This is a genomic window from Acinetobacter piscicola (assembly GCF_002233755.1).
In the GTDB taxonomy this organism is placed as follows: Bacteria; Pseudomonadota; Gammaproteobacteria; order Pseudomonadales; family Moraxellaceae; genus Acinetobacter; species Acinetobacter piscicola.
The window spans coordinates 173,015-288,357 of the sequence record NZ_NIFO01000001.1; the positions used below are offsets into that span (position 1 = coordinate 173,015).

The 115,343-nt window shown below is 36.3% G+C and carries 109 protein-coding genes, 2 tRNA genes and 1 pseudogene (2 of these 112 running past the window's edge); 53 read left to right on the forward strand and 59 right to left on the reverse strand.

What is annotated here, in order from left to right; translation table 11 throughout:
- Both gyrA and CDA10_RS05700 read left to right on the forward strand, forming a co-directional pair.
- Window positions 1-897 carry the 3' end of a DNA gyrase subunit A gene (gyrA, locus tag CDA10_RS05695; protein ID WP_089604562.1) on the forward strand. It extends 2,118 nt beyond the left edge of the window, so only the last 897 of its 3,015 coding nucleotides appear in the window; the start codon falls outside the window, past its left edge; its stop codon occupies window positions 895-897.
- Window positions 898-1,072: 175 nt separating this feature from the next.
- Complete coding sequence (locus tag CDA10_RS05700; RefSeq protein WP_089604564.1) at window positions 1,073-1,387, forward strand: YqfO family protein; 315 nt, start codon at window positions 1,073-1,075, stop codon at window positions 1,385-1,387.
- Window positions 1,388-1,747: 360 nt separating this feature from the next.
- Here the strand turns inward: CDA10_RS05700 and CDA10_RS05705 are convergent, their stop codons facing one another.
- Entirely contained in the window at window positions 1,748-2,506 is a 759-nt protein-coding gene (locus tag CDA10_RS05705; RefSeq protein WP_089604566.1) for a nitroreductase family protein, read from the reverse strand.
- 105 nt (window positions 2,507-2,611) lie between these two features.
- Complete coding sequence (locus CDA10_RS05710) at window positions 2,612-3,412, reverse strand: enoyl-CoA hydratase (RefSeq protein WP_089604568.1); 801 nt, start codon at window positions 3,410-3,412, stop codon at window positions 2,612-2,614.
- A gap of 105 nt (window positions 3,413-3,517) precedes the next feature.
- On the opposite strand from CDA10_RS05710, the gene CDA10_RS05715 reads away from it, so the two are divergent.
- Window positions 3,518-4,084, forward strand: a complete 567-nt coding sequence (locus CDA10_RS05715; protein ID WP_089604570.1) for a nicotinate-nicotinamide nucleotide adenylyltransferase — start codon at window positions 3,518-3,520, stop codon at window positions 4,082-4,084.
- Window positions 4,085-4,165: 81 nt separating this feature from the next.
- Here CDA10_RS05715 and CDA10_RS05720 read toward each other — a convergent pair whose 3' ends face one another.
- Window positions 4,166-5,056 (reverse strand): LysR family transcriptional regulator ArgP, encoded by an 891-nt coding sequence (locus tag CDA10_RS05720; RefSeq protein ID WP_089604572.1) that lies wholly within the window; start codon window positions 5,054-5,056, stop codon window positions 4,166-4,168.
- Between the two features lie 277 nt (window positions 5,057-5,333).
- Between CDA10_RS05720 and CDA10_RS05725 the strand changes: the two genes are divergently transcribed.
- Window positions 5,334-5,933, forward strand: coding sequence for a LysE/ArgO family amino acid transporter (locus tag CDA10_RS05725; protein WP_089604574.1), 600 nt, complete (start codon window positions 5,334-5,336; stop codon window positions 5,931-5,933).
- A gap of 100 nt (window positions 5,934-6,033) precedes the next feature.
- On the opposite strand, the gene CDA10_RS05730 is transcribed toward CDA10_RS05725, so the two are convergent.
- The 6 genes from CDA10_RS05730 to dapD all read right to left on the reverse strand — a co-directional run bounded on the left by CDA10_RS05730 (window position 6,034) and on the right by dapD (window position 10,164).
- Window positions 6,034-6,495 carry a peroxiredoxin gene (locus CDA10_RS05730; RefSeq protein WP_089604576.1) on the reverse strand — a complete coding sequence of 154 codons (462 nt, stop codon included), beginning with the start codon at window positions 6,493-6,495 and terminating at the stop codon, window positions 6,034-6,036.
- A gap of 9 nt (window positions 6,496-6,504) precedes the next feature.
- Window positions 6,505-7,200: a Dph6-related ATP pyrophosphatase gene (locus tag CDA10_RS05735; protein WP_089604578.1), complete on the reverse strand. Its 696-nt coding sequence runs from the start codon at window positions 7,198-7,200 to the stop codon at window positions 6,505-6,507.
- Between the two features lie 93 nt (window positions 7,201-7,293).
- On the reverse strand, window positions 7,294-7,704 hold the full coding sequence (locus CDA10_RS05740; RefSeq protein WP_089604579.1) for a hypothetical protein: 411 nt from the start codon (window positions 7,702-7,704) through the stop codon (window positions 7,294-7,296).
- Between the two features lie 16 nt (window positions 7,705-7,720).
- Window positions 7,721-8,389 carry a 7-cyano-7-deazaguanine synthase QueC gene (queC, locus tag CDA10_RS05745; protein WP_089604582.1) on the reverse strand — a complete coding sequence of 223 codons (669 nt, stop codon included), beginning with the start codon at window positions 8,387-8,389 and terminating at the stop codon, window positions 7,721-7,723.
- A gap of 146 nt (window positions 8,390-8,535) precedes the next feature.
- Window positions 8,536-9,246 (reverse strand): 7-carboxy-7-deazaguanine synthase QueE, encoded by a 711-nt coding sequence (gene queE / locus CDA10_RS05750; RefSeq protein WP_089604583.1) that lies wholly within the window; start codon window positions 9,244-9,246, stop codon window positions 8,536-8,538.
- A 96-nt stretch (window positions 9,247-9,342) separates the two neighbouring features.
- Complete coding sequence (dapD, locus tag CDA10_RS05755) at window positions 9,343-10,164, reverse strand: 2,3,4,5-tetrahydropyridine-2,6-dicarboxylate N-succinyltransferase (RefSeq protein WP_089604585.1); 822 nt, start codon at window positions 10,162-10,164, stop codon at window positions 9,343-9,345.
- 305 nt (window positions 10,165-10,469) lie between these two features.
- Here dapD and carO point away from each other — a divergent pair, with 305 nt between their 5' ends.
- Window positions 10,470-11,213: an ornithine uptake porin CarO gene (gene carO / locus CDA10_RS05760; RefSeq protein WP_089604588.1), complete on the forward strand. Its 744-nt coding sequence runs from the start codon at window positions 10,470-10,472 to the stop codon at window positions 11,211-11,213.
- Window positions 11,214-11,316: 103 nt separating this feature from the next.
- Here carO and CDA10_RS05765 read toward each other — a convergent pair whose 3' ends face one another.
- The 7 genes from CDA10_RS05765 to CDA10_RS05795 all read right to left on the reverse strand — a co-directional run bounded on the left by CDA10_RS05765 (window position 11,317) and on the right by CDA10_RS05795 (window position 18,302).
- Window positions 11,317-12,540: an OmpP1/FadL family transporter gene (locus tag CDA10_RS05765; protein WP_089604590.1), complete on the reverse strand. Its 1,224-nt coding sequence runs from the start codon at window positions 12,538-12,540 to the stop codon at window positions 11,317-11,319.
- A gap of 256 nt (window positions 12,541-12,796) precedes the next feature.
- Window positions 12,797-13,726 (reverse strand): CysB family HTH-type transcriptional regulator, encoded by a 930-nt coding sequence (locus tag CDA10_RS05770; protein ID WP_089604592.1) that lies wholly within the window; start codon window positions 13,724-13,726, stop codon window positions 12,797-12,799.
- A 54-nt stretch (window positions 13,727-13,780) separates the two neighbouring features.
- Entirely contained in the window at window positions 13,781-14,842 is a 1,062-nt protein-coding gene (locus tag CDA10_RS05775; protein WP_089604594.1) for a sulfate/molybdate ABC transporter ATP-binding protein, read from the reverse strand.
- Window positions 14,843-14,851: 9 nt separating this feature from the next.
- Complete coding sequence (gene cysW / locus CDA10_RS05780) at window positions 14,852-15,745, reverse strand: sulfate ABC transporter permease subunit CysW (protein ID WP_089604596.1); 894 nt, start codon at window positions 15,743-15,745, stop codon at window positions 14,852-14,854.
- Complete coding sequence (cysT, locus tag CDA10_RS05785) at window positions 15,742-16,575, reverse strand: sulfate ABC transporter permease subunit CysT (RefSeq protein WP_089604598.1); 834 nt, start codon at window positions 16,573-16,575, stop codon at window positions 15,742-15,744. Before cysT ends, cysW begins: the two co-directional genes overlap by 4 nt.
- Before the next feature lie 82 nt (window positions 16,576-16,657).
- Entirely contained in the window at window positions 16,658-17,263 is a 606-nt protein-coding gene (locus tag CDA10_RS05790; protein WP_089604600.1) for an RBBP9/YdeN family alpha/beta hydrolase, read from the reverse strand.
- Between the two features lie 34 nt (window positions 17,264-17,297).
- The gene (locus tag CDA10_RS05795; protein ID WP_089604602.1) at window positions 17,298-18,302 is read right to left on the reverse strand and encodes a sulfate ABC transporter substrate-binding protein; all 1,005 of its coding nucleotides are present in this window, start codon (window positions 18,300-18,302) and stop codon (window positions 17,298-17,300) included.
- Window positions 18,303-18,468: 166 nt separating this feature from the next.
- On the opposite strand from CDA10_RS05795, the gene pabC reads away from it, so the two are divergent.
- From pabC to CDA10_RS05825, 6 genes are all read left to right on the forward strand, one after another.
- Window positions 18,469-19,296 carry an aminodeoxychorismate lyase gene (gene pabC / locus CDA10_RS05800; protein WP_089604603.1) on the forward strand — a complete coding sequence of 276 codons (828 nt, stop codon included), beginning with the start codon at window positions 18,469-18,471 and terminating at the stop codon, window positions 19,294-19,296.
- Window positions 19,283-20,347, forward strand: a complete 1,065-nt coding sequence (gene mltG, locus CDA10_RS05805) for an endolytic transglycosylase MltG (RefSeq protein WP_089604605.1) — start codon at window positions 19,283-19,285, stop codon at window positions 20,345-20,347. Before pabC ends, mltG begins: the two co-directional genes overlap by 14 nt.
- Window positions 20,348-20,356: 9 nt before the next feature.
- The gene (gene tmk / locus CDA10_RS05810; RefSeq protein WP_089604607.1) at window positions 20,357-20,956 is read left to right on the forward strand and encodes a dTMP kinase; all 600 of its coding nucleotides are present in this window, start codon (window positions 20,357-20,359) and stop codon (window positions 20,954-20,956) included.
- 145 nt (window positions 20,957-21,101) lie between these two features.
- Window positions 21,102-21,524, forward strand: a complete 423-nt coding sequence (locus tag CDA10_RS05815) for a PaaI family thioesterase (RefSeq protein ID WP_089604609.1) — start codon at window positions 21,102-21,104, stop codon at window positions 21,522-21,524.
- Between the two features lie 241 nt (window positions 21,525-21,765).
- Window positions 21,766-22,746 (forward strand): hypothetical protein, encoded by a 981-nt coding sequence (locus CDA10_RS05820; protein WP_089604611.1) that lies wholly within the window; start codon window positions 21,766-21,768, stop codon window positions 22,744-22,746.
- Between the two features lie 5 nt (window positions 22,747-22,751).
- Complete coding sequence (locus CDA10_RS05825) at window positions 22,752-23,642, forward strand: arginase family protein (RefSeq protein ID WP_089604612.1); 891 nt, start codon at window positions 22,752-22,754, stop codon at window positions 23,640-23,642.
- Window positions 23,643-23,762: 120 nt separating this feature from the next.
- Here CDA10_RS05825 and nadB read toward each other — a convergent pair whose 3' ends face one another.
- Entirely contained in the window at window positions 23,763-25,406 is a 1,644-nt protein-coding gene (gene nadB / locus CDA10_RS05830; RefSeq protein ID WP_089604613.1) for an L-aspartate oxidase, read from the reverse strand.
- A gap of 224 nt (window positions 25,407-25,630) precedes the next feature.
- Between nadB and CDA10_RS05835 the strand changes: the two genes are divergently transcribed.
- The 12 genes from CDA10_RS05835 to miaE all read left to right on the forward strand — a co-directional run bounded on the left by CDA10_RS05835 (window position 25,631) and on the right by miaE (window position 35,835).
- Entirely contained in the window at window positions 25,631-27,028 is a 1,398-nt protein-coding gene (locus tag CDA10_RS05835; protein ID WP_089604615.1) for a Do family serine endopeptidase, read from the forward strand.
- A gap of 105 nt (window positions 27,029-27,133) precedes the next feature.
- Window positions 27,134-27,586 carry an acyl-CoA thioesterase gene (locus CDA10_RS05840; RefSeq protein WP_089604616.1) on the forward strand — a complete coding sequence of 151 codons (453 nt, stop codon included), beginning with the start codon at window positions 27,134-27,136 and terminating at the stop codon, window positions 27,584-27,586.
- 32 nt (window positions 27,587-27,618) lie between these two features.
- Window positions 27,619-28,170 (forward strand): GNAT family N-acetyltransferase, encoded by a 552-nt coding sequence (locus tag CDA10_RS05845; RefSeq protein ID WP_089604618.1) that lies wholly within the window; start codon window positions 27,619-27,621, stop codon window positions 28,168-28,170.
- Between the two features lie 171 nt (window positions 28,171-28,341).
- Window positions 28,342-30,159 carry a translation elongation factor 4 gene (gene lepA / locus CDA10_RS05850; RefSeq protein ID WP_089604620.1) on the forward strand — a complete coding sequence of 606 codons (1,818 nt, stop codon included), beginning with the start codon at window positions 28,342-28,344 and terminating at the stop codon, window positions 30,157-30,159.
- Window positions 30,160-30,180: 21 nt separating this feature from the next.
- Entirely contained in the window at window positions 30,181-31,035 is an 855-nt protein-coding gene (gene lepB / locus CDA10_RS05855) for a signal peptidase I (protein ID WP_089604622.1), read from the forward strand.
- 314 nt (window positions 31,036-31,349) lie between these two features.
- Window positions 31,350-31,724 carry a DUF4845 domain-containing protein gene (locus CDA10_RS05860; RefSeq protein ID WP_089604623.1) on the forward strand — a complete coding sequence of 125 codons (375 nt, stop codon included), beginning with the start codon at window positions 31,350-31,352 and terminating at the stop codon, window positions 31,722-31,724.
- Entirely contained in the window at window positions 31,696-32,388 is a 693-nt protein-coding gene (rnc, locus tag CDA10_RS05865) for a ribonuclease III (RefSeq protein ID WP_089604625.1), read from the forward strand. The genes CDA10_RS05860 and rnc overlap by 29 nt, the downstream gene beginning before the upstream one ends.
- A 5-nt stretch (window positions 32,389-32,393) precedes the next feature.
- Window positions 32,394-33,422, forward strand: coding sequence for a GTPase Era (gene era / locus CDA10_RS05870; RefSeq protein ID WP_089604626.1), 1,029 nt, complete (start codon window positions 32,394-32,396; stop codon window positions 33,420-33,422).
- Window positions 33,423-33,448: 26 nt separating this feature from the next.
- Complete coding sequence (locus CDA10_RS05875) at window positions 33,449-33,637, forward strand: NF038104 family lipoprotein (RefSeq protein ID WP_089604628.1); 189 nt, start codon at window positions 33,449-33,451, stop codon at window positions 33,635-33,637.
- Window positions 33,638-33,667: 30 nt separating this feature from the next.
- Complete coding sequence (gene recO / locus CDA10_RS05880) at window positions 33,668-34,387, forward strand: DNA repair protein RecO (protein ID WP_089604630.1); 720 nt, start codon at window positions 33,668-33,670, stop codon at window positions 34,385-34,387.
- A gap of 30 nt (window positions 34,388-34,417) precedes the next feature.
- Entirely contained in the window at window positions 34,418-35,143 is a 726-nt protein-coding gene (gene pdxJ, locus CDA10_RS05885) for a pyridoxine 5'-phosphate synthase (protein WP_089604632.1), read from the forward strand.
- Between the two features lie 35 nt (window positions 35,144-35,178).
- Window positions 35,179-35,835: a MiaE family protein gene (gene miaE / locus CDA10_RS05890; RefSeq protein ID WP_089604633.1), complete on the forward strand. Its 657-nt coding sequence runs from the start codon at window positions 35,179-35,181 to the stop codon at window positions 35,833-35,835.
- Window positions 35,836-35,996: 161 nt separating this feature from the next.
- Here miaE and CDA10_RS05895 read toward each other — a convergent pair.
- A tRNA-Asn gene (locus CDA10_RS05895) sits at window positions 35,997-36,072 on the reverse strand.
- Between the two features lie 246 nt (window positions 36,073-36,318).
- Here CDA10_RS05895 and CDA10_RS05900 point away from each other — a divergent pair.
- Window positions 36,319-36,777: a hypothetical protein gene (locus CDA10_RS05900; protein ID WP_089604635.1), complete on the forward strand. Its 459-nt coding sequence runs from the start codon at window positions 36,319-36,321 to the stop codon at window positions 36,775-36,777.
- Between the two features lie 25 nt (window positions 36,778-36,802).
- Here the strand turns inward: CDA10_RS05900 and CDA10_RS05905 are convergent, their stop codons facing one another.
- From CDA10_RS05905 to CDA10_RS05920, 4 genes are all read right to left on the reverse strand, one after another.
- Window positions 36,803-38,209, reverse strand: coding sequence for a cryptochrome/photolyase family protein (locus CDA10_RS05905; protein ID WP_089604637.1), 1,407 nt, complete (start codon window positions 38,207-38,209; stop codon window positions 36,803-36,805).
- A 106-nt stretch (window positions 38,210-38,315) separates the two neighbouring features.
- Window positions 38,316-38,798, reverse strand: coding sequence for an FKBP-type peptidyl-prolyl cis-trans isomerase (locus CDA10_RS05910; RefSeq protein ID WP_089604638.1), 483 nt, complete (start codon window positions 38,796-38,798; stop codon window positions 38,316-38,318).
- 143 nt (window positions 38,799-38,941) lie between these two features.
- On the reverse strand, window positions 38,942-40,228 hold the full coding sequence (locus tag CDA10_RS05915) for an NAD(P)/FAD-dependent oxidoreductase (RefSeq protein ID WP_089604640.1): 1,287 nt from the start codon (window positions 40,226-40,228) through the stop codon (window positions 38,942-38,944).
- A gap of 127 nt (window positions 40,229-40,355) precedes the next feature.
- A complete protein-coding gene (locus tag CDA10_RS05920; protein ID WP_089604642.1) occupies window positions 40,356-41,618 on the reverse strand; it encodes a D-alanyl-D-alanine carboxypeptidase PBP6B in 1,263 nt (420 codons plus the stop codon).
- A gap of 178 nt (window positions 41,619-41,796) precedes the next feature.
- On the opposite strand from CDA10_RS05920, the gene CDA10_RS05925 reads away from it, so the two are divergent.
- The gene (locus CDA10_RS05925) at window positions 41,797-43,500 is read left to right on the forward strand and encodes a M61 family metallopeptidase (RefSeq protein WP_089604644.1); all 1,704 of its coding nucleotides are present in this window, start codon (window positions 41,797-41,799) and stop codon (window positions 43,498-43,500) included.
- 349 nt (window positions 43,501-43,849) lie between these two features.
- Here CDA10_RS05925 and lipA read toward each other — a convergent pair whose 3' ends face one another.
- Window positions 43,850-44,863: a lipoyl synthase gene (gene lipA / locus CDA10_RS05930; protein WP_089604645.1), complete on the reverse strand. Its 1,014-nt coding sequence runs from the start codon at window positions 44,861-44,863 to the stop codon at window positions 43,850-43,852.
- Window positions 44,864-45,060: 197 nt separating this feature from the next.
- Between lipA and sthA the strand changes: the two genes are divergently transcribed.
- The gene (gene sthA, locus CDA10_RS05935; protein WP_089604647.1) at window positions 45,061-46,476 is read left to right on the forward strand and encodes a Si-specific NAD(P)(+) transhydrogenase; all 1,416 of its coding nucleotides are present in this window, start codon (window positions 45,061-45,063) and stop codon (window positions 46,474-46,476) included.
- A 336-nt stretch (window positions 46,477-46,812) separates the two neighbouring features.
- Here the strand turns inward: sthA and CDA10_RS05940 are convergent, their stop codons facing one another.
- Complete coding sequence (locus CDA10_RS05940) at window positions 46,813-47,628, reverse strand: AAC(3) family N-acetyltransferase (protein ID WP_089604648.1); 816 nt, start codon at window positions 47,626-47,628, stop codon at window positions 46,813-46,815.
- A 177-nt stretch (window positions 47,629-47,805) separates the two neighbouring features.
- Between CDA10_RS05940 and CDA10_RS05945 the strand changes: the two genes are divergently transcribed.
- From CDA10_RS05945 to CDA10_RS05965, 5 genes are all read left to right on the forward strand, one after another.
- Window positions 47,806-48,873, forward strand: coding sequence for a 4-phosphoerythronate dehydrogenase (locus CDA10_RS05945; protein ID WP_089604650.1), 1,068 nt, complete (start codon window positions 47,806-47,808; stop codon window positions 48,871-48,873).
- The gene (epmA, locus tag CDA10_RS05950) at window positions 48,870-49,862 is read left to right on the forward strand and encodes an EF-P lysine aminoacylase EpmA (RefSeq protein ID WP_089604651.1); all 993 of its coding nucleotides are present in this window, start codon (window positions 48,870-48,872) and stop codon (window positions 49,860-49,862) included. The genes CDA10_RS05945 and epmA overlap by 4 nt, the downstream gene beginning before the upstream one ends.
- Before the next feature lie 203 nt (window positions 49,863-50,065).
- A complete protein-coding gene (locus CDA10_RS05955; RefSeq protein WP_089604653.1) occupies window positions 50,066-50,584 on the forward strand; it encodes a PAAR domain-containing protein in 519 nt (172 codons plus the stop codon).
- Window positions 50,578-51,333 (forward strand): hypothetical protein, encoded by a 756-nt coding sequence (locus CDA10_RS05960; protein ID WP_089604655.1) that lies wholly within the window; start codon window positions 50,578-50,580, stop codon window positions 51,331-51,333. The genes CDA10_RS05955 and CDA10_RS05960 overlap by 7 nt, the downstream gene beginning before the upstream one ends.
- Window positions 51,334-51,657: a hypothetical protein gene (locus CDA10_RS05965; protein ID WP_089604657.1), complete on the forward strand. Its 324-nt coding sequence runs from the start codon at window positions 51,334-51,336 to the stop codon at window positions 51,655-51,657.
- Between the two features lie 568 nt (window positions 51,658-52,225).
- Here the strand turns inward: CDA10_RS05965 and CDA10_RS05975 are convergent.
- From CDA10_RS05975 to ahcY, 6 genes are all read right to left on the reverse strand, one after another.
- Window positions 52,226-53,467 (reverse strand): multifunctional CCA addition/repair protein, encoded by a 1,242-nt coding sequence (locus CDA10_RS05975; protein WP_089604660.1) that lies wholly within the window; start codon window positions 53,465-53,467, stop codon window positions 52,226-52,228.
- Between the two features lie 113 nt (window positions 53,468-53,580).
- Window positions 53,581-55,851, reverse strand: a complete 2,271-nt coding sequence (locus CDA10_RS05980) for an NADP-dependent malic enzyme (protein WP_089604662.1) — start codon at window positions 55,849-55,851, stop codon at window positions 53,581-53,583.
- Window positions 55,852-55,993: 142 nt separating this feature from the next.
- Window positions 55,994-58,864 (reverse strand): EAL domain-containing protein, encoded by a 2,871-nt coding sequence (locus CDA10_RS05985; protein ID WP_089605167.1) that lies wholly within the window; start codon window positions 58,862-58,864, stop codon window positions 55,994-55,996.
- 156 nt (window positions 58,865-59,020) lie between these two features.
- Complete coding sequence (locus CDA10_RS05990; RefSeq protein WP_089604664.1) at window positions 59,021-59,737, reverse strand: 16S rRNA (uracil(1498)-N(3))-methyltransferase; 717 nt, start codon at window positions 59,735-59,737, stop codon at window positions 59,021-59,023.
- A gap of 29 nt (window positions 59,738-59,766) precedes the next feature.
- Window positions 59,767-60,603 (reverse strand): methylenetetrahydrofolate reductase [NAD(P)H], encoded by an 837-nt coding sequence (gene metF, locus CDA10_RS05995; RefSeq protein WP_089604665.1) that lies wholly within the window; start codon window positions 60,601-60,603, stop codon window positions 59,767-59,769.
- A gap of 125 nt (window positions 60,604-60,728) precedes the next feature.
- Window positions 60,729-62,111, reverse strand: coding sequence for an adenosylhomocysteinase (gene ahcY / locus CDA10_RS06000; RefSeq protein WP_089604667.1), 1,383 nt, complete (start codon window positions 62,109-62,111; stop codon window positions 60,729-60,731).
- 361 nt (window positions 62,112-62,472) lie between these two features.
- Here ahcY and CDA10_RS06005 point away from each other — a divergent pair, with 361 nt between their 5' ends.
- Window positions 62,473-63,024 (forward strand): hypothetical protein, encoded by a 552-nt coding sequence (locus tag CDA10_RS06005; RefSeq protein WP_089604669.1) that lies wholly within the window; start codon window positions 62,473-62,475, stop codon window positions 63,022-63,024.
- Window positions 63,025-63,028: 4 nt separating this feature from the next.
- Window positions 63,029-63,991 (forward strand): DUF4424 family protein, encoded by a 963-nt coding sequence (locus tag CDA10_RS06010; RefSeq protein WP_089604671.1) that lies wholly within the window; start codon window positions 63,029-63,031, stop codon window positions 63,989-63,991.
- Between the two features lie 53 nt (window positions 63,992-64,044).
- On the opposite strand, the gene CDA10_RS06015 is transcribed toward CDA10_RS06010, so the two are convergent.
- The 4 genes from CDA10_RS06015 to CDA10_RS06030 all read right to left on the reverse strand — a co-directional run bounded on the left by CDA10_RS06015 (window position 64,045) and on the right by CDA10_RS06030 (window position 67,077).
- Window positions 64,045-64,557 carry a tetratricopeptide repeat protein gene (locus CDA10_RS06015; protein WP_089604673.1) on the reverse strand — a complete coding sequence of 171 codons (513 nt, stop codon included), beginning with the start codon at window positions 64,555-64,557 and terminating at the stop codon, window positions 64,045-64,047.
- Between the two features lie 105 nt (window positions 64,558-64,662).
- The gene (locus CDA10_RS06020) at window positions 64,663-65,001 is read right to left on the reverse strand and encodes a DUF3325 domain-containing protein (protein ID WP_089604675.1); all 339 of its coding nucleotides are present in this window, start codon (window positions 64,999-65,001) and stop codon (window positions 64,663-64,665) included.
- Window positions 64,998-66,722, reverse strand: a complete 1,725-nt coding sequence (locus CDA10_RS06025) for a PepSY-associated TM helix domain-containing protein (RefSeq protein WP_089604676.1) — start codon at window positions 66,720-66,722, stop codon at window positions 64,998-65,000. Before CDA10_RS06025 ends, CDA10_RS06020 begins: the two co-directional genes overlap by 4 nt.
- A 1-nt stretch (window position 66,723) precedes the next feature.
- A complete protein-coding gene (locus CDA10_RS06030) occupies window positions 66,724-67,077 on the reverse strand; it encodes a hypothetical protein (protein WP_089604678.1) in 354 nt (117 codons plus the stop codon).
- A gap of 237 nt (window positions 67,078-67,314) precedes the next feature.
- Here CDA10_RS06030 and CDA10_RS06035 point away from each other — a divergent pair, with 237 nt between their 5' ends.
- On the forward strand, window positions 67,315-67,569 hold the full coding sequence (locus CDA10_RS06035) for a hypothetical protein (protein ID WP_089604680.1): 255 nt from the start codon (window positions 67,315-67,317) through the stop codon (window positions 67,567-67,569).
- Window positions 67,570-67,958: 389 nt separating this feature from the next.
- Here the strand turns inward: CDA10_RS06035 and CDA10_RS06040 are convergent.
- Both CDA10_RS06040 and CDA10_RS06045 read right to left on the reverse strand, forming a co-directional pair.
- Window positions 67,959-68,345: pseudogene (locus CDA10_RS06040) on the reverse strand (carboxymuconolactone decarboxylase family protein).
- Window positions 68,346-68,536: 191 nt separating this feature from the next.
- Complete coding sequence (locus CDA10_RS06045; protein WP_089604683.1) at window positions 68,537-69,325, reverse strand: pseudouridine synthase; 789 nt, start codon at window positions 69,323-69,325, stop codon at window positions 68,537-68,539.
- A gap of 198 nt (window positions 69,326-69,523) precedes the next feature.
- Here CDA10_RS06045 and icd point away from each other — a divergent pair, with 198 nt between their 5' ends.
- Together icd and CDA10_RS06055 are read left to right on the forward strand one after the other, a co-directional pair.
- On the forward strand, window positions 69,524-70,780 hold the full coding sequence (gene icd / locus CDA10_RS06050) for an NADP-dependent isocitrate dehydrogenase (protein ID WP_089604685.1): 1,257 nt from the start codon (window positions 69,524-69,526) through the stop codon (window positions 70,778-70,780).
- Window positions 70,781-71,254: 474 nt separating this feature from the next.
- On the forward strand, window positions 71,255-71,608 hold the full coding sequence (locus tag CDA10_RS06055; protein ID WP_089604687.1) for a DUF4124 domain-containing protein: 354 nt from the start codon (window positions 71,255-71,257) through the stop codon (window positions 71,606-71,608).
- A gap of 57 nt (window positions 71,609-71,665) precedes the next feature.
- Here CDA10_RS06055 and CDA10_RS06060 read toward each other — a convergent pair whose 3' ends face one another.
- Window positions 71,666-72,829: a YbfB/YjiJ family MFS transporter gene (locus tag CDA10_RS06060; RefSeq protein ID WP_171333950.1), complete on the reverse strand. Its 1,164-nt coding sequence runs from the start codon at window positions 72,827-72,829 to the stop codon at window positions 71,666-71,668.
- Between the two features lie 119 nt (window positions 72,830-72,948).
- The gene (locus CDA10_RS06065; protein ID WP_089604692.1) at window positions 72,949-73,530 is read right to left on the reverse strand and encodes a flavin reductase family protein; all 582 of its coding nucleotides are present in this window, start codon (window positions 73,528-73,530) and stop codon (window positions 72,949-72,951) included.
- Between the two features lie 200 nt (window positions 73,531-73,730).
- Between CDA10_RS06065 and CDA10_RS06070 the strand changes: the two genes are divergently transcribed.
- Window positions 73,731-75,122 carry an L-cystine transporter gene (locus CDA10_RS06070; RefSeq protein WP_089604694.1) on the forward strand — a complete coding sequence of 464 codons (1,392 nt, stop codon included), beginning with the start codon at window positions 73,731-73,733 and terminating at the stop codon, window positions 75,120-75,122.
- A 124-nt stretch (window positions 75,123-75,246) separates the two neighbouring features.
- On the opposite strand, the gene CDA10_RS06075 is transcribed toward CDA10_RS06070, so the two are convergent.
- Window positions 75,247-75,531 (reverse strand): DUF8200 family protein, encoded by a 285-nt coding sequence (locus tag CDA10_RS06075; RefSeq protein WP_089604696.1) that lies wholly within the window; start codon window positions 75,529-75,531, stop codon window positions 75,247-75,249.
- Window positions 75,532-75,763: 232 nt separating this feature from the next.
- Between CDA10_RS06075 and CDA10_RS06080 the strand changes: the two genes are divergently transcribed.
- Both CDA10_RS06080 and CDA10_RS06085 read left to right on the forward strand, forming a co-directional pair.
- Window positions 75,764-76,594 (forward strand): PhzF family phenazine biosynthesis protein, encoded by an 831-nt coding sequence (locus tag CDA10_RS06080; protein WP_089604698.1) that lies wholly within the window; start codon window positions 75,764-75,766, stop codon window positions 76,592-76,594.
- Between the two features lie 150 nt (window positions 76,595-76,744).
- Entirely contained in the window at window positions 76,745-79,513 is a 2,769-nt protein-coding gene (locus CDA10_RS06085; RefSeq protein WP_089604701.1) for a M16 family metallopeptidase, read from the forward strand.
- Between the two features lie 268 nt (window positions 79,514-79,781).
- On the opposite strand, the gene CDA10_RS06090 is transcribed toward CDA10_RS06085, so the two are convergent.
- Window positions 79,782-80,561: a ferredoxin--NADP reductase gene (locus CDA10_RS06090; RefSeq protein WP_089604703.1), complete on the reverse strand. Its 780-nt coding sequence runs from the start codon at window positions 80,559-80,561 to the stop codon at window positions 79,782-79,784.
- Window positions 80,562-80,666: 105 nt separating this feature from the next.
- Here CDA10_RS06090 and tsaA point away from each other — a divergent pair, with 105 nt between their 5' ends.
- Window positions 80,667-81,377, forward strand: coding sequence for a tRNA (N6-threonylcarbamoyladenosine(37)-N6)-methyltransferase TrmO (gene tsaA, locus CDA10_RS06095; RefSeq protein WP_089604706.1), 711 nt, complete (start codon window positions 80,667-80,669; stop codon window positions 81,375-81,377).
- A gap of 93 nt (window positions 81,378-81,470) precedes the next feature.
- Here the strand turns inward: tsaA and CDA10_RS06100 are convergent, their stop codons facing one another.
- Complete coding sequence (locus CDA10_RS06100; protein ID WP_089604708.1) at window positions 81,471-82,931, reverse strand: CYTH and CHAD domain-containing protein; 1,461 nt, start codon at window positions 82,929-82,931, stop codon at window positions 81,471-81,473.
- Between the two features lie 253 nt (window positions 82,932-83,184).
- Window positions 83,185-84,645, reverse strand: coding sequence for a CYTH domain-containing protein (locus CDA10_RS06105; RefSeq protein WP_089604710.1), 1,461 nt, complete (start codon window positions 84,643-84,645; stop codon window positions 83,185-83,187).
- Between the two features lie 553 nt (window positions 84,646-85,198).
- Between CDA10_RS06105 and CDA10_RS06110 the strand changes: the two genes are divergently transcribed.
- From CDA10_RS06110 to hemL, 4 genes are all read left to right on the forward strand, one after another.
- A complete protein-coding gene (locus CDA10_RS06110) occupies window positions 85,199-85,591 on the forward strand; it encodes an Mpo1-like protein (protein ID WP_171333951.1) in 393 nt (130 codons plus the stop codon).
- A gap of 285 nt (window positions 85,592-85,876) precedes the next feature.
- Window positions 85,877-87,046 (forward strand): helix-turn-helix transcriptional regulator, encoded by a 1,170-nt coding sequence (locus tag CDA10_RS06115; protein ID WP_089604712.1) that lies wholly within the window; start codon window positions 85,877-85,879, stop codon window positions 87,044-87,046.
- A gap of 381 nt (window positions 87,047-87,427) precedes the next feature.
- On the forward strand, window positions 87,428-88,048 hold the full coding sequence (gene thiE, locus CDA10_RS06120; RefSeq protein ID WP_089604714.1) for a thiamine phosphate synthase: 621 nt from the start codon (window positions 87,428-87,430) through the stop codon (window positions 88,046-88,048).
- 67 nt (window positions 88,049-88,115) lie between these two features.
- On the forward strand, window positions 88,116-89,408 hold the full coding sequence (gene hemL, locus CDA10_RS06125; protein WP_089604716.1) for a glutamate-1-semialdehyde 2,1-aminomutase: 1,293 nt from the start codon (window positions 88,116-88,118) through the stop codon (window positions 89,406-89,408).
- A 75-nt stretch (window positions 89,409-89,483) separates the two neighbouring features.
- Here hemL and CDA10_RS06130 read toward each other — a convergent pair whose 3' ends face one another.
- The 3 genes from CDA10_RS06130 to CDA10_RS06140 form a co-directional block, all read right to left on the reverse strand.
- Window positions 89,484-90,548, reverse strand: a complete 1,065-nt coding sequence (locus tag CDA10_RS06130; protein WP_089605169.1) for an amidohydrolase family protein — start codon at window positions 90,546-90,548, stop codon at window positions 89,484-89,486.
- Window positions 90,549-90,727: 179 nt separating this feature from the next.
- Entirely contained in the window at window positions 90,728-91,129 is a 402-nt protein-coding gene (locus CDA10_RS06135; protein ID WP_089604718.1) for a DUF3144 domain-containing protein, read from the reverse strand.
- A gap of 56 nt (window positions 91,130-91,185) precedes the next feature.
- Complete coding sequence (locus CDA10_RS06140; RefSeq protein ID WP_089604719.1) at window positions 91,186-91,557, reverse strand: DUF3144 domain-containing protein; 372 nt, start codon at window positions 91,555-91,557, stop codon at window positions 91,186-91,188.
- Between the two features lie 91 nt (window positions 91,558-91,648).
- Between CDA10_RS06140 and CDA10_RS06145 the strand changes: the two genes are divergently transcribed.
- Window positions 91,649-92,281, forward strand: a complete 633-nt coding sequence (locus CDA10_RS06145; RefSeq protein WP_089604721.1) for a hypothetical protein — start codon at window positions 91,649-91,651, stop codon at window positions 92,279-92,281.
- 74 nt (window positions 92,282-92,355) lie between these two features.
- On the opposite strand, the gene CDA10_RS06150 is transcribed toward CDA10_RS06145, so the two are convergent.
- Both CDA10_RS06150 and CDA10_RS06155 read right to left on the reverse strand, forming a co-directional pair.
- On the reverse strand, window positions 92,356-93,360 hold the full coding sequence (locus CDA10_RS06150) for a hypothetical protein (protein ID WP_089604723.1): 1,005 nt from the start codon (window positions 93,358-93,360) through the stop codon (window positions 92,356-92,358).
- A gap of 376 nt (window positions 93,361-93,736) precedes the next feature.
- Complete coding sequence (locus CDA10_RS06155; protein ID WP_089604726.1) at window positions 93,737-95,329, reverse strand: histidine-type phosphatase; 1,593 nt, start codon at window positions 95,327-95,329, stop codon at window positions 93,737-93,739.
- 667 nt (window positions 95,330-95,996) lie between these two features.
- Here CDA10_RS06155 and CDA10_RS06160 point away from each other — a divergent pair.
- The 3 genes from CDA10_RS06160 (at window position 95,997) to CDA10_RS06170 (ending at window position 98,026) form a co-directional block, all read left to right on the forward strand.
- Window positions 95,997-96,599 (forward strand): TetR/AcrR family transcriptional regulator, encoded by a 603-nt coding sequence (locus CDA10_RS06160; RefSeq protein ID WP_089604729.1) that lies wholly within the window; start codon window positions 95,997-95,999, stop codon window positions 96,597-96,599.
- Between the two features lie 3 nt (window positions 96,600-96,602).
- Window positions 96,603-97,580 (forward strand): zinc-binding dehydrogenase, encoded by a 978-nt coding sequence (locus tag CDA10_RS06165; RefSeq protein ID WP_089604731.1) that lies wholly within the window; start codon window positions 96,603-96,605, stop codon window positions 97,578-97,580.
- Window positions 97,581-97,672: 92 nt separating this feature from the next.
- Window positions 97,673-98,026, forward strand: coding sequence for a DUF1304 domain-containing protein (locus CDA10_RS06170; RefSeq protein WP_089604733.1), 354 nt, complete (start codon window positions 97,673-97,675; stop codon window positions 98,024-98,026).
- A 67-nt stretch (window positions 98,027-98,093) separates the two neighbouring features.
- On the opposite strand, the gene CDA10_RS06175 is transcribed toward CDA10_RS06170, so the two are convergent.
- The 8 genes from CDA10_RS06175 to CDA10_RS06210 all read right to left on the reverse strand — a co-directional run bounded on the left by CDA10_RS06175 (window position 98,094) and on the right by CDA10_RS06210 (window position 106,842).
- Entirely contained in the window at window positions 98,094-99,890 is a 1,797-nt protein-coding gene (locus CDA10_RS06175) for an amidohydrolase (protein WP_089605170.1), read from the reverse strand.
- 332 nt (window positions 99,891-100,222) lie between these two features.
- Window positions 100,223-100,834: a septal ring lytic transglycosylase RlpA family protein gene (locus CDA10_RS06180; protein WP_089604735.1), complete on the reverse strand. Its 612-nt coding sequence runs from the start codon at window positions 100,832-100,834 to the stop codon at window positions 100,223-100,225.
- 286 nt (window positions 100,835-101,120) lie between these two features.
- Complete coding sequence (mltB, locus tag CDA10_RS06185) at window positions 101,121-102,122, reverse strand: lytic murein transglycosylase B (protein WP_089604737.1); 1,002 nt, start codon at window positions 102,120-102,122, stop codon at window positions 101,121-101,123.
- Window positions 102,123-102,153: 31 nt separating this feature from the next.
- Window positions 102,154-103,296: a rod shape-determining protein RodA gene (rodA, locus tag CDA10_RS06190; RefSeq protein WP_089604739.1), complete on the reverse strand. Its 1,143-nt coding sequence runs from the start codon at window positions 103,294-103,296 to the stop codon at window positions 102,154-102,156.
- Between the two features lie 355 nt (window positions 103,297-103,651).
- A complete protein-coding gene (locus CDA10_RS06195) occupies window positions 103,652-104,302 on the reverse strand; it encodes a hypothetical protein (protein ID WP_089604741.1) in 651 nt (216 codons plus the stop codon).
- Between the two features lie 16 nt (window positions 104,303-104,318).
- Window positions 104,319-105,137, reverse strand: coding sequence for an NADPH-dependent 7-cyano-7-deazaguanine reductase QueF (queF, locus tag CDA10_RS06200; RefSeq protein ID WP_089604743.1), 819 nt, complete (start codon window positions 105,135-105,137; stop codon window positions 104,319-104,321).
- Window positions 105,137-105,910: an ABC transporter permease gene (locus CDA10_RS06205; RefSeq protein WP_089604745.1), complete on the reverse strand. Its 774-nt coding sequence runs from the start codon at window positions 105,908-105,910 to the stop codon at window positions 105,137-105,139. The genes queF and CDA10_RS06205 overlap by 1 nt, the downstream gene beginning before the upstream one ends.
- The gene (locus tag CDA10_RS06210) at window positions 105,910-106,842 is read right to left on the reverse strand and encodes an ABC transporter ATP-binding protein (protein WP_089604747.1); all 933 of its coding nucleotides are present in this window, start codon (window positions 106,840-106,842) and stop codon (window positions 105,910-105,912) included. Before CDA10_RS06210 ends, CDA10_RS06205 begins: the two co-directional genes overlap by 1 nt.
- Before the next feature lie 187 nt (window positions 106,843-107,029).
- On the opposite strand from CDA10_RS06210, the gene CDA10_RS06215 reads away from it, so the two are divergent.
- Window positions 107,030-107,105, forward strand: a tRNA-Arg gene (locus CDA10_RS06215).
- Between the two features lie 686 nt (window positions 107,106-107,791).
- Here CDA10_RS06215 and CDA10_RS06225 read toward each other — a convergent pair.
- Both CDA10_RS06225 and CDA10_RS06235 read right to left on the reverse strand, forming a co-directional pair.
- Entirely contained in the window at window positions 107,792-108,589 is a 798-nt protein-coding gene (locus CDA10_RS06225; RefSeq protein ID WP_089604749.1) for a class I SAM-dependent methyltransferase, read from the reverse strand.
- Between the two features lie 481 nt (window positions 108,590-109,070).
- Window positions 109,071-110,021, reverse strand: coding sequence for a sensor domain-containing diguanylate cyclase (locus CDA10_RS06235; protein WP_089604751.1), 951 nt, complete (start codon window positions 110,019-110,021; stop codon window positions 109,071-109,073).
- Window positions 110,022-110,799: 778 nt separating this feature from the next.
- Between CDA10_RS06235 and CDA10_RS06240 the strand changes: the two genes are divergently transcribed.
- The 3 genes from CDA10_RS06240 (at window position 110,800) to CDA10_RS06250 (ending at window position 112,410) form a co-directional block, all read left to right on the forward strand.
- On the forward strand, window positions 110,800-110,985 hold the full coding sequence (locus CDA10_RS06240; RefSeq protein ID WP_089604752.1) for a hypothetical protein: 186 nt from the start codon (window positions 110,800-110,802) through the stop codon (window positions 110,983-110,985).
- A gap of 133 nt (window positions 110,986-111,118) precedes the next feature.
- Window positions 111,119-111,610: a GNAT family N-acetyltransferase gene (locus tag CDA10_RS06245; RefSeq protein ID WP_089604753.1), complete on the forward strand. Its 492-nt coding sequence runs from the start codon at window positions 111,119-111,121 to the stop codon at window positions 111,608-111,610.
- Between the two features lie 575 nt (window positions 111,611-112,185).
- The gene (locus CDA10_RS06250) at window positions 112,186-112,410 is read left to right on the forward strand and encodes a hypothetical protein (protein WP_089604754.1); all 225 of its coding nucleotides are present in this window, start codon (window positions 112,186-112,188) and stop codon (window positions 112,408-112,410) included.
- A gap of 215 nt (window positions 112,411-112,625) precedes the next feature.
- Here CDA10_RS06250 and CDA10_RS06255 read toward each other — a convergent pair whose 3' ends face one another.
- Together CDA10_RS06255 and CDA10_RS06260 are read right to left on the reverse strand one after the other, a co-directional pair.
- Window positions 112,626-113,300: a hypothetical protein gene (locus tag CDA10_RS06255; RefSeq protein ID WP_089604755.1), complete on the reverse strand. Its 675-nt coding sequence runs from the start codon at window positions 113,298-113,300 to the stop codon at window positions 112,626-112,628.
- Window positions 113,301-113,399: 99 nt separating this feature from the next.
- Entirely contained in the window at window positions 113,400-114,089 is a 690-nt protein-coding gene (locus CDA10_RS06260; protein WP_089604756.1) for a putative quorum-sensing-regulated virulence factor, read from the reverse strand.
- 476 nt (window positions 114,090-114,565) lie between these two features.
- Between CDA10_RS06260 and CDA10_RS06265 the strand changes: the two genes are divergently transcribed.
- Window positions 114,566-115,343, forward strand: the 5' portion of a protein-coding gene (locus tag CDA10_RS06265; RefSeq protein WP_089604757.1) for an alpha/beta hydrolase family protein. Its footprint extends 446 nt past the window's final position; the window shows 778 of its 1,224 coding nt (coding positions 1-778); it begins with the start codon at window positions 114,566-114,568; its stop codon lies beyond the right edge, outside the window.

Genomic DNA, 115,343 nt, shown 5'->3' on the forward strand with positions numbered 1-115,343 from the left:
TTGTCAGCTTCAGATATTGAAGATGAATTGGTGAATGAATTTGCTGAACGTGTCGAAAACGTTCGTAAAAACTTCTATGTGTTCATGGCAACTGCTTCTGGTACGGTAAAACGTGTTGAATTAGAACAATTTAGTAATGTTCGTTCAAATGGTCTACGTGCAATTGAGTTGAAAGAAGAAGATACCTTGATTGGTGTTGCGATTACCGATGGCGAACAGCAAATCATGTTGTTCTCAAATGAAGGTAAGGCGATTCGCTTCTCTGAAACAGATGCACGTGTGATGGGACGTACTGCAAAAGGTGTGCGTGGTATGCGCGTAACTTTAGCTGCGGCCCAAGCTGAAGATGATGTCGAAACTGATATTGATTCAGATGATGAAGATTCTTCTGATTTAAATGTGGCGAGTCGCATCGTTTCTTTAGTCGTTGTACCTGAAACTGGCGAAGTATTGTGTGCTTCTGCAAATGGTTATGGTAAACGTACTCCAGTTGATGACTTCCCAACCAAGAAACGTGGTGGTAAAGGTGTGATTGCGATCAAAACATCTGAACGTAACGGTGAGTTGGTTGGTGCGGTTGCAATTGATGAGTCTAAAGAGCTGATGTTGATTTCTGATGGCGGTACTTTAGTTCGTACTCGTGCCTCTGAAGTGGCTAGAACGGGTCGTAATGCACAAGGTGTACGTCTGATTCGTTTAGGTAATGAAGAAATCTTAGTTGGCGTCGTTGCTGTTGAAGCCGTTGAAGTTGAAGATGATCTATTAGAGTTAGAAGTAGTTGATGGCGAAGTATTGGAAAATACCGAGAATTTAATTGATTCTGAATCTTTAGTTGAAGATGAAACCATTATGGATGAAGGTGAGCCTGAGTCTGATGGTAATGAATCTGAAGAGTAATTTTTAGATGTTGAAGGAGGACGCTAAGGCGTCCTTTTTTATTGTCCGATTGATTATAATGAATATCGAGTATGATCAACTTATGAAAAATCAAAAGTAGTTTGATTTATAAGTTAATAATGTTGATTTGTATTAGATATGAATTTTCAAAACATCTTTATAGTGAATCATTAAAATGCTCAAACTCATCTATTACGTTCCTGAATCACATCTTGAATCAACCAAACTTGCCATTTTTGAAGCAGGGGCAGGTGGTATTGGTAACTATGAACATTGTGCATGGCAAGTGTTGGGAATAGGGCAATTTAAACCTGTAAAAGGTGCAAATCCATTTATTGGTGAACTCGATACTTTAGAGCAACTTCCTGAATGGCGTGTAGAAACCATTGTCCCAGAGGAAAAGGCTGTGCAAGTCGCAAAAGCTTTAAAGGCAAGCCATCCTTATGAAGAGTCTGCTTTTGAGTTTATTCAAATTATTGATATTGAATAATATGTACTAGCTCAAACCTGATCTGACAGTTACCCATTATAAATGTGTTGCACTTCGGCTTTTGAATCTACGTATTTTAATTCGATTAATTGCATCTAAAAAAAATTATTTGATTATAAAAAACTTTCAATGCCGCACCTTACATTGAAAGTTTAAATACCTTTGCGTAGGCGATGCCTCACTTTTCGTAGGGGATGCCAAACCTTGCGCTGCAAACAAAGCACTGCTTTGTTTTTGCTCATGGGCGAGGGGTACGTCCTGTACCCCCGCCCAACAGCGACATCCCTGTCGCCCCACGGTAGGATCACAATCTAGAATTTAAAAGTATAAGAATGAATTGATAATTAACATCATCTAAAATTAAACTTTTTGAATAAATAACTTACGATCAAAACGATATTGTGGATAGAACACGCCATCTTCTGCACGTTCACCAGCAGCAACAACCATGACTGGATATTCATCTGCATTTAAGTTCAAGATCTTGCGAACCATAGGTTCATCAAAACCTTCCATCATGCAACTGTCAAAACCATAAGCACGTAAAGCCAATACTAAATTTTCACATGCTAAGGCTGTTGTTTTAGTCGCCCAAAGTTTGGCATCCGCAGGTATATAAGCTGTTACAGGGAGTTGTTTATCAAACTGACGTGCGACCTTAAACGCAACTTTTTTAAAGTTACCTAAGGCATTGAAATAGCCTGTTTTATAGTTATATGGAATAAAGCGGTAATATTTTTTAACTAAAGGTGGGATTTCAGGGAAAGGAAATTCATTGATGTTATTTTGAGCCATTTCATCAATACGGTCAGTACGTGCAACACAAACAATCAGTTCAGCAGCAGTTCTTGCAGCAAACTGGTTAAGACATGCTTTTATTAAACGTTTCTTTTTGGGTTGTGATTGAACGACATAAAATGTCCACGGTTGTAAATTCGATGAGTTTGGTGCAAGTAAAGCTAAATCTAAACATGCATCTAAAGTTTCTGTCGGAATTGCTTTATCAGTAAATTTACGTACAGATCGGCGGCTTTCCACAACTTTTCTAAAATTATCAACATCAATATCTTGTGGAGCTGCTTCGTAATAACGTTTTTTAGGTTGAGCATCTTGTGACATTGTCATTCTCTCATTCTAATAAAAATAATTTGATCTACTTTAAACTAAAAAACCACTTAGCCTTCATATTGATTGCTAAGTGGTTTGTTATTTTCAATTCAACAATTAGTTAAATTGGGCAAAATCAGGTTTGCGTTTTTGCATAAATGCTGCAACTGCTTCAGCCATTTCAGGTGATTTCACACGTTGCATAAATATAACGGCTTCATCATCAATACAATCAATAATTTCTTGTAGATTATGTTTCATCAGTGCTTTGGTTTGCTTTAAAGACGCAAGTGGTAGCGCCGCTAAAGTTTGCGCTTGTTTTAATGCATGCGCATAAACATCTTCTTCAATGCTATTTACAATACCTGCATTCAGCGCTTTTTCACTGTTAAATTTCTGTGCAGTGAGCAATAATTCTGCTGCTTTGTGGTAACCCGCTTGTTGGATTAACAATTTACTCGAAGCACCTTCAGGAGAAAGGCCTAAGCTTACAAACGGAATTTGGAATAGGGCAGTATTGTCACTATATACAAGATCTGCATGAAGCAAAATCGTTACACCAATCCCAATCGCAACACCACGTACAGCGCAGATTAATGGTTTAGAAAAACGAGCTGCTGCTTTTAAAACAACAAAAGGAGGCGTGTCACCTTCTTTACCTTGCAGTGGTGTTTGAATAAAAGCCATAAAATCTTGCATGTCATTGCCCGCACTGAAGTCTGCATCTTCACCACGTAAAATAACAACGCGTACATCTTTATCTTGATCGGCTTCATCAAAAGCTTTGGCGATCCATAGATAAAGTTCACCGTATAAAGCATTTTTTGCCTTTGGTCGGTTAATGGCTAAAGTCAGTACGCCATTGTCTAAATTCGCATTCAAATGTTCATGTGGTTGTTGAATACAACTAAGTGTCATCGTACTATCCTTGCTTTAGAAATTAATTGAACTCTATGATCTGCATTATGTCGCATAATTCAAAATTCGACACAAACTGGTCAGTTCAAAAAAGTTAGATTTGCTATGAAATATATTTTTGATTATCTCGTTTACATTGGTCGCTTTCAACCCTTCCATTTGGCGCACATGCAAACGATAAAAATTGCTTTGCAACAAAGTCAATCTGTAATTTTGGCGCTTGGTTCGGCGCAGAATGAGCGTAATACTAAGAATCCGTTCCTTGCGAAAGAACGTGAGCAAATGATCTTGTCTAATTTTTCAGAAGCAGATCAACAACGTATTCACTTTGTACATGTCATTGATGTTTATAACGATGTTAAATGGGTCGAATTGGTTAAATCATTGGTGCAAAGTGTAGTTGAAACTGAAGATAAGGTTGGTTTGATTGGGCATTTTAAAGATGATTCATCTTATTATTTACAACTTTTCCCTGAATGGAATATGGTTGAATTAACGAGTTTGGTGGGTTCGATTTCGGCAACACCATTGCGAGAGGCATACTATCGAGGCGAAATTCGACAAGCAGAATTTCCATTGGGTACAGCTGAATTTCTAGAAAAATTTCAACAGACTGAGATTTATCAGCAGTTAAAGTATAAATATGAAACGCAAGATAAATCAAATCTTTAATGTCATTAAAATTTTAAATCTTACCTGTTCGGTTTGAACCTTGAATTTAAATGGTCAACAAATGCTATTGAGTTATTGACCTTAATTGAGAATGGATTGTGTTTGCTCAATTAAGGTTTTTGTTAAAGACTCTAGCTGACTAGATTGTTGCTTCCAGTGGTGCCAATACAGCTCTAATTCGAGTCTTGCTTCAGGTATGATTTCAACTAATTTTCCAGTAGTTAATTCATTTTCTACTTGCAAATCGGGCACCATACCATAACCGAGATTAAGCAAAATCGCTTCAACAAATGCCGTTGAAGATGGAATGTAGTGGCATGGATACATATTGGCAGTTAGGCCATAAATGCGTTGTATAGTTTGTATATGCACATGATCTTTATCATTAAAAATAACTGTGGGTGTATTTCTTAAACCATTTCGATGTACGCCATTTTGAAAGTAATGTTGAATAAACTGTGGTGTTGCAACCATGCGATAAGACATTTTACCTAAAGGCATTGCTTCACAACCTTTCATTGGACTCGATTCTGTTGAAATACAGGCATTGACCAAACCTGCTTCAAGCAAGTGGTGTGTTTGAGATTGATCATCGATTTTTAGATCGATAATAATTTTTTCTTGAATTAACGTTTTTTGGATACTGCTTAATAGCCATGTCGCCAATGAGTCTGCATTAGATGCAATATTCAGTTTAAAAAATTGAGAATTGGAACGTTGCCCTTGTAGGTTTTGAACTAAGTTTTGTTCCATCAAGCGATGATGTTGTAAGAAAAGTAAAACTTCTTGACCAGATTGCGTCACTTTACATGGTCTTTCTCGAATGATCAGAACTTGCCCGAGTTGTTTCTCTAAAGTTTGTAATCGCAAGGTTACAGCAGAAGCAGTGATATTTAAGCGTGCAGCTGCCAATTCAAAACTGCCTGTTTCTGCAACGGCTAAAAAAGCTTCACTATGTTTACTTTGCAGCATAGAGATGTCCCGATTCAAATATAGTGATTAATCAAACTCATAAAATTCTATTGCATAAAACTCGATGACTAAATAATTACAGCACGAAAGATCTAATCAGGTGCTAAAACCAAGTATGGCAAGAACACGAAAAACAAAACCAAGCGTTATCAAAGCTTAAAAATCATAAACTAAGAAAAACTTAGCTAAATTGATATTTATTTAGAAATACTTATTTTATAACTTTATCTTGGATAATAGCACGATTATTCAAATCAATTAAAAGTGTAGTTTCATCATGTTGCAAAGTTATATGCAAGGTTTTGCCATCGGCATGAGTTTAATCATGGCGATAGGTGCGCAGAATGCTTTTGTGCTCAAACAAGGCTTAAAAAAACAATATGTTTTTTGGATTTGTATGGTGTGCATTGCTTCAGATTCGATCCTCATTTTATTGGGCGTACTTGGCTTTTCTAAAATTATGCAAACCAACCCTGAGCTGGTGGAATGGGCGAAATATTTGGGTGCAACATTCTTATTCTTTTATGGTGCACAGCATTTTTATAAAGCATTTACGGCAACAACTCATTTATTACCGAGTGAAAAAGATGAATCTAAGCTTTTGAAAATGGTGCTGATCTGTTTGGCATTAACGTGGTTAAACCCGCATGTTTATTTGGATACTGTAGTTTTAATTGGTTCTATTTCAACGCAATTTGAACATGCAAAACTTCAGTTTGCTTTGGGTGCAATCACTGCTTCTTGGATTTTCTTTTTTGCTTTAGGTTTTGGTGCTCGTTTCTTATTACCTATTTTTAAAAGTGCTAAATCTTGGAAAATCCTAGATTTTGTTATCGGTTTAGTGATGTGGGGCATTGCAACTTCATTGATTGTCTAAATTGATAGGTTCTATTCGTTGGTCGTTGGCACTTTAAATAATCAAATCAAAAGCCTTATTGGCTTTTGATTTGATTTTATTTAATTTCAAGCAGGAAAAATTAACCTGCTTGTAGTGCTTTTAAATCTTCTAAAACTTGTTCAGCGTGACCCGCAGCTTTTACCTTACGATATTCTTTCACTAACTGACCATGATGATAAATAAACGTTGAGCGCTCGATACCCATCACTTTTTTACCGTACATATTTTTTTCTTTAATCACATCAAAGTGTTTACACAATACTTCTTCTTTATCACTGATCAGGTTAATGGTCAGTGATTGCTTTTCAGTAAAATTTTGATGCGCTTTAACTGAATCACGCGACACACCAATTACAGTTGTATTGGTCGAATCAAACTGATCTTTTAAGCAAGAAAAACCAACAGCCTGAGTGGTACAACCAGGTGTAGAGTCTTTAGGATAGAAATACAAAACTAACCATTCTGTTGCTATTTCAGTCAGGTTAATTTCACCTGTTGTTGCAGGAAAAGTCTGATTCGGGAGTTGAATTGTTTCAGTCATTATTCATCCTTAAAGATCATTATGGTTTAATTCAAGTGCTAAAAAGGCATAATTTTCGTGATATAGAATATCACCTTTACGTACCAAAAGTGGGTTTTTAAAAATAGGTGCATCAATCACTGTAGTGTGAAATTCCCCAGCTTCACCACAAGGATCAATATTTCGAGCAAGTGATTCATTAACATAATCAAGGGTTAAAATTCGCCCTAAGTCTGTAACAGTCATTCCTAAGTTTAGATTTACAGTTACGATCATGCATTCAAACCCAAGTGTTATCAGTTCATGTACGATTTCTAAACGAGGCTTTTGCCACAGTGGCATACACAGTTTTAAATTACTACGATCACAAACGGATTGGTTCCATTCGGCATGTGCAATCAGGTCAATATCACCTGTGACCAATAGTTCTGCACTGAGTTGTTTAGCTTGAGCGAGTAAATCTAAGAAAGTTGCTTCGTAGTTAGACCAAGTCGCTGAACCTTTTAGAATGGGTAAACCAATTGCAGCAGCCTGTGCATCAATAATTTCCAAAGGCATGGCATGTGAACGTGATCTTAAACCTTGTTCTTCAAGCATCACCATTAATGCAACAGGTTTTGCATGTTGTATTGCATAATAGAGTGCAAGACTACTGTCTTTACCACCACTATAAGAGGCAACGAAATTTTGCCCTTCTAAGAGGTTGTTATTCCATGGAGATTGCATAATTTCCTAGACACTATTTGAAAAATTAGATGCTATTTAAAAAATTGTGATAAAAAAGCCTGCATAACGCAGGCTTTAATACAAATAATAAAATTATTTTTTCGCTTGCGCTGCTTTCATTGCTGCTTGAGTCAGTGTTTCTAACTTGCCAGTAAGTTGTGGACCAAAACACGCTTTAAGTGCAGCATTTTGTTGTTGTACAAAAGCTAAGCTAGATGGGTTTTTCTTTTGGTTTACAGCGCTTTGAATTTCCCATTTTTGAGCTTCGGTTACTTTACCTTGAGCATCAATCTGGCAAGAACAAAATTTGCTCACTTCAGCACTGGTTAATTTTCCACCCTTTGCAGTTTCAGTCTTACAAACATTCACCAACGCAGATTTTACATTTGTACTTTTATATGCTTGTTGAAGTGGATTCGCTTCAGCAGCTTGAGCAGTAGAACCCATCATTGCAGCAATTGAAAACATTGAAGAAAGAAGAAGACCTGATTTTAAGTTTTTCATAAATTGTACCTTGTTATTACGCGATATAACGTGTTGGGTCTGCGACACCTGCATCCATGAAGCCTTCCTTACGAAGACGGCAACTATCACATTTACCACAAGCACGTCCTTGGTCATCTGCTTGGTAGCATGAAACCGTTTGGCTATAGTCTACGCCATGTTCCAAGCCTAAGCGTATTATATTCGCTTTGGATAAATGTAACAGAGGTGTTTCAAATTTAAGCGGTTTTCCTTCAACACCGACTTTTGTTGCAAGGCGAGCCATATTGGCAAAAGCTTCGATAAACTCAGGTCGACAGTCAGGATATCCTGAATAATCAACAGCATTGATGCCGATTACAATTGCTTGAGCATCAAAAACTTCAGCAGCAGCAAGCGCATAAGACAAGAAAATGGTGTTACGTGCTGGAACATAAGTTACAGGAATACCATCAGTTTCATGATCAGGAACATCAATGTTATGGTCTGTAAGTGCAGAACCACCTAAATTACCCAAATCGATATTAATCACTCGATGTTCAACACCAGCTGTTTTGGTTAATGCACGTGCAGCATCAAGTTCAGTGGTTGAACGTTGACCATACATAAAACTAATAGCAATACATTCGTAGTTTGCTTGCGCCCAAGCCAAACAAGTTGTTGAGTCTAAGCCGCCTGATAATAAGACAATGGCACGAGGACGCATATTCACAGTCTCCGAAAAATTTATAAAATGGTTACAGTTAGAAGATTAAGGTCTTTTGAAAATAGCCTTGCTATTCTCATTCATACTTTACGGTATATGCTTAATTGAATAGCCTACAATGTAAGCCATTGATGACATGTCAATTTTTAACGACCTGTTTCATCATTCCAAAGCAATTTATGTAGTTGCAATTGGAAGCGAACAGGGAGATGGTCGTCTAAAATCCATTGAGCTAAATCACGTGCAATTTGAGGTAAACGTACAGCACCTTTTTCTACAGCAAAAGCAGGGGAGAACCATACTGTGCTGACTTTATCATTTAAAGCATATTGCGCAACTTGCTGTTTAGACCATTCATAGTCTTCACGATTACAAATAACAAACTTAATTTGATCATGTTGCGTTAAATGATCTAGGTTACTGAGTAAGTTTCGTTCAACTTCACCAGAGGTTGGTGTTTTTAAATCCAAAACTTTTGAAATACGTGGGTCAACTTTAGAAACATCTAAAGCGCCACTGGTTTCTAAAGAAACGTCACAACCTAAATCGGCCAAACGTTGCATTAATGGCAATGCATTCGGTTGGGCCAGTGGTTCACCACCTGTGACACAAATATAAGGGGTCTTGTAATCTAAGGTCGTTTGAATGATTTGGTCTAAAGATTGACGCTCACCACCTTCAAAAGAATAGGTCGTATCGCAATACGTACAACGCAACGGGCAACCTGTTAATCGAATAAAAACAGTCGGTAATCCTGCTGCATTGGCTTCACCTTGTAGAGAATAGAAAATCTCCGTAATACGTAGCCCCGCAGACGGATCAGAAACAGGAATAGTAGAGGTTCGGAGAATATTCATAACATTTACCACAGTTTACAAAATGAAAAATCTCTACGCTCAGCACTGACCGTAGAGATGAGGAACGATTAAAGTTCCGCAGGGAATGAGTAAAAATTAGTCTTCGCGAAGAAGTTCGTTCAAACTCGTTTTAGAACGTGTTTGCGCATCTACTTTTTTCACGATGATTGCAGCATAAAGGCTGTAAGTACCGCATTTAGAAGGTAGGCTACCAGCAACAACAACAGAACCCGCAGGTACACGACCGTAGTGAACTTCGCCTGTTGCACGGTCAAAAATCTTCGTTGATTGACCAATGAATACGCCCATTGAAATCACAGAACCTTCTTCAACAATCACGCCTTCAACAATTTCAGAACGTGCGCCGATGAAACAGTTATCTTCAATAATGGTTGGGTTTGCTTGAAGTGGCTCAAGTACACCACCAATACCGACACCACCTGAAAGGTGAACGTTTTTACCAATTTGTGCGCATGAACCTACGGTTGCCCATGTATCGACCATTGTGCCTTCATCTACATAAGCACCAATGTTGACATAAGATGGCATTAACACCACATTCTTCGCTTGGAAGCTACCTTTACGTGCTACAGCAGGCGGTACAACACGTACACCAGCAGCTTTAAACTGAGCTTCAGTCCAGCCTGTAAATTTAGTCTCTACTTTGTCGTAGAATTGAAGGTCGCATGACTCAATAGGTTTGTTGTCATTCAATTTAAATGATAATAAAACCGCTTTTTTCAACCATTGATGAACAATCCATTCACCATCAATTTTTTCAGCTACACGAAGCGTACCATTATCTAAACCTGCAATGGCTTCTTCAACAGCTTGGCGAACTTCTGCTGGACAATCCGCAGCAGTAAAGTTAGCACGATTTTCAAACGCTTGTTCAATGATCGTTGAAAGCTGAGACATAATCTTCCTTCCCAAAAAATTTTTAAAGATTCTACACCAAATTGCTCCTAAATTAGAGATAAAATCTAGTTTCAATCGGAAAAACTAATCTTAATGTTTAAATGAGGAGAAGCATAAATAACTGATCTCTTTTATTATTTAAAAGTCAATTATTTTGAAAGCAACAATTCATATTCATTTGTATCAAAAAATAACAAAAACTCATCAATTTCGCTATTAATTGTGAAGAATAAATAAAATAAGATCCATTTGAGTCTAAACACATGAATGATTAAAGAACAAACTCTATTTTCGAGGAGATATAAATGAAAGTGTTAAAATTAGTCGCTCTTACTGTTGCTTTTTCGGCTTCTACTTTGGCAATGGCAGATGAAACTGTTGTGCAGCAAGGTCGTGTATTTGAAGCGAACAAATTAATTCCTACAGGTGCTCGTCTTGAGGTGGGTACAACAGGTTATGGTGGTGCTTTACTTTGGACAGCAAACCCTTACGTAGGTTTGGCTTTAGGTTATAACGGTGGTGATATTTCTTGGTCAGATGATCTATCGATCGATGGCACGAAATATGACATGGATATGGACAACAACCTGACTTATTTAAATGCTGAAATTCGTCCTTGGGGCGCGAGCCAGAACAGATGGACACAAGGTTTGTATGTCGCTGCTGGTGTAGGATATGTTGATAGCAAATATGATTTGAAAAAATCTTTACATAACAGCAATGACACACTAAAAATTGATGGTAAAAACTACAATGCACCAACAGGTCAAGGTAGTATCGACGGGACTGTTGATTATGATAACCAAATTGCTCCATACCTAGGTTTTGGTTTTGCACCAAAAATCAATAAAAACTGGGGCGTATTTACTGAAGTAGGTGCTTATTATACAGGTAGTCCATCTGCTGATTTAACAGCAACGGGCTTACAAGAAGTCGGTGGCACAACTTCAGGTGCATATGCTGCTGATCGTTTAGAGCAAAAAATTAATGACAAAGATAAATACAAATGGTTACCTGTAGGTAAAGTTGGTGTAAGTTACAACTGGTAATTGATTTAAAATCAAACTAAAAAACGAGCTTCGGCTCGTTTTTTAGTTGTTTGAACATCCTTTTGAAGGAAATAATTCAGATTGACCGGTTTATTTATGCTTATCAAAAGTAATAACCAATTCTAATCCCATGCGCAAAAGCATCGTTGTTTGATACTGAGGATAATGTTCCATTTTGAGTAACGGCATTCGTCGTATCGAGTTTTTTTACATCCGCTTTATTAAATTTGAAATACTTTAATCCATAGGCAATAAAACTTTTTTTGTGAAATTTGTATAACGCACCTAGGCCAAATCCATAAAAACCATCGGATGGGTTGAGTGTACTGGCAGGATTACCACTGCCAGAATCCCAAGATAAATCTGTAAAGCTTACCCATTGATCAGTAAAAACATGGGCAAGTCCTAATTTTGCAGACCATTGATCGTTATTGTAATCAATTAAATTAAACGGCTTGATTAGGTCGGGGTATTGTTGAGCAGCTAAGTCAACTACAGCGCCAAATTGTCTTGGTTGAATTTCAAAATCTTTCCAATTGACCCATCTTAGGTTGCTATAAAGTACATTTTTAGGTGTTAAACCTGTTTGAATATCTAAACTCACCGATTGTGGTGTAGTTATTTCTGTTTTTGCTGATGGAATAACATTTAAAGGCTGTTTGAAAATATCTTCAGTCACAGCCGCTTGATGTGTGATTTTAGAGCGATAAGTAATTGCAGTTTTTACAGCATATTCAGGGATTTGGTAGCTTAACCCTGCTAACCAACCATGACCTGAGCTTTGTTTAAATTTGGCTTGATAACCGCTCATGACGGAATAACTGGGGCCAAAAACATCAAGCTCACCTTCGAATTGTTGATAAACCGCACCAGTATAGATATTCCAGTTTAAAGTCGGTTGGTATCCAACAAGCATTGAAATGCTTTCACTCTTAAATTTTAAATTTGTAGATTCAATGGTTTGCTTGCCAAGCATGGATTGAGGGTGGTAATCATAACTGAGATCTACACCATAAGGTTGATCATAAATAACACCAAAGGAAAACTGTGGATGGATTTGAAATTTGGCTGCTACATTGGCGAAATGATAATCATCGACCAAGTTTCCAGTAGAAAAGTTTTGCACACCTATTTGTTGTAGTACTTGCTGATTTTGGACTTGACCTGAAACATCGGCATACAGTTCAGCATAAGAAAGTTCTAAATAATTGTCTGATTCTAAAAAAGGTAAAATGGATTGATCAGATTTTTCTATTGCTGCTGCATAGCTGAAAATAGGAATTATAAAACTACTACTCAGTACAATTTTTAATAAAGATATTTTCATATATCCTCCCAAATCAATCAATAAATCGATTTGCTTGGTGATTTTTTGACTATTTGTTGAATTCGATCATATATAAAATAAAAAATGAAGAATCAAACAACTTGGCTAATTTTTACCCCATTTGATCTGTTCTGTTTTTTTTTGTCAATCAAAACAGTGAGTTTTATCATATATTTATGAGAAAAAGGGGCAAATGCCCCTGATTTTAAATTTTTACTAAATATTAAAACTTAGATTGTTAAGTCATTCTTTTAATCTAGTCGTCTGGGTAGGCTATTTTCTTTAAAGCTTTAACATCAGCTTCTGGAGAACATAGTGAAATAAACTCATATCCATAGCCACGAAGTAAATGTCCTTTGCGTACAGCAATCCATGTGGTGTTTAAGCCAAAAATATCGGTATTGATCTGTTTTAGGCGATGGTCACGTTCTAGGTCATAAGCCACATCATTGACAATGCCTACACCCATACCTAATTCGACATAGGTTTTGATTACATCGGCATCTAGTGCTGACATCACAATATCGACATCAAGATTGGCTTCTTCAAAGGCTTTATCAATCTTAGAACGTCCTGTAAAACCGCCGTGATAGGTGATAATTGGATGTTCAGCAAGCTTTTCTAAAGTAATCTCTTTGGGATCAATTTTAGTCAAAGGGTGATCTTGCGGGGTAATAATACTGTGCTTCCAGTTATAAAATGGAACACTACCTAAATTATCTTCAGTCGTTAAAGATTCTGTCGCAATACCAATATCAGCAAGACCTAAAAGCAGCATTTCAGAAATTTCAACAGGGCTGGCTTGTTGCAAAATTAAATGAACTTTGGGAAAAGCTTTTTTAAATAGATTGACTATAGGTGGTAATACATAACGAGCTTGAGTATGTGTCGTTGCAATGGTTAATGTCCCCTCATCAACCTTATTAAAGTCATCAGCAAGACGTTTAATATTGTCCGCATCAATCAGCATACGTTCAACAATACTCAGTAAGGATTGTCCAGGTTCAGTTAAACCTAATAGGCGCTTACCTTTACGCACAAACAGTTGTACACCTAACTCATCTTCCAAATCTTTAATGTGTTTACTTACACCTGATTGAGACGTGTAAAGTGCAGCAGAAGCTTCTGTTAAATTGTAATTTTGACGAACTGTTTCTCGGATAATTCGTAATTGCTGAAAGTTCATTTTGTTCGATACCTCAATGGCGGATGAGTGGCGAATGACTCATCCTATCGTCGTTTATGCGACTTGATTTTCAAATAGGTGAAGTGTTGAAGCACTTACCCAAACAGTTTGATTTGGTCTGAATTGATGTAACTTGGCTTCATCAGGATTTAAAGCAATTTCAATCAGTTGTCCTTGACGATCTTGTAATTCTGCCATGACTTTACCTGCAATCCAAACTTCACGTAAGAAAGTGGCTTGAATTGCATTTTCAGTCGGTTGAGCATGAATTTTCAACTCATTTGGGCGCGCAAAAGCGATCACTTTACCATCGGCTGTATTTCTAGCAGATGGAAGCTGAATACGATCTTCACCAATTTGGATAATACCTTGATGATTTTCACCTTCAAAACGATTGGCTTGTCCGAGAAAATCAAATACAAATGGTGTCGCAGGTTTTTCATAAACTTCACGAGGTGAACCAATTTGTTCAATATCACCTTTATTCATCACTACAATTTGATCCGCAACTTCTAGCGCTTCTTCTTGGTCATGTGTTACGAAAATAGAAGTGATATGTAATTCATCATGTAACGTACGTAACCAACGACGTAGTTCTTTACGAACTTTAGCATCAAGTGCACCAAATGGTTCATCTAAAAGTAAAACACGTGGTTCAACGGCCAAAGCACGAGCAAGTGCAATACGCTGACGTTGACCGCCTGAAAGCTGTGCAGGATAACGATCTGCTAAAAAACCGAGTTGTACTAAATCGAGTAACCGAGTGACACGCTTTTTGATTTCAGCTTCATTTGGACGAGTCGCACGTGGGCGTACACGTAAACCAAATGCAACATTGTCATAAACAGTCATGTGACGGAACAAAGCATAGTGTTGGAATACAAAACCTACTTGACGTTCACGCACGTGAATTTGGGTTGCATCCGTTCCTTCAAGAATCACTTGTCCACGATCGGCAGATTCTAAACCTGCAATAATACGTAACAGTGTAGTTTTACCACAACCTGATGGGCCAAGGAGTGCAACCAATTGACCATCTGGAAAATCTAGAGAGATGTTTTTAAGTGCATGGAATGCACCGAAGTTTTTTTCAATATTTTTAACTTGAATACTCATGGTCATTCCTTAAGAAGCTATAGATTCTTTGTTTTCACGATTTTGTTTCTCTTGGCGGTATTCAACCCATGTTTTGAGAATTAATGTGAAAATTGCCAACAATGCAAGTAGTGAAGACACTGCAAACGCTGCGCTAAAGGTATATTCGTTATATAAAATTTCAACATGTAACGGCAGTGTATTGGTTTCGCCACGGATGTGACCTGATACGACTGATACAGCACCAAACTCACCCATTGCACGTGCATTACACAAGATTACACCGTAAATTAAGCCCCACTTGATGTTTGGAAGAGTAACTTTCCAAAAGGTTTGCCAACCTGATGCACCCAATACAATCGCAGCTTCTTCTTCTTCGGTACCTTGTGCTTCCATTAAAGGAATTAATTCACGAGCAACAAAAGGAACAGTGATGAATATAGTGGCTAAGACAATGGCAGGTGTTGCATACAGGATCTTGATGTCATGATCCATGAGCCATCCACCGACCCAGCCTTGAGAGCCGAAAATCAGGACTAACATTAAACCTGCAATGACAGGAGATACAGAAAAGGGTGTATCAATAATAGTGGTGAGAATTGATTTTCCACGAAAGTTAAATTTCGCGACACACCATGCTGCTGCAACACCAAAAACCACGTTCAACGGTACGGCAATCGCTGCTGTTAATAAGGTTAATTTTACTGCTGATAAAGTATCAGGATTGACCAAGGCTTCGAAATAAACCGATACACCTTGTTTGAAGGCTTCAACAAAAACCAGAATCAACGGCAGAATCAAACAGCTAAGAAAAAAGATTAGTGCAATTGTGATTAATGTATAACGAACCCAAGTTGGCTCGCGTGTTGCGTCACGTGATTGCAACTTGATGGCTAAGGCATTGCTGTTGGTATTTAAGCTCATTGTGCTGTTCTCCCTGTGCGGCGACTCGCCCATGCTTGTACTAAGTTAATTAAGAACAAGATAAAGAAAGAAATAACCAGCATTACAACTGCAATCGTTGTTGCACCTGCGTAATCATATTCCTCTAAACGGGAAATGATCATAAGAGGCGCAATTTCTGTTTCAAAAGGTTGATTCCCAGCGATGAAAATCACTGAACCGTATTCTCCAACGCCACGAGCAAATGCCAGTGCAAAACCAGTCAATAATGCAGGAAATAAAATTGGAAGAATAATTTTAGTCACAATTTGTAAGCGATTTGCGCCTAGTGCAGAAGCTGCTTCTTCTAGCTCAGTTTCCAAGTCACTTAATACAGGCTGTACAGTACGAACGACAAATGGAATACCAATAAAAATTAAAGCTAAAGTAATACCGATAGGCGTATAAGCAACTTTAATTCCAAGTGGTTCAAGGTATTGACCAATCCAACCAGTAGGTGCGTATAACGATGTGAGTGCAATACCTGCAACTGCGGTAGGTAATGCGAATGGTAAATCAACCAATGCATCGACAATGCGCTTACCCGGAAATGAATAGCGAACCAGACACCAAGCTAGTAACAAACCAAAAACTACATTAATCAATGCCGCAACGATGGCAGTACTAAAACTGAGTTGTAATGATTTTAAAATACGTTCTGAACTGATGATTTCCCAAAAACCATCCCAGCCTACACCGAGTGATTTTATAAAAACAGCTGATAAAGGAATCAGAACAATTAAAGATAAATACGCTAGGGTGAAGCCTAGTGAAAGACCAAATCCTGGCAGCACTCGGGATCGCTGCGACATGATGACTCCTCAAAAGAGAGAAAGCTTATTGAAATCAATAAGCAAAATTAAAATGAATGAGGTAAAGCTTAAGAGGCATCAATTAAAATGCAAATTTAAAAAACAACTTTTTGATATCAGGCTTATTGATAACGGCATGTTTTTTCTCAGAAATAATATAATTGAAAATTTCTGGAAAAGGCCCAAAACCCGATGCAACATTAATATGTCCAACTTTTCCAAGATTGACTGGTTTGATGTTCCAAGCTGCTGCAAGTGCATTCACTTCGTCGAAAGCAAACCAAGGGTCATCTTCACTGATTAATATTGTGGTTGGAACAGGGGTTTTTAAGCCATAAAAATAATGCTGATAATCACCAATGCTATCCGTTGCAAATCCATTCGCACCGAAACGCTTAGGATTTGCAGGAGCAACCAAAATGAGTCTTTTTACTTTTTGAGCAAGTTCAGGAGCATCATTCAAGGCAGCGAGACTGGTTAGACAACCAAAGCTATGTGCAACGATTTGAATTTGATTATCGGTTGCTTCTAATACTTTAATTAGTTCTTTGACCCATTGTTTTAAAATAGGTTTGTCCCAGTTTTTCTGCTGTACACGAGTGCTGTGTGTCAACTGATTTTCCAACCAAGACTGCCAGTGGCTTTGATTACTTCCGCCAACACCGGGAACAATAACTGTATGTACCATGAGCGCGCTCCTGTTTGTGACTTGCAGCTATTTGTTATTTACTATTCGCCTTAACGATTTGGTCAAATATTCCATTGGTTTCAAAGTGCTGTTTTTGCACCTTCGTCCAGCCACCAAACTCTTTGTCAATCGTGACCAATTTAAGTGGTTTGAAAGTAGCTGCATATTTTTTCAATGTGGCTGCATTACGTGGACGGTAGTAGTTTTTCGCTGCAATTTCTTGCCCAGCAGGTGAGTACAAGTAGTTCAAATAGGCTTTTGCTAAATTTAAATTGCCATCTTTTGCAGCGTTCTTTTCAACAATTGCTACAGGTGGTTCAGCTAGAATTGAAAGTGATGGCGTGATGATTTCAAACTTACCCGGTTGCTCACGCGTTGCTAAGAATGCTTCATTTTCCCAAGCCAATAACACATCACCAATACCACGTTCAGCAAATGTGGTTGTTGAACCACGTGCACCTGAGTCTAAAACTTTGGTTTGTTTATAAATTTGACGTACAAACTCTTGTGCTTTTGCATCTGAACCATAAGCGTGTTTTGCCCAAGCCCATGCTGCTAAATAGTTCCAACGCGCACCGCCTGAAGTTTTAGGGTTTGGTGTGACAATCTCAACACCCGGTTTAACCAAATCGCCCCAGTCTTTAATCGCTTTAGGGTTTCCTTTACGAACAAGGAACACGATTGTTGAAGTATATGGTGTAGAGTTTTGAGGGAACTTCTTTTGCCAATCTTTTGGTAATAAGTTGGTATTTTGTGCGATCGCATCGATATCTGCTGCAAGTGCCAAAGTCACGACATCAGCTTGTAAACCATCGATCACGGCGCGGGCTTGTTTTCCTGAGCCACCATGTGATTGTTTGAAGTTAATGTCTTGACCTGTTTTAGACTTCCAATACGTTGCGAACTGTTGGTTAAAGTTGTCGTATAACTCACGAGTTGGGTCGTAAGAGACATTTAAAAAGTCTTTAGCAGCGATTGAGTAAGTTGAAGCAGAAAGAAGCGTTGCAACGACTGCTAATTTTAATTTTGAAAATTGCATGGTTGAGTCCCCAAATTTTTCAGAAGTTCGTTAATATGGGGTGAGCATAACGCTAGTCTTTATTCATAAAAAATAATAAAAAACGAATTTTATATGAATAAAAGAGAAATAGCTTTTGTGTATATCGTTATTAAAATCTGTGCAAAGACTCGAGGTAAGTAGTGTGATGATTTGTCTTAAAAATGCTCAACAAGTTGATTCAATACCACTTTTAGATCGAGCATTTCATTATGGAGATGGTTGTTTTACCACAGCCCGATTTCATCACAATATTTTAGAGTTGAAAGATTTACATTGGGCACGCTTAGCGCTAGCTTCAGAAAAATTATTCTTAAAATTTAATCAAGCTTTATTAGAGCAAAGCATAGAAGTGCTACAACAACAATTTCCAGTTTTAAACGGCACATTAAAAGTCATGTTAAGTCGTGGCGAAAGCGATCGTGGTTATGCGATGCCTGAGCATGATGCAGATGTTTATGTATTGTATTATCCAAAAAGTACTGAGGATTTCCAGCCTGAATACATTCAGAGTGGTGTGTTAGATCAAGCAATTGGCCTGATGATGCCGAATCTTGTGGGGTTAAAGACCTTAAACCGCTTAGAGCAAGTCATGCTGAAAAAAGAAGCTGCGGAGAAAGGATGGTTAGAAGCTTTGGTGACAGATGTGCAAGGCTCAGTTGTTGAAGGCGTGAGCAGTAATTGTTTTATTCAAATAAACAATACATGGATTACGCCAGAACTTCGTTATAATGGGGTACATGGTGTAATGCGTGCGGAAATTTTGTCACGTATGCAACATTTTGATGTTTCATGTGAGCAACGTTTTGTGGATATGGACGAAATTCGACAAGTGCAAAGTTTATTTTTTTGCAATGCTTTAAGTCCGATGAAAATTGCCAAAAACTTGAATCATCAAACTTTAGACACTCAACCTTGTGTTGAGTTATTTGAAACTTTACATTTAAGTCAGTTTAATACTCATGTCGCAAGCTAAATCTAAGCCTAAACCTAAAAAGAAAGTTCAAGATAAAGCCACCAATAAAATGCCACATAAAGGTATTGCGATCGTTCTGATTGTGCTTTTAATACTTAGTGCAATTATTTTAAAAATGAGTATTTTTAAAAGTTATCCTGTCGAAGGACAAAAACAAAAATTGTCGATTAGTAATGGTGAAACTTATACAGGTTTTATTGACCAATTGGCGGAAGAAGATAAGGTTAGTTTTCCGATTATTTTAAAACTTTATCGTAAAATTTTTATCCATGACACCATGAAAGCAGGGGTGTATGAAGTCACAAAAGGCATGAATATGCGTCAAGTATTAGAAATGGTTTCTAATATTGAAAATGCGCAGATGAGCCGCCTTTTGGTCATTGAAGGAACAACTGCTAAACAATTGGTTCAGGCACTTAAAAAAGATCCATTGGTTGAAAAATCTGTGGTTAATTTACCAAGTTCTGAAATGTTGAAAGCCTTAAATATCCCTTATGATCATCCTGAAGGGTTATTTGCACCCGATACTTATTTTTTTGATAAAGGTGCAACAGATAAGCAAATTTTGACAGATTTATATCAACGTCAAATGAAAATTTTAGATGAAGCTTGGGAAAAGCGTGCGCCTAACTTACCTTATAAAGATAAATATCAAGCCTTGATTATGGCTTCAATTATTGAAAAAGAAACCAGTGTAGACAGTGAGTTGCGTCAAGTTTCAGGGGTATTTTATCGTCGTTTAAAGCTTGGTATGCGCCTACAAACAGATCCAACTGTGATTTATGGTATGGGTGATAAATATCAAGGTAAGATTTCTAAACAAGATTTACGTACACCAACAGCTTATAATACTTATACGATCAATGGTTTACCGCCAACACCGATTGCATTGCCAAGTAAAAAAGCGATTGAGGCAACATTGCATCCTGACCAATCAGAGAATATTTATTTTGTTGCAACAGGGAATGGCGGGCATAAATTCACTGCGAATTTGTCAGACCATAATCGTGCAGTGCAGGAATATATTGAAGTTATGCGAGCTAAAAATTAAGGAATGAGTATGTTTATCAGCTTTGAAGGTACAGAAGGCGTTGGAAAAACCACCCTCATTCGCAAATTATTTGATCATTTTCAACAACAAGGTAAAGAAGTTGTGCTAACCCGTGAACCGGGGGGCACACCTTTAGCGGAGCAAATTCGTTCATTATTACTGTCGGTGAATCATGATGAGCAAATGAGTAATGATACTGAGTTACTTCTAATGTATGCAGCTCGAGCGCAACATTTACAGAACGTGATTGTTCCTGCATTGGCGGAAGGGAAAATAGTGTTGTGTGATCGTTTTGTCGATTCAAGCTTTGCATATCAATGTGCAGGTCGTGGCTTGAGTCGCGACAAGCTACAGCTTTTAAATGAAAACTTTGTTGTACGAATGCCGGATATTACTTTTTGGTTAGATGCGCCGATTGAATTGGGTATGACGCGCGCACGTGAGCGTGGTGCATTAGATCGTTTTGAACAAGAAAAACTGGTGTTTTTTGAATCTGTGCGCAGTGGTTTTGCGGAAATTCATATGCGTGATTCGCAACGGATGAAACGCTTGGATGCAACCCAAACCCCAGAGCAAGTTTTTGCAGATGCGATTGATTATTTAAAATAGACAAGGCACTTATAGTTTATTTTAAAATTTAAAAGAATGACAAATTAAGTTATTTATAATGTAAATTTTTAACTTAATCGCTAATGTATCCAATCACTAATGTCTTTATATTGTCTAAGCAATAGCAATATAAAGACATTATTTTATGAAAAGTTCAAAACAAGAAATCGTACAGTTTCTACAACAATTTTTTAGTCCAAGCTTAGAACGTTGTGAAATTGAAGCAGTGACGGATAAAGGAGCAACTTTGCTTTGGAAAGTAGGTGATGCCGATCTTCGTCCGGGGGGCACAGTTTCAGGCCCAACCATGATGGCATTGGCTGATTTTGCACTTTATGTCGCAATCATGGGGGAAATTGGTTTAATCGGTTTAGCTGTTACAACCAATATGAACATTAATTTTTTACGTAAACCGACGGGTGGAACTGACCTGCGTGGTATTTGTAAATTAATGAAAGTGGGTAAGGCATTGGTCGTAGGGGAGGTTTGGATTTATTCTGTAGATTCTGAAGATCCTGTCGCACATGTCACTGGAACCTATTCGATTCCACCGCAAAGCATAGGCTAGGTTTAATCGTGTTTTCAGTTTTCAGTTTTCAGTTTTCAGTTTTCAGCTGTCATATATTATTTTAAACAATCCTTGAGCATTCATGCTTATTGAAATAAGCATGAAAAGTATTTGTATTGTTAGGTTGGTAGAGGGAACCTATTTTTATAATTGTACTCTTATATTCACAATGCTAAGCTGTTCATAATAAATGGAAATCAAATTTTTAATTTAATATTTAGTAATATTATGGAATGGTAAGATGTCATTGGATCATGAAGTTGTTCATTTGTTTAAGGAACAGGTTTTTCCTTTATCTGAAAAATTGACAGAGATGTTGAATGAGCACTATTCACATCAAACAGAACGCCGTGGCTGTGGTTATACACAAGCAACACGGGTTTTGGCTGAATTCATCAATTTCCCACGTGATGCTGTTGAGTCGACTGATTTAAAAATATTTAAAGATTACGATTTTAAAAAATTAAAGAAAATAATCGACCAAAAGAATGTATATGGTTTAGACATCGAAGATTGGCATAATCTAGATCATAATCCATCTCTTGGTGATTTTTTGGCTACTGCAAAAAATGATGAATTTAAAGACCTTGTTGAACAAGAAATTTTAGTTCAAGAAAATTTAAGAAAAGTTTCACAACATGCTCAACTCGAAGAAAGTAAAATCATTTGTAGTATGTTGGAAGATGTAATTTTACCGAAAACAGCAGAAGAAACAGGCTATATCGAAATTCAGACTTTACGAGAAAAACCCAAAGTGGGTTCTTGTCCGATGGCTGAAACTTTTTTCCTTAAAATTGCCCATGGTTCAATGTTGAGACAAGGCTCGATCAATATTTTTGTTGATGAGCAAAATCGTCCGCTACTCATTGAAAAAATGAATATGGGGGATAATCATTCTTGTATCAATTTACAACCGTTGATTATGAATGGTATTCGCATTCCAATAGGTTCTTTATTTTCAGTGGATTATGATATTGAACAGATTGTAGATAAAACACCAAACCAAGAATTTAAGGGGTATATTATTCCTTACAAAGCTATTCAGGGTTTTTGGTTTTTGCGATTGACGACCTTGGCTATTTCACCTGAAAATCGTAAACGTGCCTTTACAACGCATTTTGAGCAACAAGTGAATAATGGTCTTTTTAGCCCAGGCACAACGCTGTTAAAACAATTAAATGATGTCGCAACATCACAATTAAGAGCACTCAGTCTCGGATAATTTATATGTTAAATGTTTGTTTTTCGCCAAACTATTTCGCCGAAACACATACCAATAGTATGGAGAAGTTGGTCGCAGTGGCTGAAAAACTACAGCAATTTGATGATTATAAATTCCATGAACCGCAACCGATTGATCCTGAAATTTTAAGAGCATTGCATGCACCTAAATATGTGGATGCATTTTTGACAGGTGAACCTAAAAAGTTAGCCACTTTTGCGGGGTTTAAACCTTGGAATGAGCAGTTAAGAGATGCTGTCTTAACGATTAATTCAGGGCAATTGATGGCAACAGAACTTGCTTTTAAACATGGTATCGCTGCTAATATTGCGCAAGGATTTCATCATGCAGCCTATGAGTACGGTGGATCATATTGTACTTTTAATGGGTTGGCGCTGATTGCCCAACAGTATCCCAATAAAAGAATATTTGTACTTGATTGTGATCAACATGGTGGCGATGGAACTGCTGAATTTACCCGAAGATTGGACAATTTATATAATTTTAGTATTTACGGTCTAGCTTTTGGTTATCCAACTTATGAGCGTGCTGAAAGTCGGCATGTGCATACTAAAAATGGTAGTTTTGCACAATATATGCTTGCTTTACATGAAGCTTTTCAGCGTGCAGAAGAATGGAAAGCCGATATTATTATTTATCAAGCTGGCATGGATTGCCATCAAGCCGATCCTTATGGTTCTGCTTGGTTTAGTACTGAATTGATTCAAAAAAGAGAAGAAATTGTCTTTAATATGGCGAAACGAGAGGGGATCCCGATCATGTTCGTTTTAGCCGGTGGTTATCAAAATTTAGATGATTTGGTGAAATTACATGTACAGACTTTTGAAACAGCACATCAAATTTATTATCCTAAAGAAGTAAAAACAAAGCTTTAAATAGATAAAAACTGAAATAAATTAAAGCTGAAATGAATTAAATAAAAGGTATCTTGTTGAAGATACCTTTTATTTTTGAGAATCAGAGATTAAAGAATTTAACCCTGATTCTTATTAAAATTAAACACTTTCATTAACTAAAGGTGTTTCTACAGTAAAGTTTGGTGGTGTAAGCACTGTTTTACGTAATTCTGGTGAAAGCTCTGGATAATCTAAGGTGTAATGTAAACCTCGTGATTCTTTACGTTGCATTGCACAACGCACAATCATTTCGGAAACCATAACTAAATTACGTAGTTCAATCAAATTTTTACTAACATGATTGTCTTGATAATACTCAGTAATTTCTTTTTTTAGCATTTCAATACGATGCAATGCACGTTGTAAACGCTTGGTTGTTCTTACAATGCCAACATAGTTCCACATGGTGGCACGCAATTCATCCCAGTTTTGTAAGATCACAACATCTTCATCAGGATTAGACACTTGAGTTGCATCCCATTCAGGTACACGTGGCACTTCAAATGTTGCATTGTATTTGGCTTGAATATCTTTGGCAGCACTCATGCCGTAAACAAAACATTCTAATAATGAATTGCTTGCCATACGGTTTGCACCATGTAGACCTGTATAAGAGGTTTCACCAATCGCATATAAACCGTCAAGATCAGTTTGGCTATTTTCATCAACAACCACGCCGCCACAAGTATAATGTGCAGCAGGAACAACAGGGATCATATCTGTAGTGATATCAATGCCTAATTCTAAAAGACGAGCATATAGTGTCGGAAAATGTTCTTTGACAAAATCAGCAGGTTTGTGCGTAATGTCTAACCACACATGACGAATACCTAAACGTTTGATTTCAAAATCAATTGCACGTGCAACAATATCGCGAGGTGCAAGTTCTGCACGTTCATCAAAACGCAACATGAAACGTTCGCCATTTGGTAAACGCAAATAAGCACCTTCACCACGCATTGCTTCAGTAATTAAGAATGAACGTGCTTGCGGATGATATAGGCAAGTTGGGTGGAATTGATTAAATTCCATATTGGCAACACGACAGCCTGCACGATAGGCCATTGCAATACCATCACCAGTCGCAATATCAGGGTTTGAAGTATATAAATAAGCTTTCATTGCACCGCCACACGCCAAAGCTGTGAATGGTGCTAAAAAGGTATGAACTTTTTCATTGGCTTCATCAAGTGCATAAAGCCCTACAGCACGATTGGCTACAGCTTTATCACCTAATTTATGCGTTGTGATCAGATCAATCGCAATGAAGTTTTCAAAAATATGAATGTTTTGTTTTTCTTGTGCTCTTTGTACGAGTGTGGTTGAAATCGCTTTACCCGTTGCATCCGCAGCATGAATGATGCGACGTTGAGAATGCCCACCTTCACGAGTCAAATGCAATTGCTCATCTTCATCCAATGTAAACTGCACACCATGATTGAGTAAGAAATCAACCGATGGACGCCCACCTTCAACGGTCTGCTTTACAGCATCAAGCTCACAAAGTTGTGCGCCTGCAATCATTGTGTCATCAATATGCTGTTGAATAGAATCTGTTTCATCCAGTACAGCAGCTACACCACCTTGAGCAAAATAAGTACTTGCATCGGTCAATGTAGATTTAGCTAAAACAGCAATATTGAAGTGTTCAGGTAACGATAAAGCTAAACTTAAGCCAGCACCACCACTGCCCACAATAATCACATCAAATTGATGTGTTGTGTTTAAATTAGACATGTCCATCAGCTAATTTGAAAAAAGTCTGCTAATAACACTCTTTTTTTCAAGAAAATACAATAGTCACAGGGTTCAGATTTAGTCTAAATACAGCATAAAGTTTGTTTTAAGCTAATATTAAGTAAAGTCTTGTTTTATAAAAAAATGAAAACATATTATTACGCAAATACATCAAATAATATGTTACAAATATTTTTCAAGCAAAATTATAAGACGTAGGTTCGTGATAAATGAGTAATGGTCTAATGCAAAAAGGAATGTATGCAGCAGTATTTTCTGTCGCTGCAGCAACATCACAAGTTCAAGCTTCAACACCTGTTGATTTTTCTAACTTGGTTGAACAAGTTAGTCCCGCTGTTGTGAGTGTTAATGTTGTCAAAAAATTATCTCAGGAAGAATTGCTACAGCAACAAGTTCCTGAAATTCTAAAGCGTTTCTTTGGTAATCAGATCATTATCCCACAGCAACGAGCGCCACAAGAAAAGACCGCTTATGGTAGTGCTTTCTTTATTAGTAAAGACGGTTATTTACTCACCAATCACCATGTGGTTGAAGACGCATCTAAAGTCACAATTATGTTGAATGACCGTCGTGAAATTGATGCGAAGGTCGTCGGTAGTGATGAACGTACAGATGTTGCTTTGCTTAAAGTTGAAGGTAATAACTATCCATCATTGAGTGTTGGAAATGTTGATCAGCTTAAGGTGGGACAACCTGTACTTGCCATTGGTTCTCCATTTGGATTTGACTATTCGGCTTCCGCAGGTATTGTCAGTGCCAAATCTCGTAATATGATGGGTGAAACATCCGTTCCATTTATCCAGACAGATGTGGCTTTAAATCCGGGTAACTCAGGTGGTCCACTGTTTAACCAACAAGGTCAAGTGGTTGGTGTGAACTCGCGTATCTTCAGTGGTACAGGCGGCTATATGGGTTTGTCATTCTCTATTCCAATTGATGTCGCAATGGACGTTGTCGATCAGCTGAAAAAGAATGGTAAAGTCACTCGTTCTTTCTTAGGTATCATGCTACAAGACATCGATCGTAATTTAGCTGAAGCTTATAAGTTAGATAAACCGGAAGGTTCATTAATTACTCAAGTTACACCTGACTCTCCTGCAGCTAAAGCTGGGTTTAGAGCAGGTGATGTGATCATGAAATATAATGGCACACCTATTTCTCGTACTGGAGAATTGCTCAATTATTTAAATCGCACTCAGCCAGGGCAATCGGTTCAGTTAGAAGTTTTACGTGATGATAAACCAAAAGTGATTACTGCAACTTTAGCAGCAGCGCCTGATGATACACCTGCAAAAAATGACGCAACAGCAGTGACTAAACCACGCAAAGGACCTGTTTTAGGTGTGGTTATTCGTGGTCTATCTGAACCTGAAAAGAATAAATTAGGTCTGAAAGGTGGTGTGTTTATTGAAGATGTCACAACAGGTGGTTTGGCAGCTCAATCACGTATTATTCCGGGGGATATCATTACTCAGGTGAATAGTAAGAAAATCAATACACCAAATGATTTTGTTGAAGCTGTTTCTGAGTTGCAGAAAAATACAGTTGCTCGTGTAGCGATTGTACGTGAAGGCCAACATGCAATGGTTGGTTTACGTATTCAATAAAATACTTGATACTCTATTCTGAAATAGCAAATGAGCCACTCACTGAGTGGCTTTTTTATGTAAAAATAATGCAATTTTAGAGATAGAGTGAAAAGGAAGGACCACATGAGTTCAGTGTTTGATTTAAAAATCAAAGTAAAACCAGAGCATATCGATGTTTTGGGTCATGTGAATAATGTGGTGTATGTGCAATGGATGCAGGATGTGGCATCTGCCCATATCGAAGAATTAGGTGTGGGGCTAGAACAATATTTAGAAATGAAGCATGCGATGGTTGCTGTTGAACATCATGTTCAATATCGTAAAGCAGCTATGTTAGGTGATGACGTTATTCTTCGAACGTGGTTATATGATATCAATGCTTTATATTCATTCCGTCAGTATGCATTTTTTAAAGCGAGCGATAACAGTCTATTATTTACTGGAAACACCAAATGGGCATGTATTGAAATTGCCACTGGACGTCCTAAACGAATGTCGCCAACTTTTATTCAAGCATATCAACCGATTGATGCGGAATTAGATCCTTTTGTTTTAAGTGAAAGACCAACGAATTAAAAATCTGATTTTATATATACAAGAGTGTGATCATGAGTCAGTTAAAATGGATAAAAACTGAGCGTTTGATTTTAAATGATATTAAACATACGGATGTAAATGCTTTCTTTGAATTGTTTTCAAATGATGCAGTGCTTAAATTCTATGATGTAAAGAAATTTACAATGATCCATCAGGCTCAAGATTTGATTGATAAAATGCATGATCGATTTGCAAATCAGCAAGGCTATCGTTATGCAATTCGTTTGAAATCTGGAAAGCTGATTGGAAGTTTTGGCGTAAATAAAATCATCGAAACTGATGGCCAATATGGTGTAGTGATTGGATATGATTTACATCCAAATTATTGGCAACAGGGCTTTATGTCAGAAGTCCTGAGCAGAATATTTGTAGAGTTAAAAGAAAACTTATTATTTTCTAAAAAGATCAGTTTCGTGATCGCAGAGGTGTATGCTGAAAATATTAAGTCTATACAACTTCTTTTGAAACATGGATTTCACCAAACTAAACTGAATATAGATCAGCAGACTGGTTTAAATTTAGAAATATCATCACGACTTATTTTTAAACTTTCGCTCGAATGAGCCATATCTGTTGAGCATAAATTTATTCGTGGCGAACTCTTTCATTATTCAGAACAATATATTTGTTTTTCTATAACCGCATTCTGCTATAATCCATCGCAATTTATTTATCAGCTTTGCTATGTGATTTTAACTTCACACATAGCGCAATTTATATGTTCAAGGTAGCCCATGGCGCAAGCTAAAAAATCCGTCGATATCAAAAATATACGCAATTTTTCGATCATTGCTCACATCGACCACGGCAAGTCGACGCTTGCAGACCGTTTTATTCAAATGTGTGGCGGATTGCAAGCGCGCGAAATGCAAGCGCAAGTCCTTGACTCTATGGATATTGAACGCGAACGCGGGATTACCATTAAAGCTGCATCCGTGACGTTGTATTACACGCATCCAAATGGCGAAGAGTATCAGCTTAACTTTATTGATACTCCAGGACACGTTGATTTCTCATATGAAGTTTCGCGTTCACTCGCTGCCTGTGAAGGCGCATTATTGGTTGTCGATGCAGCGCAAGGTGTTGAAGCTCAGTCTGTTGCAAACTGTTATACCGCAATTGAGCAAGGTCTTGAGGTTCTTCCTGTACTGAATAAAATTGATTTACCGCAGGCTGAGCCTGAACGTGTAATTCATGAAATTGAAGAAATTATTGGGATTGAAGCGACTGAAGCACCAACATGTTCTGCAAAAACAGGATTGGGTGTGGAAGGTGTTTTGGAAACATTGGTTAATGTTATTCCTGCACCAACAGGTGATCGTGATGCACCACTGCAAGCTTTAATTGTAGATTCTTGGTTTGATAACTATTTAGGTGTTGTCTCTTTAGTTCGTGTTAAACAAGGTCGTGTGCGTAAAGGCGATAAAATGTTGATCAAATCAACAGGTCAATCGCACATTATCACTTCAGTAGGTATTTTCAATCCAAAACATACCGAAACTGGAATGCTTGAAGCAGGTGAAGTAGGCTTCGTCATTGCGGGTATTAAAGATATTTTTGGTGCACCAGTCGGGGATACCATTACTTTAGCAGCGACACCAGAGGTTGCTACTTTACCCGGTTTTAAAAAGGTGAAACCACAGGTATATGCAGGTTTATTCCCAATTGATGCCAGTGATTTTGAACCATTCCGTGATGCGTTGCATAAATTACAAATTAATGATTCAGCATTATTTTTCGAACCTGAAAGTTCTGATGCGCTAGGTTTTGGATTCCGTTGTGGCTTCTTGGGTATGCTGCACATGGAAATCGTACAAGAACGTTTAGAGCGTGAGTATGACTTAGACCTGATTAGTTCTGCACCAACTGTAATCTATGAAGCATTGATGAAAAATGGTGAAACGATTTATATCGACAGCCCATCTAAAATGCCTGACGGTTCTACTGTTGAAGATTTACGTGAACCGATTGCAGAGTGTCATATTTTAGTTCCTCAAGAATTCTTGGGTAATGTTATGACATTGTGTATGGAACGCCGTGGTGTGCAAAAAGATATGAAATTCTTGGGTAACCAAGTATCGATTACGTTTGAAATTCCTTTGGCAGAAGTGGTGATGGATTTCTTTGATAAGTTGAAATCTTGTTCACGTGGCTTTGCTTCACTGGATTATAACTTTGTACGTTTTGAGAGTTCATCTTTAGTTAAGGTTGATGTGTTAATTAATGGTGACAAAGTTGATGCATTGGCGATGATTTGTCATCGTAATGATGCACGTCACCGTGGTATTGCTTTAGTTGAAAAGATGAAAGATTTGATTCCACGCCAAATGTTTGACGTTGCGATTCAAGCAGCGATTGGTGCTCAGATCATTGCACGTTCAACAGTAAAAGCAATGCGTAAAAACGTATTGGCGAAATGTTATGGTGGTGACGTTTCTCGTAAGAAGAAATTGTTATCTAAACAGAAAGAAGGCAAGAAACGTATGAAGCAAGTGGGTAGTGTTGAAATCCCACAAGAAGCGTTCCTTGCTGTGTTGAAAGTAGAAAGATAATAAAAGAAGGTATCGTCGCTCATGGATTTTGATTTTAATTTAATTCTTGTACCAGTAACACTCGTATTTTTTGGGTTATGGTTACTCGATAAGTTTGTATTAAAACAACGTGCAACCAAAGGGAAAGGGAATGAAAAATTCATTATTTCATGGGCGTATGACTTCTGGCCAGTTTTAGCGATTGTATTGGTATTGCGTTCTTTTTTCTTTGAACCGTTTAATATTCCATCTGATTCTATGGTACCCACTTTAGAAACAGGTGATTATATTTTGGTCAATAAATTCCAATACGGAATCCGCTTACCGATTACCAACACTAAAATTATCGATATCAGTGAACCGCAACGTGGTGATGTTGCAGTTTTCAGATATCCGAAAAACCCTAAAATTAGCTATATCAAACGTATTATTGGTTTACCGGGTGATCGTATTGAATTTAATAAAGGTCAATTAACGATTAATGGTCAAAATGTACAACAAATTCCAACAGAATTTAGTCGTGAAAAAGACATTTTAGATACGCCTAAATCGATTTATTATTATGAAAAAATGGGTGAACATAAGCATTTAGTTCGCCTATTGGAAGGTCAAAATACACTGATCAGTGCATTTAATTATGCACAACAAAAACAAGACTTGCCTTATGTTGCAACAGCGAATGACCGTTTTGTTAAATCAAATGGCGAAAGCTGGGAAGTCACTGTTCCTAAAGGACATTATTTCGCAATGGGTGATAACCGTGACCAAAGCGCAGATAGTCGTTTTTGGGGCTTTGTACCTGAAGAGAATTTAACAGGGCATGCGATCTATAAATGGATGCATAAAGAACCTGGATTTAAAATGCCTTCTTTTAGCCGTAATGGTGCAATCGATTAATTGTTTTGATCAAATCAATTTTAAATAAAGGTCACTAAAGTTGACCTTTATTTTTATCTGCTATATCTATCGAGTGACTTTGATTCATAAGAAAAATTAAGCACAACAAATGATTAGAACTAGTAAGTTGTGTCAGTTTCAAGGATAATACGCTTAATAAATTTTGTCTCGCCTGATGTTTATAAGGGAATCTAAGAAATTTATAGATAGGCAATTGAAGTCAATGGAATAGTTACATTGTTTTATTTGATGAAACTAGGTCATTCTATTCAATTGAAATGAAGGATTATTAATTTCACCTGTTGGATAAAAAAATGCGTAAAAATCAACAAGGCACTTCATACATTGGAATTTTATTGGGGATAATTGCCTTAGCTTTTATGTTGAAAATCATAGTAGCTGTATGGCCATTATATTGGGACGATCATGCAGTTGATCAGCAAATTGTAGAGCAAATTAAGAATAGCCCTGCAGATATTACACCCTCGAAATTTTCATCAGAGGTTGGTAGAAGGTTAGAAATGAACAATATCAGAGATATTAAATTTGATGATATTGCGACGGTTTCCACACAAGATGGTTTACAAGTGACTAAGAAATATGAAGTACGAAAAAATTTCATGCTGAATATCGATATAGTCCTCACTTTCGAGAAGAGTTTTGATAAAAGGTCAGTTGAAAGTAAGTGATCCTCGCTTACAAAGCAGAATTGGTTATCAGTTTAAACAATACGAGTTATTACAACTTGCGCTGACACACCGTTCGGTGAGTCATAAATATAACTATGAGCGCTTAGAATTTCTAGGCGACTCATTGTTAGGTATGATTATCGCAGACTATTTGTATCATGCTTATCCAACTGAAAACGAAGGGCGTCTCACACGTATGCGTGCAACGCTCGTTCGTCAGGAAGCCTTGGGTAAAATTGCCAATGACTTAAAATTAAGCACCAGTTTAATCCTAAGTACAGGTGAGTTGAAATCAGGTGGTCATCATCGTGAGTCAATATTAGCAGATACAGTAGAAGCGATTATTGGTGCGATTTATACAGATTGTCAGGATTTGCCTTTGTTAAGGTCAATTGTTTTGAAATGGTACGAACCGTATTTTGAAAATATTGAACCAACAGATCAATTGAAAGATCCAAAATCACGTTTACAAGAATATCTACAAGCTCGCAAAAAACAACTACCGATTTACGAGGTTGTAGATATTCAGGGTGATGCACCGAATCAACATTTTAAAGTAGAATGTACCGTAGATGGCTTACCTAAAATGATGGGTGAGGGATCGAGTCGCCGCTTTGCAGAACAGGCAGTTGCGGCGGATTTTTTAAAGCTATTGGAGCAGTAAACTGCATGAATACACATTCCGATCACAATGATGCTGATCACGAGCCGCCTGAAAACGGCAATGAGTTAATTAATCAATTTTTTAGTTCGGAAGGTTTTGAAATTCCTTCTGATTATCGAAGTGGATTTGTTGCAATTGTTGGACGCCCTAATGTGGGTAAATCGACGTTAATGAACCATTTATTGGGTCAAAAATTATCGATTACTTCACGTAAACCACAAACGACACGTCATAAAATTATTGGTATTGATAGCCGTGCAAAATCACAGGCCGTATTTGTAGATACGCCTGGGATGCACAAAAAAGAAGTCCGTGCTATCAATAAAATGATGAATAAAGCTGCACATTCTGCTTTGCGTGATGTGAATTTGGTTCTATTTGTTGTAGATGCACAAAAATGGACGCCGAATGACGATTTAGTTTTAGAAAAACTGAAAAACGCAGAAATGCCAGTGGTTCTGGTCATCAATAAAATTGACACTTTAGAAAATAAGCGTTTGATTTTACCGTTGATTCAAGAACGTGCAAAGTTGATGAATTTTGCTGAAATTGTTCCAGTTTCAGCATTACGTGGTGCGAACCTTGATCATTTGCGTGAAGCAATTGAAAAATACCTGCCATTCCAACCACCATTGTATTCTTTGGAACAATTAACAGATCGTTCTGAACGTTTCCTTGCGAGTGAAATCATTCGTGAGAAAATCATGCGTCAGTTGGGTGAAGAGTTACCTTATGATTTAACGGTACAAATTGAATCATTTAAAACTGAAGAAGCGACCGTAAATGAAAAAACGGGTCGTCCTAAAGCTGCATGTACTTATATCGATGCAACTATTTTTGTCGATCGCTCTGGGCAAAAAGCCATTGTGATTGGTGAAAAAGGTGCTAAGTTGAAGAAAATTGGTATGGATGCTCGTGTCGACATGGAAAAAATGTTCGAACAGAAGATTATGCTCACACTTTGGGTCAAAGTGAAAGGTGGATGGTCTGATGATGAGCGCGCACTTAAAAGTCTAGGTTATAGCGATATTTAATCGTTCAACAAATAATAGGAGCTGTTATGATTCGTGTGATTTCAATTCTTGCTTGCATCGTGATGTTGCAAGGCTGTATTACAAAGATTGTGACAGTTCCTGTGAAAGTTGCTTATAAAACCACAAAAGGGGTTGTTAAAGGTACAGCTGCTGTTGTGGGTGCTGTCATTCCAGATGGTGATGACGAAGAAGAAAAGAAAAAAGATGATGATTAATTGTGAAATCAGTGAATGAAGCACTGATCCATGCGTAATGAAATTTTACATGGTTATTTAATTCATCATCGTAAATATAGAGAACGTAGTCATATTGTGCACTTGTTTACGCAAGAGCATGGGCGTGTCGATGGTATTCTTAGACAGACACCTCCACCTCAATACCAACCGATTACTTTACAAGCCTCAGGAAAATCTGAGCTAAAGAATTTTTCTAAACTTGAAATATTAAACCAACCCATTTTCTTTTATGGTGATGCATTTTTTTCAGGCTTTTATTTGAATGAAGTTATTTTAAGGCTATGTCCTTTAGAAGAGGCAATGCCTGAAACCTTTGAGCAATATCATTTAACCTTACAACAATTACAAGATTTGGCACAGCATTCACAGGCTGATTTATTTCTTCGGCAAATTTTACGTCAGTTTGAACATGCATTGCTTGAAGAACTAGGCTATCCCTTGGATTATGCACATGATTCTAACCAACAAGAGATTATTAACACTCAGCGTTATCAATTTCAATTATCTGAAGGCTTTACTCCTGTTGCGCATAGTTCAGCAGCAACATTATTAGGGCAACAAATTCTCACGATGGTGAATTATGAAAAGGGTGGGGATTTTAACGCAGAACAGTTACAATTACTCGCAAAGCTTTATCGGCAAATGATTACTTCATTACTCGGTGATCGACCATTAAAAAGCCGTCAGCTTTGGGCTCAAAATGCTCAATCGAAAATTGTAAATCGTTAATTTTAAATTTATTGATATTAGGAAAATGTTATGGCTGCATTGCTTGGTGTAAACATTGATCATGTTGCGACTTTAAGACAAGCACGTGGAACGACTTATCCTGATCCTGTAAAAGCCGCATTAATTTGTGAACAAGCAGGGGCAGAAGGCATTACCTTACATTTACGCGAAGATCGCCGTCATATTCAAGATGATGATGTACGTCGCATGCGCCCTGTTTTAAAAACCAGAATGAATTTAGAATTGGCCGTAACTGATGAAATGATTGCTTTTGCCAAAGAAATTAAACCACATCATGTTTGTTTTGTTCCTGAAAAACGTCAAGAAGTGACTACAGAAGGTGGTTTAGACGTTGTTGGGCATTTCGAAGATGTGAAGGCCGCAACTCAAGCTTTAACGGCTGTTGGTTGTGATGTTTCTTTGTTTATTGATGCTGATTTTGCTCAAATTGATGCTGCAATTGCATGTGGTGCGCCAACCATCGAATTACATACGGGTGCTTACGCAGATGCTGAAACGGCCGAAGCGCAACAAGCTGAATTAGAGCGTATTATAAAAGGCACTGAATATGCTGTGTCTAAAGGCTTAGTGGTCAATGCGGGTCATGGTTTAAATCTTGATAATGTTGCGGCGATTGCTGCCATTCCTCAAATCCATGAGTTGAATATTGGGCATTCGATTATTGCGGAAAGTGTATTTGTTGGTTTAGAGCAAGCGGTTAAGGATATGAAGGCAGCAATACAGGCTGCTGGTTAATTTTTTATTTAAATTTTTGTTGTTGAATATTGGTCATGTCTAGTATTAATTATGATGAACTCATGCAACCTGTGATTGCTTTTTTAGGTTGTGAAACACCGAAAGCGTGGTTGGATGAAGCGTTGAACAATCTCCCATTGCTCATGCAAGATCATGCGAATTGTGAAAAGAAAGCGGCTGGAACAGCGATGAATTTGATGTTCCGTTATAGTTTTTTTACTGATTTACAGATCAAACTAGCACAACTTGTTCGTGAAGAAATGTTGCATTATGAGCAAGTTTTAGAATTTATGACCAAACGTGGTCAAGAATGGAAGGGTTTAAGTGCAGGACGTTATGCAGGTGGTTTGCGTAAGGAAATTCGTACTTATGAGCCTGAGGCATTGATCGATATTTTGGTGATTGGCGCATTTGTAGAAGCACGTTCTTGTGAACGTTTTTATGCTTTAGCACCGATTGTTGATGATGAGCTTGGACGTTATTATCGTTATCTATTGAAATCTGAATCTCGCCACTATGAGGATTATCTTGCGCTCGCTTTGGATGTAGCAAAAACTGCAAAATTGAAAGATCCAGAAGAGGATATTCAACAACGGATTGAATTAATTCGTGAAGTTGAAAAAAACTTAATTCTCGATCCTGATGATACTTTCCGTTTTCATAGCGGTGTGCCGAGTAAAAAAATGGCTTAAAGATTTTAGAAAAGAAGTGATTGATTCACTTCTTTTTTTTTAGTTAGATGTAATTGCAGTCGTTTATTCAATTTACTTTCGTGTAATACTGCTGTGTCAATCGATATAAATATTTCACTATAAAAAAAGCCCACTTCATAATGAGTGGGCTTTTTAGTATTTGGCTCTCCAACCTGGGCTCGAACCAGGGACCTGCGGATTAACAGTCCGTCGCTCTACCGACTGAGCTATTGGAGAATCTGCATGCGATTATAAGGATATATCTTTTGTGGTCAAGCCTTTCATGTCATGTTTTGTTCATTTTTAAGTTATATGCTTTTTATTTGAACGATAATGCAAAAAATCAAAAAAACTCAGCCAAAAAGGTTGCAATACAAAATTTGGCTTGCTAGATTAAATTTATAAAGTGAGTTTAAGCAATGCTTAAACCGTGTGGATTTAACCAACTTGCCAGCACTAAAATGGCTAAATAGGAGACAGCGAATGAATACGCTTACGATTCCCAAAATTTTTTCAAATTTTTCTTTTTATCAAGAAAACTATCTTTCAATTTTACAAAATCCTGAGCAATATCATATAGAAGTTGAACATGCCGAATTGAATGTATGGCCAATTGGGTATAAAAAAGTTTGGCTTGGTGATTTGTTGCAACTTTGGTTTAGTGAGAAATGGTTGGCTGATTCAACATACCAACTAAACCTAGAAAAGCGATCTTCAAATACGCAACCATCGAGCCAAACTCAAGCTGATTTGTTTTTATTTCAATTGACAGGTAATGCATTTACTGGAAAAAATCAGGCAAAAGCATGGTCGTTTTCTGAACAGAAAATCATTACATTATCGGTGGAGAGTGTATTTAAAAACCTTTGTTATTACGAGTCGATTGAACGTCCAGATTTTAATCAGCAGCTCGTATCAAGCATATTTAAAACAGCAATTTAATGCTTATTTCCGAAGTCTTTACCAACTAAATGTTTTTAAAGGCTTCAATTGCTCGAACACGACTCTGTTTTAAATCAACAATCGGCTTTGGATAATTTAAATTAAGATCTAAGTTTTTTGCATAGGGTTCATGGATCGTTTTCGCATCTAAATGTGCAAGTTCAGGCAGCCATTGACGGATATAATTCCCTTGAGCATCGAATTTTTGTGATTGACTCACAGCATTAAAGATACGGAAATAGGGGACGGAATCTGTTCCAGTTGAAGCGCACCATTGCCATCCACCATTGTTGGCTGCTAAATCACCATCAATTAAATGTTGCATAAACCACTGTTCGCCCAAACGCCAATCGATCAATAAATTCTTGGTGAGGAACATGGCAACAATCATTCTGACACGATTATGCATCCAGCCAGTTTGCAGTAATTGACGCATTCCAGCATCGACAATAGGAATGCCTGTTTGACCTATTTGCCACGCTTTTAAGTCTTCAGGTGCATGACGCCATTGGATATTTTGTGTTGCAGTCTTAAATGGTAAATGCTTAGAAACACGTGGAAAATCAAACAAGATATGTTGATAAAATTCACGCCACAGTAGTTCATCTAACCATGTTTGCTGCCCAACATTGTCGATATGGAAATGTCCTTGCTGTGCGCGGAATACAGCATTTAAACATTGGCGAATGGAAAGTATGCCAATGTTTAAATATGCTGAAAGTTGGCTGGTCGTTTGGTGATTTGGATAATCGCGTTCAGTTTGATAATCAAAAATTTTATTCTCAATAAAGTCATCAAGTAAACCTAAAGCATATTGCTCGCCTACAGGCCATTGTTGTTTCATCTCATCCAGTTTAAACCCTAACTGTTGCAGTGAGGGAATCGGGCTTGATATTGCAATTTCGATTGTTTGCTGAGGTGTTGGTACTGGGTATGATTGTGGAATAGAAATGCTCAATTGCTCATAGCAATATTTTTTAAATGCACCAAAAACTTGATAGGGTTGGTTTGATTTATTGCGGACTGATCCGATCGGGAAAATAGTGCGGTCATGGTACAGAATTAAATCACGTGAGGATCTTTTTTGAACTTGAAAATCACGATTTAATTCATTGACACCACATTCAATATTGGCATGTACATTTTCAATTTTTAGCTCATGACACTGTTGATTGATTTCTGTGGCAATGTCTTTCCATAAAGGAACAATCCGAATGATCAGTGGAATATTGAGTGTTTCTAGACTTAGTTTTAATTGCTGAATTTGGCGTAGATAGAAATCAATTTTGATCGGCGCATCATCATGTATTTTCCATTGTTCAGGGGAGAGGATAATGAGTGCAACAACATGTCCAGACTGTGCGGCATGCCATAGTGCAGCATGATCATGGATACGTAAATCTTGCCTAAACCAAATCAGTTGTCTTTGCATAGTGTTTAGTTATTCACATTAAAATCATTGATTGAAAATACATTTTTAATGGGTACAAAAAAGGCAAAGTATAAAACTTTGCCTTTTCCGCACAGATCATAAGATCTTAGTGGTGATGACCACCTGCACCGTGAACATGACCATGTTCTAATTCTTCAGTAGAAGCATCACGAATTTCAACGATTTCAACTTCAAAAGTAAGGTCTTGACCAGCAAGTGGGAAGTTTGCATCAACGATAATGTTGTCGCCTTCAATTGCTTTAACTGTAACGATTTGAACACCGTCATCAGTTTGAGCTTGGAACTGCATGCCCGCTTCGATGTTTTCAACACCTTGGAACATTTGTGCAGGAACTTCTTGTACTAGGTCAGGATTGTATTCGCCATAACCTTCAGCAGCAGGTACGTTTACTGTGAATTTATCGCCAACAGCTTTACCTTCTAAAGCTTTTTCTAAACCAGGAATGATATTACCTGCACCATGCAAATAGGCAAGTGGTTCACCTTGTGATTTATCGAGAGTTTCACCCTCAGCGTTAGTCAACGTGTAGTGGAAAGAAACTACGTGGTTATTTGCAATAGCAGTCATGTTATTGATCCATTCGATAATCGATAGTTTTAAGTGTACATCATAAAGTGAAAAGCAATTTTTGTAGACTAAAATTACTAAAAAATTGCACTTTCATCATTTTTTTGACGATTTTTTCATTAATATGGGCAAAAAATCAAATTTCAATGCAATTTAATTTTTGGTGCGATTTTTCGTGTAACAAAATCTTTAGCAGTCAGTAAGCCTGCATGTGCATAACCATAAATCGTGGCTTGATGCATACGGTACAACGATACGTACATCGATTTTGCAACAAAACCTTGAACATTCACCTGTCCAAGTAGTTCGCCTACGGCTTTATTTTTACTCAATGAAACCAGTGAGCCTTTGTCAGAGAATTGGAACATTGGTAGTGGTCGGCCTTTGATCCGTGCTTGCATGGCATCTGCCAAAAAGGTTGCCTGTTGGCTTGCAACTTGCGCACGTGGGCCTAAAGGCGCTTCTCGTGCATCTAAAATACAGTGCGCGCAATCGCCAAATGCAAACACGTTTGGATCAGATTTGGTTTGTAGTGTCGCATAGACATCTAAACGTCCCATGCGGTCTTTTTCAAAACCTTTTAAATTGGCAATCACTTCCGGTGTTTTAATCCCAGCAGCCCAAACTTTTAGTTGGGCATCAATCGAAGTACCGTCATTAAAATAAACTTTTTCTGCATCTACTTTTTCAACACGTTTTGCAGTCAATACATCAATTTTCATACGTTCTAATTGCTGAGTTGCATGTTCAGCAATTTTTTCTGAAAGGGCAGGTAAAATACGATCTGCACCTTCTACCAATGAAATTTTGACATTTTTTGGATTAATTTTATTTAAACCATACTTATAAAAATTCTGCTTGGCTTGTACGAGTTCGGCAGCAAGTTCGACACCTGTTGCACCTGCACCAATAATTGCAATTTGTAGATTGCGATCCACGTCTTTGTTTTGTGCATCTAAGTACAAATGCAATAAGTCTTGTTGAAAAACTTCAGCTTGATTGCGGCTATCTAAATAGTGACAAAACGTTTTGACACCTGGTGTATTGAAATCATTGGATACTGAACCTAAAGCCAGAATTAAGGTGTCATAACCTAAAGTGATTTGTTCATGGTTTGATTCATATTTTGAAGATTGGGTTTTGCTTAGTGTGATGGTTTTATTGTCACGATCCAGTTGTTCAAAACGACCCAGTACAAATTCATAATGATGTTTTGCCGCATGCGCATAGTAGTTCATTTCTTCTTCGCTTGGATTCATTGTTCCTGCAGCGATTTCGTGCAAAAGTGGTTTCCAAATATGCGTAAGTTTTTGATCTACGAGGGTGATTTTGGCTTTTTTACCTTTCCCGAGAGTATCACCAAGCTGAGTAACCAGTTCTAAGCCACCAGCACCACCACCAACAATCACAATATGATGTAGATTCGACATACAAAAGACTCGATTTATTATAAAAAAAGGATGGCTTAAATATGCCATCCTCTTTATATAATTGAGTTTTTTTTGTATTACAATTTACATAAATACAATAAAACTGACTAAAAAACTTGGTTTTAATTTAGAACAAAGATTTGATCCATTCCAATAAGCGTTCAAACCATGATGCTTGTTCAATATGCACTTCATCTTCAATGTCAAAACTCTGAATTAATATATTATTTTGGTATACATTGACTTTTGCTAAATGCATGATTTTTTCAAGTGGCGCAGTCAAAGAGGTCTCATTTAATTCAACATTTAAATGGGTCTGTGTTTCTTGTAAAGGTTCAACGGCTGTTAATAAACCATTTAAGTCTGCTTTCATGACCTTACTGTTATTGACATCGAAAGTCATTAAATCGATTGGGCTAGCATCGTTATATAAAGAAGTGGTGACTAATTGAGGTTTTTTAGCTTCAACTTTAAACATTTTCAAGGTTGATTTAATGACAGGCAATTCAGCAATAAGCTGTCTATCTTTAATTGCCACTTCATCACGAGTATATGCATAACCGAGATTGAGTAATTTATGTGCAACTTCAGCACGTTTTGTGGCGCTTTTTGCGCCCATAACCACAACAATCAAACGACGATCAGGTGATTCTGCAATGTCAGAAGGGCGATGTGCTGTTAATGCTAAGTTATAACCTGCGGCTTTAGTAAAACCAGTTTTCAGACCATCAACGCTTGGGTCAGACTTTAAAACCAAATTGGTTGCATGATGAAACCGCTGCTTATAACTAAAACTTGGCATCACTGAATAATGTAAATATTCAGGTGTTTGTGTGGTGACTGCTTGACCTAAAAGCGCCATGTCATGTGCAGAAGAAAAATGCTCAGGCATGGTTATACCAGGAGCATTGGCAAAATGAGTGTCTTTCATTCCCAAAGCTTGTGCTTCTTGATTCATTCGAGCGACAAAAGTAGGAACATCTCCTGAAATACGTTCTGCTAAAGTCACCGCTGCATCATTGGCAGACATGACAATCAGACCAGCAAGGAGGTGATCTATTGAGATTTGTTCGCCTTGTTTTAAATACATTTGCGATTCATCCCATTGCACCATCTGCACAACTGGAGTCGCTGTAATGATTTCTTCTTTACGAATATGACCTGCTTTTAACTCTTTTAATGCAATATAAGCAACCATCATTTTGGTCATAGAAGCAGGTGCACGTTGCACATGACTATTATATTCGGCAAGGGTTTGACCTGTTTGCGTGTCTAGAATAGTCCAAGCTTCAGCTTCAACCGTTTGGGGATTAATATTTAATAAAGCAGCATTGACAAGTGTGGAACAAATTAAGCTGAGTAATGCAATAAAAGAAACGAGAATTTTCAACAGATTTACCTTTAGCCAATCCTATGGCGAGAACGCACGAACTGCGGGAATGCTATGCTTTTTTTTAAAACAAGGCTAGTTAAAACTGTAGACAATTGCGACTAACAACGCATAACTTTGTAAAAAAATGCTACTCTAATTGGTAATTTCTTTGTTTTGTATTTTTGAATAGATCACTATGTTGCATTATCAAATTGAATTCGACGAATATCGTCAGCATCTCGTTCATGTTACTTTACGTTTTCTTGCCAATCCAACACAGGTACTTTCTTTACCCACATGGATTCCGGGTAGTTATTTAATACGTGAATTTGCGAAACATATCGAAGCAGTCAAAGCTTATGATGAAGATGGTCGCCAGCTTAAAATCAATAAATTTGAAAAAAATAAATGGCGTTTATATAACACAGACCATGAGCTGATTACGGTTGAATATGATGTCTATGCTTATGATTTGTCAGTACGTGGTGCTTATGTCGATCAAACACGTTTGTACGTCAATCCTGCATGTGTGTGTTTAGGTTTACAAGATCAGGAACAGGCACCGATTGAGTTGGAAATATTCTTACCTGATGAACTCAAACATTTCCAAATTGCGACAGGTTTAGCATCAAAAAGTTTAGTCAAAGGGCGTTATACCCTGAAAGCTGATCATTATGCTCAATTGATCGATGCACCTTTTGAGTTGGCAGATCAAACCCGTTTCAGTTTTGAGGCGAATGGTATTCCACATGAATTTGTTGTTTCAGGTCAGCATGCAATGAATGCTGAACGTATGAAGCAAGATATTGAAAAAATTTGCAGTACTGAAATCTCAATGTTTGGCTCTACACCATTTTCAGATTATACCTTTATGACCATGGCAACAGGCAATAGCTATGGTGGCTTAGAGCATCCCAATAGCACCAGTCTGATTTCTCCACGTGATGATTTACCAAAAGTGGATGAACCGACTGAGCCTTCGGCAGATTATCAACGTTTCTTAGGCTTATGTAGTCATGAGTATTTTCACTCGTGGTTAGTTAAATTTATTCGCCCTGAAAATTTCACGAACTATGATTTAGACCAAGAAGGCTACACCAGTTTATTGTGGATTTTTGAAGGTTTTACGTCGTATTACGATGATTTGATTCTGCTGCGTAGTGGTGTGATTTCTCAGGAGTCGTATTTAAAACTATTGAAGTCGCAAATAGATCGCTATTTACAAAATCCGGGACGTTTTATCCAGTCTGTTTCTGAGTCAAGTTTTGATGCATGGATTAAATTCTACCGTCAGGATGAAAACTCAAATAATGCAGGAACCAGTTATTACAACAAAGGCTGTTTGGTTGCATTGTGTCTAGATTTAGGGCTTCGTTTACGTGGTTCAAGTTTGGATGCCTTAATGCGCCGTTTGTATGAAAATAGCCAAAAGGGTATTCAGGTGAATGAACGGACTATTTTTGACCTATGTAAAGAATTGACAGGTGATGATTGGATTGAACAAATTAATCATTTGATTAACACCACAGATGAATTGCCATTGGATCAACTATTGCCTGAATTTGGTTTAAGCTATAGCTTAAAAAATGACAAGACCTTGCCATTTGGTTTAAAAGTTGTAGAAAAACCTGAAGGTCTGCTGATTCAACAAGCGCGTCGTGATGGTGCAGGTGTTGCAGCTGGACTATCTGCAAATGATGTGATTATTGCGATTGATGGTTTAAAAGCATCTGAAAAGTTACTTGAAAAATACGCTAAGCACAAAGCTACATTTACTGTTTATGCATTCCGCCGTGATGAATTTATACAATTCGAATTGCAGGGTGGGGAAGTTGATTTAACCACTGTTGAGTTAAATGTTGTAGATCAAGCTCAAGCAGAGAAATGGTTAAAGGCTTAATCGATTCACATTTTAGATTAGCATTCATTAGATTTTTAATAACCGATGTTTAGGCATCGGTTTTTTTATGCATAGAATAATTCTTAAATTTTAGACATAAAAAACCCTCAATATCTGAGTAATGCTGATCAGTTAAGCATTTTTAAATCCTCCCCATCCCTCCTTTGATAAAGGAGGGAGTACCAAGAATCTAAAATTATTTTAAATTCTCAGTAGTTCCCCTCTTTTTTAAAGAGGGGTTAGGGGAGATTCTTAGATAAGTAACGACTAAATTACTCTTAACTGACTGGGATTATCAATATCTGAGGGCTTTTCAATCTAAAACAAAATACTTTTATTCGTAGCCAAACTACGCTTCAATGGTTTGAACGGCAATTTTCTTCGCAGGATCTGCCTTACGACGAACTTGTGGAACAGGCTCACCATAATATTGACGATCTGCAAAATAACTTGAACGAACCATCGGTGCAGCCCAAATATTTTTAAATCCAAGTTTGTGACCATGTGCCGTATAACGTTCAAACTCTTCTGGTGTTACAAAACGATCAATCGGTGCATGTTCTTTAGAAGGCTGTAAGTATTGACCAATCGTCACATAATCTACACCATGCGCATGTAAATCATCTAAAAGTGCAATCACTTCTTCTTCAGTTTCACCAATACCGACCATCAACCCACATTTTGTTGGCACATCAGGACAATATTCTTTAAACATTTTCAATAAAGTCAAAGAGTGTTGATAATCTGAACCCGGACGCATTGCTTTATAAAGACGAGGTACAGTTTCAATATTGTGGTTGAACACATCAGGCGGGCATTCCGTCATGATGCGTAATGCAACATCCATACGACCACGGAAATCTGGAACTAAGATTTCAAGTAATGTTTTTGGGCTTAATGCACGTGCTTCTTTAATACAATCAACAAAATGTTGTGCACCACCATCCAATAAATCATCACGGTCAACAGAAGTGATGACTGCATATTTTAAACCAAGGTTGGCAATGGTTTCTGCCATGTGACGAGGTTCATCAGCATCAAGCGCATTTGGGCGACCATGTGCGACATCGCAAAATGGACAGCGACGTGTACAAATATCACCCATGATCATAAAGGTTGCAGTACCGCCACCAAAACATTCGGGTAAATTTGGACAAGCGGCTTCTTCACATACGGTATGTAATTTTTGTGCACGTAAAGTGGTTTTAATACGTTGAACTTCATCAGGCGCAGCCATTTTGACCCGAATCCAATCAGGCTTTCGAGGCGTTTCAACCGTTGGGATAACTTTTACAGGTATGCGAGCCACTTTTTCTGCACCGCGTAATTTGACGCCCTGTTCTGGTTTACGGTTCTCTGACATATTCAACTTTTCCACTGTTTTCTACGGGGGAGAGGAGATTTATTATAGCGTAAATGCCAAACGATAGGGCAAAAACACTATTCATATACTAAATGTGGTTATCACAGAATATATGCATGTGAAATACAGAAAATTTTTTTACTTTAGTTCATAATATGACACGAGATATAGACTGAATTTAGTATAAGGAGCTTTGAATGCCACGTAAGAAAGAAGTCGTTAGTGGGAATTATGTGAAATACGATGCGGTCGTACTTGGCTCTGGTCCTGCTGGTGAAGGCGCGGCAATGAAGCTTGCTAAATCGGGTAAGCGTGTTGCAATTGTTGATATTCGTGAGCAACTTGGTGGTAACTGTACCCATGTAGGAACAATTCCAAGTAAAGCTTTACGTCAAACAGTTTCAAGTATTATCCGTTATCAACGTGATCCAATGTTTAAAAAAGTGGGGGATTGGAAACAATTCACTATGAAACAGGTATTACGAAATGCGCATAAAGTGATTCAGCAGCAAGTTGATACGCATTCACGTTTTTATGATCGCAATAATATTGATGTGTTTCATGGTCGTGCATACATTCAAGATAAAAGCACTGTGATCATTTTTAGCGAAGATGGTGTAAAAGAAACTTTAGGTTTTAAACAACTTGTACTTGCAACAGGTAGTCGTCCTTATCATCCACAAGGTTTAGATTTTAATCATCCGCGCGTATTTGATTCAGACAAAATTTTAGATTTAGATTACCCGATTCATAAAATCATCATTTATGGCGCAGGTGTGATTGGTTGTGAATATGCTTCAATTTTCATCGGATTAGATCATAAAGTTGATTTGATCAATACGCAGCATCAATTATTGAATTATTTAGATGATGAAATTGCGGACGCATTGTCTTACCACTTACGTGAACAAGGTGTGCTTATTCGTAATAATGAACAGATTGATCATTTAGAAACATTTGACGACCATGTAGTTATGCATTTACAAAGTGGTAAGAAAATTAAAGCCGATGCTATTTTGTGGTGTAACGGCCGTTCTGGAAATACCGATGGTTTAGGGCTTGAGAATGTAGGCATTACACCCAACAGCCGTGGTCAATTGGCTGTGAATGAGCAGTACCAAACTGAAGTGGAAAATATCTACGCAGCTGGTGATGTGATTGGCTGGCCTTCTTTGGCTTCAGCAGCGTATGACCAAGGGCGTTGTGCAGGCTCAAATATGAGTGGTGAAGAAAATATTAAACCAGTCACAGATATTCCTACTGGGATTTACACCATTCCTGAGATTTCATTCTTTGGAAAAACTGAAAGCCAGTTAACGGCTGAGAAAATTCCGTATGAAGTTGGTCAAGCTTCTTTCCGTCATTTGGCTCGTGCACAAATTACGGGTGATACGGTGGGTGAATTAAAAATCTTGTTCCATCGTGATACTCTAGAATTGCTCGGTGTGCATTGTTTTGGAAATAATGCTGCGGAAATTATTCACATTGGTCAGGCTGTAATGCAAAGTGGAAACAATACCATTAAGTATTTTGTTGAAACGACATTCAATTATCCAACCATGGCTGAAGCGTATCGTGTCGCAACTTTAAATGGTATGAATCGTTTATTTTAAATAATGACCATTGATTAGATTTCTTGCAAAAGTCAGAAAATGATCAAAAATTAGCAGTAAAGTTAATATTAAAAATCTCTTCTCCTTCCAGAGATAAGAAATATTATTCAGCAGAGGATGAGGGAGATTTAACATATAAATCCTCTCCCTAACCCTCTCCTTTATAAAGGAGAGGGAACTTCCATTGTAAATAAATGTTCATCACAACTCGACTGACGCAAGAAGTCTATTGATTATCCATTCAAAACCCGTAAGTCATCTTGCGGGTTTTTTATGATGGTTTTCTATGGTTAATGATTAAAAAAGCTATTCAGACAAAATGATTCTAAAACGCTTTTAATCATGACTTGAATGTGTCCACGTGCTAACCGCATGATCAACCAGTAATTGCATATCGATTAAGATACCATAAGCTTCACCGACTTTTTTTCGTTCATCATGTTTTGAATCAATAAGTTTCTTTCCAATCGGAATAAATTTATCTACATCCATAAATTCAGGTATATCAAACTCGAACCATTCGCGAATACCATTATTGATGATTGGAACACCTTCTTTTTCTTTATTTGAATTAGGAAAAGCTCTACTTTCAGCAAGATGTAATGCTGTGCAGCGGTTAAAATCCACACCAATTAATAATACTTTAGCGCTGAGTTGATAGAGTTTTGCTAAGGGTGATTGCTCTCCAAAAGGATCATCTAAAACCTGTTCTTCGGTAATTTCTTTAGCAGAAGGGCCAATTGCACAAAAAGATGCGAAAGGATGATGACTTCTGACTACTTTTGGCCATGTTCTAAATAATTCTGCAATTCGTCCCATATCTCTCGTTGGGGTAATTTCAGGTTCAAACACTGGCATCGTGTCTCGTATAGTCTGTATCCAAGATTTAGGAATAGGCGGATTACTCCAATTGGCTGGGTCAGTAATATTTGATGAATGTGCAGGCATGCATACATTTCCATCACTGCCCACAGTTGTTAGAAGCGCTTTTATAACAGCTACAGCGCCACCATTTACCCATCCCAGTGCACTTAATGACGAATGAACAATGACAGTATCGCCGTGTTTAAGTCCAAGATTTTGCAAATCATCAAAAAGGCTTTCAGTGGTAATTGGATTTAATGTTCTATCTATTTGATCTTGTTCTGACATTAATGTTCTCTAAATGAATGTGATCAATAAATAAAAAGTATTGTTAATACAAAATTATTCAGCAAACTAAGTTTTAAAGTATTTTCAATGCGTTTTAAAGTATGTGATGTATGAACTGCAATAGTTTTAATATCTGCAAAGCGTTATCATAGCGGCTTCAACAGGTTGGATAAAGCTATGAAAATTGTTGCAGATGAAAATCTAGCATTTACTGAATATTTCTTTTCAGAATTCGGTGAAATTCATCAAGCAGCAGGGCGTACTTTAACGCATGATGACCTAAAAGACGTTCAAACTTTACTGGTTCGGTCTGTAACGAATGTAAATGAAAGGCTAGTTGAAAATACGGCGCTTAAATTCGTTGGCAGTGCAACGATTGGCACAGATCATTTAGATATAACCGCTTTGGAAAAACATCAAATTGCATGGTCAAATGCAGCAGGTTGTAATGCACAGGCTGTTGCTGAATATGTGATCACAGCATTATTGCATTTGAATCCTGATTATATTGATCAAAATAAAGGCTTTACCTTAGGCATTATTGGTTTAGGAAATGTAGGCTCACGTTTGGCTTATATGGCAAAACTGTTGGGTTGGAATGTGATTGGTTTTGATCCATTTGTTGAACATCGTGATATTCAGCAGGTTGAACTCGAAACGCTATTAAAAAATGCAGATGCAATTACAACGCACGTACCATTAACCAAAACAGGTGAACATGCGACTTATCATTTAATTGATGCAAATGCGTTAGCCATGATGAAGCCCGAAGCAATTTTAATTAATTCTGCACGTGGCCCTGTTGTTGAAGAAGCGGCATTAATGGCTGATATTCAAAAGACACAACGTAAAGTTGTTTTAGATGTATTTGAACATGAACCTGAAATTTCACAAGAATTACTCGATTTAATTACCATCGTCACGCCACATATCGCAGGCTATAGCTTGGAAGGTAAGGCACGTGGTACACAGATGATTTATGAGGCATTTTGTAAAACATTTGGCTATTCTGCGAATAAAAAATTTGAATCACAATTGCCTACTGGTGAGCAGTATTTTTATGGCAATAATATTAAGCAAACATTGAAAAAATATTTATCTGAAATCTATGATATTCAACGTGATGACGATAATTTAAGAGCGTGTTTGAAGGATGGTAAGGTAGATCAGAAGGCTTTTGATCATCTACGCAAAACTTATCCTTTACGCCGTGAATGGGCTGCGCATGGAGGGCCAAAAGCATGAGTCAGCCAATTCAAAATAGGATTCAATATCAACCGACATGCGATATTCATGCACTTAAATCACGTGCAAAAATGTATGCACAAATTCGCCAATTCTTTGCTGAGAGAGAAGTACTCGAAGTTGAAACACCTGTACTTTCACAAGCAGGCGTAACCGATGTGCATTTAGCTTCTGTACAAGCACAGCGCCATGTTCAAGGGAAAAAACAAACACACTATTTACAAACTTCACCTGAGTTTGCCATGAAACGATTATTGGCAAGTGGCAGTGGTGCGATTTATCAAATTTGTAAAGTGTTTCGAGATGATGAGCATGGTCGTAAACACAATAGTGAATTCACCATGTTGGAATGGTATCGTCCACAATTCAGCTTGAAAGATTTAATGCTAGAAGTGACCGATTTATTAAATGTTGTACTTGAACAGCGTTTTGGTGAAGTACGTCCAATGGTGTTGAGTTATAAACATGCTTTCATGGATCGTTTGGATTTAAATCCACTCCAAGCAAACTTGAAAGAGTTAAAAGATGCTGCTCATCGTGTCGGTTTAAATTTAGATTTAGGCGATGATCGTTTAGCGTATATCGATTTACTCTTTTCACACATGGTAGAACCAAGCTTAGGTTTTGATACACCCGTATTTTTAACAGATTTTCCACCTGAATTAGCATCTTTAGCGAAGACTAGACATGATGAGGATGGTGAGTTAGTTGCAGCACGTTTTGAGCTTTATATTGAAGGTTTAGAACTCGCTAATGCCTATGATGAATTGATAGATGCAGATGTTTTACGTGGTCGTTTTGAAGCAGATAATGCAGTGCGTGAACAACTAGGTTTGCATGTGATGCCGATTGATGAGTATTTGTTAGCAGCTTTGCCGAATATGTCTGACTGTGCAGGAATTGCTTTGGGAATAGACCGTTTACTCATGGTCGTGATGAAGCAAATGAAGTTAGAAAAGGTGATTACGTTTCCTGCGGATGTGTCGTGATGATTTAAAAGCTCTATTAACGGTAAACCTAATAGAGCTATTTTAAAAAATTTATTAATATTTTATTTAGATTAAATTACAAATATAAACATTAGAATTGATTCGCTTTGTTAGTATTAAAACGAAAAAAAAATTAAATAGATAAATTTAAGAGTTCCACAAGAAGAGATTCATCTCTCATATATTATAAGGATAAATAGATTATGGCTAAAGGCTTTGCTATTCACAATGCACTCACAACTCATGGTGGGAAAATTCCATCTACTCAGCAAAGAAGCTCTCAGATGGGGAATCTTTTTGTAAGAGCAGGAGATGGTCATTATTGTCCACAATGTCAATGTTGGTCTACAGTTATTAAAAGCCACGACCACATAATTTTTGATGGTAAATCCGTTGCTTATGCAGATGACTTGCTCACTTGTGGAGCAAGAATTTTACCTCAGCAGAGTCATGTTGTAGGGGATAGTCAAGGGTCTAATTATAGTGATAGAGCAAATTCCTCAAACTTTATTGCTAAGAGTTTAATGCTATACGCAGGTCAATATCAGTTGGTAAATGAGTTAAATAATCAGCCCTACAGTAAAGTTAAATATGCTGTTACTTATGCAGATGGTCGTATCATTGAAGGCATGACTGATGAAAATGGAATGACAGAAAAATTAGAAAGTACAGAAAGAGCGGAAAATATTGAAATTACCCTTTTTGAGGGCGATCCATGGTAGATAGATACCAAACAACGACGACCAAAACTACAAAAGTGGAAGTTGTAAAATTAAAGTCACCGATACGCCTTATTATGTATGGTGGTTCAAGAAAATCTAGTGATAATTCAGCATTTTTATATGCTTCTAAAAATGTGGTTAAAGATTATAAGAATGATTTACCAGTGAAATCATTTTTTATTTCACAGGGAGTAAATCAACTAATTGATTTAATAAATGCACAGGCTGAAAACTCTATTCAATCTTTAGATATTTTTTGTCATGGATCTGAATTAGGTTTGTATTCTATTTTGAATGCATCTTTAGATAGCTCAGAGTCATATGAATATGTTCAGTTGAATAATTTGGAATCAAATTTATATCGAAATAAGCTAACAAAGTTTAGCCAATGGGAAATATTCGGTGGTGCGAGTTGGCGTAATTTATTTGTTATTTCAGATATTAACTTTAAAAAATTTACAAATGAATCAAAAATAGAAATACATGGATGTAATACCGCATTGGATGGGAAGTCCGATACTTTTAGTGCAGAGTTATCAAAAGCATTGTTTAAGGTAGGGAGAAAAAGAAGTATAGTCATTGGGCATGCAGATTATGCAAATCCGAATAGAGGTGGAACTAGAGAAATATCTAAACAAGATTATCGACATGAATTGCGGATTGTTTATCACAATGGTAACGTTATTGCTAAAACAAAAATGGAAGGTCGAATACCTGCTTCATTTATAAGAAAATCTTTAGGTGGCTAGATGGAAGATTATAGTTATTGGGTTTCTGTTTATTCAATAGTTTTTTCAATACTAATAGCTTCATTAAGTATTAATTCTATTTTTTTTATAAAAGATAAGACTAATAAAATTCTTGCCTTTATTGTCTTTACTGGCTTGTATTCCTTAATTTTAAGTTATTTTTTTGGGAGTTTATCAGGGAAGTATATGGAACAAGATTATTTACCTAAATTTATTTTTGAAGGGTATCGTTCTCATTTGTTTCATGGAAATATTTACTTATTATTCACATTAATTATCTTAATTGCTTTAACTATGAGAATTTTGATAAATAAAAGGAAGTAAATTTTCATGGTGATTGACTTTTATTGATATAAATCATGGCTTGTTTATAACAATTTAATATTATTGGTCAAACAAGAATGTATATCTTCTTTTGTATAAAAATATTTTAGGTAAATAAATGTTAGGATTGGAATCTTTAGAAATTCAACACTGGATTAATGTTTACGGTATTATTTTTTCAATCCTAGTTCTATCACTTTCAGCTAATTTTACTTTTTTTATTAAAGATAAAATTAACAGAATTTTAGCAGTAATCGTTTGCACAGCAATTATAACCCGTGTATTAAATCATGTATTTTCTATTTCTTATATAGGTTTAATGGAACAAGATCCATTATTTATTAACTTTTATATTTAAGGGTACAGATAAAAGCATTTTCGCAGGAATAATCCCATTTTTTGTTTCATTAATCGCTTTAATTTTATTAATCGGACGGCTTATCTATCGAAGGAAAAAATTAAAAGATAAAAAGAAACTTTAAAAATAGTAAGTTTATTTTTTAATCGAATTATTATCCAAACCTTGATTTGTAAGTCAAACTCCCCCCATCCCTGAGAGGAATCTTATTTAAACTGTATGACTATGATGACCTAACTCATGCTTTAAATGGGCAATGGCCTCAATACGTTTTTGAATCAGCATCTCACCAATATCAGAACCTTGAACATCTGATGGTAAATCAGAAGCTTTAATCGTTCGTACAATTTTCACTGCATCTAAAAGATAACGAGCTTGAGGGTATTCACGATTTTCCATACCTAAACGCCCCTTAGCATCGCACTCACAAGCTTGAATAAAGGCTTCAACGCGCTCAGGACGACGCAATACGTCCAAACGTTGTAAAAGACGCCACACCGTACCTGCTTTCAAAGTAAATGCTTGATGACACTTTAAATGCTCTTTACATACAGCCAAAGCAAGCTGCTTGGTTTGAGTTGGAACTTTTAAACGATCACAAATTTCAGTTACAGGTTGAATCCCACGTTCTTCATGCATGACATGACGAGGTAATTCTTCCTTAGGCGTTAACGCTTTTCCTAAATCATGCACCAATACAGCAAAACGCACATCTAAAGAATAATTGGCTTTACAGGCTTGTTGAAGCGACATCAATGTATGAATACCACAATCAATTTCAGGGTGATATTCAGGACGTTGTGGTACACCAAACAAAGTATCGATTTCAGGAAATAGAATTTTTAAAGCACCACATTCACGTAATACTTCAAAGTAAACGTCAGCATGTTGTTCCATTAAAGCACGAGAAGTTTCTTTCCATACACGTTCAGGTGTTAAAGCTTGAAGCTCGCCTGATTCAGTCAATTGGCGCATTAAAGCAAGGGTTTCGGTTGCAATTGTAAAACCATATTGTGTATAGCGAGCTGCAAAACGAGCAACACGTAATACGCGTAAAGGATCTTCTGCGAATGCTTCAGAAACATGACGAAGAATTTTATTATTTAAATCATCTTGGCCATGATAAGGGTCAAATACTTGTCCAGACTCATCCATTGCCATCGCATTGATGGTTAAATCTCTGCGAATTAAATCTTCATCGAGCGTTACATTTGGATCTGTGAAAAACTCAAAACCGTGATAGCCGTGTCCTGATTTACGTTCAGTACGGGCAAGTGCATATTCTTCTTTTGTTTTGGGATGCAAAAAAACAGGGAAATCTTTACCAACAGGCTGATAACCTTGGGCGAGAAGTTGCTCAGGTGTAGCACCTACGACAACATAATCTTTTTCGTGATAGGGATGTCCGAGTAAATGATCTCTGACGGCACCGCCTACTAAATAAACTTGCATGAAAAAACCTCTATTCTTAGCGCCATCATGCAACAGAATAGAGGTTTTCTCAAGTGTTGAAACCTAGCGATTAGCTAAACTTTAACAGTATTTATCTCAAATTGATTTTAAACCTAGCTTTGAGCTTGTTGAATCTCTGCAACGGTTAAAGCCGTCATATTTACTAAACGACGTGTCGTCGTCGTAGGTGTTAAAATATGAACTGGTTTTGCTGCACCGAGTAAGATTGGACCAATAGTCACATTATTACCTGATGTAGATTTTAACAAGTTGAATGAAATATTTGCAGCATCAAGGTTTGGCATGATTAACAAGTTTGCAGAACCTTTGAAGCGTGAGTTCGGGAATGCAAAATGACGAATATTTTCATCAAGTGCTGCATCCGCATGCATTTCACCTTCAACCTCTAACTCTGGCGCAATTTCAGATAAAATTTCAAAGACTTTACGCATTTTTTGTGCACTTGGATCATTTTGATCTGAACCAAAGCTTGAATGTGAAAGTAATGCAACACGTGGTGTCATACCAAAACGACGTACTTCTTCAGCAGCTAAAATTGTCATTTCAGCAAGTTGTTCAGCAGTTGGGTTGGTATTTACATAAGTATCAGCAATAAACAGGTTACGATCTTCAAGCATTAATGCATTCAAGGTAAAGAAGTTGTTACGATCTTCTTTTAAACCAATCACATTTCTTACGAAATCTAAGTGAATGTCATAACTCGCGTATGTACCACATAACATACCATCTGCTTGACCATGACGAACTAACATCGCAGCAATCAGTGTAGAACGACGACGTGATTCACGTTGTGCATATTCAGGTGTTACACCTTTACGTTGCATGATGTTGTAATAGTCATCAGCAAATTTTTCGTAATCAGGATTTTTTTCTTGATCAACGATCGTGATATTTACACCGTGTTCTAAACGCAAACCTAATTTTTTGATATTCGCTTCAATCACTGAAGTACGACCTACAAGAATTGGTTTAGCTAAACCTTCATCTACTGCGATTTGTACTGCGCGTAATACACGTAAGTCTTCACCTTCAGCATATGCAATGCGTTTAGGTGCAGTTTTTGCTTGCGCAAAAATTGGTTTCATCATCAATGCAGAGTTATAAACAAACTCAGATAAGCGTTGACGATATGCTGAGAAATCTTCAATTGGACGACTTGCAACACCAGAGTCCATCGCAGCTTGTGCAACAGCAGGTGCAATTTCAAGAATTAAGCGTTGATCAAGTGGGCGTGGGATTAAGTAATCACGACCAAATGATGCTGATTTTTCACCATAAGATGCAGCATCCGCTTCAACATGCGCCATACGTGCAATCGCATGTACACAAGCAATCTTCATTTCTTCATTGATGGTTGTTGCACCAACATCTAAAGCACCACGGAAGATATATGGGAAGCACAGTGCATTATTCACTTGGTTTGGATAGTCTGAACGACCCGTCGCCATAATGACATCATTACGCACTTCATGCGCATGTTCAGGTAAAATTTCAGGATCTGGATTCGCCAATGCAAAAATGATTGGATCATTTGCCATAACCTTAACCATTTCTTTGGTCAAGATGCCAGCAGCTGAAAGACCAAGGAACATATCTGCGCCTGCAATCACATCTGCAAGTTGATTGCCTTCGATATCTTGTACATAACGCTTTTTAGATTCATCCAAACCTTCACGTCGTGTCGTCAATAGACCACGTGAGTCTGCAACAATGATGTTTTCTTTTTTCGCCCCAATTGCACAAAGTAAATCTAAGCAAGAAAGGGCAGCAGCACCTGCGCCAGAAGCAACGATTTTAATTTCGTCAATTTTTTTGCCATTCAATTGCAAAGCATTTAGGAGTGCAGAACCCACAATGATTGAAGTACCGTGTTGGTCATCATGGAACACAGGAATTTTCATGCGTTCACGAAGTTTCTGCTCAATGTAAAAACATTCAGGTGCTTTAATGTCTTCTAAGTTGATACCACCAAAAGTGGGTTCTAACGCTGCAACGATATCGACAATTTTATCTGGATCATTTTCAGCAATTTCAATATCGAATACATCAACACCAGCGAATTTTTTAAATAAAACGCCTTTTCCTTCCATTACAGGCTTTGAAGCCAATGGACCAATGTTTCCTAAGCCTAAAACAGCCGTACCATTACTGACCACAGCAACCAAGTTTCCACGTGCAGTATAAAGTGCTGCCTTTGAAGGGTCTTTTTCAATTTCCAAACATGGAGCAGCAACACCTGGAGAATAGGCAAGTGCTAAGTCATGTTGATTGACCAGTTGTTTACTTGGTGTAACGCTAATTTTTCCTGGGGTAGGAAATTCATGGTAATAAAGAGCTTGCTGTTTTAATGATTGATCGTCCATTTGAATCTCGATTGTTACAATGTTCCAGCGAGGCTGGTCGTTTTGGCTAAATATGAACGAATATACCATTTGTTGAGCGCTATCGACAGTCAAAAAGTATATATTTCAGTTCAAGTTGTAGATTAAAAGTCTAAAATACTGATTAAATCGTAATAAGTTTATGCTGTTCTAAATATTGCGTACTTTCAGCAGCGGTAAGCGGTTTAGAAAAATAAAAACCTTGTAAAATATGACAACCATGTCTTTCTAAGAAATCAATTTGTTCTTTTGTTTCAACGCCTTCAGCCACTAAAGTGATTCCTATAGCAATGCCCATCGCAATGATTGCATTCACAATTGCCTCATCTTTTTCACGTCCAATTTTAGAAATAAAGGATTTATCAATCTTTAAAACATCAATAGGATAACTGGTGAGATAGGATAAAGATGAATATCCAGTTCCAAAATCATCTAAGGAAATTGAAATATGACGGTCTTTTAATTGTCGTAATAGTTGGTCGACTTGTTCTGATTTGTCCAATAAAGAAGATTCGGTAAGTTCGAGCTCTAACATATCCCCAGAAATATTATATTTTCTAAGCGCATAATCAATATCTTCAACCAAATGTCCACGATGAATTTGCTGAGCGACGATATTGATAGATACACGAAAATGATCAAATCCGAGCGTTTGCCAATGATGAATCTGTTTACAAGCTTCGTGTAATACAATCAGACCAATATCTGAAATTAAATTGGTTTCTTCAGCCAATGGAATAAAGATATCAGGGGCAATATAACCCAGTGTAGGGTGTTGCCAACGGACAAGTGCTTCAAAACCATAAATTTGATTGGTTAGGATACAAATTTTAGGCTGATAATTAACAGATAATTTTTGCTCTTTAATCGCTTTTCTAAGTTCATTTTCTAGATTAATTCCTTGATTTGAAATAGGAACTTTAGAGTTTGAATAGAATTCTATAGTATCGCCACCCAAGCGTTTTGCTTCATTCAAAGCAAACTCAGCATGCCCATTTAGACTATCTAATTGAGGGCCATGTTCTGGGAATAATGCAGCACCAATGGAAATAGTGATCGTTTGTTCTTGCCCATTGACTTCAAAAGGATGTCTAAATGCCTGCAAAATACTTTGAGCTTGCTGATGAATCGAGATATTACCGCAGCTCAAATTATAGACCACTGCAAAATCATCATTATTTAAATATGCCGTAATCGAAGCATTTGCACAGCATAATCTGAGTCTTTGTGCGACTTTTATTAATAATTCATCGCCGTGTTTTTGGCTTAGTGAATCATTGAATGATTTAAAACGGTCAATATTGATGCGTAACAATGCAAAATTTTTAAATAAATTAGAATAATCCGTGAGGTAATTATGGAGTTGTTGTTGGAAATAAAAACGGTTTGGAAGATCCGTTAAAATATCATAATGTTTTAAATACGATAATTTACGTTCTTGTTTTTTGCGATCTGTTAAATCTGTAATAATACCAACATAGTTCACAACTTTGTCTTTTTCATCATAAATGACATTAATATGAATCCAAAGGACTAATTTTTTACCTGAAGTAAATTCAATGCGTAATTCAGAATCAAACTCACCAGTTTCTATCAGCTGTTGTGTCATTTTGGCATACGTTTTTGCAGCATTTGAACCGGTATTTACAGTAATATCAAATAAATGATGGCCAATAATCTCTTCCTGTTTATAACCGAGTAATTTTTCAAAAAATTGATTTACTTCGAGGTAGCATAAATTGCTATCTAAAACAAAAATACCTTCAGCAACGTGTTTAAAAACATTCGCAGCAAGTTTTAATTTTTCTTGATCAGATTTTTCCTTTTGAATATTTCGGTGAATGCCCACCATTCTTAAAGGTTTATTATTGTTATTTCGCGCAATGACTCGACCAATATCTTGAATCCAACACCATTGATTATTTCTTTTAATTCGATAAACAGCTTCAAAACGGTCTGTCTTGCCTTTGATGTGTTGTAAAAGTATAGACTTATATTGTGCAATGTCATCGGGATGAATAAATTCAGCAATATTATGATTATGCTTTAAATTGATTTGCCTAAATTCAATTTCATTATTCGCTTTGGCAATCTGAAACGTTCTTTTTTCAATATCCCAAATCCATGAGTTAATACCGGCAGTTTCATGTGCAAAATCTAAATTGGCTTGATGATTCTCTAGATGATCATTAATCTGTTTTAAATCATTTACTCTTTCTTTAACTTTTTGTTCTAGTAATTGATTGTTAAGTTGTAACTCATTTTTAATTTCTTCTGTTTTTGTAAACTCTGTTTTGAGTTGCGTTTGTAATGCTTTAGATTCATCTAAATGACGTTGAGATTGTTCGATTAATTTTGTGTTATTAAAATTTAATATTTTTAAGCGATTATGCATGCGGTTTGCAATCAATGCGCTGATGAAAATAGTCGAGAACCATAGCGCCGTGATAATACTATAAAAGATAAACGCATCATTGAAAAACAAGAGTTGAGCACAAATAGCAGGTAATGCTGAAGGTAAAAAAATACACAAAAAATAACTAAAACGCTCAACCAAATACGTGAGTGCCATCACATAAGTAATACTGAGCAACAAGCCAGATAAAATAATGATTTGAGTATAATCGAGTTGTGAATTCTCAATTTTTAAAAAGTAATAAATAATACATATACCAATGCCTAAAGTTGTTCCTATTACTAAACAAAAGAATTGAAAGAGGGCATCGATTTTATCATTTTTATCGTTATTGCTTTGAATCTGATTTTTCTTCAAATATGAAATAGAGAATATCATTGCAAAAATAATACTGATTAAAATAAAAAACCAATTATTTAGATAGTTTGAATAGTCATTAAAATATAAATAATAAATAAAAATATCAAAAAAGCTAGCAAACAAGACCCATGCAAGAAAAATTTGCATATGATCCGCCATACTTTTGACTTGTAATGCATTCATGCTTTTCGAAAGAAGCTCATCCTGAACATCCATCATTTGCTGCTGCACCTTATTTCATTTGAATAATATCTAACTAAAAGTAATTAAAAAAGCATGATTGTTTTGTATTTTAATCGAATTAAAAACGGATACTTTTAATGTAAAATACTGTGTATTGATCACGATTGCAATAATTTTTTAATAAATAGATCACTATTTTACAATTATATGATTCAAAATTGATAAGGCAACAATAGGTGCTGTTTCGGTACGTAAAATTCGCTCACCGATACACCAATTTTTAAAGCCATGATCATTTGCATCAACAATTTCTTGCTCGGATAAGCCACCTTCAGGGCCAATCAAAAGTACAATATCGCGACTAATATTTTCAAGTGGATTTAAGTTTTCTTTATTTGGAGCCAAAACTAAGCGTGACTCAGGTAAATCACTTTTTAGCCATTCTTGCAAAGATTGAGGTGCTTGTATTTTGGGAACAATATTCATACCACACTGTTCACATGCCGCGATCGCAATACCTTGCCAATGATCAATTTTCTTTTGATCACGATCATACTTTAAACGCATTTCACAACGCTCAGAAGTCAGTAATTGAATCTCTGAGACACCTAATTCTATGGCTTTTTGAATCGCATAATCCATGCGATCTCCCTTACTCATCACTTGACCTAATAAGGCTGTGAAAGTAGGAGTTCGATTGTCTGGATTAAATGTCGTAATCTGAACACTGGCAGATTTCTTTGAAACTTCAATGAGTTCTGCATCATATTCACCACCTTGTCCATTGAACAAAGTGGCTTTATCACCCACTTGAGCACGTAAAACCTTAACCCAGTGATGAAACACTGTTTCAGTGAGTTGGATATTCACATCGACAGTTAAATCAGTTTCGATATAAAAACGGGGCATTCAATTTTACTCAAGTTGTGGGTTTGAAATTATGCTAAACCAAGGTCAAGTACAAGTTGACGGTTTGGTTCTGTATGGTTCATAGAGTAGAAGTGCAAACTTGGTGCGCCACCTGCAATGAGGCGTTCACATAGCTTTACTACGACTTCATGTCCAAATGCTTTGATACTGGCAGAATCATCGCCATAAGTAGCAAGTTGCTTGCGAATCCAGCGTGGAATCTCGGCACCTGTACCATCAGCAAAGCGAATTAAGTTGCTTGCATTGGTAATCGGCATGATTCCTGGAGCAACTGGAATATCAATTCCTTGTTTTTGAATACGTTCTACAAAGTAGAAATATGCATCTGGATTAAAAAAGAATTGTGTAATAGCAGCGTTTGCACCAGCTTTTACTTTTTCAGCGAAATGTTTAATGTCCGCATCAAAGTTATCCGCTTGAGGATGCATTTCAGGGTATGCAGCGACTTCAATTTTAAAATGGTCACCTGAATGTTCACGAATAAAACGTACAAGATCGGTTGCATAAGGTAATTCACCTAATCCAACTTGCCCTGAAGGTAAGTCACCACGAAGTGCGACAATACGGTCAATGCCTTGTGCTTTATACAAATCCAGTAATTCTGCAATACGAACTTTATCATCACCAATACATGAAAGGTGAGGGGCTACAGGTGTACCTTTGCCATTAAAGTCAGTAATTGCTGCAAGTGTGCGTTCACGTGTAGAACCACCTGCACCATAAGTCACTGAGAAAAATTCAGGATTGAGCAATTGTAATTCTTGATGAACAACTTTGAGTTTTTCCGCACCAGCATCTGTTTTTGTTGGGAAAAACTCAAACGAAATTGGAACGCGTTTGGTCATGATGAAATCCTTTTTATAATACTATTTTAATGGCTTTGACCTCTCCCTGACCCTCTCCTAAAAGGAGAGGGAAACCAAGTACCTTCTCCCTGAGGGAGAAGGTTAGGATGAGGGTAAATTAAAACTTAGTATTTATAAGTCTCAGACTTAAATGGACCTTCAATAGCTACGCCAAGGTAGTCTGCTTGCTCAGGAGTCAATTGAGTCAAGACACCACCAAAACCAGCAACCATTGCAGCAGCAACTTCTTCATCCAATTTCTTAGGAAGTAGTTCTACACGAATCGCAGCTTGTTTTTGGTCTTCTGGTAAATCGGCAAATTTCTCAGCAAATAAATGCATTTGACCTAATACTTGGTTTGCAAATGAACCATCCATAACACGCGAAGGGTGACCTGTTGCATTCCCTAAGTTCACTAAACGACCTTCAGAAAGCAGAATTAAATAATCGCTTTCGTTCTCTGTACGATACACTTGGTGTACTTGAGGCTTCACTTCAACCCATTTGTAACCACGTAAATAGTTAGTATCGATTTCAGTGTCAAAGTGACCGATATTACATACAACTGAACCTGCTTTTAATGTATCTAACATTGCAGCGTCACAAACGTGATAGTTACCAGTCGTGGTTACGATCAAGTCAGTATTTTTAAGAAGATCTTGGTTAATGTCTTCTTTTTTACCTGTTTGAATACCGTTTTTGTACGGAGAAACAACTTCATAACCGTCCATACAAGCTTGCATCGCACAGATTGGATCGATTTCAGTTACACGCACGATCATACCTTCTTGACGAAGTGATTGAGCTGAACCTTTACCTACGTCACCATAACCGATCACAAGTGCACGACGACCAGATAAAAGCATATCTGTACCACGTTTGATTGCATCGTTTAGTGAGTGACGGCAACCATATTTGTTGTCGTTTTTAGACTTAGTTACAGAGTCATTTACGTTGATTGCAGGAACTTTAAGTGAACCGTCTTTCCACATTTCTAAAAGACGTTGAACACCTGTCGTTGTTTCTTCTGTAATACCGTGGATTTTAGCAATCAATGCAGGATATTTTTCATGAACAACAGCAGTTAAATCACCACCATCATCTAAAATCATGTTGGCATCCCAAGGTGTGCCATTTACATTGATTTGTTGTTCAAGACACCACATGTATTCTTCTTCAGTTTCGCCTTTCCAAGCAAATACTGGAACACCAGAAGCAGCAATTGCAGCCGCTGCATGGTCTTGAGTAGAGAAAATATTACATGAAGTCCAACGAACTTCTGCGCCTAATTCAACCAGTGTTTCAATTAAAACAGCAGTTTGAATGGTCATATGAATACAACCAAGAATTTTAGCACCAGCAAGTGGTTTAGCAGCAGCATAACGCTTACGTAGACCCATCAAAGCTGGCATTTCTGCTTCAGCAAGTTTGATTTCTTTACGGCCGTAGTCTGCTAGAGAAATATCAGCAACTTTATAATCTGTAAATGAAGCATTAACCGCGTTCATCACGATCTCCTTTATTAATAAAAAATAATTGATCATTCAGTTCGCGGATGCCGTTGTTGATCGAAACTTGTATGAAACAGATGGTTTGACCGAATCGTCGAGCCTAGCGATTTCACATTTATGTGCCTGTGAAAAAGTCGCAGCATCCCTCGACTGAGCAGTATTGTACCGATATTTTAATTTTGTTCCAATCTTGATTGTATAAAAACGTATCAATTAAAGTGAATGACAAGATGTGTTGTAAACTAAAAAATAGAAAAAATCTGTTAAATTCTTGTGTTATAGCAAGGGTCTAAATTAAATGAATGAGGATCATCTCTATTCATTAAGTCATTGGAATAAGTTTTGGAGCATATCGTTTATGAATATTGTACAAATTATTGATCAGCATACCTTTGCTCTAAAGCATGCAATAGAACAAGCTTCATTAACGCAACGTAAAAGTTTAGTGAAAGCCGTGTTTGGTTTTTATGAAAAATTACCTCATTTTCATCAGATAATTGAACAGCACTACCATATTCATATTGAAAATAATCAATTGCTTAAAGATATAGATCAAGAAAATTTAGCGTTTTATCAAAATCAAATTAAACTTGCCAATGCTGAGGTCGATGAATATTCAGATGATTATGAAGAGCTGGAAGCAATTCAAGTGATTACACTGGATGCCTTTTTTATGATGGTGTCGAATCAAAATAAATCCAAAAACCTACTTGCATTGTTGAGCGGCGTTATTGAAGTGCTCGATTATTATGAAAATTTCTCAGATGATCCTGCATATTGGAATCAAGTTTTAGAACAAGAAATTATTTTTCAGAAGCAAATAATGAATGAACTTTCTGAAAATGTTATTGTTGATGAGTCAATTTATACGCAACGCTACCAATCGATTGATTTTGCTGATTTGGACTAAACGAATGAAAATAATATTGTTTGTAGCTTCATTTTGTGTTGCATCCTCTGTCGTTGCCAACGACTCCACAGGTTATGTCGGTACTGGCGGTATTGAATATTTGAAAAATAAAAATATTGCCATGCAAAGTGAAGACTTATTCATTAGCAAAAAAAAGATTAAAGTGGATTATCAATTTAAAAATCTAAGTCAGCGTGATATTACCGAAACTGTTTTGTTCCCGCTGCCGAAAGTACAGAATTATATAGAGTATGATTATGCAGATGCGAACGGATTGGTAGAAAGTTTTAAAGTTACTGTGAATGGTAAAGTGCTTAAGCCTAAAGTTCATGTTCATGCTTTTTTACCGAGTAATGAGCAACAATATGTCCAAGATGAAGATTTTCAAGGAGATGTGACCACAGCATTATTAGGCTGTGGGTTAACAGAGCAAGAGTTAATGTCGCCTTGGAAAAAAGAGAATTCAGAGAATGAAACCAAGGTCATTCAAAAAATTGCAGCTTGTTCTGATCCAAAAGTTCAGAAATTACTAAAAATACAAGATGATGATTATATTCGTTGGCAATCGCAGGTGATTTATAGCTGGCAACAAACGTTTAAAGCCAATACCATCACACAAGTGTCTCATCAATATCAACCTTTGGTTGGCGGTTCAGCCTCACTTTATCCTGATGAATATAATCAACAATTTTGTATGGATAAAACTTTTAAGCAGGGTTTGAAAAAAGCACAGTCTCAAAATGCTCCGTTTAGCGCATTAGGTTATATTTTAACTACAGGTGCAAATTGGGCAAAACCGATTCAAAATTTCAAATTGACGATTGAGCGTGATTCAAATGAATTGGTTTCATTTTGTTGGAAAGGTGCTGTGAAAAAAATCAATTCGACTCAATTTCAAATGCTAGAAAAAAACTTTGTTCCTAAACAGGATCTAGATGTGATTTTTGTACATTTAAGAAATGAATAATCCAAAAAGAAGCCCACGTTATGTGGGCTTTCAATTTCGATTCTTTGTTTAGATTATTCCGCCGCTTTGGCTTTTTCTGTCCAAAAATCAGCTTTGGCTTCATCGGCATCGACACCCAAGCCATGTTCATAAATACATACCAAATCGCACATGGCTTGTACTTCACCAAATTCAGCAGCTTGAATAACCATTTCTACAGATTTAGCGACATCTTTTTCAACCACATCACCGCGACGATAAAAATTAGACAATTCTAAAATTGCAGCAGGATGTTGATGTTTAACAGCCTGTTCTAACCAACGATGGGCATGTTCAAACCAAACTTTGGCTTCAGTAGGGTCTTCTTCAAGTAAATCTTTTGCATAGGCGTGATAACCTTCACCGAGCCAATACATTGCTTCTACATGACCCAATTGTGCTGCTTTGAGTGCCCACTCTTCAGCAAGTTGATTATCTTCCTCATCATCACTCTGCATATAAATTTCAGCAAGTTCAAATTGTGCATTGGGATTGCCCATTGCTGCACGATTTAATAGTTCTGAAGGGATCGAAAGGGGGTTAGACATAGAAGTTCCAATGCAACTCAATAAATTGATCAGTAAAAAAACCAATCTAGAGATTGGCTTCGGTATTATAACTGATTTTAGAAAAACAATTTTAAATAAGCAGTTTTAAATGAGCTGGGTCATACCTGCGATTAAACTAATCATTAGGCAAATCAATGTGATCATTTTTATTTTTGGACTGTAATAACTTAAACACAGCCCAATAAATAAAGCAGAGAAAGTAAGTACGCCAACCCAATAACTCAATTGCGTACTCAACCTACCCATCATTAAACAAAAACTTAAAGATAGGGCAAGTAAACTCCAACCACAGATTGCCGCAATGATCGTGTATTTCTGACCCAATTCTCGAGCAAAAATCTGTTTCTGATGTTTTGACATCGAACTTGCTAATGCGATAAAAGCCAAATTAGATAATGACCAAATCAAGATAAAGAATGTCATGCTTTAAGCTCCTGAATATTGGTCTGACTTGGTTTTTTAGCTTTCTTATTTGAAATACCTTTATGCTTTTTCACTTTATAGAATGAGAAGAAAAATAAAATAGCGATTGCAAGTGTCATTAAATCAAATGATGCAATCATCCATTGACCATGAGCAATACTACTCCACAGCGCATGTCCACCCGTTATAAAATTCACGATCGGCAACAGGACATAGGCAACACTTGCAAATAACAAAAGTTCTAACCAAGCTTGGCGATGTGTACGAATAGCTGCATAAATAAAAGTCAAAAGCCATGTGATAAAAAACGCACGAATTTCCCAGTTTAAACGCATTTCCATGTCGCTTGGAATGAAACGATTGGCATAAAAATAGGCAACACAAGCAATCGGTAAACCGATAATTGCCGTAATATTTGTCACTTCAACTACACGATAGCCAAAAGATTTATATCCTTGTTTTTGTTGCTGCGGCGCACGTTTAAAACACCATAAAATAAGGCCTGTTGCGACCATGAGTGTGCCAAGAATACCTGAGAAAAATAATAACCAACGCAGTGCTAAATCTACACCACTAGCTTCATGCAAAACGGTGACAACATTATAAATACCGACAGGAATAGAAAGCTTATTTTCTCTAGTGTCATCTTTAACAATACTTTTTTCTGTCGCACCATCAAACTTCAAAGATGAATATACGTTGCGATGTGCCACGCTTTTAGCATATAAGGCACGTAGTTCGATTGTGGCATTGTTCGTATTTGGTGCAATGATATTAATCGACGCAATTGGATTTTCTTTCCATTGTGATTGTGCTGTAGCAACAAGTGGGACTAAGTCTATGAGAGGAACAACCTCACTTGGGTTACGATGATGCTCATTGCGTCTTTCATTGCGTGATTGATTTGAGTGTTCACGTGTTTGAGCACCAACAGAATTTTCTGTACGATTTTCTCTATTCCCGCCACGTTCAGTATTTTGTCGAACTACACCCGTACGTTGTTCCTGAAAAAACGCTTGTCGATCTTGGTAAACTTGACTAATACCCCAAGGCATGAGCGTATACATAAGCAGTAATAAACCACTAAATGTGATCATAATATGAAAGGGGAGTGCAAAAACGGCTGTCGCATTATGTGCATCTAACCATGAACGTTGACCTTTACCTGAGCGAAAGGTAAAGAAATCTTTAAAGATTTTTTTATGCGTAATCATACCGCTGATAATTGTAACTAGCATCAGCATAGTTGCGAGTCCCACAAGCCAACGTGTCCAAAGTCGTGGTAAACCATAAAGTTCAAAGTGGAAACGATATAGAAAGCTACCACCACGTGTTTCACGAGTATCGATGACTTGTCCTGTCGCACTATCAATGGTGATACGTTCCCCACCACGACGTGCCTCTAAATCTTCACCTTGTTTACGAATGTTTAATTCGGTTGTGGTCTGTCTAGAATTCGGCAGTTGGATCATCCAGCTCCCTGCATCAGGATAATTTTTTTGTAAATAAGCCAAAGCAACTTGTGCCTGCTGTATTTGCGATGGATTGGGTACGGATTGATGTGTTTCAGGTTTCATCCAAACGGATATCTCAGATTGGAAAAAACTTAATGTTCCTGTGAGAAAAATTGCATAAAGTAACCAACCTAAAATTAAACTTGCCCATGTATGTAACCATGACATCGACTGGCGAGGGCCTTCAACTTTCGCATCTATGCGCATTTTAGTTTCCTGCCACTTTATAAATCATCCATAAAACCAAGCAAGGAACAACGATTCCTAAACTCGCTTTCAGTGTTTTATTGACCATAAATACCCAAATAAAGGCAGCACAATGAATACTAAAAGCAAGCAGTGTTGCACTCATTACACTTGCGACTCGGTAGTCAGAAAAAGTCTTTGCAATTACGATGGCTGAAAGTGCTGCAAGAACATAACCACCAAATATCGCAAGAATGAAGCGATAAAAAATCATTAATCGATAGGTCATTAATGATGAAGGGGATTTTATTCGCGTGCTCAAAGTCGGAGTTGAAATTGATGCATGTGTGACATCTAGTTCAGTCTGGCTATTCATAAGTAAAGAAATCTAGGAGATTTAAATTAATGCGAATAATAACAATTATCATTTATATTTGATATGAATAATTTAACTTTTGATGAAATAAATCAACAGATTTACAAGCTTTTTTGTGGGTCATTTTAAGATTCAAAGTAATAGGTTTTGTATCAATTTATCTGCTAAACATAAACAATACACAGCTTTTAGTGTTTTCTTTATATCTTAAGTCAAAGATAAATAGGATCTCTACTTATGTTTATTCCTGCATCTGAAGCTAAACGATTGGTTGAAAATTCGAATCTGAACATTGGGCTTTATAAAATGCGCTTAGCACAATTGATTGAAGACAATGCCAAGCAGGGCAATACCGTAGTGTTCACAGTCTTACCTAAACATTTAGCTTTAGAGAATATTCGTGGGCTTTCTTCTGAGTTGACGCAATTGGGTTATCATATACGTTTTGAAGTAAATGAATCTTTTTACAGTTTTAATGTATTTTGGAATTAATTAGATTTAAATACACGATTTATTTTCTATATTTATTACCTATTATTGATAAAGTCTGAAAATAGGCTTTATCAATATTAAGTAACGTCAGTTCGGTATAAACTCTGATGTAAGTTATTGAAAAGATAGATCAGGTACAACGGAGTCTTACCATTTAAAGTCAGATACAAGAATTAACCTTCGGTTCGACCTACTTTTCTTTCGGGAAAAGTAGGCAAAACCATTTGTCAGTCGCCAACTCGACAGATATCTTCAATTACCAAATATATTGCAAAAACAGTACATTGCAAATGTAGTCTGGCCTCGAACAATGCGACTGACATTTCCGCGTATCGTATAGTTGGGAACATACTTATCTCGAGTTCAGGTTCAACATTTAATTTTAATATTTATTCAGCTTTCTGATATTCATTAATCACTTCAAGTGCGGCACGAAAAGCTTCTTGAGTTGCAGGTGCGCCACAATAAGGCAGGCTATGTAGCAAGACTTCCTGAATTTCTTCAACGGTTGCACCATTGTTTAAAGCACCACGTACATGGCCTTTAAGTTCTGTCGGGCTTTTTTGTGCAGTTAAAAATGCAATCGTAATCAATGAACGATATTTACGTGGCAATATGCCTTCACGTTGCCATGTTGACCCTCAAGCATGTTCATTAATCCAATCTTGTAAAGGCTGAGTAAATGCAACTGTATTATCCTGTGCACGTTTTACAAAACTTTCGCCCATAACTTCGGTACGAACTTTTAAGCCATTTTCATAATCTTGTTGTGACATATCGTTTCTCTAAAATGATCAATGAGGACGTAATGAAAGTTTATATCTGAAATTCTCAGATTCGCAATGCTATGCGGTCTAAATTGTGTTGACGCTACGGTTTATCGAAATACAGCATTAAAATTAAATCTATGTCATGTTTGATTGGCGAAAAGTTCAACATATTACGTTGAGCTTTTCGCCGTTGAGTTTTAACGACCGCTGCGTCCACGGCCACGTGGCGCTTTAGTATTTGGACGAGTTGTACCATTGGTTCTACGTTTTGGTTTTTCACTATCATCCATTTGCCAGATACGTTTAGTGCCAGATTTCTTTACTGAACCATCTTTATTCTTACGTGTCATTGGTTTACCACCAGTCCCACCCGGTTTTTTAACATAAGAACGTGAACGATATGGCTCTTCCGCAGGAATATTCTGAAAATCAGGATAGAGCAAAGGCTCAATTTCTTTGGTTTCACCAGGTTGTAAACCCAACTGAACGAGGTCAATTGCACCAATTTTTGTACGAATTAAACGTAAGGTTGGAAAACCCACAGCAGAAGTCATACGACGTACTTGACGGTTACGACCTTCACAAATAGAAATTTCTGCCCATGATGTTGGAATATTGGCACGGAAACGAACAGGAGGATCACGATCCCATAACCATTCAGGTTGCGCAACTTTCACCGCTGTAGCAGGTAAGGTCATTCCATCTTTAAGCTCAACACCTTTACGAAGTTGTTCTAAAGCTTCTTCAGTAATATCACCATCGAGCTGCACTAAATAAGTTTTAAATTTCTTATTGGCAGGGTTGGTAATGTATTGGTTTAAACCACCATGATCGGTTAAAAACACTAAACCTTCAGAGTCCATATCGAGACGACCTGCTAAACGTAAAGTTGCGTCATCTACGAAGTCAGACATAGTCATATGTGCTTCGTCTTTTCGAAATTGGGAGAGGACGTCATAAGGTTTATTTAGAATGACGATTTTCATAAAAATGCTTCTTTGATTTAAATTAGTTCAAAAACAACGTGTTTTATTTTATTGAGAAATGTTGTTATTTCCCATATAAATCTCAAAAAACACTGGAATTCAATTAGACTATTATGCGTTAAGAAAGGTTGAAAGTATTGTCAAATTGGCAATTATTTTTAGGATTTACCAACTATAATAAAAGGGAGAACCTACATAATGGGTTATCAGAAGATCGTAGTACCTGCGGATGGTAGCAAAATTACCGTGAATGCAGACTTGTCACTGAATGTTCCAAATCATCCTATCATTCCTTTCATTGAAGGCGATGGCATTGGTGTAGATATTACACCAGCGATGAAAGCTGTAGTTGATGCGGCAGTTCAAAAAGCATATGGTGGCAAACGTTCGATCGAATGGATGGAAGTCTATTGCGGTGAAAAAGCAGATAAAATTTATGGCACGTATATGCCAGAAGAAACGTTTGAAGCACTTCGTGAATTTGTTGTTTCTATTAAAGGTCCATTAACAACACCTGTTGGCGGTGGTATTCGTTCATTGAACGTTGCTTTACGCCAAGAACTTGACCTTTATGTATGTGTACGACCAGTACGTTGGTTTGAAGGTGTACCTTCACCTGTTCAACATCCTGAGCTTACTGACATGGTAATTTTCCGTGAAAACTCAGAAGATATTTATGCAGGGATTGAATGGAAAGCTGATTCCCCAGAAGCGAAAAAAGTCATCAAATTCCTAAAAGAAGAAATGGGTGTAACTAAAATCCGTTTTGAAGATAACTGTGGTATTGGTATCAAACCTGTATCAAAAGAAGGTACGCAACGTTTAGTTCGTAAAGCAATCCAATTTGCAATCGATCATGATAAACCGAATGTGACTCTAGTTCACAAAGGTAATATCATGAAATATACCGAAGGTGCATTCAAAGAGTGGGGTTATGAGCTTGCTGTGGATCGCTTTGGTGGTGAACTGATTGATGGTGGACCTTGGGTTAAAATTAAAAACCCTAAAACAGGTAAAGATATCATTATTAAAGATGTGATTGCCGATGCATTCTTACAACAAATTTTAATGCGTCCTGCGGATTATTCAGTCATCGCAACACTTAACCTGAATGGTGATTATATTTCTGATGCACTTGCAGCAGAAGTCGGTGGTATTGGTATTGCGCCGGGTGCAAATATCGGTGGTGCAATCCAAGTCTATGAAGCAACGCATGGCACAGCACCTAAATATGCAGGGCAAGATAAAGTAAACCCGGGTTCTATTATTCTTTCTGCTGAAATGATGCTTCGTGATATGGGTTGGAATGAAGCTGCTGATCTGATCATTGAAGGTATTTCAGGTGCGATTGAAGCTAAAACCGTAACGTATGACTTTGAACGTTTGATGCCCGGTGCAACATTGCTTCGTTGTTCTGAGTTTGGCCAAGCGATTATTGCGAATATGGATCAATAATTCATTATTTAATCATTGCTTAGCTCAGTATTTTAAAACCCGCATTTTTGCGGGTTTTTTATGGTTAATTATTTTGAGTAAGACCCAAGTTCAATAATAGAATATTGACGATTAAAACTCGTATTCACATGTTTATTTTCAAGATGATGGCTATGAAATATTTTGGAAAAAGAATAGGACAAAGAAGAAGAGCTTCGTTTATTGCTCTATTTTTATTTTAAATAACAAGAGTATAAGTCTAAGTATATTTAAGTTATTGCTTATTAAATATATTTAAATAAAGTGCCTGGTGATATGTATTTAAATACATGAGTTTGAATATATTGAATGACAAAATCGTGTCAGAAATGGCAAAAAAAGTCATATTTATCCATTTGTGGTAAGTCTTAAAATAGCATGAGATAAAAACGCTTACGTCAATAGCTATTTTAATCATTAGTTGATATTTTATACGCGCTTACAAGGAGTATAATGATGAAAGCTAGTTTGATGATGTTTGTATTCTTAGGGATTTCAGTAACCGCAGAAGCGAGTGAAGTTCATAAATGTGTCAATAAGGGTACAGTGACTTATCAATCTAGACCGTGTGCTGGAAAAATTATTCCCAATCCGCAACAACAATATCAAAAACAACTGACTCAGCGTACAGCGAATCAAGATGTTAAACAGCAGCAAGCGCCAGCTGTTTCTAGTCGTTATTCTCAGCAGCAACACCTGCAACGTAAGTCAGGTAATGGAACATCAAACGAAATTCCTGATACAGTTGAAGGCAAGAAAAAAAGCATGGCAATTGCACAAGATGCTTATAAAATGACTAAAGATCGCTAAAAATTTCAAAGGTTTATATTCTTCGATGATATAAACCTTTCATTAATATTATGAGTTTTAACTAGATTGCTTGAATTGAGAATAAATAAAGAACTGTAATGTTCCTAAACATAGAACAGCAGAAGCTAGAATAAATTGTTGATGATACGAAATACCCAAATGTTGCAATCCACTAAAACAAAGCCCACCGATCAATTGAGTTATGGCAAAAGATAGTGTTGCGATACTCCATAACCTTTTATAGGCAACGCCGTATAGATGCATGATGGTATAAGATGTTAAAAAGACAACGGCAGGATTCAGTAAACCTGTTAAGAAAGAAGATATATAGGTTAGGATCGGATTAAACTGGAAAATTGCAATTAAAATGGCAAATACATAGACACTATATAATATTTTTAAAGCGGTAAAATTACCGAATTTTCGTGCAAGTATATATGCGCTTATCGCACCTAAAGCACTACCAGAACCATATAAAATCCAATTAAAATTAATGTGATAAAGATTTAAGTGTAATGTATTTTTTAAATAATCAATCCAAAACAATGAGTGTGGCACATAGGCAAAAGCGCTAGTTGCATATACGATTAGTAAACTAAAATACATACCATTAACGGTATTCAATGCATGGGTATTTGAAGGCAGATTACTGAGATGACTTTGAAATATTTTGAGTAAGTAAGTCAAAATAAGACTGATTAAAAAAGCAAAACCGAATAAAACTAACCATGCCGATTGTGTAGAGATACGGTCTAAATAGGGGAGGAATAAGGTTGCAAGTAAAACACCTATTCCTATACCACTAAAGCCAATAAAGTTAATGCTTAAGCGTTCTTCAGGAAGACTACATTGAGCAACAATACTGGGTGAGAGAATCATCAGTAGTCCACCACTGATGCCTGAAATCACTCGCCAAAATATATACCAAGATTCTGAAAAACCTGAAAATGCACAGCTTAAAAGACTAATGCTACCTGCATACGCCGCGCCTAATATAAATTTTGGCATACTTGGGTTTTGTGGCAATTTCATTGCCCAAAAAGCACCGATTAAATAGCCAAGTAAGTTTGCGCTACCAAGAATACTGGAAAATTGAGTTGTCCATTCATAAGCAAGACGAGTTGTAGGCAATAGTGCCGTATATGAAAAACGCAAGATACCTATACCTAAACACATGCTAAGACATAGAAATAGGCTAAGCTTGATCTTATTTGAAAACATTCAATTCTCGATACTGATGATTTGTGTTTCAGTTAAAAGACCTTAATCAGGATTTGAATAAATCACAAATAATGCTCACCATTTATTTTGTGAATATAGAACAGTGAATAAAGCTAAGACTATTCCAAAAGGTTTGCATCGACGGCATCGCCAATTGTGTAATAGTGACCGCCTGCAACATGATGCAGACTCTTCCATTCAGCAGGCGCTTCATGGTAGTACCAATGTCCATCACGGAAGACTCGATCATCTGCATAGGCTGCAACGACCTTACCAATAAATAAATCATGAGCCTGCTGATTGTGTGGTTCTGGAATTAATTCACAGATTAACCAAGCAGCGCAGCCTTCAACCACAGGTAAATCAAAACCTTCAAACTGAAATAGTGGGGTATGGCAGTGTGTTAATTTTTCAGGGTCATTAAACTGACTGATTGAACCAAGTTGTTGTACCAATTTGAGTTGTTTTAGCGTCGGAACTTGTAGAACGAAATAACCTGATTTTTCAACTAATTTTCGTGTCTTAGTGCTTTTGTCTAAGACCACCGAAACTTTGGCAGGAATAAGCTCTAGTGCGCATGCCCATGCAGCAGCCATGACATTTTCTTCATGTTCATATTTGGCTGAAACAAGCACTGTTGGGCCATGATTGAGTAGGCGATATGCTTTAGCGAGTTCTACAGATTTGATATGTGTGTTCATTCAATAACCTAGGCTTTAAAAAACTATAGTCTTTATTTAGAAAAGCTTATTCAATTTATGCATGAAAGCAATAAGATTTTGTTTTTATTCTTGTTTATAAACAGATAAAAAAACCGCATGTAAATCGTAAAAAATGCTAAAGGCTGTTGAATAATGACCAATACGCTTATAATAACCAGATCAAGACTTTTGGAACTCAGATGAATTATCCACTTATTTTGAATATTGTTATATTCATTACCTTAATCATATTGCTCATGCAAACGAGAAAAACCGACTGGAGTTTGGCGAAAAAAGTTTTTGCAGGTTTATGTCTAGGGGTGGTATTTGGTTTAGGTTTACATTTGGTTTATGGTACCAATACTGCAATTTTAGATGAATCTATTCAATGGTTTAACATTGTCGGAAATGGTTATGTCAAACTTTTACAAATGGTGGTTATGCCATTGGTCTTTGTTTCCATTTTGGGCGCAGTGATTAAACTTCATGATGCTTCATCATTGGGTAAAATCAGTATTTTTAGTATCGGTACATTGCTGATCACTACATTTATTGCAGCATTGGTGGGTGTATTTGTTACGAATTTATTCGGTTTGAGTGCCGCAGGTTTGGTACAAGGCACACAAGAAACTGCACGACTTGAAGCGATTCAAACAGATTATATTGGCAAAGTTACTGATTTAAGTGTTCCGAATTTTTTATTGTCTTTTATTCCAACCAATCCTTTTGCTGAACTAACAGGCGCACATTCGACTTCGATTATTAGTGTGGTGATTTTTGCGACTTTATTGGGTATGGCAGGGATCAACCTGATCAAAACCGATGCTGAGAAAGGACAACGTATTGTTATTGCAATTGAAACATTGCAAGCTTGGGTCATGAAGTTGGTACGTTTGGTGATGACATTAACACCCTATGGTGTTTTTGCTTTGATCACTAAAGTTGTTGCAAGCTCTAAAGTAGCGGATATGGTCAACCTAGGCGGCTTCCTTGTTGCATCATACCTCGGCTTAGCGATTATGTTCTTGGTGCATGCGTTGGTATTACTTCTTGCAGGTGTAAACCCACTACGTTTCTTTAAAAAGGTTTTGCCTGTACTTACATTTGCATTTACCAGTCGTTCGAGTGCAGCCAGTATTCCGTTAAATATTGAAGCGCAAACTCGTCGTTTAGGTGTACCTGAATCGATTGCAAGCTTTTCAGCTTCATTTGGTACCACGATTGGTCAAAATGGTTGTGCTGGCTTATATCCTGCGATGTTAGCAGTGATGGTTGCACCAACAGTTGGTATTAATCCGCTCGATCCCGTTTGGATTTTGACTTTAGTTTGTGTGGTTACACTCAGTTCTATTGGAGTGGCAGGTGTCGGTGGTGGAGCAACTTTTGCTGCACTTATCGTGTTACCGATTATGGGTTTGCCTGTAACTTTGGTGGCACTGCTTATTTCAATCGAGCCGTTAATTGATATGGGACGTACTGCTTTAAATGTAGATGGTTCAATGACCGCAGGTGTTGTGACCAGTCAATTGATGGGGCAAACTGATAAAGCGATTATGTTAGGTGATGAGAATTTAGAATTATCTAATCGATAATTTAATCAAATCAATCACTCAAGTACATAAGACATCATTGTTCGTGGTGTAGTAAAAATAAAGTCAGCAAATTATTCAAACCATGAATAAGAAGCTGACTTTATTTGCTTCTTAACTTCGCTTTTTAATCTGCGACTTGGTTACATTCTTTTAACTCAGCAGAGTTTTTTGTCCAGATTTTCCCCGCAGAGTTTTTATAGAAACTAATTTTTCCTACACGGATCACTAAATTCTGACATGAATCTATAGAAAGTTCTTTTCCCCATGGGCCAGTCAAGCGACAGGTAGTCCCATCACATTTCCAAACCACATTTGGACCATTTTCAATCGGTACGGTGACCGTACCAACATGTGATGAGCCAGCAGTCCAAGTGGTATCGTCTGCTTGAGCCAAAGGAGAGAAAAGCATACAAAAGCTGATGAATAGATGGGGGATTTTCACAGATCATCTCCTATTTATTGTTGCTGTAAGTTTGATTGCTCATCTAAGTTGTCTTAAAAAAGCTTATTCAAAATAAATATTATGTCGATCAATAAAGAAAACTGTTGAATTATTGTTCTGTATCCATTTTAAAACAGAGATTGTATCTGTAATCATTTTCAACTTCGCATAGAATAATTAAAAATCAGGAGTTTTGACAATGAAAATGTACCAAGTGGATGCTTTTACACAACAATTATTTAAAGGTAATCCTGCTGCAGTGCTTGTACTGGATCAATGGCTTGATGATGGTTTGATGCAGAATATTGCCCTAGAAAATAATTTAGCTGAAACGGCTTTTGTAAAACGTATTGATGATGAAAATTATCAAATCCGTTGGTTTACTCCAAAAGTAGAAGTCGATTTCTGTGGGCATGCAACTTTGGCATCGGCTTTTGTGTTATTTAAAGATTTTACCCAAGCGAAAAAGATACAATTTCACGTTAAAGATCTCGGTATTTTCACGATCCATCAAGTAGAAGATGGCAAGATTAAAATGAATTTTCCGATTCGAAAAGCTCAAAAACTCACAGATTATCCAAAATTACTTAACCATGTGATTGATAAACCATTCAAAGAAGTTTATGCCAATGCACAAGCTTTTATTCTCGTCTGTGAGTCTGCTCAAGATGTGATTGATGCAATACCGAATTTCGCTAATATTCAAGCAATTGCAAATGAGCATAAAGTGAGTACGGCAATCACGGCAGCATATGAAGACTTAGATGTGACGATTACTGCGGAATCTCACGATTACGATTATGTTGCACGTTATTTTGCACCACATAAAGGTATTAACGAAGACCCAGTGACTGGTTCCATGCATACGGGTTTAGCGCCTTTATGGGCGGAAAAGTTAGAAAAAAATCAATTGATTGCGTATCAAGCTTCTGAGCGTGGTGGCGAACTTTTTTGTAAGATTGAATCAGAAGATCGTATTGAAATTTCAGGTTATGCAAAGTTGTATATGCAGGCTGAAATTATGCTGTAAATGTATTCCAAATTTAATAAATATTTCTAATCATTACAAAAGCCGTTGAAATAAACGGCTATTTTTTCAAATCTTTACTGTTATTTTATTCAGGATTTTTTAAGATGATTGTCATATAAATTTTAATATTTCAAAGAATCTGGATTTTTTATGCTCATGCGGTTAACAAAACTCACTTTGTCTTTATGTCTTATTAGTAGTATCAGTGCAGGAACTTTTGCACAGACGATTTTAGTAAAGTCTGAACATAATATTGAAGAATACAAGCTTGATAATGGTATGCGAGTTTTACTTGCTCCAAACGATAAAGAGAATAAAGTTTTTGTAAATACGGTCTACTTTACAGGTTCATTGAATGATCCGAAAGGTAAAGGGGGCTTAGCGCATTTATTAGAACATTTGGCCTTCAAAGGCACTGAAAATGTAAAAGGGGAAGAGTTTCAGCGCCGTTTAGATCAATACACCTTAATGACCAATGCAAGTACAGATTATTATTCAACAAAATATACCAATATCGTACGTCCTGAAAAAATGGCTTTAAATGAAATTATTCATTTAGAAGCAGAACGCATGGACAAATTGGTACTCCAAGAAAAATATGTACCGTCTGAAATTAATATTGTGATGCGTGAACGCGAAGTCCGAATGGATCAGCCCTTTGCTGTTTTGATGGATCAAATGTGGAAATCGGCATATGATAATCAGTCTTTAGGACGTTTACCCATTGGTGATTTAGCAGAATTACAATCGATCAAAATGAATGAACTAAATCGCTTCTATAAAGATTGGTATGCACCAAATAATGCAGTGATGGTGATTTCAGGAAAATTTGATAAAACAGAAGTGTTGAAGCAAATCGATCAGAATTTCAGTCCAATTCCTGCTCGAAAATTACCAGCTCAAGCGCAAGTGCCTTTACTTGATTCTACGACGATTAAAGCACGTAATTTTAAAGTACAAAAAGGTAGTGATTTAGCCAAGTTCAATATTTACATGAATGGGAAAAATAAGAAGATTCAATCAGTTTTAGCATTGGCACCTTATCTTTATACATTGCAACCGAGTGGGCATTTATATTCGAATATGGTTGAAACAGGTGTTGCGACCAATGTGCAGTCTACGGCATGGTTAGATGATGATTTCAATTTACTGTTTATGGGAGCAATTTATGCACCATCTCATGATCCTCAAAAAATTGAGGATTCACTCATTCAAGGTGTAGAGCAAAATAAAAGTTTTGATGATGTTGAGTTAAAACGAGTTAAAAACTTAATGAGCAATGCAAATGATACTTTGCTTAACAATGCAACCGCTGTTGGTGGGATGTTGAGTGATTATGTAGTGTCATCGCATGGTGATTGGGCACAATATTTCCGAGATCAACAAGCGATTCAAAACTTAACAGTAGCGGAAACCAATGCAACGCTAAAAGCATTTTTGACGGCAAATCACCGTTTTAATGGTGATATTCAACCGACACCAGAAGACCAGAAAAAAGCCCTAGAACAAAAGCAAGCCAGTGAGAAACCTAAAACACTGGATCAGCAAGCGATCGCTGAAGAGCCGCTGAAAGATGTCAGTGAATATCAAGCAGAAGTACGACAGTTTATTGAAAAATCAAAACAGTATTTAGATCAGACTGAGGAGAAGATTCAGCGCGGCGTATTAAAGAATGGGATGCAATATGCGTTATTTCCAACTTCTACACGGGATGACAAAACCTATGCCACGATTAGTGTGAATTTTGGTACAGCAGAATCTTTAATGAATAAGTCTGAAGTCTTAGACTTTACCGCATATTTATTATTACGTGCTTCTGAACAATACAGTTTACAAGATATTGCCGATAAAAGTATTGATGCAGGTGGTGCGGCCACAGCAGCTGCATCAGAGAATGGTATTACGATCCAAATTGTTGCAAAGAAAGAGAAATTTGAAGAATTCTTTAAATATATTGTTTCTGTAATGAAAAATCCAAAGTTTGAACAGTCTCAATTTGATTTGATTAAATTACAGAGTTTAGCGAGTTTAGATCGTCCTTATACTGAACCAGAAACTGTTGCTGCTTTAACCATTGCAAGACTGTTAGAAACTTATCAACCAGGGGATTTACGTTATCATTTTGAGCCTGAGCTTGCAAAGAAACAAATCAATGCTGCAAATAATGGGCAAGTTATAGATTTATATAAAAAATATTTTGCGATGGATCATGCCCAAATTGCGATTACAGGGCAGTATGATGCTAAAAAAATACAAACTTTATTAAATCAAGAATTTGCAACATGGTCGGCTAAGCAACCATATCAGCGCTTAACAACAGTGTTCAATACTTACAAAGCACAGAAAGTTCATGCGCTGTCAGAGCAACGTGAATTTGGTAGTTATCAAGCTTTACAGACGCTGCCTGTAGGTGTGGATCATAAAGATGCAGCAGCATTAATTGTATTTAGTTATATCTTGGGCGATTCTCAGCTTTCTTCACGCTTAGGCCAAGAGTTACGTGAAAAAAATGCTTTGGTTTATGGTTTTGGTAGCGACCTAGATCTAGATTCGTTCAATGATGCCGGCGCTTTAAGTATTGAAGCAAATTATACCGCAGGGAAATCAGCTGAAGTTTCACAAGTTGTACACAAAGTGCTGTTAGATTTACTCAACAAAGGTGTGACAACACAAGAGTTGGAAGCAGCGAAGGCAAGTATTATGAAACAGCGTGTTACTTCTTTAGAGGATGAACGCATGATTCACCGTATGTTGAATAGTCAGCTTGAGCGCAATAAAAACATGGAAAGTCGTGCGGTACGTGATCAAGAAATTGCAAAATTGACAAAAGCTGATGTAGATGCTGTGATTAAAAAATACATTAAGCTAGATCAACTGGTTGAGGTGATGTCTGATCAATATGCCCAAGTCAAAAAGTAATTTTTTATAGATTGACTTAGATTTAAAAATCTAGAAACAAAGCCATACAGTTGTGTTAATGCCGATCAGTTAAGAGTAATTGAGTGATTACTCATTTAAAAATCTCCCCTAACCCTGAGCCATATATGGTGCAAGAAAAAGAGGGGGATTATTGAGAATCTAAAATGCTTAAGTGAACAGTATTGCCAGATATGGGGAAATTTTTAAGTCAGTAAGCAATAAAAAACCGAGGATTTAACCTCGGTTTTGATATTTCTATTACTCAGGATTATTTTTCAACGAATGCACGTTCAATCACGTAATCGCCTAATACACCCATTTTCGGTGATTCTTTAAGACCGTGTTGATCCAAAAGCGCAACAACATCTTTTAAAAATGCAGGGCTACCACATAACATTGCGCGGTCAGTTTCAGGGTTAAAAGGTGGTAATCCAACTTTCTTAAATAATTCACCAGTTTCAATCGCTGTAGTTACACGACCTTGAGTGTGGAATTCTTCACGAGTCACAGTAGGGTAGTAAACAAGTTTGTCTTGAATCCCTAATTCTTGGAAGAATTCATGGCTTGGAAGTTCATTTAAAATCAAATCTTGGTAAGCCAACTCTGAAATAAAACGAGTACCATGTACTACGATGACTTTTTCATAGCGTTCATAGGTTTCAGGATCACGAATAATCGCCAAGAAAGGAGCAAGACCTGTACCAGAAGAAAGTAAGTACAAGTTTTTACCTGGGTTTAGATCGTCATGAACTAAAGTACCTGTTGGTTTTTTTGAAATGAGAATGTCATCGCCTACTTTTACTTTTTGTAAAATTGAAGTTAAAGGACCATCAGGCACTTTAATAGAGAAAAACTCTAGCTCTTCTTCGTAGTTCGCACTCGCAATAGAATAAGCACGCATTAAAGGCTTACCATTGACTTCAAGTCCAATCATTACAAATTGACCATTTTTAAAACGTAACGCTGTGTCACGTGTCGTTTTAAAACTGAATAATGTGTCATTCCAGTGGTGCACGTGAGTAATCTTTTCGACGTTGAAAGCAGCCATTAAAGGTCTCAATAAATTATCAAATTAGAACAGCTTACTATTCTAATCTAAAAACATTCTCTATAAACTGAATATATTTAATTGAACTTATCAGAAAAAGTGATTATGACTGAATTAACCCTTCCAATTATTGGTTATATGCGATCGCCTTATAAAGAAAAGTTTGGTATTCCACGTCAACCAAATCTTGTTCAAGTTGAATCTTATATCGAAATGGTTGCGCCATATAATGAATTGTTAGCATTTGAAGGAATTGAAGAATTTAGTCATTTATGGATTATTTGGCAATTTCATGACAATAAAAATCAACAAGATAATGAAAAATTTAGGCCACAAGTTCGTCCACCACGTTTAGGCGGAAATAAAAAAATTGGGGTATTTGCGACTCGCAGTATGTATCGTCCTGCACCGATAGGGTTATCCGTAGTAAAACTAAAAAATGTTGAGAAACAGGGAGAAACAATACGAGTCTACTTGCAGGGTAGTGACTTATTGGATGGAACACCTATTCTCGATATCAAACCTTATATCCAGTATTCAGATGCTATTGTCAATGCTGAGAGTGGTTATGCTCAAGATGAACCTGCACGTAAAGCTGTATTATGGAGTGATCAGGCTGCTTTAATGAGGGATCAATTATTAAAAACTAAAAAGATGAGCTCACAATATACTGCTGAGTTAGAACAAGTTTTATCTTTAGATCCTCGCCCAGCCTATCAACATGATGAAGAACGTGTTTATGGAATGAAGTTTGGTGAATTCAATATTAAATTTACTTGTCAGCAAGATGCGATCTTCATTCAAAATATTGAATGAGAAATATTCAACGAAGCTTAAATTTACATCCTTTTGTCTATTCACCGAGTGAATACGATGTTGCTTGTGCCTAATGCATGCTGATTTTTGCAGCTATTTCCAAAAAGGGATAGCTTGTGCAAAATGAAGCAAATCTTGTTGCGATTGTATCAATAAATGTTGTTTTTCAGCTGCGATCCATCCAAGCGCAAACCATACTTCAGGTTGAGCGGGGGCATAAGGCTTTAATCGATTTTCTGCAACGATAAAATCATTATATTTTCCCAAACTTTCTTGCGCAGGTTTAAGTCGTTTAATATAGCCTTTGACAGTATGTTCATCATATAAAGATGAAATGAATTCAAGGCTATAACGAAGTCTTTTGAGCCGCTTACGAGTACGATGACGCGCTTCAATTTCTAAACTTAAAAAATTTTCAGCATCAAGTTTTATAGACTGATGTAACTTGTCTAGATTTTTGTGAATGGTTTTTTTAACCGATTTTGAAGATTGTTCATTTGTGTTTTGATAAATAAATTGAATCAACGATAAGACTAAGCTTTCGAAATTTAAAGATTTAAACAAACTACTGATTTTATTATTCTCATCCAATGAATCTATTTCAAGCTGGATTTTAGGTGCATTGAGCATTTCAAGTTTTGGTAAAATTTCATCATGAATCATGCTTAAATCACGAGAGCGACCTAAACTCCGAAATAAATTTGTTAATTCAGTCTCCCAACACAAATCGATATGTTGTGACCAATTTGCAAAGGTTTTTAATGCGCTACGTAAACGTCGGATGGCTACTCGTACCTGATGAATATGGTCACTATTAAAATGTCCTGAAGCAATCGCAGTACTATTCGGAAGCAAGTGTTGTAAACAATTATAAATCACTTTCTTTAATGCAATTTCTGTTGAATTACTTTTATCCAAATTTAATGGAATTTGAAGTTGAGTTGGAGATTCTTGAATATTTTGTACAAGCTGAAACCCTTGTTGTACTTTATTGCGAGTATCTAACCATAAGCCATAGCGTTTAACACGCGGCAAAATAAATGAAATGAGATCTTGGATCGTACCTTGTTTAAGTTTGAATTTAACTTCATAAATTTCGAATTGAGCCTGATTTACATGCATAAAACCACGATCAAGTTCTACGATAATTTGACTGTTTTGAAAATTAAATAGAGTGGTTGATCGCTCAATCTCAGTTTCAAATTGAACAATGAGTTGAGCTTCGATCTCTGTAACCCATTTTTGAATTTTTTCAGGAATATTTTTAATTTTGTGGTAATGCGCGAGTTGGTTTTTATTTTCAATTGAAGTCAAATCTTCATCTATTTCAAATAATTGAATAGGCTTTAAACTAAGTGCTTGGAGTTTTTTTAGCCATTCATCATTTTCTAAACGTTGCTTGAGTAAAATAGAATGTTGCGATAAATCAAACTGTTTACTATCTAAATATTGAGTTTTAAGTGTTTTATGTTGAACAGTTTTACGTTGCAAAGCTTTGAAAATTAATTCACGTTTATCTTTTGGAATTTGAAATTTTAGTTCAATTTTTTGCATTGTTAAAATTCCATTTTTATCAATATTTATAATGAGTTTAACGCTATTTTAGACAATGTTAAGTAATTTTTATGTTGAATTTATTGTCTAGTTTCAGTCTTTCATCACATCCGTTTAAGTTCAAGAATATAGCTGATTTCCACATGAAAATTTGCCACAAAAATTTCTCACTTATGCATTCTTTATGGGAATCCTTAATATGATTAGCCACTTTACCAACAGTGTTAATAAAGTGGCTTGAATTAAATAAAATTTATTTTAAAAACTTACGACTGACTAAGAATTGCTCAGTTGCATCGAGTAAAGTTTGCGCATAAGCTTCTTGTTTGGCTGTAAGCCAACCCAAGGCAAACCAATCGCTGGCTTCGAGTTCAGTCTGTTGTAGATATGATGCAGATGAAGCAAGCACTTGATATTGCTCAGATGCTTGTTGTGCATCGTTTAAAGATTTAGCATACTTTTGCAGGTTTTTGACATCATAAATATGAGTCAAAATAGGGAAGCTAAACTTTAATTCATTGAGTCGTTGCGCTAAGAGTTCTAAGCTTTCCAAATCGGCTAAATCAGCTTGATTCAAAGCTTCTTGTAGTTGTTTATATTGATTTTGCAAGGTATTTTGCGCATACCATTTTAAATCATGCTCTTGTGCTTTTTCAGATTGACCTAAACTAAACATCAATAACTCTAAATAATGCTGCACATTCTGAGTAGATTTCACTAAATTATTTAGCTTTTCTTGGGCATATAAAATGTCTTTGTCTAAGCTTTCTGCAGTTTTAGGATTTTGTAATAAAGCGCCTAGCGTGTTTTGCATATGCTCGAAGTGTTGCAGGTTTTTAAAATGACTTTCAAAAGCAGCCAATTGATGTGCCCATTTGTCTGTTTTAATCTCAGTCCAATCTTTAAAGAGAGAAAGGCTTAAATGCAAATGATGTAAAGCCATTTGAGCTTGATTAATATGTTCAGACTCAGCCACTTGTGCAGAAATTGCAGAAATATTGGGTAAAAGATGTTGCATATGACTTGCAATTAATGCTCTCAAGTTCTTATCGGCACTGTCTTTTTTATTGAGAATAATTTCTTTACTGTGTTTTGCAGGACTTACTGTTTTATTTAGTGTTAATAAATTTCCAAATTCAGCTTTACTACGCACATCTAACCAAAGTTGATATTTCTTTACCCATTCAAAACTGAAAGCCAATAAAGATTGGATTGAACCGCTTTTCAATTCAAATTCAACTTCGTAAATTTCTTGCTGAGCTGAGCCTGTGCGAACTTCACCGATATCCAAACATACTTCAATTTCAGCATCTTCAAAATGGATGATGCGAAAAGTGCGTTGAATATCCGTTTCAAATTGCAGTTTCAATTGATCAAATTGATCATCTAAAGCATTTTTTAAAATATGGTGTGCTTCAGATTGGTCTGTATAAATAGATAAATCAAGCTTTGGTGCTTCGGTTAATTCACCTAAATCATGATTTTCTTCAATACGTTGCAAGTGGCTTTTTGTTGCTGCTTTAAGTGTTTGTACCCAACGTGTACCTTCTAGACGCTGACGGAGAGCAGCGCCATTTAAAGAGAGTCTCTTATCATCGGTATCATAATACTTTGCTTGCAATTGAATTAGCTCAGATTTTTTTGGGTCCAATGCTTTGAGTAATGCATTACGACGAGTCTCAGGAATCTGAAATTTTAATTCAACTTCAAGCATGATCAAATCCTAGTAGTTTTGTTTAAATCATAAGGTCTATAACGGTATATCAGTTGATTAGTCAGAATACATCTATAAAAACGTAATCGACCTAAGCTCATCGAACTGAATTTTAGCTAGACATTGTAACGTAAAATTATTAATTAACCTGAGCTCGGGATAAGATATATTCCCAACTATATGATACGCAGAAACGTCAGTCGCATTGTTCGAGGCAGAGCTACATCTGTAATATACTGTTTTTGCGATATATTAGGTACTTGATAGTATCTGTCGAGTTGGCGACTGACAAATGGTTTTGCCTACTTTTCCCGAAAGAAAAGTAGGTCGAACCGAAGGTTAATCCTTACATTTGACTTTAAACGGTAAGACTCCGTTGTACCTGATCAATTTTTTCAATAACTTACATCAGAATTTCCCCCGAACTGACGTTAATCAAAATGAGGGTTATAACGTCGATTTGAGCTCATATTTTTAGCTTAAATTGATAGAAGTATTGCTTTGATTGTGAATTCAACATAAATTAGAGCTTAAGGATAAAAAATAGATCAGGATGATTGTTGTGAATGCACATATTGAACCAAAAGCAGATGCAGAAATACCTAAACAATTTCAATTACCTATCAAAAATTACTCAGAATTTTACCGCTTTTACTTAACAGAGCATCGTAATATTATGAGCCGTCGTCTACATGCTGTAGGAAGTAGTGTTGGTATTTACTTTTTTTCTCAAGCCATTCGTCAAAGAAAACCAAAGTATTTTGTCTATGGCTTAGTATCAGGTTATGCATGTGCATGGGTTGGGCATTTTATTTTTGAAAAAAATAAACCTGCAAGTTTTAAACAACCTTTATATAGCTTCATTTCAGATTGGCGAATGCTATCCGATATTATCCGTGGAAATTTAAGTTTAAGAGACCGTAAATTTGATAAAATTGACAGTTAATGTCTATTTGTAACATAAAAAGTACTAAGCATTTGAAAATTTTATGAAGTTTTAAATTACTATTTATTTACTTATTTGATCTGAAAAATATGTATTAAATTGGTGTTTTAAATAAACCCATATTTAAACTCAATATTTTAAAGAAACAATCAGTTTATTTTACTTTCATGGTTTTATTAATCGTTATAATAACGGTTTGTTTTATAAATTATTGGATTTAATTCTCTATATTTCATGTGAATTTTTGCTATATTAATTATTAGTTCATAAATTAAAAAAACCACAATGACTTATAGAGAATATTATGATGAATTAGTCGAGTTGATTTATAAGATTCCTATTCATAATGATGGATGGGGGATTTTTTTAGAAAGACTCAACCAAGTGATGGATTCTTCTGCAATTCATGTTATAGGCATGGACTTAAAATACAATGCATTTTCATATAGTCGAGCGATCTCTTTAAATACTGAAGAAGAAAGTGCCAGTATAGAAGTGAACTATATACAAAATTATATTAAGAATGATCCTCGTTGGGTTGATGTTTTAAATAAACAACAATCAGGTTGGTATCAATGCCATCATTTTATTGATGATGCAACAATGGAATCCTCTGAAGTTTATCAAAATATTTTAGAACCCAATCAAATTCGCTATAGTGCGGTACATGAGTTAATTCAAGATGATCGATTATGTGTCATTATAGGAATAAACACCTCCAAACAACGCGCACCTTTAAATCAAGAAGAGTTAGATTTTTTAGATCAATTAATGGTGCATTTAAAAAGAATCGCATTGATTCAACGTTATATCTTTGAATTTTCAACTAAAGCGATTCTTGGATATTCCTTGATTGATAAATTATCACAGCCAATTATTCTCATCAATTTAGATTGTAAAGTTGTTCATTTGAATACTTCTGCACAGCAGTTAATTCAAAAAAGTAATGTCATCAAAATTTGTGATGATGAATTGCAACTTCCAGAACCCTTTCAAAAACAGTTGAGTCTTGATTTACAAAATATTGAATGTTTATTTAAACAAAAAAGTGAACAGTTACAAGATGTAGTGAAAGATGGATGTATTAAGTTGGATGATGGTAATGGTGGGAAAATATATATTTTTGCAACATTATTAATTTCAGAGCATGAGTTAAAAACCTTTGGAATTCGACCTGCTGTGATGTTAACAATATATCATCCTAAATATTCACCGACAATCAATTCTCATTTATTACATACTGCATTTAATTTGACTCCAGCAGAATCACGCGTCGCAATTTTATTATTAGAAGGGCTTGTTGCAAAAGAAATTTCTATTAAAAATAATGTTTCAATCGATACAGTAAGAAAGCAAATTAAGGAAATTTTAAGAAAGACAGAGACAAATCGACAATCAGATTTGGTGAAATTGTTATTGAGTATGCCTAAATATTTTGATGAGATGTTAAATTAGTAAAAATTTCAATCCTTATTTATAAGTATTTTAATGCTGAAAGATATTTATAATGTTAAATATTCATTATTTGTAAAATGGGGAACGTAAGCATTAATCAGTTTCTAAACAACTTGCTTATACACTTGAGTTTTAGGTCAATTAAAAGATTCAAATTTTGAAAATAATGGGGTTAATTTTGATCAGCTTTTGTAGTACGTCACAAATGTGAAATGGTGAATGAGAATATTGATACAGCCAATTAGCCAATAGGTTTCGGTTTAGCAAATATCAGCAAAATATAGATGTGTTTCGGAAACAATAAATTTTCTAAGCCAATATGTATTTAAATAAAACACTGGTTATACTTCTACTTTGATTTATATGAGTACGAGTAAAAGTATGCGCGGTCTTTACCTCATCACCAATGACGATCCTATCGATTTACTCCTACAAAAATTAAAAGCGGCTTTGGCAACTCATCATATTGCCATTCTTCAATACCGCCGTAAAAACATTGTTAAAGCAGAACAATTTGGTGAAGTTGAATCGATAAAACAACTTTGTGAAAAGTATCAAACACCTTTTGTGATCAATGATGATTTGGAACTTGCAGAACAGTTTGGCTTAGGTGTGCATTTAGGACAATCTGACGGTGAAATTTCAGATGCAGCTACACGTTTACCTCAAGGTGTCATTATTGGTCGAACTTGCCTAAATTCAATAGAACTTGCAGAAAGCGCTATTGCAGATGGCGCAACATATATTGCATTTGGCGCAGTATATGCGACATCAACTAAACCTGAAGCAGGGAATATTGGTTTAGATGTTTTAAAACAAGCCTCCGAAAAGTTTGACTTACCGCTTTGTGCAATTGGAGGTTTAACTGTTGAAAATTCAAAAGTTGTGATTGATTCAGGTGCTGACCTCTGCGCTGTGATTAGTGATATATTAGCTTTATCAGTTGAAAATATTCCTGCACGTGTCGCAGCATGGGCACAACTTTTTGCAGAAACTGAATAACCTTAATTTATATCGTCGTTTTTATATCATATTGAAATTTTAGTATTTTACAGGATTGAGTAGATTTATGAGCCTATCTCCAAAGCAAGAACAATTGTTTAAACAAGCCAGTAAGCATATTCCAGGTGGTGTGAATTCACCTGTACGTGCGTTTAATGGTGTGGGTGGTACGCCAGTTTTTATTGAAAAAGCCAAAGGTGCTTATTTATATGATGTCGATGGTAAACGCTATGTCGACTATGTAGGTTCTTGGGGGCCGATGATTTTAGGTCATGCGCATCCTGAAGTAATCAAAGCTGTACAAGAAGCTGCTGTCGATGGTTTAAGCTTTGGTGCACCGACGGTACATGAAACGACTTTGGCAGATATTATCTGTGAAATTATGCCTTCGATTGAAATGGTACGAATGACCAATTCAGGTACTGAAGCAACTATGACTGCAATTCGTCTCGCACGTGGCTACACGGGTCGTGACATGATTGTAAAATTTGAAGGTTGTTATCATGGACATTCTGATTCGTTATTAGTAAAAGCTGGCTCTGGCATGTTAACTATGGGAGAGCCAACTTCGAAAGGTGTGCCTGCTGATTTTGCGAAACATACCGTGACATTACCTTATAACGATATTGAAGCTGTAAAAGCATGTTTTGCTAAATTTGGAAATGAGATCGCTGGTGTAATTATCGAACCTGTTGCGGGTAATATGAATTTGGTTAAACCTGTGCCAGGCTTCTTAGAAACGATTCGTGAGCAATGTGATCAATACAAGTCTGTATTTATTATTGACGAAGTAATGACGGGTTTCCGTGTTGCATTGGGCGGTGCGCAAGCGTATTACAATGTCAAACCTGATTTAACCACACTCGGCAAAATCATTGGGGCAGGGCTACCAGTAGGTGCATTTGGTGGTAAACGTGAAATTATGGAATGTATTGCACCTTTAGGTGGAGTATACCAAGCAGGTACTTTATCGGGTAATCCTTTGGCAATGCGTGCTGGAATTAAGATGTTTGAAAGCTTGCGTCAACCTAATTTTTATACAGATTTGTCGGCAAAATTAGATCAATTGTTAAAAGGCTTACAAGCTGCTGCCGATGAAGTGGGAATTCCACTATTTACTCAACAAGCAGGTGGTCTGTTTGGACTTTACTTTACAGACCAAACAGAAATTACCAGTTTTGATCATATTCTTAAATGTGATATCGAAGCATTCCGTAAATTTTTCCATGGTATGTTAAATCGTGGTGTATATCTTGCACCATCTGCATTTGAAGCTGGCTTCATTTCTGCTGCGCATAGTGATGAAGATATTCAATTTACCATTGAAATGGCTAAAGAAGTTTTTGCTGAAATTAAGTAGTTTTCAGCATACTCACTATGCATAAAGCTCACGATTCGTTGTGAGCTTTTTTATGACTTATATCCTCAGATAAAACTACAACCGATAAAACTGTTTTGCATTGTGATGAAATACTTTTTCTAGTGCATTTTCATCATATTGCAGCACGATGTCACTAAATGCATCAATGATATTTACCAAGCTGGTATTGACTCGATCCATTGGAAAGTTTGAAGCGAACATGACACGGTACGTTCCAAAACTATCAAAAGCATGCGTAATTAAAGGGGCAACAAGATCAATAATTTGCTGCTTAGAAGCCAGTTGCTTTTTCTTATAAAATTGATGTCCTAAAACAGGCATGAATAACCCAGACATTTTAGTATAGACATTAGGTAGAGTGCCAAGTTCGGCGATATAGTCTTGCCATTGATAGAAAATATTTTCCCGTGCAGTTTGGGTTAAGCCAGTATTTTGTCCTACTTTCCCAAATAACCCAGCAGGTGTGCCCAAATGATCCAAAACAATCGATGTTTCAGGAAATTTTTTGGCTAATTCAATCACATCAGGAATTTGTGTCGAATAGACCCATGCATCAAAGCTGAGATTATGTTGCGCAATTTGTTCAAAACCTTTTAGAAATTTTTTATTGGTATATAAACTTGGATCATCTGTCCAATTGTGTACACCTTTATCTTCATGGAATGTAGCCATACGACGGATACCACGCAGACGCTTAGATGCTTTTTGATGCATTCTAATGATTTTCTTAAAGCTACTATCGCAAGGATCAGCAGTGGCAACAATCCCACCTAGCTGAACAGTATCATCATTAAAAGGTAGCGATTCTATAAACTCTGTTTCACCAACCACACCTTTGCCTTTATGGTTTGCCCAGCTTGCTTCGATATGGACAATTTGTTCAACCTGATATTGACCAATATCGTTTTTATAATCTTGAGGTAAATATGGTTGAGTAATATGTGTGGTCAAGCCCACAGTGTCAATCAGATCTTTAGGTTTAATGAGTCGCACCATTTTATCCAAGAGAAAAGGGCGATTTCCCAGTAGTTTAACGGCAAGTGCGGCCGCATGTGGTGTGTGATAAGGATCCCATTGATGAATGTGTGGATCAATGATTGGAAAATCTATATGTTGCATATAACGTCCAAGTTGTTCTTTATTATTAGAAATACAATACATCAAATTGATAAAGTATGAATGTTATGATTAGTAAAGTTATTTGCCATCAATATCTTAATTTAAATATTTACGAATTTTAAATTAATTATAAAAAAAGCCCAATCGGGCTTTTTGTTATATTGCGTTATTGAACTAAATTAGTGTTGATGATCATCTTTGCCATCATGTTTATGTGTATGAAACTCTTCATTTTTTCTAAAACGAAGATAATTATCAAACTGCTCACAATATTCATCAAAATTGTCTTCAAGCATCATTTGGAATTGTTGTAGTACATAAGACATGACTTGTTCTTTTGCTTCACGCATTTCATTGCCATCTTTAAAGTTATTCGCGGCAACCCAAGTGTTAAATCGCGCAGTTGCAAATAACATTGCTGCACTCACTTGACCACGAAGTTCTTCTGGTTTTGGCTGTTGTCCTTTTGCAGGGCGACAAAATTGATTGGCTTGTTTAATAAATTCATCAGCACGCTCAAAAAAGACAGCATTCAAAGCTTCTTCTTCGGTGACATCAGCAGCATCGATTTTTTGAGACATGATTTTTTCCACAACTACACATTAATTTTCCTCAAGTATTATAGGCAATCCCACACTTAAACGAAACGTTTTACTTCTTCAGGGTCAGATTTTGGAAAATACTCTTCAAAATGTTCTTGATATTCATCTAAGTTACTTTCAAGCATCGACTTAAATTGTTCTAGGTAATAATCCAAAATAGCTTGGCGATCTTTTTTAAAATCATCCGCTTGATGATAAGAACAAGCTGCATGCCATGCACTAAAACGAGCATTGGCATACATAAAAGAAGCACTTACTTTTCCAGGTTCCGTTGTGAGATGCGAAACTTGATGTGTCGAATCGATTAGTTGATTGGCTAAATTAATAAATTCATCCGCACGTTCAAAAAATTGCTCATCCGATTCAGATTGTTCATTATCTTCGTATATTTCATTGTTTTCAGACATTAGATTTCCTTTTTGTAATCTTGTTTAGCTTTTGCAACTATAGCATACTCAAAATAGCCTAAGCATAATTGAAATGATTCAGGAAGATAAAATGCAAGATGCAATTGCGGTACAAAGTTTAAAAAATGATATTGCATTATTAAGACAAAATATTTGGCCACCTATAGATTTGTCCAATGTTGAAGGATTACCGATTTATTATGGGTCAAAACAACAAGTGGATGAATATTATACACATTGGGTTGGTTTGATTGAAAGAGCGCAAGATTTGTATCAACCTTTTATGCAAGATGAGGTTTTAGATGCCGTGCAATTACCGAGTCATTTAAATTTTCCGCTGTTTTTCTTTCATGTAGACCGTGTACGAATCAATAAAACCAGAGCGAAAGAATCTAAAACTTTTCGAGGCATTGCCTCATTATTAGAAAAATGTGGACAATTTGATGCCGAACAAGTCGCTAAAATGACGCATTGGCTGAATAGTGATGATACTGCGGCATTGGTAGCACATCGAGAATTTATCGATTTAAGAACCTATGTATTTCAACAGGGTCAAAGTGAATATACACGTACCCGTTTTTATGTGAATGGTATCGTGTTAAGTACAGAAAAAGATTTTGAAATTGTCGATGCAAGAGAGAAGCCACGTAAGCAACGCAATGATAGTTATAGTGATCCTTTAGCGGATAATGGCGTATGGAAGATTTTTGGGAAGTATAAATAAGGTCAGATTTATCTTAAGATTTTTTAAGAGGAACACTTGTACAGCTTGATATAAGTGTTTATATATTTTATAGATTATTTTGCAGCATCAATCGCTTGACTTGCGACTTTATTAAATAGATTACATTCAGACTTTAAAGCTTTGAGCAAAATGCCTTGCATTTTCGCGTTTATACTGTCTTTGCCAAATAAAGTTATTGCTTGTTTATAATCTTGCTCATACTGTTTTGTTTTATTTGTATAAGAACTATATATACCGCTGTTATAATATTCGGCATAGTAATAATGAGCACCAATTTTAACGACAGCTTCTATAGGCATATTTGATTGAATTTCTTTTGATAAATACAATGGATAATCATTCAAAGTTTTCTGTGTGTATCCAAAAGGGAAAGATTTTTTTAGATCGAAGTCGGCTAAAGAGTTGCTCATATCAATATTGGCAAATGCAACATTATTTGAAGAAGTTGTGGATTTTAAGCATGTTGCTCCAGCGGGAAACGTTTTACCGTGGAGTTTTTTTACATAATAGGCAGGATATGCTCCAACAGTTTCAGTCAATGTTGAATCTAAACCAGTAAAATGATTAAACGGATGCACAAATTCACTGATTGATTTTTCAGACAAGTCAATCTCTTCATATTTATCAGTGCGTATTAATCCTTTATTTGCTTTGCTTGAGAATGGGGTGTAAGTCCACATTATGGATTTTTGTGATATGGGGGTGATTTTCGAGAAGGTTGTTAGTTTATACCCAAAGTTTGATTCATCAGTAGTTGAAGCTTGATATAAACCATCATTTGCCAAAACTGTATATAAGTATTCAGTTAGGTCTAAATTGTTACTGCCATCTGTTGCATATTCTGTTTTGATATAAAGATTATTATCTTTAAGACTATATTTAATTTTTGAGAATAAATTAACATCTTTTGTCGTATATCCTACCCCATAAGCATACCACTCGGTGTCAGTTGTTACGGGATTGTTATTCTGTGTATTTGAATCAAAATGCGTTTCAGTAGCGTATGTTTTTGAAAATATAAATGGTAAAGCTATGATAAAAATGATTTTATTTTTCATAAATTATCCAAAATTATAAAAATTCGTATCTTAAGTATATAAAAATATCCCACTGTCATCATATTTAAATAAACTCTTTTTACAAGCTATTTTTAATCAGGGAAGGACGTTTATCAAAGGTTCTTCTCAATGCAGAGTATTTAGAATGATCCTCTTACGATTAAATTTTGGGGATGATAATCAAGTTGAAGTTTTGATTTTTCTTTAATTTTTTATTTAAAAACATAGGCTTTGACTTTAATATTTTAATCTTAATTATTGAAATAAATTAATTAAAAAAGTGACCTATTTGGATCAAAACAGGTCACTTTTTTATTCAGTAATGAATCAATAAATTTGTTTAATTCTGTGTTTAAAGGGAAATTTATAAGTAAAATTACTGAATGCTATAGCATTGCTTTAATTTTAAATAATCATAATAGATGCTGTTCGGTTTATAACGCGCATAATCACACGCTGTTTTAAAACTGGTCTCCTTTTCATTGTAAAGCATTTTAACCAATGTCAGTCCTTGCTTATTTTGATAAACATCCCACTGTAAATTTGCTGCCATTGGTGAAATTATTTCACCACGCCATGGGCTATTCGCATATGTATAGGTTTGATTTAATGGCAACGGCTGCATCATTGCTTTTAATTCTAAACTGGTTGCTAAGGGAATTATAATTTCAGCATGGGCGAATCTTAAAACAGCGACATGATTTTGATTTTTATTCAGTACAGCATCAACTTGTTTAAATAAATCTTGTTTTAAACCTTGTGCCATATTGGTTGTATAACCCTGAGCTGTATTAAAGCTAGGGCCCTTGCTGTAGAAATCATTGGCATCATTATATTCTGCATAAAATTGAGCTGCACTGGTGGGCATATATGCAGTAAAACGAGTCTGTCCGAGCTCTTCTTTTAAACCACCAGAAATTGAATACAACTCATATAAATATGCAGCTGCATCTACAGGGCTACTGATTTTATTTTTTCCTTTACCTGTTTCAGTGATGGTTGCACCATTCGGTGCGATAACGCTATAGCCACCATTATTGGCAAAGACATAATTCGATTGACCAATTTTTTGAATAAAATCAGTTTTAAATAATGGGGTTAATACATCCAGTGCAACTTTTTGTGCATTTTTATTGGTGTTTAATTCATTCAATTTTTGCGCTAAATCTGGATTATGTTCTTCATAATTTTGATAGGCTAAACTCGCATCATATATTTTTTGATCTAGTTCTGAAGTGATAGAAGCTAAATCATCTTGAGCATTTAGGCTATGAAAATATAAAAGAAAACGGTTTACACCGCCATCAGCCAAACTTGGACTAACGGTACTTTTTAAGTTGGTATAACTTGCAGGTGTGATTTGCGCTGTTAAATTAGGTTGTTTTTGAATCAACTCATTGGTAAAGAATTTAGCACTGTCTACTGCACGATCTACACCAGAGCTTGAGACTTTGATGGTTTTTCCATCTGTCACAGCTTGATTGAATAATTTAGGTAAACGCTGTAACAGTCGATCTGCAATGCCACGATGTTCTTTGATGCCAACTGCACTTTCATTGCCATAACCAAACTGGCGAATACCTTCTACGCCGTAACCAAGTAAAATATTGGCTTTAATCATTGCTTCAATATCTGGCCCTAACTTTTCTCCAAGCGGTGTTAGTGCATTGTCTTGTTTTGCTTTTAACCATAAATGATAGAGTGCTAAGTCATATTTCATACTTGAAAGCCCTCGAGAGCCATGTCGAGCAACAAGTTGGGTAAATACAGGCTGAAAATCTGTAGGGACAGCGGTGTAATCTGCAATTTTCTGTTGTGGTAGATAAGGTTGCTTGGTTTGAAGAAAGGGAATCGATGCTGTATCTGTTGGTGGCGTCACTGTTGCTTCATTATTTTGCTCATTACAAGCGCTTAGAAACATACATGTGCTGAGGAATAGTGTTGAATAGATCAATTTTGAATATTTCATTGTTAAATGAGCAGTTTAGAAAATATGCATAACCCTATAGGTGGCATATGACGATTTGATGACCTAATGCAAGCAATCTTTTACTGGGCAGTTTTTAGATATTTAGCTGAATATTACATTATCTTTTTAAGCTACTTGAACCTATTAATATTTGTAAATATCAATAACTTTTCAATATTTAAAGTATTTTTGCTTTGTGACCATTGAACAATAATACAGCGGTTTTATCGTTTAGTTAATAACTTAACGTCAGTTCGGGATAAACTCTGATGTAAGTTATTGAAAAGATAGATCATGCACAGCGGGGTCTTACCGTTTAAAGTCAGATATAAGGATTAACCCACTTCGTCTTGCACTTCTCTTGAAATATATTTCAATTTTGTTCAGGTTCGACCTACTTTTCTTTTGGGAAAAGTAGGCAAAACCATTTGTCAGTCGCCAACTCGACAGATACTGTCAAGTACCTAATATATTGCAAAAACAGTATATTGCAGATCTTGCGGAATATATTCCTCATGCCTCGAACAATGCGACTGACGTTTCCGCGTATCATACAGTTGGGAATTATTTTATCCCGAGTTCAGGTTAACTTAATTATGACTTAATAAAGTGATAAGTTACATAATTTTTATAGACGACTGGTCTAATATTAAATTATAGTCAAAACATGAAACGATCAAACAAAAGTGAAGCAACGCGGAAACACATCTTAGATACAAGTTTCGAACTGGTATTACATAAGGGTTTTGTCGGCGTTGGCTTACAAGAGATTTTAAAAGCCTGTGACGTTCCGAAAGGTTCGTTTTACTATTATTTTGCCTCAAAAGAAGCTTTTGGTTGTGCTTTGTTAGAGCAATACATACATGACTATAAAGCGAAAATTGAGCAAATTTGGTTGCAGACTGACGGCAGTGCCTATGCACGTTTGATGGCACTTTGGCAGGCATGGATAGAAGATCCAATTCATGGCGGTTGGGCCGAAAATTGTCTGATTGTGAAGTTGGCAGCAGAAGTTTCTGATTTATCAGAAGATATGCGGAAAATATTAAACTTTGGTGTGACTAAACTGACTGAGCGTGTTGCGAGTTTATTACACGAAGGGCAGCAAGAAGGTTCAATTCCGCTACATATTGATCCAAATAAAATGGCACAAGTGATGTATCAGCTTTGGTTAGGCGCAGCATTATTAGCAAAACTGGCTCAAGATAAAGCACCACTTCATTTGGCTCTAGAAACCACACAAAATCTATTAGATCCAATTAAGGAATAACTTATGCAAAGTATTATTCACCGTAGTTTTGGCGAACCTGTTGATGTATTGGAATTGGCGGAAATGCCACAGCCTGAGCCTAAAGCAGGACAAGTGCGTATTAAAACAATTCTATCTCCAATGCATAACCATGATGTATGGACAGTACGTGGTAGCTATGGTTATAAGCCTGAGTTACCTGCAATTGGTGGTAGCGAAGCTGTCGGTATTATTGATGCATTAGGTGAGGGGGTGACAGGTATCGCAGTTGGACAACGTGTTGCTGTTGCTGGCGTACATGGCAGCTGGGCCGAATACTTTATTGCCCCTGCACAAGCCGTTGTTCCCTTGAACGATGCGATTCCTGATGAATTAGCAGCACAACTCATTGGAATGCCAATCAGTGCTTTAATGCTACTTGATTTTGTCGATATTCAAGCTGGACAATGGATGGTTCAAAATACAGCCAATGGTGCAGTCGGTAAAACTGTTGCGATGATTGCACAAGCACGTGGTATTCACGTGATTAACTTGGTTCGTCGTCAAGAAGCGATCAGTGAAATGCAAGCGCTAGGCATTCAACATGTTGTTGCAACAGATAATCCTGATTGGCAACAACAAGTTAAAACCATTCATGCTGACCAACCATTGTTAGTGGGTGTAGATTCGATTGGTGGGAAAGCCAGCGGAGAATTATTAAACTTATTGTCTGAAAATGCATTACTGGTTTCTTTTGGTAGTATGACTGGAGAATTGATGCAAATCTCTTCAGGTGATTTGATCTTTAAACAAGCAACCATGAAAGGTTTCTGGGCAAGTGTTGTGAATAAACAAATGCCTGCTGAACGTAAAAAAGCATTAATCATTGAGTTGTTAACACTCGCAACGCAGAACAAACTTATTTTACCTATTGATGGTATTTTTGAGTTTTCAGATATTTCTACAGCTGCGACAAAAGCAACGCAAGGGGCGAGACAGGGGAAAGTTCTGTTAAAGCCATAACTTTATTCATTGAGCAAAACAGTCAGCCGAGAGGCTGACTTGAAATAAAATACCGAATATAGAAACTTAAACATAGAAAAGGAACAATAAAGATGATTGGGCAAATATTGGTTGGGTTGATTGCAATATTACATGTTTACATTTTGATATTAGAAATGTTTTTATGGGATAAACCCTATGGTTTAAAAGCCTTTGGAAATACGCCTGAAAAAGCGCAATTAACTAAAGTGATGGCACAAAATCAGGGTTTATATAATGGTTTTTTAGCAGCAGGTTTATTTTGGTCTTTACTTGCCCCTGAAACCTATGCCTTAGCACTCGCCAATTTCTTTTTGGGCTGTGTATTGGTTGCTGGAATTTACGGTGGCTTAACTGCAAGTAAGAAAATTATCTATATTCAAGCTGTTCCTGCATTATTGGCGTTATTAGCGGTCAATTTATTCTAAGTCTTAAGTAGTGTTGTTGAGTATGACAGTGGTGAGTTTTTACTTGCCACTGTCATTAACTTATAAATTATTTTTTAGACGTATCTGAATTCACAGAGATATCGGGCTTGAAACTATCCGCTTGATAAATTAATTGACCTTCTTTATACGTCGCTAAAATTTTAATATTCTTAATTTGCTGTGATGGCACTTTCAGTGGATCACGCTCTAAAATAACAAAATCTGCGAGTTTGCCTTTTTCCAATGTTCCTTTATCTTTTTCCTCAAAATATTGATATGCCGCCCAGTCAGTCACAGATTTCAAAGCAATATAAGGACTGACTTTTTGATCTTCACCTAAAACTTCACCTGTTCGCGTGGTACGGTTTACTGTTGCGTCAATCACCATCATGTTTTTGGGTGGAATAACTGGTGCATCATGATGTTCTGTAAAAATCATATTTCTTTTTAATGCAGACCCTGTTGGAGAGATACGATTGGCACGTTCTACACCTAATGTTTCATATTTATGCCAATTACCCCAATAATAAGTATGCAAAGAGAAAAAAGAGGGAATTAAACCCAAATGTTGCGCACGATCGAGTTGATCTTCTCGCATGGTTTGCGCATGAATGATGACATTACGCCGATCCGCTTGACCGAATTTTTGATTGGCTATCTCTATACTATTTAAATATTGGTCGATTGCCGCATCACCATTGGCATGCGCAAGAATTTGCCAGTGTTGTTGATAAGCGAGATTGATGGCATTTTGAACCGTCGATTGCTCAGGATAAGCAGGGTAGCCACGGTAGTTTTTATCTTGACCCTCAGGCGGAACTAAATATGGCTTTGTGAGCCATGCTGTTTTCCCTTGTGGCGAGCCATCAAGGCTAATTTTGACACCACCAATTCGAAAATGCTTTTGATATTGCCTACTTGAACCATATTTAAGCATATATGCTTTTTCGTTGATGATATCTGGGTATACCACCACATCAATATTCAATTGACCAATTTCAGCAAAACTACGCCATAATTCTGCTGTACCTGCATCTGCACGGCCTTCTTGTACAGTGGTATAGCCGTTCTTAATATAAGTATTCAAAGCCGTTTTCGCCATATTTTGCATAATTTCAGGCGGGACTTTGCTAAATGCAGTCGCCATAGCTGAAAATACTGCAGCCTCTTCTAATACGCCATCAGGCTCTTGAGAACCCGCTTTACGACGAATAATCCCTCCTGTTGGATTCGTTGTATTTTTATCAATGTTGAGCAATTCAAGTGCTTTATGATTGACTGAGGCCAAATGTCCTGATTGATGCAAAATAATAATCGGTTGGGTGAGTGATACTTTATCTAGATCATCCGCAGTTGGGTGGCGTTTTTCTTTCAGTTGGGCATCGTCATAACCATTTCCAATAATCCAGCCTTGAGTGGCTTGAATGAATGTCTGATTCTGTTGTTGCCATTGTGATAATGCAGTAAGTAATGACGGAATATCTGAGACATTGCCATCAGGCTCAGGATATAAGTTGGCAACGGTTTGTTGTAGCCCGACACTATTGAGATGACTATGAGCATCTATAAAGCCAGGCAGCATGGTGTAATGCTTTAAATCAATCTCTTGGCTATTTTTAGCTTCTTGTTGTTTGGCTTGTTTTAAATCACCTGCAAATGTAATACGTCCATCTTGAACCAACAATGCTTCAACATAATGTGGTGTCATGCCTTGCATGGTTAATATTGAACCACCATGGATTAAGATATTTTTTGAAGGTTGTGAAATTTGAGTATTTCTTTGAGAAGTTTGCTGTGATTGAACGGTATATTGGGGCAGTGTTGTACAACTGGCAATTAAGACGCAACTCGTGATCGATAGCATGGGGAAAGCTGTTGGGATAAGCTGAGAAAGGCGTAGCAACATTTTTATCCCTCATATTAAAATTATAAAAGTTTTAAATTATAAAAATCGATTCAGGAAAATATATTTAGTGTCAAATCAGTAGATTGAAAATTTAACTTAGCAGAGATGGTTATTTTTGTATAGGAATAAATTAAGCATTCAGCTATTGGCGTTTATAGATATCTATTTCAATGATGCTTGAAATTACATTTCTAACTAGGATACAGATAGATATTGCCTAAGACCTATGTATCTAGCTAGACATTAAAAAAGCCACTTCAAAGTGGCTTCGTTAAATGCATGCGGTGAATTTACGAGTTTGGACCGTCCACGCGTTCAATGCTTACGCGTCCCGTTCCTGAATTTGTAATACCTAAACGCTTCGCAGCGCCGTATGAAAGGTCAAGTACACGGTTACCATGGAAAGGACCACGATCGTTTACTTTCACAACCACACTCTTACCATTGTCTTTATTCGTCACACGAATATAACAGTTCAATGGAAGGCTACGGTGAGCAGCTGTCAATTCATTCATATCGAATGTTTCACCACTTGCAGTCTTACGACCGTGGAATTGACGACCATACCAAGACGCAACGCCTGTTTGGCTAAATTTGCGAACTGTATTTGAAGCTACTTCGTTTAGTTTATCAATTACTGAAGGCTCATCTTCAGGAACTTGAATCTTAGCTGCAATAGTTTCACGGCGAATTTTATCGCCAGAACGTTCAGTAATTGACAAACTGTTCAAATTTGAAAAATGTGAATTAAAATTCGTTGAATCCTTGCTTACTACACGAGAAGCTAGGCTCGAACTATCTGAATCATTGTTTAAGTATGATGACTGAACCATTTCTGAGTTCGCTTGCGTCATACTTAAACCCATGGTCAGGGCTATCATATATTTTAGTGAAGCATGCATCGTTTAACTCCTTGGAACCTCTGATTTAACTTTCTAAGTCGCTGAAAATTAACCCATAGAGGTCTGTAAATTCACTTATGCAACTGCATTTAACGAAAAGGATAATATTCAAGCAACGTCAAATGTGTCTAGCTTTATTTGTGAAATAGTTACAAAAAGGACAAATTCTTACAGGAATTGGTTAAAAAGTAATCAAAAGTGTAACAATTTATTTAATTTGTTGAAAATGCGATCAAATTAACAAATTTATTTATTGACTTTTATATATTTGATGAAATTGCAAGTCTTATCGACTTACAATTTCAGTGCCTAATAGCCATAAAGCCGTAGCATACATGCGGCTTTTATTATAGGTCGTGATCACTTGAAAGTTTGGATAAGTGATGTAGTAAATTGGGCCATAATTATCTTGCAATTGAATGACATTGACTAAATCTAAGTCATCAATTTTGACAATAGGATTGAGCGGTGCAATACCTAAATTTTTAATTGAACCATAAGGAACAGGTTGAGTTAGATCTTTAGCAATAATTGCATCGGGATTATTGCCTGTATAACGTGCTAGGAAGCCGATTGGTTGATTTCTTTGCCAACCATGCTGTGCTAAATAGTTAGCAATTGAACCAATCGCATCTACAGCGGAATTTCTAAGGTCGACATGCCCATTTCCATCATAGTCCACCCCAAATTTAGAAATATTACTTGGCATGAATTGAGGAAAACCAACCGCACCTGCATATGAGCCGACAATTGAGTTGGTTGGTACATCATCTTTATATGACCAAGCAATTAAAGCACCTAGCTCATCTTGAAAATATTGTGCACGTCGTGGATAACCGAAGCCAAGTGTCGCAAGTGCATCACGAGTGATAAATGAGCCCTTATTTGAGCCGTAGCCTGTTTCTACCCCTAAGATCCCTAGAATGATGGCTTGAGGGACGCCAAATTGCTGTTCAGCGCGATTTAGGGTATCTGCATACTGGTTTTTAAAACGGACACCACGTTGAATTGTACCTTCCGAGAGGAAATTGGTTTTATATTCATACCAAGGTTTACTCTCTCCAGGTCGATTCATAATGTTAATAATATTGGGAAGGTTTCTGGAACCATTCATTGCCCAATCGACTTGCTCACTACTTAAACCATAGGTTTGCATGGTTTTTGCTTTAAAATTGTTATAGTCGGGATGACTTGCAAACTCATTGGCTTGGCAAAAACTGGTAATAGAAAATGCAGCTGCACAAAAAGATAGGTTTCTTACTTTTTGCAAAAGCCCAAAATTAAACATAGGTTATATTTCCTAATTATTTATGATGAAATTAACGATGTGTATGAATTGACATTACAATACCAAAAGTGGCCATTAAAGTAATAATTGCAGTCCCTCCATAACTCATAAAGGGTAATGGCACACCAACTATAGGTAAAATACCACTGACCATACCTGCATTTACAAATACATAAACAAAAAACGACAATCCAAAAGCACCTGCAACTAAACGACCAAAATTATGGAAGCAATTTAAACTGATTTGGAATGTTCTGAAGATAATTGCAAAATAGATCACAATCAATAAGATAATACCAATTAAACCAAATTCTTCTGAATACGCAGCAATAATAAAGTCGGTATGACCTTCTGGAAGAAAGTGTAAATGCGATTGTGTACCAGCTAAGTAGCCTTTGCCCATAAAACCACCAGAGCCAATGGCTGTTTCTGACTGAATAATATTCCAACCTGTACCTAAAGCATCTGCTGCAGGATTAATTAAAGTTAGTACACGCTGTTTTTGATAGTCATGCAGTAGAAATTGCCATGCGATGGGAATAATTGCGGCTACAGCAGTAATCGCACCTAAGATCATCTTCCATGAAAGACCGCTGAGAAACAGCACAAAAATGCCACTGGCTAAAATAAGTAATGATGTCCCAAGGTCTGGTTGTTCTGCGATGAGAATAAAAGGAAAACCGATCATGATTAAAGACAGCAAAACATTCTTCAAGCTTGGTGGCAGAGGATTGCGTGATAAAAACCAAGCAATCATTAACGGCATGGCAATTTTCATAAATTCACTGGGTTGCACACTGCCTGCACCAGGGATATCAATCCAACGTTGCGCTCCCATACGAACTTCACCAAAAAGTTTAACTGCCACTAAGCACACAACGCTAAACAGATAGAAATAAGGTGCAAAAGCTTGATAGACCTTTGGTGGAATCTGTGCCAATCCAAACATGACCAAGAGACCAAGGCTAAAGCTCATAGCTTGCTTCGCGACGAGTCCTGTATTTTCAGCTGATGCACTATATAAGACGGTTAAACCAAGCAAAGCATTTAAGATTAAAAATAACGTCAACCATGGATCAATGTGTATTTTTTGCCACCGAGAAGGGAGCAGTGTTGTACCTAAACCATCACGAGGTGCTTGACGCAAAAACTTATATTGTGAACTTGGAGTCATTGGACTATTTTAGTGCATGAAATGATTCGCGAATGCTAACATAAGCTCTATAGAAGGTAATGCTCATCTACTTTTGCAGGTTTTTGGGGTATTCTAATAAACAGTGAATTTGTGCCTAAAAAATAGGTTAAAAAAGCATAATATTAAAATTAAATTAAGAAGCAGAGAACTGAACATTTTGAATGTAAGATTTTATATTGCTGTAAATTGATTGATTAAAAATAATAGGATTTTTATTTATTTGAATTTAAAGATAATTTTTTATTTTTATGATTGAAACTATTCTCAAAACGAAAAAAATACCCTTGAATTCAAGAGTATTTTTTCATTAAAAAATTCAATTAACTTTTAACGATCAATTAAAAAATAATGTACTGTGATACTCAGCAAGCGCTTTGATTTCATCTTTATTCAAGTTCGGAATCAACTTATCAACCGCCATATGTACAGCTTTAGTCACTGCCGCAGCACCAATATCTGATGCTTTACGTTTAATCATGCCTAAATCAAGTGTTTTATTAAATTCACGCATGAAATGGTTAATCGATGCATCAGCGAATTGTTTATATTGTTCAGACAAAACGCCACGGTCGATATCACCATTTTCTAGAATTTCAGCAAAGCTATGCTTCATATTGGTGACTAGATTTGCATTCAAATTTGCACCAACACGTGGTTGGCCTTGAGGGTCTTTAAATAAGCTACTTTCAGAAAAATTGATCGACTGACGAACGACTTCATTGTCTGCTTTACTTAATAGTTGTTTAAGTAACACAGCAACAGTCGATTTTACATAACCTGCAAGTTTTTCAGCAGTGTCACGTCGATCACTCGGTGGAAAGCGACGAACGAGCTCAATGAGTATCGCATCAATGATTTCATCATTAATTAATAAAGCTGTTTGATCACGCAATGGGTAAAGTGGTTCGTTAGAATTTTTTTTCTCGATACCGGTCTGAATATTCCTTAAAAGTTCTTCAGATGGTACAAAACCAAAAAAAGGCATGTTTTCAACCTCAATGTTATTGTCTAGCCAATCGAATTGGGCTTGGCATCCATGTTTCATCCGATACACGACATGGATTAATATCCAATCCTCCACGACGTGTATATGCTGCATAAACCATCAGTTTTTCAGGTTTTAAATTTTGCCAAATATCGGCAAAAATTTGCTCCACACATTGCTCGTGGAAACCATTATGCTGACGATAAGAGATAATATAAGCTAAAACACTGCGATAACAAGGTTTTTTGCCTTGATAACGAATGAAAACAGTTCCCCAGTCGGGTTGTCCTGTGACAGGGCAATTACTTCTTAATAAATGCGAATAGAGTTGTACTTCAACGTTTTCAGCCAAATCATTTTCATCTAAGGCTAAAAGCGACGCATCTGGATGATTGACCAAGCGTTCAGGTTGTTGATCATCTATACAAATACCTTGTGGTTTTGCAATATCAAGCTCATCAGCTTGAAATAAAGTGAGTGTCACTTCAGCTTGAGCAGCTTGAGACAAGTCTTTTTCAACCGTTGCAATAAAAGCTTCTTGGGATTCAAATTCAGTAAAGTTCATACTATTAAAGTAGAGTTTTAAAGATTTTGATTCAATCAGGTTTGCTGAGCTTGCAGGTAGGGTGATTCGACCTATCGCAACTTGAGGAATTCCTTTGCGATTCAACCAAGAAATTTCGAAAACATGCCACCAATCCTTTCCTTTATAGATGCCTTCAATATCGGCATATTGTTCACGTGCAGGCGCACGTGAGATAGGAAAAAGAATTTCTGGTTGGTATGTAGTAGGGTAATTGGTTTCTTTACCCAATAGAGAGAGTTCAACAGACATTATTCACGCATTCCTGAACCACGAGAAAGTAAATAGTAGGCAATGACATAGAGTACGCCGCAGCAAAGTGTTACGACAACCAATGAAAGTGAAACATTCACATCGCTATGACCTAAAATTCCGAAACGGAATGCATTGACCATATATACAATCGGGTTAATTAAAGAGAGATTTTGCCAAAAAGGGCTTAAAGCACTAATAGAATAAAATACACCACCTAAATAAGTGAGTGGTGTTAAAACGAAAGTTGGGATGATGGAAATATCATCAAATGATTTTGCATAGACAGCATTGATAAAACCACCCAATGAAAAAAGCAGTGATGTAATAATGACTGTATATATAGTGACGAAAACGTTGTGAATCGCTAAGTCAGTAAAGAATAGGCTCATCGCTGTGACAATTGCACCGACTAAAACGCCACGACAGACCCCACCTATGACGTAGCCCCATAAAACCATATGCAATGGAACAGGGCTCATGATGAGTTCTTCGATACTTTTTTGAAATTTTGCACTAAAGAAGCTCGATGACACGTTGGCATAGCTATTGGTAATGACAGCCATCATAATCAGACCAGGCACGATGAATTGCATATAGCTAAATCCACCCATTTGTCCAATACGAGAACCAACCAAATTTCCAAAAATCACAAAGTACAGACTCATGGTGATTGCTGGCGGTAATAAGGTTTGTGGCCAAATGCGCATAAAGCGACGTATTTCTTTATAAACTAAGGTGTAAAGTGCGACTCGAAGTTGGCTAAAGTTCATTATTGCGCTCCTTCAAGATTTTTTTCGACCATTTTTACGAATAACTCTTCAAGACGATTCGATTTATTACGCATGCTACGTACACGAATACCTTGCGCTTCTAATAGTTGAAATAGATCATTTAAAGAGTGTGCTTTATCCATCGTCACTTCTAAAGTCATTGGATCAATCAAGTTAAATTTTACACCGATGATGTCTACATGAAGCGGTTCAATAGGATGCTCTAAATCAAAAATAAAAGATTCTTCATTCAATTGATTTAGAAATGCTTTCATTGAGGTGTCTTCTTTTATTACACCACGGTCAATGATGGCAATTTGACGACACAACATTTCTGCTTCTTCTAGATAATGCGTGGTTAAAATGATTGAAGTGCCTTTTTCATTCATTTCAGTCAAAAAGTCCCACATAGAGCGGCGCAATTCAATGTCTACACCAGCGGTCGGTTCGTCCAAAATCAAAAGTTTTGGTTCATGCATCATGGCACGAGCAATCATTAAACGGCGTTTCATACCACCTGAAAGCATACGTCCTTGGGTGTTACGCTTTTCCCATAAACCCAATTTTTCTAAATATTCTTCAGCACGAAGCTCGGCTGTCTTTTTAGGAATACCGTAATAACCTGCTTGAGTCACTAAAATATCAAAGGTTTTTTCGAATTGACCAAAATTGAATTCTTGAGGAACAACACCTAAACACTGTTTTGCATGTGAAGGGTGAGTATCAAGATCATTGCCGAAAATTTCGACTGTACCTGATGTTTTATGTGTCAAAGAGCTGATAATACTGATCGTAGTCGATTTACCCGCACCGTTTGGCCCCAAAAGTGCATAAAATTCACCCTCAGGAACAGTTAAATTAATTCCTTTGAGTGCCTGAAATCCATTTCGATAAGTTTTCGATAAATCTCTTAACGCCAAAGCATCAGTCATGAAATTCTCACATGGTTTGAAGAGTGTGTATTGTGAGCGATCTAGAAGAATAAACCAAGCGTATTACACGGAATTATCTGTTGCAAATTTGGAACGTTGCTCAAAGCATAGGCATCAGTTCAATAGGTTGTTTTATAAATGCTTTACCTGATCCAATTTTTTGGTATGATGTGCCATCTCGATTTAAGCGCCCATAGCTTAACTGGATAGAGTGCAGGTTTCCGAAGCCTGTGGAGTGGGTTCGAGTCCCGCTGGGCGTACCATTATTTTTAATAAAATCAACAATTTAAGTGTATTTTGGTGTTGGATTGGCGTAATTCAATTTTTATCCATAGATTAAAAAGAATAAACTCCGTTAAATTTTTCGGGGTCTTCCTGTCATTTTTGTGGTTTCTGGTCGTTTTCTCAACCACTTAGATATAGATTCTAAATTCCATTTTTACAGAAATGCATATCCAACGTGGTAGGCAATGTAACTTTGAAGTATTAAGTTCAGGTTTTTATTCATACATTTGGAAATATAATATCGCGCTGCCTGTCAGCGTTTACAGAGTTGAGAATGAAACACCAGAAGAAAATAGATCAATAATTTTTTTACAAACCGTCTTTAGATGGTTTTTTTATTGTCAAAAATTTAGGGAAAATACCTTGAACGATCCGATTTCAATTAAAAGCTTACCATGGCTTTTTAAAATTATAGCTGTAGTGATCGGGGCTATTTTTGCTCTGACATTAAGCGGGAATATTCATTTATCGTTAACAACCCATTTCGCGAAAAATAATTCTGTATCAATTCCTTCGACTTATACTCCATTTATGATCCTTTAATAGTATTTCCAAGAATAGTATTCCCAAGGTTCTAGGCAATATGAGCAATGTTGAAATATGATTGTATTTTTCTAAAGAAATTTTATGTTCTTAATATTGCAGAATGCATCTTAATTTTAATCTAACGGTTTTGGTTTTTTTCACCGACTATTGAAAACATCAATGGTAAATTTTTGCCAAAATGTTCAATCCTGTACTTTTCATTCTCCTTAATCATATTATTAAAACAGTTATATGATGAGTAATCATATTCTTTGAATTCGAGAATATTTATTCCTTGATTGATTAAACTTGTAAATATTTCACTAAGGCTATGATTCCAAGTGATTGCTTGATAGCTTATCTCTGCTGATTTATCGGCATAAGAGCCAGTAGATGTTTCTTTTATAGGGTCATTTTTGAAGTAGCTATAAGTTATGTTTTTAACTTCATCATCAAACATCCATATGACTGGATGAAATTCAATAATCACAAATTTACCCCCAATTTTTAAAAAATTGGATATCACATTGGCCCATAAATCTAAATTTTCTAACCATCCTATAACCCCATAACTCGTAAATACGTAATCGTATTTTTTGTCTAAAATACTAGGTAATTCATAAATATTGGAGCAAATAAAGTCTACATTTAAACCTAGCTCATCATTAAACTCTTTTGCCTTTTGAATGGCTTTTTCTGAAAAATCTACAGCTGTAACATTAGCTCCAAGTTGAGCCAATGACATAGAATCTTGTCCGAAATGGCATTGTAAGTGTAATATGGATTTGCCTGAAATATCTCCTAAAATACCCAATTCTATTGGGTTTAGCGTGTTTCTTCCTTTTAGAAAGGAAATGTTGTCATAAAACTCGCTCTTGATATGCGCATTTGTTTTTAAATTCCAAGCATTTTGATTTATACTTATATAGTCACTCATCTTTTATCCTTAATTTCAAAAATCTTATCTATGCACATTATGTGCAATATTCAAAATAATGATAAAATTCTATGGTCGCAAATTCAAATTTTAAACTGTGGATAAACAAGGGTGCATCAGAATAAGACGTTTTGTTTTCTATCAATCCAGTCTCTTTGCAATTTCTAATGAGGAAGAATAAGAAAAGTTAAAGCTTTCTGAAGAACCCGCTGGAAGTGCTATTATTTTTAACAAAACCAACCATTTGAAATTTTCTAAAAATCCATTTTTTATTTCTAACTTCTGAACACTTTTGATTTTTCTCATCCCATGATTTAAAGTTCATTGGATTGATCTTTAAAATAATGTGTGGAAAATTATTTTTATTTATTTTAAATATCAATATTTTAAGTTTTTGTATGAGTTGGGAATCAACCAACTTTCAGCCTATTTAAAATGTATGTACAACTTTTTTACTTAAGTCGATGATTCACGGAAAATATTAAACTTTATATTTCTGAGATTTTACCATTCTTTTATGTTGATACATTTTCTTATCAGCTTCATGCATTGCCGTTAAAAGTCCGTAAGTTGGATTACGCATAGCAACGCCAATCGCTGCACTGATATTTACTTCAGCAAATGCTTTAAGAATTCTATTTACCAAGCCAGTTGCATTAATCAGGTTATTTTCAATACTTAATACAGAAAATTCATCCCCACCTAAACGAGCAACGATATCATTGCTACGCACACATTTTGATAAAGTAGTGGCAGTTTTTTGAATGAGTTCATCTCCAGCGATATGTCCTAAATTGTCATTGATCGATTTTAAATCATTGAGATCAATCATGATAATAGCAGCAGGGTGTCCGTAAAATTTACAGCGTTCTTCTTCTAAGGTCAGTAATTTATCCCAGCCTCTGCGGTTGAATAACCCTGTCATAGAATCAGTCAATGCTTCTTCTTTGAAACGTTCGCCTTGGCGTATATGCTCAATTTCTCTCAATTCACCTTGTAAAATAAAACTTAACATTTGACCCAATAAGCTAATCAAGCCTTCTTCTTTGACTAATTCTTCTGGTTGCGGTTGAGGGTCGATAGCGCAAAGTGTGCCAAATAAAGAACCATCTTCATTTGTAAGTGGCTGACCAATATATGCCTTAATGTCTGCGAGCTTATTGACTGCCGCATTTGCATATTCAGGAATATCTTGCGATCTCGGCGCAATTCTAGGCGCTTTTCCTTGCACCATTTGTGAACATAAAGTATCTGCCCATGGAAATACTTGACCTGGTTCGATATTGTAACCTTGATCTTTGGTTTGAAGTATTATCCAGTCATCGCCTTCAGTGCGTGTGATCATCCATAATCTAAAACCAAATCGTTGATTTAAAAACGTCAGAACAGCGCAGCAAGCTTCTTCAAAGTTTTTAAATTTAATGTCATTCATTCAGTTAGCCTGCCATTTATGTTTTCTTTTATTAGAGACAAATTTTAAAACCATATTGATTATAACTTGTGTAATAAAAAGATTTTTGGATCATTCTATTGTTTAATATTTTATATAATATCAATTTATTTTTAAAATATAAAACATTTTTAAAGTAACTAAAAGTAGATTTATATATAAATAAGAAATTTGTTTTTAACTAATAAAATAATGTAGATTATCTAAATGAATAAATAATAATATTTAGTGTGTTAGTGGCGCTTATAGGTACATGGAGCATTTAATTTGGTTTACTTTATATTGGCCAAAGTGCCATGGCTTGAAGTCTTGTCTATTTTAATATTTATTAGAGATGTAATGGTAAAGTAGTTAAATAATATTATCATTTATATAAAACATTTGGCATTTTTGCTTTTATATTGCTTATTAATATACATTAGTAGATTTAATTAATATGCAAATTTAATTCGTTAAGTTTTATTTAATAAACATTGAATGAATAGCCTTTACTCGGTTTATATTTGAACAAATGTTGGATTTTGTAGAATGAAGTGGCTTTATTTTAAGCATTTTTATAGGTGAAATAAAAATGCTATTTAAGTTTTTTGCGATAAATACCTCTAAATTATTAGTTTTTGGTCAATTAGCTAACATAGACTTAAAGTGCAGATTCAAGAAAGGGGTAGGTCAAAATAAAAGCAGATTTGAAGTGATTGATTATAAAATAGCTTACTGATAGATTGATATTTTAAAAGGCTATTTTACTTTTGGGGGTACTATGCTAATTCAAATTGCCAATACCGTAATCAATACAGATCAAATTCGTTTAATTGAAGTCGATGAAAATGGAGAGTTTGTTCGAATTTTTCTTGGTGGAGACTTAGTGAGACGATTTGAGTTTCCGAACCATGATAGTCAAGCCAGATTCTTAAATAAGATTGGGTTGAAAGAATTTTTTACTTAACCCTAGAAATATTAAAACCCGCTTTGAGCGGGTTTTCTTTTGTGGCAGAAAAGGAAATATGGAACTAAGTCATTTTCCTTAATTTCTCTATAAATTGTTAAACTACGACGCTACATTGATCGGAGTACTGAAAATGAGAGCCTTAGTTAGAAAAGCAACTTTAGATGATGTAAATAGTATAGCTATGATTCATCAGCAAGCATTTATTCGGCAAATAGAATCTCATCAATGGATAGGATCTACGCTTGCTGCTTATCCACGATTTTTTTGTTATGTAATAATAGAAAGTGAAATGATCGTTGGGTACATTTTTTGGGCACAAAAGTCAGGGTTTAGAACCGAGGTTATCTTAGAGTTAGATCAGATTGCGATGCATAAAGATTTTCAAGGCTTGGGATTAAGTAAAAAATTCATTGTTGAATCTCTCAGAGATGTTCAGGTTCATTTAACAAATACAAATCAAAGTATAAAAAGTATATTGGTGACCACAGGAGCGGATAATTTTGCAAGAAAGCTTTATGAAAATGTATTAAATGCGAAAGAAGTTGCCGTAATTTCAGGTTTATATCGTTCACCAGAGGTGTATTTAAAAAGTACAAGAGAAGATCTTGTCTTTTTAGATTAAGAAAGTCACATATTTGAATTAATATATTTAGAATATATTTTTTAGATGTAAAATAAATTACTATAAATAAAGAAAAATTTTATAAAAAATGAGTTTATATTTTAATAAGTGATTCGCTTTTAAATTGATTTTGTATCGCGACATTATTATCTACCTATTGCTAGATTTATCAATGCAATAATTGCTATAAAAAAGTTGAATAATGTAAAAGCATCTTGCACTGAAAAATAAATCACACTATATTAAAACTACAGTAGGTCGTTAAGACGCTACGAAGTAGTTGGACAGATCAATGACAGCTTATTGAATTTGCAACAGTTGTTCAAATAAAAAATAGGCACTAGCTATCCAACATTAAAAAACTCGCAGAAATGCGAGTTTTTTCATTTGTAACATTCAGTCAATCAATAATGTAAATTAGATCAAACTTATACAAATTTTTAGAATCAATTTAGCGCTAATATCGAAGCCGTATTAATGTAATTTAACAATGCCATAAAATTTAACATCTCCAAAAGTACTTCAATCCAATAGCGTGATATAAGAAGTAGTGTACGAAATGGAGGGTATGAAAAATGTCTGAAATGATTACAGTGAAGGTCAAGGATCAATACAGTAATGAACTTAATGCTTTAGCATGGTTAAATAAACTGCAAGAACATGATGATGAGTCTTATTCATTATTTCAACGTATTGATCACATTGTGATAGAAGGTGAGAAAATTTTACCGAATATTGAATTGCTTTTTGAAAGTAAAAGCAGTGACAGTATTTATCGTATTATCGAAGAAGTAAATTAACAGCTCTTAACTTTTAAATTAAATTGCAAAGCGTGTTGGATAATTAAGCATTCAATGCGCTTTTTACGCGCCTCATTCATCGTGGATTCAGCAAAAAAGTATGAGTAGAATAATATTTAACACTATATAAAATATTGATATTTAATAATTTAAGTTATTCAAAAATTTATAACTGATTCACAATCAATTTTTAGCTAAATTATTTTTTCAAACAGTTATGAAATACACATGTGTTGTAAAGAACGATTTATTTGTTGCATGTTGAGGTTTAATTCATCACGTGGGATGCGAGTTTCCTGTAAAGCTGTAATCCATTGCATTTGACAGAGTTTAATTTCGCGCACAGATTGGGCGTGTTGAATTTTTAAAATCAATTGTTTTGCCATTAATCCGCAATGTAATTTTAATAAACCCATCATGGTCTGTTTTACTTCTTCAAAATTTAGAAGTGTGTCATTAATTTGAGATAGATTTTTATTTTGTATGGGTTGGGGTGCAGCTGATTCACTTTCTTTTTGCTGATGAATAATCGAATGATCTGTGAATTCATTATTTTTATTTGGCTGTTTATTCTCTTTACATTCATTTTCTACAACGCTATGTGTATTTTTTGAATATACAACTTGCTGATCTAAAACAACTTGATTGTTATTGTTTAGCATATTTTCAATGGTGTGATTTGGGGAGAGTTGGTTCGGAATAATTAAACCCAATTGTTCCAATTGCTGCACAATTTCAGGTGTCGCTAAGCGCTGTTTCATTGCACTATTCAATATTCGAAAATCATCTGTACCAATGAGTAACAGCAATTGTCTTTGACGAGCATTCAGTTGAAATGAACGTTGTTTTAAGGCTTGGATGCCTAAATCAGTCTTAACGTAATGATCCATGAGCCAATCTATTCCCCTTAATAAATTGGCTTTAGGATAAAGCGTGAAAATTACACTAACATGACTATTTTATTACAAATCAAAGGGTTGTTTTGTGATTTACTTCGCGTTTTCTAAGGCTTTGCGTAGATAAGGGTCTAAGTCTTCTTGGCGAAGTAGCCATTGAATATAATCGGCAGGTAAATCTACAATTGCTGTACCACGATGTTTACCAAAATTAATGCTACGTGGGATACGCGCGTCTTCTGAAGCTTCAAACAGTTCTTCAATCGTTTGAATTTTCAATTGATAAATAATATGCATTAAAATATTCGCAGTTAAAATAATATCCGCATCGGCACGGTGTGCGCCTTTTAACATGTCTCGTGCTTTTTCACTGCCTTTACTAATCATATAAATCAGCGCAGAAATATTATGTGCTTCAGCATTTGGCCAAACCAAACGTGCCAATGCTAAGGTGCAAATCGCTTTGATATGCGTTGTATCTACACCACATTGTTGAATTGCACGGATATCATAATCAATATTATGACCAATAATATAAGTGGTATCTTGAGGAAGTTTAAACTCTGAAAAATTTGGTTGACCCACTAGATCAGATTCTAAAATGTGATGTACAGCCATCGAAGCATATGAAATTTTTTCATCACCAATACTATAAAGTTGATCAAAAATAAGTTCACGATCTAAACTCAATTTACCTTGATGAATTTCGACTGGCGCATAAGCAATTTCAATGGGTAAACCATTTAAATTATGTGTTTCGGTATCTAATATGATTGCTTGCATGCATTGCTCCAAAATCAGTGCAAAAGGGTAAACCCCAATAACACTAGCTTTTTTGTGCTTTGAATACAATTCAAAATCAATATTTCACATGATTTTGGCTGATTTCTAGTCTTTTGCTTACTTACTCTATATTCCTTTTTTAAGTTTCAATATTTGATCTTATCCATTTTCAAATATTAGATGAATGAGTAGAAAGGGGTAATATAAACTTTCAAATCACCCATATAAAAAGAGTTATAAAAGGGTAATTGTAAACTGAGCGTTTTTTTAGTTTTGATTAACAGATCAAAGCATTAAAAATATTCATATAGAATTAAGAAAATGTCTTTTTATTGGGCCTTATAAATCGAAATAGTTATTCAATAATTTCAATGAAAAGACTTGCCTAACACATTTTTTTGACGTATTGATGAATAAATATGCGAAGCATGTTTTGCATACAAGATTTCTAAAAATTGTGTTTAAGGATAAGTCACATGAAAAAAAATTTACTGACGGTTTTAATAATAAGTTCGGGGTTACTTCTCAGTGCATGTGATAATGGAGGAGATGGTGGTGGCGGTTCCTCTTCTTTACCAAATGCAGATGTAAATAATATTGCCAACCCAGTTGTGGGTACACCAACAACTTATGCACTGACAGATTTTTCTGCGGCAGCTGCTGAAAGTGTTGTCATGACTTATAAAATGAAAGGAATCAGTGGCACTGAAGTCCAAGCAACTTCATTGGTATTTACGCCGAAAACTGCGGCACCTAAGGCTGGTTGGCCGATTGTGGTGTGGGCACATGGTACAACTGGTGTAGCTGATCAATGTGCGCCAAGCCGAAATGCAATGAATGACTATGTTAAAGGCATGATTTCTAAATTTTTGGCTGAAGGCTATGTGGTTGTTGCTCCTGATTATGAAGGTTTAGGTGAACCAACAGGCAAAGAGTTGCATCCATTCTTAAATTTAAAGAGTGAAGGTTATTCAATTACAGATGCAGTGGTTGCTACTCATAATTGGTTAGGCAATAAAGTTTCTAAGAAATGGGTAACAGTAGGTCATTCACAAGGTGGTCAAGCCGCTTTAGGCGCAGCACAGTATGCAGCTCGCGCTAATTTAGACTATAAAGGCACGGTAGCTGTAGCTCCAGCATCGCAGTTAAGTCTAATTTTAAATGCAGGACAAGCGTCTGTTGCAAATGCAACACCAGATAAGCAGATTCCAGTTTATGCGTCTTTAGATACATTTACCGCTTTAATTGCTGCGG

Bases quoted from the DNA above. Each gene is read 5' to 3' on its own strand.
- CDA10_RS05700 (WP_089604564.1), top strand. From the start codon at position 1,073: ATGCTCAAACTCATCTATTACGTTCCTGAATCACATCTTGAATCAACC.
- CDA10_RS05705 (WP_089604566.1), bottom strand. From the start codon at position 2,506: ATGTCACAAGATGCTCAACCTAAAAAACGTTATTACGAAGCAGCTCCA.
- CDA10_RS05710 (WP_089604568.1), bottom strand. From the start codon at position 3,412: ATGACACTTAGTTGTATTCAACAACCACATGAACATTTGAATGCGAAT.
- CDA10_RS05715 (WP_089604570.1), top strand. From the start codon at position 3,518: ATGAAATATATTTTTGATTATCTCGTTTACATTGGTCGCTTTCAACCC.
- CDA10_RS05720 (WP_089604572.1), bottom strand. From the start codon at position 5,056: ATGCTGCAAAGTAAACATAGTGAAGCTTTTTTAGCCGTTGCAGAAACA.
- CDA10_RS05725 (WP_089604574.1), top strand. From the start codon at position 5,334: ATGTTGCAAAGTTATATGCAAGGTTTTGCCATCGGCATGAGTTTAATC.
- CDA10_RS05730 (WP_089604576.1), bottom strand. From the start codon at position 6,495: ATGACTGAAACAATTCAACTCCCGAATCAGACTTTTCCTGCAACAACA.
- CDA10_RS05735 (WP_089604578.1), bottom strand. From the start codon at position 7,200: ATGCAATCTCCATGGAATAACAACCTCTTAGAAGGGCAAAATTTCGTT.
- CDA10_RS05740 (WP_089604579.1), bottom strand. From the start codon at position 7,704: ATGAAAAACTTAAAATCAGGTCTTCTTCTTTCTTCAATGTTTTCAATT.
- queC (WP_089604582.1), bottom strand. From the start codon at position 8,389: ATGCGTCCTCGTGCCATTGTCTTATTATCAGGCGGCTTAGACTCAACA.
- queE (WP_089604583.1), bottom strand. From the start codon at position 9,246: ATGAATATTCTCCGAACCTCTACTATTCCTGTTTCTGATCCGTCTGCG.
- dapD (WP_089604585.1), bottom strand. From the start codon at position 10,164: ATGTCTCAGCTTTCAACGATCATTGAACAAGCGTTTGAAAATCGTGCT.
- carO (WP_089604588.1), top strand. From the start codon at position 10,470: ATGAAAGTGTTAAAATTAGTCGCTCTTACTGTTGCTTTTTCGGCTTCT.
- CDA10_RS05765 (WP_089604590.1), bottom strand. From the start codon at position 12,540: ATGAAAATATCTTTATTAAAAATTGTACTGAGTAGTAGTTTTATAATT.
- CDA10_RS05770 (WP_089604592.1), bottom strand. From the start codon at position 13,726: ATGAACTTTCAGCAATTACGAATTATCCGAGAAACAGTTCGTCAAAAT.
- CDA10_RS05775 (WP_089604594.1), bottom strand. From the start codon at position 14,842: ATGAGTATTCAAGTTAAAAATATTGAAAAAAACTTCGGTGCATTCCAT.
- cysW (WP_089604596.1), bottom strand. From the start codon at position 15,745: ATGAGCTTAAATACCAACAGCAATGCCTTAGCCATCAAGTTGCAATCA.
- cysT (WP_089604598.1), bottom strand. From the start codon at position 16,575: ATGTCGCAGCGATCCCGAGTGCTGCCAGGATTTGGTCTTTCACTAGGC.
- CDA10_RS05790 (WP_089604600.1), bottom strand. From the start codon at position 17,263: ATGGTACATACAGTTATTGTTCCCGGTGTTGGCGGAAGTAATCAAAGC.
- CDA10_RS05795 (WP_089604602.1), bottom strand. From the start codon at position 18,302: ATGCAATTTTCAAAATTAAAATTAGCAGTCGTTGCAACGCTTCTTTCT.
- pabC (WP_089604603.1), top strand. From the start codon at position 18,469: ATGATTTGTCTTAAAAATGCTCAACAAGTTGATTCAATACCACTTTTA.
- mltG (WP_089604605.1), top strand. From the start codon at position 19,283: ATGTCGCAAGCTAAATCTAAGCCTAAACCTAAAAAGAAAGTTCAAGAT.
- tmk (WP_089604607.1), top strand. From the start codon at position 20,357: ATGTTTATCAGCTTTGAAGGTACAGAAGGCGTTGGAAAAACCACCCTC.
- CDA10_RS05815 (WP_089604609.1), top strand. From the start codon at position 21,102: ATGAAAAGTTCAAAACAAGAAATCGTACAGTTTCTACAACAATTTTTT.
- CDA10_RS05820 (WP_089604611.1), top strand. From the start codon at position 21,766: ATGTCATTGGATCATGAAGTTGTTCATTTGTTTAAGGAACAGGTTTTT.
- CDA10_RS05825 (WP_089604612.1), top strand. From the start codon at position 22,752: ATGTTAAATGTTTGTTTTTCGCCAAACTATTTCGCCGAAACACATACC.
- nadB (WP_089604613.1), bottom strand. From the start codon at position 25,406: ATGGACATGTCTAATTTAAACACAACACATCAATTTGATGTGATTATT.
- CDA10_RS05835 (WP_089604615.1), top strand. From the start codon at position 25,631: ATGAGTAATGGTCTAATGCAAAAAGGAATGTATGCAGCAGTATTTTCT.
- CDA10_RS05840 (WP_089604616.1), top strand. From the start codon at position 27,134: ATGAGTTCAGTGTTTGATTTAAAAATCAAAGTAAAACCAGAGCATATC.
- CDA10_RS05845 (WP_089604618.1), top strand. From the start codon at position 27,619: ATGAGTCAGTTAAAATGGATAAAAACTGAGCGTTTGATTTTAAATGAT.
- lepA (WP_089604620.1), top strand. From the start codon at position 28,342: ATGGCGCAAGCTAAAAAATCCGTCGATATCAAAAATATACGCAATTTT.
- lepB (WP_089604622.1), top strand. From the start codon at position 30,181: ATGGATTTTGATTTTAATTTAATTCTTGTACCAGTAACACTCGTATTT.
- CDA10_RS05860 (WP_089604623.1), top strand. From the start codon at position 31,350: ATGCGTAAAAATCAACAAGGCACTTCATACATTGGAATTTTATTGGGG.
- era (WP_089604626.1), top strand. From the start codon at position 32,394: ATGAATACACATTCCGATCACAATGATGCTGATCACGAGCCGCCTGAA.
- CDA10_RS05875 (WP_089604628.1), top strand. From the start codon at position 33,449: ATGATTCGTGTGATTTCAATTCTTGCTTGCATCGTGATGTTGCAAGGC.
- recO (WP_089604630.1), top strand. From the start codon at position 33,668: ATGCGTAATGAAATTTTACATGGTTATTTAATTCATCATCGTAAATAT.
- pdxJ (WP_089604632.1), top strand. From the start codon at position 34,418: ATGGCTGCATTGCTTGGTGTAAACATTGATCATGTTGCGACTTTAAGA.
- miaE (WP_089604633.1), top strand. From the start codon at position 35,179: ATGTCTAGTATTAATTATGATGAACTCATGCAACCTGTGATTGCTTTT.
- CDA10_RS05900 (WP_089604635.1), top strand. From the start codon at position 36,319: ATGAATACGCTTACGATTCCCAAAATTTTTTCAAATTTTTCTTTTTAT.
- CDA10_RS05905 (WP_089604637.1), bottom strand. From the start codon at position 38,209: ATGCAAAGACAACTGATTTGGTTTAGGCAAGATTTACGTATCCATGAT.
- CDA10_RS05910 (WP_089604638.1), bottom strand. From the start codon at position 38,798: ATGACTGCTATTGCAAATAACCACGTAGTTTCTTTCCACTACACGTTG.
- CDA10_RS05915 (WP_089604640.1), bottom strand. From the start codon at position 40,228: ATGTCGAATCTACATCATATTGTGATTGTTGGTGGTGGTGCTGGTGGC.
- CDA10_RS05925 (WP_089604644.1), top strand. From the start codon at position 41,797: ATGTTGCATTATCAAATTGAATTCGACGAATATCGTCAGCATCTCGTT.
- lipA (WP_089604645.1), bottom strand. From the start codon at position 44,863: ATGTCAGAGAACCGTAAACCAGAACAGGGCGTCAAATTACGCGGTGCA.
- sthA (WP_089604647.1), top strand. From the start codon at position 45,061: ATGCCACGTAAGAAAGAAGTCGTTAGTGGGAATTATGTGAAATACGAT.
- CDA10_RS05940 (WP_089604648.1), bottom strand. From the start codon at position 47,628: ATGTCAGAACAAGATCAAATAGATAGAACATTAAATCCAATTACCACT.
- CDA10_RS05945 (WP_089604650.1), top strand. From the start codon at position 47,806: ATGAAAATTGTTGCAGATGAAAATCTAGCATTTACTGAATATTTCTTT.
- epmA (WP_089604651.1), top strand. From the start codon at position 48,870: ATGAGTCAGCCAATTCAAAATAGGATTCAATATCAACCGACATGCGAT.
- CDA10_RS05955 (WP_089604653.1), top strand. From the start codon at position 50,066: ATGGCTAAAGGCTTTGCTATTCACAATGCACTCACAACTCATGGTGGG.
- CDA10_RS05960 (WP_089604655.1), top strand. From the start codon at position 50,578: ATGGTAGATAGATACCAAACAACGACGACCAAAACTACAAAAGTGGAA.
- CDA10_RS05965 (WP_089604657.1), top strand. From the start codon at position 51,334: ATGGAAGATTATAGTTATTGGGTTTCTGTTTATTCAATAGTTTTTTCA.
- CDA10_RS05975 (WP_089604660.1), bottom strand. From the start codon at position 53,467: ATGCAAGTTTATTTAGTAGGCGGTGCCGTCAGAGATCATTTACTCGGA.
- CDA10_RS05980 (WP_089604662.1), bottom strand. From the start codon at position 55,851: ATGGACGATCAATCATTAAAACAGCAAGCTCTTTATTACCATGAATTT.
- CDA10_RS05985 (WP_089605167.1), bottom strand. From the start codon at position 58,864: ATGATGGATGTTCAGGATGAGCTTCTTTCGAAAAGCATGAATGCATTA.
- CDA10_RS05990 (WP_089604664.1), bottom strand. From the start codon at position 59,737: ATGCCCCGTTTTTATATCGAAACTGATTTAACTGTCGATGTGAATATC.
- metF (WP_089604665.1), bottom strand. From the start codon at position 60,603: ATGACCAAACGCGTTCCAATTTCGTTTGAGTTTTTCCCAACAAAAACA.
- ahcY (WP_089604667.1), bottom strand. From the start codon at position 62,111: ATGAACGCGGTTAATGCTTCATTTACAGATTATAAAGTTGCTGATATT.
- CDA10_RS06005 (WP_089604669.1), top strand. From the start codon at position 62,473: ATGAATATTGTACAAATTATTGATCAGCATACCTTTGCTCTAAAGCAT.
- CDA10_RS06010 (WP_089604671.1), top strand. From the start codon at position 63,029: ATGAAAATAATATTGTTTGTAGCTTCATTTTGTGTTGCATCCTCTGTC.
- CDA10_RS06015 (WP_089604673.1), bottom strand. From the start codon at position 64,557: ATGTCTAACCCCCTTTCGATCCCTTCAGAACTATTAAATCGTGCAGCA.
- CDA10_RS06020 (WP_089604675.1), bottom strand. From the start codon at position 65,001: ATGACATTCTTTATCTTGATTTGGTCATTATCTAATTTGGCTTTTATC.
- CDA10_RS06025 (WP_089604676.1), bottom strand. From the start codon at position 66,722: ATGCGCATAGATGCGAAAGTTGAAGGCCCTCGCCAGTCGATGTCATGG.
- CDA10_RS06030 (WP_089604678.1), bottom strand. From the start codon at position 67,077: ATGAATAGCCAGACTGAACTAGATGTCACACATGCATCAATTTCAACT.
- CDA10_RS06035 (WP_089604680.1), top strand. From the start codon at position 67,315: ATGTTTATTCCTGCATCTGAAGCTAAACGATTGGTTGAAAATTCGAAT.
- CDA10_RS06045 (WP_089604683.1), bottom strand. From the start codon at position 69,325: ATGAAAATCGTCATTCTAAATAAACCTTATGACGTCCTCTCCCAATTT.
- icd (WP_089604685.1), top strand. From the start codon at position 69,524: ATGGGTTATCAGAAGATCGTAGTACCTGCGGATGGTAGCAAAATTACC.
- CDA10_RS06055 (WP_089604687.1), top strand. From the start codon at position 71,255: ATGAAAGCTAGTTTGATGATGTTTGTATTCTTAGGGATTTCAGTAACC.
- CDA10_RS06060 (WP_171333950.1), bottom strand. From the start codon at position 72,829: ATGTTTTCAAATAAGATCAAGCTTAGCCTATTTCTATGTCTTAGCATG.
- CDA10_RS06065 (WP_089604692.1), bottom strand. From the start codon at position 73,530: ATGAACACACATATCAAATCTGTAGAACTCGCTAAAGCATATCGCCTA.
- CDA10_RS06070 (WP_089604694.1), top strand. From the start codon at position 73,731: ATGAATTATCCACTTATTTTGAATATTGTTATATTCATTACCTTAATC.
- CDA10_RS06075 (WP_089604696.1), bottom strand. From the start codon at position 75,531: ATGCTTTTCTCTCCTTTGGCTCAAGCAGACGATACCACTTGGACTGCT.
- CDA10_RS06080 (WP_089604698.1), top strand. From the start codon at position 75,764: ATGAAAATGTACCAAGTGGATGCTTTTACACAACAATTATTTAAAGGT.
- CDA10_RS06085 (WP_089604701.1), top strand. From the start codon at position 76,745: ATGCTCATGCGGTTAACAAAACTCACTTTGTCTTTATGTCTTATTAGT.
- CDA10_RS06090 (WP_089604703.1), bottom strand. From the start codon at position 80,561: ATGGCTGCTTTCAACGTCGAAAAGATTACTCACGTGCACCACTGGAAT.
- tsaA (WP_089604706.1), top strand. From the start codon at position 80,667: ATGACTGAATTAACCCTTCCAATTATTGGTTATATGCGATCGCCTTAT.
- CDA10_RS06100 (WP_089604708.1), bottom strand. From the start codon at position 82,931: ATGCAAAAAATTGAACTAAAATTTCAAATTCCAAAAGATAAACGTGAA.
- CDA10_RS06105 (WP_089604710.1), bottom strand. From the start codon at position 84,645: ATGCTTGAAGTTGAATTAAAATTTCAGATTCCTGAGACTCGTCGTAAT.
- CDA10_RS06110 (WP_171333951.1), top strand. From the start codon at position 85,199: ATGATTGTTGTGAATGCACATATTGAACCAAAAGCAGATGCAGAAATA.
- CDA10_RS06115 (WP_089604712.1), top strand. From the start codon at position 85,877: ATGACTTATAGAGAATATTATGATGAATTAGTCGAGTTGATTTATAAG.
- thiE (WP_089604714.1), top strand. From the start codon at position 87,428: ATGCGCGGTCTTTACCTCATCACCAATGACGATCCTATCGATTTACTC.
- hemL (WP_089604716.1), top strand. From the start codon at position 88,116: ATGAGCCTATCTCCAAAGCAAGAACAATTGTTTAAACAAGCCAGTAAG.
- CDA10_RS06130 (WP_089605169.1), bottom strand. From the start codon at position 90,548: ATGCAACATATAGATTTTCCAATCATTGATCCACACATTCATCAATGG.
- CDA10_RS06135 (WP_089604718.1), bottom strand. From the start codon at position 91,129: ATGTCTCAAAAAATCGATGCTGCTGATGTCACCGAAGAAGAAGCTTTG.
- CDA10_RS06140 (WP_089604719.1), bottom strand. From the start codon at position 91,557: ATGTCTGAAAACAATGAAATATACGAAGATAATGAACAATCTGAATCG.
- CDA10_RS06145 (WP_089604721.1), top strand. From the start codon at position 91,649: ATGCAAGATGCAATTGCGGTACAAAGTTTAAAAAATGATATTGCATTA.
- CDA10_RS06150 (WP_089604723.1), bottom strand. From the start codon at position 93,360: ATGAAAAATAAAATCATTTTTATCATAGCTTTACCATTTATATTTTCA.
- CDA10_RS06155 (WP_089604726.1), bottom strand. From the start codon at position 95,329: ATGAAATATTCAAAATTGATCTATTCAACACTATTCCTCAGCACATGT.
- CDA10_RS06160 (WP_089604729.1), top strand. From the start codon at position 95,997: ATGAAACGATCAAACAAAAGTGAAGCAACGCGGAAACACATCTTAGAT.
- CDA10_RS06165 (WP_089604731.1), top strand. From the start codon at position 96,603: ATGCAAAGTATTATTCACCGTAGTTTTGGCGAACCTGTTGATGTATTG.
- CDA10_RS06170 (WP_089604733.1), top strand. From the start codon at position 97,673: ATGATTGGGCAAATATTGGTTGGGTTGATTGCAATATTACATGTTTAC.
- CDA10_RS06175 (WP_089605170.1), bottom strand. From the start codon at position 99,890: ATGCTATCGATCACGAGTTGCGTCTTAATTGCCAGTTGTACAACACTG.
- CDA10_RS06180 (WP_089604735.1), bottom strand. From the start codon at position 100,834: ATGCATGCTTCACTAAAATATATGATAGCCCTGACCATGGGTTTAAGT.
- mltB (WP_089604737.1), bottom strand. From the start codon at position 102,122: ATGTTTAATTTTGGGCTTTTGCAAAAAGTAAGAAACCTATCTTTTTGT.
- rodA (WP_089604739.1), bottom strand. From the start codon at position 103,296: ATGACTCCAAGTTCACAATATAAGTTTTTGCGTCAAGCACCTCGTGAT.
- CDA10_RS06195 (WP_089604741.1), bottom strand. From the start codon at position 104,302: ATGCCTTTTTTTGGTTTTGTACCATCTGAAGAACTTTTAAGGAATATT.
- queF (WP_089604743.1), bottom strand. From the start codon at position 105,137: ATGTCTGTTGAACTCTCTCTATTGGGTAAAGAAACCAATTACCCTACT.
- CDA10_RS06205 (WP_089604745.1), bottom strand. From the start codon at position 105,910: ATGAACTTTAGCCAACTTCGAGTCGCACTTTACACCTTAGTTTATAAA.
- CDA10_RS06210 (WP_089604747.1), bottom strand. From the start codon at position 106,842: ATGACTGATGCTTTGGCGTTAAGAGATTTATCGAAAACTTATCGAAAT.
- CDA10_RS06225 (WP_089604749.1), bottom strand. From the start codon at position 108,589: ATGAGTGACTATATAAGTATAAATCAAAATGCTTGGAATTTAAAAACA.
- CDA10_RS06235 (WP_089604751.1), bottom strand. From the start codon at position 110,021: ATGAATGACATTAAATTTAAAAACTTTGAAGAAGCTTGCTGCGCTGTT.
- CDA10_RS06240 (WP_089604752.1), top strand. From the start codon at position 110,800: ATGCTAATTCAAATTGCCAATACCGTAATCAATACAGATCAAATTCGT.
- CDA10_RS06245 (WP_089604753.1), top strand. From the start codon at position 111,119: ATGAGAGCCTTAGTTAGAAAAGCAACTTTAGATGATGTAAATAGTATA.
- CDA10_RS06250 (WP_089604754.1), top strand. From the start codon at position 112,186: ATGTCTGAAATGATTACAGTGAAGGTCAAGGATCAATACAGTAATGAA.
- CDA10_RS06255 (WP_089604755.1), bottom strand. From the start codon at position 113,300: ATGGATCATTACGTTAAGACTGATTTAGGCATCCAAGCCTTAAAACAA.
- CDA10_RS06260 (WP_089604756.1), bottom strand. From the start codon at position 114,089: ATGCAAGCAATCATATTAGATACCGAAACACATAATTTAAATGGTTTA.